Here is a 115,343-nt window from a genome sequence, read left to right on the forward strand (position 1 = left end):
AAGCGTTGCGCCGTGGCTCATTGGGTTTCGGCTAGGATATGTTAATGATCAACAAATTAGAATCCGACTTTGTCGTGCTGCTTTTAAAAACTATCCTGCCATAATGCTTGAGCAACAAGGTCAGCAATTTTCGAAAACAATTTTGCCCAATTTAATGAATGAACATACCCTCCAACAAATCGCGAATCATCAACAAAAAGGAGATCAAGTTGTGGTGGTCTCATCCTCTTTAGATGTTTATTTAAGCCATTGGTGTCAGCAACAGCGCATTGATCTGATCTGTAATCAGTTAGAAGTACGAGAGGGCTGTTATACAGGAGAGTTACAACAGGGTGATTGTGGGTATGTGGAAAAAGCTAAGCGTATACAACAGAAGTATTGTTTAGGTGATTTTGATGCTGTATACGCCTATGGAGATAGCCCGAATGATCATGCAATGTTGGCGTTAGCCGACCATAAATTTTATCAGGGACAAGAAATAAAGGTTTCGAATGAGTTGTCGGTTTAAGGAAGGGTTGCCTAATAACTAAGCATTCAAAATCATTTTTTGAAAAAAGACTAGGCATCTTGATAAAAGTGCGTATAATGCCCAACCATCAAGACGTCGCGCTCATAGCTCAGCTGGATAGAGCACTTGGCTACGAACTAAGGGGTCGGGAGTTCGAATCTCTCTGAGCGCACCAACTTGATAGCTTAGATCATTTATCTGATCTATCGCATAAAAAAGAAACCGCATTTTTTGCGGTTTTTTTGTGCCTAAAATAACGCAAAGGCATGTCTATTTCGTGACAAAAATAAAAATCTGTTGCTGCTAAGTCACAATGAAAAGCATAAAGAAAAGCTAAAATTTGGTGTACTATGCTGTGGTCTCGTTTTCAGATTGATGATGGATTTATGTCAGACAGCAAGCCTGCCTTATCTTTACGTTATTATTTAAACCTTGAAGAATCTCAGGATGGCTTTGCTTTAGCCACCTTTGGTAAAAAGCTGTTCACACGTTTTATTACCCCTTTAATTAGTATTGCCATCATTGGATGGGGTATTTATTTAGGTTTTACTGGGGTAGGACGCTATTACGTTGCACTGGGCGTATTTTTCTTGGTTTTACAACTGGTTTTGCGCTATTGGTTCTTGCCGATGATGTTTAAGCGTCAGTTTGTAAAATATCAATTTGGGAAAAGCGAGCAAGGCATCGATTTGTATCAGGAACATGCTGATATTTATGCCAATGGGCGTAAAAAAATCGTGCACTATCATGAAGTACAGAATTTTGCAGTAGGTAAGCTGACCTACATGCTTGAATTAAAAAATCGCACTGTGGTGATTGTGCCAAAACGTGCCTTTGCAACGGCTGAAGATCAAAACATATTTGAAAATACATTCAAACATTCTAAATAAAAGATTTATTGTCACAAAAAAGTCGAAGGGAAGATCATGAATACACGTCCATCTAAAATTGTTTGTGTCGGTCGTAGCTATGCAGACCATGCCAGAGAGTTGGGAAATGCTATTCCCGACCGTCCTGTATTGTTTATTAAGCCACCGAGCAGCCTAAAAGCACTGGAAGATGGAATTTCGTGGAACTCGGCGTGGGGCAGTTGTCATTATGAATGTGAACTAACCTTGCGAATTGATCGTGAACTGAAAGCAGAAACTGATCCATTGAAAGCCTTGCAAGCAGTGGGTGCTGTGACTTTGGGCTTAGATTTAACCTTACGTGATGTACAGGATGATTTGAAACAGAAAGGTCAGCCGTGGGAACGTGCCAAAGCTTTTGATGGTTCATGCATGGTGGCAGATTGGGTCGATATTACTGACGTAGTTAAAGATTGGAACGATGTACATTACACCTTGCACGTGAATGACGAACTTCGTCAACAAGGCAATACATCGCATTTAATTTTTGATATTGGTACATTATTGGCAGATATGAGTCAGTTCTTTACCTTAGAAGTGGGCGATGTGATCATGACGGGTACACCTGCAGGCGTTGCAGCATTACAAGCGGGTGATCAACTGAAAATGACCTTGCAAGGTCAGCAACAAGACTATGTCTGGAATACTTTTGTTCATGCCTAAGTCAAGTTGAAGATAAAAAGGACTGTATTTACAGTCCTTTTTTATTTGGATTGTTTTTCCGCGGCATAGTTCTTGCGAAATTGATCAGGCGTGCAACGCATCCAACGTTTGAATAAGTTAATAAAAGCAGAGGCATTGGCATAACCTAAATCCAGTGCGATGCTTTCTACTGTTTTGTTTTCATTCAGCATCGACATGGCTTTAATTACTTTCAGTCGTTGTCGCCATTCATTTAAGGACATGCCCAGTTCTTGCTGACTATAACGTGCCAGTGTGCGCTCGGTCATATTGATCCGCTGTGCCAGTTGTGCCAGCGTGCTTTGATCGGCTGGATGTTGTTGTAGATAGTCCAATAAATTCTGTAGAGCAGAATGCTTACTTGAAGGTAAATAACTGCCCACCCATTTGGCATGTCGCAGTTGATCTAATAGCACATGCAACAAACGCAAGTGTTCAGGGTCATGATCAGGTAGGGGATGATAGCGCAAATGATGTAATAACGCAGGGACTAAGGCTGAGGTCAGCAAAATACCTGCCTGTTTTGGTAGGGCTGCGCACAAGCTTTCATGTACGTATAAAGTGGAGTGAGTCACTTCGGTACGGTTAATGCCTGCATGTTTTAAATGTGGAGGTAACCAAATGCCATAAGGCGGTGGCGTCAAGAAATGATGCTGTTCCACTTGGACTTCGAGCACGCCGTTGAGGGCATAGACAAATTCTCCCCAAGCGTGTTCGTGTGTGGGATGGCAAGATTCTGCGGGTGCATCGGAAATGCGAAACCACAGCGGTGCAGGAATATCATCGTTGGTCGGCATGGGATGATAGTCATGTTGTAAACGTGTATGCATCTATTTCTCCCGCTGCTCATTTTGCCTGAATAATGGTATGGGTTGTCTGTTTTGAAGTATATCTTTTAAAAGTGACAGGTCTATAGTGGTCATTTATGAATTGAGCTGGAGTAGACCGTGAGTGAGCGTCGGGCATTAGACAGTAAAGCATCAGGCATTATGTTTGTGCTGTGTATTATTTGGGGTTTGCAGCAAGTGATTTTAAAAATGGCTGCGCCAGATATTTCTGCTGTGATGCAAATTGCATTACGTTCAGGTCTTTCCGCGCTGATGGTTTATCCCATGATTAAGCTTGCAGATGGCGGTTCTTTATGGAGCCGAGATTATTTAGCCGCAGGTATTCTCGTTGGTGTATTGTTTGCTTCTGAATTTTTTTTGGTGGCACAAGCATTACGTTTTACCTCGGCATCACATACCGTGGTTTTGCTGTATACCGCGCCAATCTTTGTGGCTTTAGGGTTGCACTGGAAGCTCCCTTCTGAGCGGCTGAGTATGTTGCAGTGGAGTGGGATTGCACTTGCATTCTTCGGTATTAGCATTGCTTTTCTGTTTCATCCAACTGGTTCAGCAGCGGCATCGAGCACGGTTTTGTGGGGAGATGCCTTGGCATTACTGGCGGGAATTTTATGGGCGGCAACCACGATTGCGGTGCGTTTAACTAAGTTGGCGGAAGCACCTGCAACGCAGACCTTGTTTTATCAACTTTTGATTGCGTTTCTATTGCTATTTCCACTGGCATTTGCAATGGGACAAGCCAGTATTGATTGGACGCCGTTTGCGATTGGTAGTTTGCTGTTCCATACCATTATTGTGTCTTTTGCCAGTTATCTGATTTGGTTTTGGCTATTAAAAGAGTATCTGGCTTCTCGTTTGGGGGTATTCTCCTTTTTAACCCCATTGTTTGGGGTGTTATGTGGGGTTGTCTTGCTCAATGAAAAAATTGAACTGAACTTTATTGTTGGTACTGTATTGGTGATGTTGGGCATTATGGTGGTGAGTCTACAAGGCTGGGTGCAATCACGAAGTTTTGCAAAAGCTTTAAAATCGGATTAATTCCTCTTTAAATATTTACAAAAAAGCCTGTCATGAAGACAGGCTTTTAATTAAGTCAAAAAATTAAGGATGGTATAAGTTGATAAAAGCATGATAAGCAGAGGATTGTTGTCCATTACGATATACAGGACGGGTAATATTGCCTTTATCTGTCACCAGTTTTAATTCAATATCTTTGGCATTTTTAAACGTACTTAAGAAGGAACTAGGCACCACAATGTAGTTAGATGAACGATGAGGAACCATACGGCCAATGTATTCATGTGTGGTTGCTGCCGCAGGAACATAACTATAGGTTTTTTGATCAATTAAGAACACAAACTGCTGAATATCATAATCATCTTTCGCACTAGGTAAATAGGCCGTAACTTTTAAATTGCTACGATTTTGTTCGTTCCACGCTACTTTCACCGCAGGGCAAAGTTCATTTTGTTCACAGATCAACAACCCTGTAGAAGCGATATTTTGAGGTTGTGTGCTTGAAGTTGTACAGCCTACAAGCCCGATAGTGGCTACTATTCCGAATAGACTGGTTTTTAAAATATTCATGTTTAACCTTTGTTGATATCGATAGAAAACTAATGACACATCTTTTTCATAAATGAATGCTATGTGCCATGCAGTATTTATTCTTTTCCTAAAAATTGAAATGCTTTCGTGGTCTTAAAGTGCGTTGTGGCATCTCCAGCATAGACATTGGCTTGATCTGCACCTAAGTCAAGTTTCTGGAAAGGCGTAGTTTTAAAATTAATTTTCTTTAAATCTACCCAGAATGTATTGGGTGAAATTGCCGATTCAAAAAAATATAACAAATTTTTATGGTCAACAACCGTACGCCAACGTGTTGATGAAATATTTGGTTCTTCTTCTGTATTTAGACCGAAGGGAACCGAAGCATTTCGAATCACACTAAACACGCTAGCAAGGCTCTGTTTGCTGTTGGCATTTTTAGGAATGGCATTGACATAAAACGAAGCACGAGCAAAACGGTCTGAGGCACGATTGGTACCAGGTAAGAAAGTTGTTCCCCCAATTTTCTTCCAATATTCATTTAGTGCCAACTGTTCATCAAAAATAGGAGAATTGGTCATGACTTGATATTTGGCATTGTGATGAATCACTTGTTTACCATTAATGTATTCCACAATCGCACTATCTCCTGAGGCATCTGAAAGAGACAGGTGTAAGGTCGCAAGACGCTTTTCCCCAGGCACATTCTCTGTGACTACAATAAAAGGCTCTTTCTCTAGTGCTTGAATCGCTTCATTGACGGTTGCGTAATTATCTAAAACGTATTGTGCCCAAAGTGAAATACTTAAAGTGGGCTTTTTATTGTTTTTGACTTCTGGATATTCAGATTCGACCAGCCAGAGTAAGTTGGTTGTAAGTCCTTTTTCATTGATCCCATCGGTGGTGGAAATGTCATAACCTGTTGCAATTACACTGCCATATTTAGCCGTCCAATGAATAGATTGTGGCCCAGCCAAACCATTACGGGCGATGTTTTGCGGCATAATCCAGAGATTGGTACCAACATCGACTTTCCAGTCCATAGAGCGGGCTGTCATGATGTTTTGATTATCCCCATGAAAGACCACTCTGGTGCAGGCTTGAATGGAGGAATGGATGAGAAGCCCACTGGTTAATGTGGCAATAAAAAGTAATTTTTTTGTCATGATGGATCCTGCTGTGTGAGTGTTTTAATGGTTGGTTGTTCAGTCGCTATTGGATTTAAAGGGACGATTTTTGTGGGTTGGGTTTGAAGAATTTGAATGGGGATAAATCGAATTTGTACATAAGTAGGATGACCATTCTGGTCTGTGTTGAGTGTACGGTTTAATTCATTAATTTGCTGGGTTGAAGGAAGTGTAACGCCACGAATAAAGACACGCGCAAGCGTAAAGTTAGGCTGTGGATCAAACTCAACAGTATCAATAATATTGGTTTCATTATTTAACGTTTGGCTGAGTTGGTCGGTAATTTTAGATTTATACAGTTCATTATGAACGGTATAAAATAAATTGAAACTGAGATAAATGGCGAGGATGAAAAGAATAACGAGGCTGACCCTATTACGTTTGATGAACTCGAGGTATTTGCTAGAAACCTCTTCATTCGAGCCACGTCGAAAACCTGCAATCCAAAGTACCATCGCAGAACTGACTTGAATGGCAATAATATTAGTGAAAGTGAGCAAGAATGCATTAGCAGATAGCCTAAATTCAGCGCGAGATAATAAAATACCGCTTGCGACTAAAGGTGGCACCAAAGCAGTTGCAACGGCGACCCCAACTACAGCGACAGACAGGCGGGGAGAAACTGAAGCAAATGCACCTGCGGCACCTCCTGCAAGGGCAATCATGAGGTCCAAAGAGTTGGGATGTGTACGTGCTAAAATTTCATTGGTAATGCTGATATTGGGATGTAGAATGCCTAGTAGAAATCCAATCCCATAAATCATGAGCATACCTAAAACCAAGGTTTGCAGGGCTGTTCGGAATAAAATCCAGCGGCTATCAATTAAGGCTAAAGAAATTCCTGAAATTGGGCCTAACATCATGGCAATCAGCATTGCACCAATGACCACGGCAGTGGAGTCACTTAGCAGGCCATAGGCCGCAATAATCGCAGCGAGCGCATTCATAATGAAAAAGGTTTTACTCGGAAGCGCATCGGTCTGAATATTGAGGCGAACCTGTTTGTGGTCGATTTTTCTGGAATTTTCACGCACTGCTTGCTGATAGCGTAGCTTTTCTTTGAGGTTCTCAAACCATTGTTGTTCGGGTTTATCATCAACAATGATGGTGGGTGTTTGTTTTTTGTCTGTCATGGCGAATTCTCGATTGAATCACGCAAACAAAAGCATTGCTTGTGGATATTATTGGTAAAATTATGCTTTTAGATGATTTTATTGTTTAGTCTAATGCTAATTTTAGCTTTTTTTTTAATCGTTTTGTAGCGTGAAATTTAGATAATTAAAGTGATCCAACAACCGCTTTTAGCTGTTGGGCTTATTGCGAAATGAACAATTAATACGGCTGCATAGTCTTCATCTAGGGAGATGGACTACATTCCATCTCCCTTTGTTGAAATAGATTTAGTGCTGCTCAAAAATGCTAGCCAAGGGCATTGCCAGTTTGGCGGAGAGATAATCATCCGCTTCTTCAAACCTTGGACCAATCCGCTGCATCCACTCATGGTCATCGGCATGAATGTTTTTAACGTCAGGACGGCGTGGTAGTGGATAGGGGAGTGATTTATAAAAACTCCAAAAATCAACCTGCGTTAAATTACGGACTAACACATATTCATTGTTATCGGTACGCTTCACTAAATTTTGCTGTTCTAGTAATAAAACATAAGTTGGCCAGTGCCCAATTTCTTCTCGACCTAAAACATCCAGCGCTTCTTTGTCGGACATGCTTTCACCACTTTGTTGCTTGATGTGAAAAAGTTGTAGGATATCGAGTAGCATAATCACAGGATGGCGCCGTTGTTCTTTTCCTGTGTAAAAAGCGGTCAGTGCATAACTAATTTCGACGCCAAGAAGCACAATATTCCAAGACAGAAAAATCCATAACAGGAAAATAGGTAGCGCGGCAAATGCACCATAGATAATTTCATAACTGGTGAAATTAGACATGATGTAACCAAATAAGTTTTTTAATAATTCAAAAATACTGGCGCTGAATATGCCGGCAAAGAGGGCGGCTTTAATTGGAACGCTGCGATTGGGAATGGTCCAATATAAAATAAAAAACCCCAGAATCGAGAGGGTAAAAGAGATGAGCCTGAGGAGGAAGGCACCATCGACTTCATAGCCTGCCAAATGGCTACTCAGTAGATTCATGGAAGCCACGGTAGAAGACAATACAAAAGCACTACCTAATATAATTGGACCTAAAGAAATAATCGTCCAATAGCGCATGAAGCCAATTATACCACCACGTTTTTCCCGAACACGCCAAATACGATTAAATACATTTTCAATACTGGTGAGCATCATGACGGTGGTAACGAACAGAAACAGTATCCCGATGACCGTCAAATTATTGGATTTATCGGTAAATGCAGTCAGTACTTTGTCAAAAGCAATCGTGGTTTTGGGTAAAAAATTACTATAAATCAATTGCTGTAGCTGTTGTCGAGCAGGTTCTAGGGCTTTAATCGAAGAAATAATCACTAAAAATACGGTTAACATCGGAACCACCGCAAACAGTGTGGTATAGGTTAAAGAACCTGCTTGCTCGCGGCATCGGTCTGCTTCAAAACGTCGAAGGACAAATAAAACAAACTGAAACCAAGTTTTGCTGTAAAAAGGCAGTCTTGTTAAATACTTTTCTATCATGCGTTTCTAGTCTCAATTTTTAATCATTTTATATACTTTTCAAGCACAAGCTTAACCAAAAAGTCGGAAAAATACCGTATAGTTTTCATTTTTAGCTTAGATCATAAATGCCATGCAACCTTATGTCCTTGTTTTATATTACAGCAAATATGGCTCTACCAAAGAAATGGCGCATTTAATTGCCAATGGCGTCGAGTCGACAGGGATGGCTGTCAAGATTCGTACTGTGCCCAATTTGGCTACAGTCGTGACGGAAGCGGCTGCAAGTATTCCTGCTGAAGGGGATATTTATTGTACTTTAGAAGATTTGCAGTATTGTTCGGGTTTGGCTCTAGGTTCACCTACACGTTTTGGCAATATGGCATCAGAAATGAAATATTTTTGGGATCAGACCACCAGTCTTTGGTTAAATGGTGCTTTGCATAATAAGCCAGCCTGTGTTTTTACCGCATCAGGTTCAATGCATGGCGGACAGGAAAGTACCTTGTTAACGATGCTTCCTCCATTATTTCATCATGGCATGATGGTGATGGGATTAACCAATGCGCAGGCTGCATTGTCGAATACCAAAACAGGTGGAACACCTTATGGTGCGAGTCATGTGAGTGGTCCACGCCATGATCAGCAATTGAGTCAAGATGAAAAAGTGCTCTGTACGGAACAAGGACGCCGTTTAGCCACCGTCGTACAAAAATTACAGACGACGTAAGTTTAATTTGAAAGGTCAGCATCAAGATGATGTTGACCTTTTGTTTTTAAATCAAAGCCAGTACAGGCTTATGATTTCTCAATTTTTTGCTTAAAGCGATAATTACATTTTGAACATTTGTAATCGAGAAAAATATTCTTATCAATCACAACACCTGCCTTCTTGCCAAAATAGTTGCCTAGAAAGCCCCCTGTAATTCCAACACTAATTCCACCAATAAAAGTGCCTACTGTACCGCCCACAATAACGCCCAGTGGCCCAGCTACAGCTCCAATAGCGGCACCTGTTGATGCTCCAGTGGCAGCGCCACCCACAGTTCCTGCTGCAACGCCTGCAGAACCCAGTAAAATCCCACTGGCTTTTTTCAGGTGTTGGTCATGGTCGCGTTTTTCAACTTCACTTGAACCACATTTAGGACAGAGAATCGTATTTTCCATAGATGATTTGCCTTTGCGTGCCATAAACTCAATTACGAGATACAGCAATTTTTGTCAAGATTTACGTGTCAGCAGAACCGCCATGTGCTGCTATGACTTGTATGAATTCACTAAGTCCGTAAATCTAGAGTGAATTCTAGCGAAAAAGAACAGTCATGTGTTTAATTGAGTTGTAACGGGGTGTCCTTCTACACGTCATTATGAAGTAAATATGAAGCATGGATACGCGTATTCGATTTCATCTTAAAGTTGATATTCTGGACGTCCTGCTTGCTTGGCTTGGTACAACGCATCGGCACGTTTCAATACCGTTTCCGCACTCAAGTCTGTAGCGCCTCCAATACTGACGGTAAAACAGATAACCTCTTCTAGATACGAAATTTTCAGATCTTCAATAGCAGCACGTATCTGTTTAAAGTACTTGATGGCATCTTTGGCAGAGTAGGTTGGTAAGATAATGGTAAATTCTCCCCCAATTCATGCAAGAGAATCATGTTCAATTAAATAAGTTTGCAGCATTTTTTCTGAGTTTTTCTAAAAAAAGATGAAACTGATCGGCATAAAAGTGCTGTGAGTATTTAGCGTATTGAGAATAGGCCAATAAAAAAGAGCGCTTAAGCGCTCTTTAAATACAGTATTTGAACTTAGTCGCGTTCAAATTCAACTGTACCATTGGTTAACGATTTTACCCGTGCCAAAGATTCAACACGGTAACCTTTTTCCAATAACAATGCACGACCAGGCTGGAATGATTTCTCAATCACAATGCCAATTCCCACAACTTCAGCTTGAGCTTGGTGAATCAAATCAGCAAGACCTAAAGCGGCTTGACCATTGGCTAAAAAGTCATCAATGACCAATACTTTATCTGTTGCGCTGATGTGTTTGTTTGAAATAGCAATCGTACTTTCAATTTGCTTGGTGAAAGAGAAAACTTTTGAACGGTATAAATCATCTTTTAAAGTTAAAGACTGATATTTACGTGCAAAAATGACAGGCACACCGAGTTCTAAACCAGCCATAACAGCAGGTGCAATACCTGATGCTTCAATTGTGATGATTTTGGTGATTCCAGCATCTTTAAACAGACGCGCAAACTCTTGACCAATCTGTTGCATCAGAACGGGGTCAATTTGGTGGTTTAAGAAAGAATCGACTTTCAGAACTTGATCAGAGAGAACGATACCTTCTGCTAAGATTTTCTGTTCTAGTGCATGCACGGGAGAATCCTCAGGGGCAGGTGCTTTTTCAAGCAAAAGCGTATTTTAAAAAGCACCCGAAAAAATGCAAGTAAAATTGACTAAATGGTCTAATTAGTGGGGCCTTTATATCCAGTTAACAGTAGACCGTAAGATGATTTTCCATCCTGATGGGTCACTTTTACTGGGAGATAATCCAATTTAGGAGCTAACCAGAAGATAGTATCACGACCAGGTTTATCATGTTTCATCACCACTTTAACGGTATCGAAAGTACCATAAGAGGTTTTAATTTTTTCAGAACCTTGTTTTATGAATTGGCGGGCTTCGACTTCTTTTGCATCTGCAATCAGGTAGGTCGATTTCATGCCGACACCTTTCAAGTCTTCACGAATTTGCAATTCGGCATTCAGCTCATCCAGTACGCCAGCCTTCCAAGCAAATGAACGTGCTTTATCATCTTTTTTGGTGTTAATGGTTTTGCTACTTGGATTAAAGTTGATACTCATGGTGTTATTGTGCACCAAAATTTTGCTGGTTCGGCTGAAACTATTGGAACTAATTTTGCCCCCATTGAAACCGAAACGGCTGGTTTCAGAAGCAGAAGCCACTGCACCTGCTTTGGCTGCAAAAACATAGGTCCAGTTATTTCCTGATTTGCTTAAGGTACGAGTCGCCGAGCCCATGTTCTTGCCATTGTAGTTAAATTGATAACTTGCTTGGAAGGGACTCATGGCGAATGCTTGGCTGGAAAAGCCAGTAAATAACAATGTAGAGGCAATGCCTGTTGTTATTGCTATTGTTTTTAAAACATTTTTAGCCATTAGTGAAAGTGTTCCTGTGAAGTTTAGAATAAGTGTATTGTAAAATTACACCCGTTTATTATGCCTATGTATTATGAAGATAAAATCTGCTTTTTTGTGCAAAGTGTATCTTTCCTGTAGCCTTTTTTCTTGGTATTTCACGCCAAGTTGGGGATGAAATCTGTGCTTACTTACGCTTTTGTTTAATGGGCGTGACGTGGTTTTCAGGAATGCCTTCATGTGCCCAATCTTCAATTTCATCTTCGGTCATTCTGCCAAATAAGGCGGCTAAATTGACATTGCCTAAAACCACCAATTCAGCTTCGCGCAAAACCGCATGATTGACATGCACTTTATTGAGTGTATCTAGGATTGAGCGTTTTTTACCCAGCCAACGATTCAGATCTAAATGTAATAAATCATCCTTCACTTTAATCACATTCAATTTTTCTAAAATCATGCCTAGAGGATCTTTATTCAAAATTTTTTGATAGAAAAAGATGGCAGCATTAAAACCCATTTTATGGAATACATTTTGAAATTTAGCTTCTATGACCTGCGTATCACTAATTTGCTCGAACACAATCAGTTGAATGTCTTTGTTCATTTCCATTTGTACCAGCTTTAGATCGACAGAGAGGGTGGTATAAATCCCTTTGAACTCTAAAGTAGCATAGAGACGTAACCAGTCATCATGTAGGTCTGCATGCAAATCTTTCAGCATTTTCACATTGTCAGTGACAAAGCGTTGGAAAGTCGCATTTAAAAAGACTTGTGAGAGTGGAAATTCACGTTCATCTTCAATAAAGCCTTCCGCTTTTTGGTACACTTGATGTAGCCGTTTAGAAATATTGGAAAGTAGCGTTTGCATAAAGGCATCCTAGCAAGTGAATCTACTGGCTTTTGATTAATTTTGCCGAATTGTATTTAAAATACAAAAATTCAATCTTGCAGTTTAGCAAAATTAATTGCACCATTTTCAGTATTTTAAGACAGTGATTCTGTTGTATTGATGAACGTCAGGTTTTTATCAACATAATAGCAACCAAGTCAAAATTTTACTGTATATGCAGTGTGGGGAAGGCAGTTTGTCGGTTAGTTATGATACTGAATAAAATAAATTATACGCCTTTATTGCGCGCGTGGTGGAAAGACCCGATTTTTACAACTGCGGTGGGCTTTGCGCTGGCTTTACATCTTGCTGTTTTAGCCATTGAATTTGCTGCACCCACGCAACAAGATGCGACAGTGAAGGAAATTGCAGTGACGTTACGACCAAGTGAACAAAAGGTTGAACATGCAGATTTTCTGGCGCAAGCAGATCAGAACGGTTCAGGAACATTTCGTGAAGCACATCGAATGTCGAGCGATATGCCAGCACCTATGCTGGAACAAAGTGCGGGTGAAAAGCAAATGGAAACATTGCAAAAGACCCAACAAAAACGTGAACTGAATTTTGAAGAAAAAGTCTTGATGACCACGCTCAGTTGGCAAAAGCAAGCAGAACAAACTCGTCGGAAAAAGGCGATGGATGAATTAAATAGTCAGTTCCAAGCCAAAGCTGCCATGGTGGCGAGTCTGGAAGCACAATATTTACAGCGCCAACAGAATTTCAGCCGCCAACAGAAAATTAAAACGGTCGATGGTATTCAAGCCAAACAAGATATTACAGCGGCATATTTAGAAAAATTTAGACAGAAAGTAGAATTTTACGGTAACCGTTATTATCCAGAGCAAGCAAAACAGCAGCGTTTAGCGGGTGAAGTTCGCTTGATGGTCATTCTGAACCGCAATGGCGGGATTCGGGCCATTCGTTTAATTGAAAGTTCTGGGCACGACTTACTTGATGAAGCAGCGAAAGCATCGGTACGTAAAGCAGCGCCATTTACTGGATTTGATAGCAAAATGAAAGATATCTCTGAGTTACGCATTGTCCGAACGTGGCGTTTTGACCCTGCTGAAGCAGAGTTTGAAGTGCATTAAATTGAATGGACTGAGTGGGAATAGTGGCGTTCAATCTTACAAATTTCTACACTAAACGATTGATACCATTGTTCTTTACCTAATTGCTGCGCCACTTGGTGTTCTGCATCTTGATGCCATGCCTGAATGTCTGCCAAGCTGTCCCAGTAAGACAATGCAATTTCAAAGTCTTGCTCGGAAATGGCTTCAAACTTTTGACAATTAAACTGACTCAGTGCTTTTTCACGTAATAACTGCGCCGTTTGAGAATATTGTTCATCTAAGGCTTTAATTTTGGCTTTAAAAATAACCACGTACTTCATAGTTGTCCTGTTGTATCTCTTTGAGATTTGTCATTGTGACGTGCATTAAAAAGCGAGCCGAAGCTCGCATTTTTAAAATTTAGTCTTGTTCTAAATATGGATTGTCAAAACCCAGTTTGGCTAAAATTTCAATTTCCAGTGCTTCCATTTCCTCAGCATCTGCTTCAGAGGTTTCATGGTCGTAGCCCATTAAGTGCAAAGTGCCATGTACCAGCATGTGCGTGAAATGCGTCAAAGGTGCTTTGTTTTGCTCTTGCGCTTCTAAAAGCACAACAGGAATGCAAATCACTAAATCACCAAGCGGAAATGAATCAAGAACTTGTGCCATTTCATCTGGCAGGTCACTTGGAAAAGACAACACATTGGTGGGTTTGTCTTTGCCGCGGTATTCCAAATTCAATTTATGACTTTCCGCATTGTCGACACAGGCAATACCTATTTCACAGTCACTTTGTGTATCGATATGGCGTAAGCTGGTTTCCACGATTTTTTTGAGATAAGCGCGTTTCAGTACCAACGCTGGGGACTGAAACGACTGTTGTAGAGAAAGACTAAGTTTCAAAATGAATCCTTAAAGCGGTTAATCTTGTGCATCCGCAGCAGCATCATTTTCAGCAATTAAGGCTTCTTGACGCGCTTTACGTTCTGCACGTGCTTCGGCACTCAGGCGTTGTTGTTCACTGTCCCAACCTTCGTAAGCTTCTACGATTTTTTGAACCAGTTGATGACGGACCACATCACGTGAATGGAAGCGGGTGATGTGAATTTCTTTCACATTTTCAATGACACGTAGTGCATGTGCGAGACCTGACTGCTGACCACGTGGTAAATCGACTTGCGTGACATCACCAGTAATCACCGCACGTGAACCAAAGCCTAAACGAGTCAGGAACATTTTCATTTGTTCAGGTGTGGTATTTTGTGCTTCGTCCAGAATTACGAAAGAATGATTTAAGGTACGACCACGCATGTAGGCCAGTGGAGCAACTTCAATTACTTGACGTTCAATCAGTTTCGCCACTTTTTCAAAACCGAGCATTTCATACAAGGCATCATATAAAGGGCGGAGGTAGGGATCGATTTTCTGGCTTAAGTCACCCGGTAGGAAACCGAGTTTTTCACCTGCTTCCACCGCAGGGCGCACCAATAAAATACGTTGGATTTCGTTGCGCTCTAACATGTCGACTGCGGCTGCAACGGCAAGATAAGTCTTACCTGTCCCCGCAGGGCCAATACCAAATGAAATATCGCTTTGCAGAATCCGCTGAACATAGCGTCGTTGGTTTGCACCGCGTGGATTAATCCGACCTTTACGGGTTTGTAGATAAACATCCTCCAAACCTGTGTGGTCATTATCAGAAAAGTCTTCTTGAATTTCACGGTCAGTTTGGCTGCCTTGAATCATCATGTGGATGACGTCGGCAGTAATTTGTTGAGAGGTTTCAGCTTCTTCATGCAGACGTTGCAAGAGTGTCTCGGCTCTTTCGACTGCATCAATCTCCCCATCGATGTAGAAATAATCACCTCGATGGGAAATTTGGACATCTAGACGTTGTTCAATTTGTTTCAAGTGACCGTTATAAGCACCGAGCATGCTCTTTAAACGCTCCATTGAAATACCAGGAAAAGTTACTGTACGTCGAATCGCTGCAGTCAAGAGAGTTCCTTTATGGTAGCTTGAATCTATACCCTTACATTACGCCACGTCAGGCTCAAGATTCAAGAGTTCACCATAAACAAAATTCAAAGTTTTAATCTCGGTAATTTCGATCTCAGCGAAACGTCCAACCCATGCTGCATCGCCGATAAAGCTCACGTAACGGGTGTTGTCTGCTGTACCAATCAGTAAGTTAGGATCTTTATCCGAAACTTTCTCAATTAATACCCGTTGTATGCTGCCGAGCATGTCATCCGTTTTTTTAATACTGGATTGTTTAATCCACTTTTGAACTTTGGCTAAACGTTCTTTTTTCACCTCTTCAGGTGTAGTGTCTTCAAGGTCAGATGCAGGTGTACCCGGACGTTTTGAATAAACAAAACTGTAGGAGTGGTCGAAGTCCATATCTTTGATGAATTGATAGGTTTCTTCAAAGTGAGCATCAGTTTCACCCGGGAAGCCAATGATGAAGTCACTTGATAAATGCATGTCAGGACGAACTTTGCGTAATTTGGCAATTTTGTCGATATACACATCAATCGTGTGGTTACGCTTCATGGCTTGCAGAACCTCGTTTGAGCCACTTTGTACAGGCAAATGCAGATGCGACACCATTTGCGGAAGGTCGCGGTAACATTCAATTAAATCATCATTAAATTCAAGTGGGTGCGAGGTGGTATAACGCAAACGCCCAATCCCTGGAATTTCTGCAACCAAACGCAATAAATCTGCAAAAGTACAGATATTGCCTTCGAAAGTTTCACCACGGTAGCCATTGACGTTTTGACCCAATAGCGAAATTTCACGTACGCCTTTTTCGGCTAAGGTGGCAATTTCAGCTAAAACGTCATCGAGTGGACGAGAAACTTCTTCACCGCGGGTGTAGGGCACCACACAGAATGAACAATATTTTGAACAACCTTCCATAATTGAAACAAAAGCCTTGTACCCTTCAACACGGGGTTCAGGTAAAAAGTCGAATTTTTCAATGTCAGGGAAAGAAATATCCACCAGTTTGATTTTTTCTTTCTTGGGTTTTTCAATTTGATCAAAGTGCTGATCAAGCATTTGTGGCAAACGGTGCAAAGTTTGTGGACCAAAAATCATGTCGACATAATTGGCACGTTTTTGAATATTGTCACCTTCTTGCGAGGCTACACAACCACCCACCCCAATAATCAGATCAGGATTTTTGTCTTTCAGCTTGCGCCAGCGACCGAGCTCAGAGAACACTTTTTCTTGGGCTTTTTCACGAATCGAGCAGGTATTCATCAGTAGAATATCGGCTTCTTTCGGGTCTTGAGTCAGCACATAGCCGTGCGAGTCGCCAAGTAAGTCTGCCATACGATGACTGTCATACTCATTCATCTGACACCCTTGCGTTTCGATATACAGTTTTTTAACTGATCCATCGATGGCTGGGGTGTGCTGTGGCTGGGTAACAGTGTTTTCTGAGGCAGCTTGGGCACCATTTGGAATGAAGGTTTGAACCGTCATGTAGGCTCCTAACAGGATAAAACGGAGAAACGTGTAACAACTGTATCTGCGTTGTGGGTTGGGAATAAAAAACTAGCCAACATTTACACGCATAGAAACAAAGGTTAAACACGATAGCAGTATAAGAAAGGCGCGTATTTTAGCAGGATTTATAGAAAAACGGACAGCTTTAAATATTGAAGCAAAAATATTGATTTATGAAGCAAAAATGCTTGAAAATTAATATTGCCTTATCAGAAGGTTACATAACACAACAACAGCGCTGCTAGAGAATATTCTAAACTAGCCGCATGAACGAAGTGTTTACATTGAGATTGAGTCGAATAGGTTGAAATAAAGGATGAAGGCGCACATATGTTAAATCGGTGGTTAGATAAAAAAAATTATTATCACGTACTTGCATGGAGTGTGGCTTCAATAGGCATATTAGGGCATGCCTATGCAGCAGATGAACAATTTAATGATGCTTTGCAGGCAGCCAATTCTGGCAACACTGAGTTATTACAACAATACCAAATGTCCATGCAAAATGATGCTTTGGGCTACTACCCAGAATATTGGGCTTTAAACGCCAATTTGGGCTTTCAGCCAGCCAACAATATTATTAATTTTGCGCGTCGTTATCCTCAATCGGCGATGGCGGAAAAATTAGCCGCAGATTATGTCGAAGAAAAAGTGAAGCAAGCCGATTTTAGTACTGCACAGCCTGTTTTACCTTATGTGACCAATCCCGATCAGGCAGAAAGTTGTGCGGTTGCCCAAGTGCGTGCAAAAACTGGGGATGCATTGGTTTTTGCAGAATATAAAGATGTCTGGCTGACGACCAATTCGCAACCAGAGTCTTGTACAGGTTTAGCACGACAAATGCTGTCGAGTCCTTTAATGACTCAGCAAGATAGGCAACAACGTCTATGGGGATTGTTGCGTGCAGGTCAATCGGGGCAGGCTGTAGCAACAGCACAGTCGTTGGGATTAAATTTAAGCCTAGCTCAGTTGAATCAGATTCAGGCCGATCCATTAAATTATGTCTGGTCTGCACCTAAAGCGAGTGCAGAAGAGCAAGCTTATTTAATCTTTGCGATGGGGCGTATGGCAGATAGTGATCTAGATGCCGCGTTGTCCTCTGTTCAACGTGCTGCGCAGGGAACACCGGAAACGGTACAAAAAGCCTTGTATCGTGCGGTCGGTTATATTGGTGGTACGACCGTAATGAAAAATAACTTCAAGCGTGAAGTATTAAATAATTTGGATGCCAGTTATGGCTTACCATTTAGCCCAGAAGAAGCTGAAATCTATGCGCGCCAAGCCATTCGTTTTAGTGCTTGGGAAAGTTTAATTCGTGCTATTGATGCCATGAGTGTCAATCAAAAACAAGAAGATCGTTGGCAATATTGGTTGGCCCGTGCGTATGAGCAACGCAATGATGCCAGTGCAAAACGTAGTGCGCAGGAGATTTTCCGTAAATTGGCTCAAGGCGACCAGTATCATAATTTACTGGCTAAAGACCATGTGGGGCAGCGATACAGCACGATTCCGAATAATGTACAGCCAACCAACAGTGACTTGCAGCGTTTGAGTCAAGATATTCATTTTAATCGGGCTTTTGCTTTACGTAATGTCAATGCACCTGATAGCTATGTAAACCGTGAATGGAACTGGGCGGTGCGCCAAGCCTATTTAAAAAATGATGATGGTCTATTGTTGGCAGCAGCAAAACGCGCAACCGATATGGGCTGGTATGATCGTGCCATTTATGCAGCAGACCGTACCGAGAGTAAGCATAACTATGCGTATCGTTATGCGATGCCCCATCAAAGCTATGTGGTCAGCCATAGTCAAAATGCAGGAATTGACCCTGCATGGGCATATGGTTTAATGCGTCAGGAAAGTCGTTTTGTTTCTAGTGCTCGTTCACATGTTGGTGCAGGTGGTCTAATGCAGATCATGCCAGATACCGCACGATTAGTTGCCAAGCAAATGGGTGAAACTTATAATCCTGCCGCGTTATCAGATATGAATACCAATATTCGTTATGGAACATTTTATCTGTCAATGATTAATAGCCAATTAAGCAGTAATCCTGTGTTGGCGACTGCGGGCTATAATGCTGGGCCAAATCGGGCACGTCGTTGGCAACCTGATGATCGCCCCCTTGCCGCAGATCAATATACGGAAACCATCCCGTTGAATGAAACCCGAGACTATGTCAAACAAGTCATGACCAATGCCACGCATTATGGGGTCTTGTTGAGACAAGGGGCTCAGTCTATTGGGAATCGTATGCAGATTATTCCTTATCGTGGTACGCCATAAATTTATTGTGTAAGCAGCATGAGAAGGTCGAGCATTCATGTGGTTTGATGTAGTTGAAAACACTCAGATTAAAGTGACCTGCCTAGTGATAGGTGGCTTGGGTCTGGCTGTTTGTACACAACTCACCCACGCCGCTTCTTCTGTTGCGCTCCATGGTTATGTCATGGAAATCCAAATGACACCCGCAACGTGTATGATGGATAGTCAACGCAGTAAACGACGCAAATGTTTGGAAGGGTATTCGCTGAATATTGTTGGATTATTGCCAGAAACAACGCGGCGAGACTGCGAGATTAACTCTTCTGCAACATTGTCTCCTTTGCAAGCCAAAGTTGTGGCTAGAGTCATGCCAGACGAAAATGCACGTGTTCAGCTTTGGCAATCGATTGGTGGCTGTGTGCCGATGGGGGCGAGTCAGTATTTTCGCACCATTATTAATTATGCAGAACGTTTGAAGATTCCAGCAGAGTTGTCTAGCCCAGAAACGCGAACTTTGCCACAAAGTCAAATCAAATTACAGTTTTTGCGTTTGAACCCGACCTTGCCAAGTACAGGAATTCAGTTGGGGTGCCAGAGTTATCGCGGTGAAAATTTTTTGACCAAAGTGAATGTTTGTTATAAAACCAATGGGCAATATAAACAATGCTCTAGCGCAGTTGTTGGGAATTGCCCAAGTCAGATCACGATTAAAGGGTCATACTAAGTTTTTTGTGACGGTTGATTTATATTTCCTATCAGACTTTTGTTGAAATTCATGCTCTTTTTTATGCATATCCTTAAGTATTGGAGTACAATCTTTGCCGTTTATGATAATTCGATGAAAACGGACAGACCCGTTTAATCATATTAACGATCCTCAATTGGAGATACTTACATGAAGCAACCTGTTCGCGTTGCCGTTACTGGTGCAGCTGGTCAAATCGGTTACAGCTTATTATTCCGTATTGCTAGCGGTGAAATGCTTGGTAAAGACCAACCTGTTATTTTGCAATTGTTAGAAGTTCCATTTGAGAAAGCTCAAGCTGCGCTTAAAGGCGTAATGATGGAATTAGATGACTGTGCTTTCCCATTATTGGCTGGCATGATCGGTACTGATGATCCTAAAGTTGCATTTAAAGATGCAGACTACGCGTTATTGGTTGGTTCACGTCCACGTGGTCCTGGTATGGAACGTGCTGACTTGTTAAAAGTGAACGGCGAAATCTTTATTGGTCAAGGTCAAGCACTGAATGAAGTTGCTAGCCGTGACGTTAAAGTGCTTGTTGTAGGTAACCCTGCGAACACGAATGCTTACATCGCAATGAAATCTGCTCCAGATCTTCCAGCGAAAAACTTCACTGCAATGTTACGTCTTGACCACAACCGTGCGTTAACTCAACTTGCGCAAAAAGCAGGTGTTGCAGTTTCTGACATCGAAGACATGACTGTTTGGGGTAACCACTCTCCAACAATGTATGCTGACTACCGCTTTGCAACTGTAAACGGCGAAAGCTTAAAAGACAAAATCAACGATGCAGTATGGAATAAAGATGTATTCCTTCCTACCGTTGGTAAACGTGGTGCTGCGATCATCGAAGCACGTGGTTTGTCTTCTGCTGCGTCTGCTGCGAATGCTGCAATCGACCACATGCGCGATTGGGCTCTTGGCACAAACGGCAAATGGGTAACAATGGGTATTCCTTCTGACGGTTCTTATGGTATTCCTGAAGGCGTAATGTTCGGTTTCCCTGTAACAACTGAAAATGGCGAATACAAAATCGTTCAAGGTCTTGAAATCGACGAATTCAGCCGTGAGCGTATTAACTTCACGCTTAATGAGCTAGAAGAAGAACGTGCAGCAATTGCTGACATGGTGAACTAATTTAATCTTTACCGATTAAGTTAAAAAAAGCATCCTCTTAGAGGGTGCTTTTTTTATTCCAGAACAGAATCAACAAAAAATAACATGCTGAAAAAATATACAGAATGATTTTATCGTACTATTCGGTTACCTTAAAAAGAGAACAACGAGATAGGGGTGTAATATGTTTGATGTACAGCCAACCCTAATACTGCTTTTCGACCAGTTGGGTTTAAATTCCAGTGAAAGTGCAATCGAGCAATTTATACGTCACCATCAACTGGCGGCAGATATTGAACTGCATCAAGCAAGCTTTTGGACAGATGCGCAGCGTGAATTTTTACATAGCCACTGGGACAAAGATGATGAATGGGCAATCGTGATTGATATTTTAAATGAGCAATTGCATGAAGATGCTGGAGGCATGAATTTCTCAGGGTAATAACAAATAAAATGTAGGCTGTCGCACTTTCCTGTAGTTCACAAAAAGCTACAACAAAGTTGCGATAGCCTCTTTTTTTGCCTACATATTTCTTATAACTTAAGTAAATAATAAATCACAGATGAACTGATAAGGGGCGGGGAACAATGAAAAATAATCCATCCTTAGAGCTACTGTTTTCACAATTAGGTCTGGCAAATAGTCTGGCCGCTATAGAGCTGTATGTGCGTACACATCAGTTGCCTGCACATTTATCTTTGCATGAAGCGCCGTTTTGGAATCGTTCACAACGTGATTTTCTCATTAGTCATTTGGTACAAGATGATGATTGGGCAATCTGGATTGATGAGTTAAATCAACAACTGCATATGGATGCTTATAAACTACAAACGGCTTAACATCCTGAGCCGTTGCTGTGTTGACCCAATTTATATACTAAAAAAAAGCGTCCAGAAAGACGCTTTTTTTAATACAAATTTTCGATGTTTAGTGTGGTTTTGGTTGTGTGAGTTGAACGAACCATAGCATTTCACGATAAGGTGCAAAAGCAGAGTGTTGCTGTAATAAGAAAGCATCAAATTCAGAGGTTTGACTATATTTCTTTAGCCAATGGCGACTTAGGGCAGTGTCATTTTTACATGCGCTGGCGTAGGCAAGGAAGAAATAGACATCACCATGCTCATGTACAGTTAAGGGTTTTAGAATCTGCTGGGTAATTAAAGCAAAACGCTGTTCTTTGGTAATTTCAAAGTACAGCATGTAGGCCTTGGCCAAAAGTAAGGACAAGTCTAAATAAGTACGTAGCGGTATTTCTTCAAATTCGATGCGACCTTGCTCAAGCAGCACAATGGCTTCTTGTAAAAAGTGGAGCTGCTCCTGACGAACACGACTCAACGTCACCAATGCCAAACGTAAGTCTGCACGTTCAAGCGCTAAATCGGGTGTATTACCTTCCAAATACATTTGGTCAGTTTCGCCAATTCTCGCAATAATTTGCTTTGCATCTTTGAGCATTCGTGCAGTCCTCTCTAGTTAAGCCTACTATATAAGGTCATTCGGGAAGATTTAAAGGTTTACCAGATGGTATTGCCACTTCTTAACCATGCAGTAATCGAAAGCCGCTGTTGTTTGGCTTTAATCACTTCATGTAGTAAATCACTGCGAAATAAGGCAATCCGATTGGGTTGTGGTTGAATAATATGCCACTCGCCATTTTTATCCTGAAGCCGAAGCTGGCCGCCCCAATCATCTTGCCATTGCTCATGCAAATAATAAACCGTTGAAATAACGCGATCATTTTTCTGTTGCGGATTGTCTCGATGTAACGCATAAAATTCACCTGCATGGTAACAAGCAAAATGCGCTTCAACTTCACGAATTCCTAAATAAAACGCCTGATTCAGTTGTTCGGACAAGAGCGATAAGGTTTCGACATGTTGTTGTGCGACTTGTAATTCTGGATGAATCCATAAAATATGATCACTACGAATTTGACTAACCACACCATTTTGAATTGCTGCTTCACGAAATTGATTTAAATGTGAGGTACATTCATTGACTAAATTAGTTACATATTCATTAGGATAGGCGTGATCAATCAGTGCAAAACCATGTTGGTCAAGATCATTAAGAACTTGATCGATATTCCATGATGCAGGAAGCTTGGAAACAAGCATAGAAGCACAACTCAAAACAAGAAAACAGAACTGCTTTATTCTAGAACAACATATCCGTCGGAATGAAACTATTTTTCATGCTAAAATAACCATTGATTTTAGGAATTAAATAGAAATGAATTACCGCCACCATTTCCATGCAGGCAACTTTGCCGATGTCATGAAGCATGTTTTATTGCTGCAGCTTTTGACGCGACTCAATGCAAAAGATAAACCATATCGCTATGTTGATACGCATGGTGGTGCGGGTAAATATGACTTATCGACTTCAGAAGCACAAAAATCAGGTGAATTTTTAAATGGTATTCATCGTTTAGTTAAACTGGATGATTCAGTGAAACGTACTGCGCCTGAAGGGGTTCAGCAATATTTAAAAATTGTTGAAAAAATGCGTAGTAATTTTGGTAAAGGGGCATATCCTGGTTCGCCGTGGTTTGCACTAGAAGGCATGCGTGACATAGATAAAGCGACCATTTTTGAAATGCAGCGTGATGTCTTTCAGCAATTACGTCATAACATTCATGACAAACGTGCAGGCTTGCATGAGCGTGATGCTTATGAAGGTCTATTGGGCGTAATTCCACCGAAAGAGAAGCGTGGCTTGGTCATGATTGATCCACCTTATGAACTGGAACGTAAAGATTTTCCGCAATTGGTTGAACTTTTAGTCGCTGCTTATAAAAAATGGCCAACAGGCGTATTTGCGGTCTGGTACCCAATTAAAGATCGCGCCATGATTGAACGTTTTGAGAAAAAAATGTTTAAAACCGGTATTCGTCGTCAATTGGTTTGTGAAGTCTGCGTTTGGCCAGATGACACCCCAGTGGGCTTAAATGGTTGTGGTTTATTGGTGATTAATCCACCTTGGAAGTTCTCTGAAGATGCTGATGAAGCATTACAATGGTTATTTCCACATTTGCGCATGCAAGAACATGGTGGTCATGCCGCGGTACGTTGGTTAGTTGGCGAATAATTGCCGTAGATAGAATAAATTAGGTTGCAGATTAGGATATAAAATAATGACAAATAGCTCTAAACCTGAAGGTGAGTTACATGCTCCAGATCATGACTACGATGGAATTACCTTCGAAGTTGTTGAAGAGGAGCATACTCAAGAAGGGCAAAAGATCAAACGTCGTGGTATCTATCTGTGGCCGAATTTAATTACCACAGCAGCATTACTGTCAGGTTTTTATTCCATTATTGCCAGTATGAATGGTGAGTTTACTCAAGCCATTTATGCCATTTTTATCGCAGCTTTGTTTGATGGTTTAGATGGTCGTGTTGCACGTGCCATTGGTGCACAAAGTGCTTTCGGAGAGCAATTTGACTCACTTTCCGACTTGTTGGCTTTCGGTGTTGCGCCTGCCATCCTCATGTATAGCTGGAGTCTGCATGACTTGGGGCGTATTGGTTTAGCCTGTTGTTTTATTTACACTGCGTGTGCTGCATTTCGTCTGGCACGTTTTAATGTGCAAATTGGGGTCGTCGATAAGCGTTACTTCATTGGGGTAGCCAGTCCATTAGCCGCTATCATGATTATTTCAATGGTGTGGGTTGGTCGTGACTTTCCAAACATCTTTGATTTAAATGAGTTGGGTATTCAGATTGTCAATGCCGCCATTATTGTGGCAGTTGGGCTATTGATGATTTCTAATATCAAATATTATTCATTTAAAACGGTAGATCGTAAGCGCGTTCCATTTGCAGTATTACCTATTGCTGTCTTTATCCTCGCTGCGATGACTTACAATATTCCTGTAGGCATATTAGTGATTTCAATCATTTATGCACTTTCTGGTTTTGTCACTACCTTTCTAGCTCGTAAACAGACGGTAAGCTAAATATGAGATAGTTGTGATGAGGAGCTAGGTTATGCAATTGTTTCAAGATTTTTTAGATCGATCCAAACAATTGAATCTGGCTCCGAAAAAGTCACGCTTAAACTTTCATATCCTTACACATCACTATAAATTCATCTATTTCGGCATTATTTTGCCCAATCTTCCTGCACCTCTGCATTATTTTAATTTTATTGGATTAATGGGGGCAGCTCATGCACCGATGTTACGTAATGAAAGTGCAATCCATAGCACCGCAATAGATACGGCAACTATTTTGTGTAGTAGCAGTCCGCACATGGTGGGGCAATTGCACAGTTATGCGATGCAACAAGATTGTCATTTTTCCAAAAGCTTGTGGCAGTTTTCAAATCATGAGCAAATTTTAGGAAATTTACCTAACTTTCAAATTCAACGTGATGATGATGAATTAAGTTGTCAGCTTTCTATTCAGACCACGACGCAAGTCAGCTACTTCAATAAAATGCGTCTGGAACTTGGAGAACATTGGTCTACACGATGTTTTTGTGAGGGACGTATTACTTATAAAGACCAAATTTTCCCGATTGCACAGCATGGTGTATTTGAGTTTGCACGTGTAGTCCGGTTTCCTTACCTACCCTTGGCATTTTTTACTTACCAAATTATTCAACTCAATAATGGTGATCAAGTGTTGATGGCGCAAACACGAGATCACTTTAATCGTATTGTGCAATCTCGTATTTATCTTAAATATGCCAATGTTGAACGCACAGAACTTTTTGATGAGCACGTACAGTTCAAAGTACATCGAGTCTATCCCAAAGTAGTGACTCCAAATGGACAAGCGATGTATTTACCTCGAGAGTTTGAATGGAACTATCAAAATAAAACTGGCGATGCCATTCAAATACAAGCGCAAAGCCGCGGAGATTTTAAATTTGGATTGGCTGCGGGTTATGTAGGGAGTTTTAAATATCAAATTAAAATCAATGCCCGAGAAGAATATGGCGAAGCAGGTTATTGTGAGTATGTCGATTGTCGTGCATTAAAATGGCAAGAAAAAAATCAAGATGAAAAAATACTGGATGATTTAGTCAATACTGTACCTTTTATGCTCAAAAAATGATGAAAAAAGCAGATTTTGAATATTAATTAACCGTATAAACATTATTTTCGAATAAATTTTAAAAAGGGTATTGCAACGGGTTGGGAATACTGTAGAATGCACATCCATCGGCGGTGATGTTGATTAAAACTTGTTGAGAAACAAGGATTTAGCCCAAGCGGTAGAATCTGGAAGTCTTGAAGAGGTTTAAAAATAATTAACAAAACCTGTTGACTTTAACTTAGATTAGAGTAACATAGCCGACCTAGCTTGATGATGACGAGTCATCAAGAAGATCATTAAGAGATTATGAAGAACAACTTGTGTGGATTTTTACTGATTGATTGATCGAAATTATTTTCATTGATTGATGGTAGAAATTACTCGAAGTTTATTTGAGAAATATTTGTCAGAAAATTGATGAGCCAAGATTGGTACCCTTATAGGTACTACTGATTTTAAACTGAAGAGTTTGATCATGGCTCAGATTGAACGCTGGCGGCAGGCTTAACACATGCAAGTCGAGCGGAGTGGTTGTGCTTGCACAATCACTTAGCGGCGGACGGGTGAGTAATGCTTAGGAATCTGCCTATTAGTGGGGGACAACATTCCGAAAGGAATGCTAATACCGCATACGCCCTACGGGGGAAAGCAGGGGATCTTCGGACCTTGCGCTAATAGATGAGCCTAAGTCGGATTAGCTAGTTGGTGGGGTAAAGGCCTACCAAGGCGACGATCTGTAGCGGGTCTGAGAGGATGATCCGCCACACTGGGACTGAGACACGGCCCAGACTCCTACGGGAGGCAGCAGTGGGGAATATTGGACAATGGGGGGAACCCTGATCCAGCCATGCCGCGTGTGTGAAGAAGGCCTTTTGGTTGTAAAGCACTTTAAGCGAGGAGGAGGCTACTAGTACTAATACTACTGGATAGTGGACGTTACTCGCAGAATAAGCACCGGCTAACTCTGTGCCAGCAGCCGCGGTAATACAGAGGGTGCGAGCGTTAATCGGATTTACTGGGCGTAAAGCGTGCGTAGGCGGCTGATTAAGTCGGATGTGAAATCCCTGAGCTTAACTTAGGAATTGCATTCGATACTGGTCAGCTAGAGTATGGGAGAGGATGGTAGAATTCCAGGTGTAGCGGTGAAATGCGTAGAGATCTGGAGGAATACCGATGGCGAAGGCAGCCATCTGGCCTAATACTGACGCTGAGGTACGAAAGCATGGGGAGCAAACAGGATTAGATACCCTGGTAGTCCATGCCGTAAACGATGTCTACTAGCCGTTGGGGCCTTTGAGGCTTTAGTGGCGCAGCTAACGCGATAAGTAGACCGCCTGGGGAGTACGGTCGCAAGACTAAAACTCAAATGAATTGACGGGGGCCCGCACAAGCGGTGGAGCATGTGGTTTAATTCGATGCAACGCGAAGAACCTTACCTGGTCTTGACATAGTAAGAACTTTCCAGAGATGGATTGGTGCCTTCGGGAACTTACATACAGGTGCTGCATGGCTGTCGTCAGCTCGTGTCGTGAGATGTTGGGTTAAGTCCCGCAACGAGCGCAACCCTTTTCCTTATTTGCCAGCACTTCGGGTGGGAACTTTAAGGATACTGCCAGTGACAAACTGGAGGAAGGCGGGGACGACGTCAAGTCATCATGGCCCTTACGACCAGGGCTACACACGTGCTACAATGGTCGGTACAAAGGGTTGCTACCTAGCGATAGGATGCTAATCTCAAAAAGCCGATCGTAGTCCGGATTGGAGTCTGCAACTCGACTCCATGAAGTCGGAATCGCTAGTAATCGCGGATCAGAATGCCGCGGTGAATACGTTCCCGGGCCTTGTACACACCGCCCGTCACACCATGGGAGTTTGTTGCACCAGAAGTAGGTAGTCTAACCGTAAGGAGGACGCTTACCACGGTGTGGCCGATGACTGGGGTGAAGTCGTAACAAGGTAGCCGTAGGGGAACCTGCGGCTGGATCACCTCCTTAACGAAAGATTGACGATTGGTAAGAATCCACAACAAGTTGTTCTTCATGACGATGTATCTGAGGGTCTGTAGCTCAGTTGGTTAGAGCACACGCTTGATAAGCGTGGGGTCACAAGTTCAAGTCTTGTCAGACCCACCAAATCTGACTAACGAAGCATTTGAAGAAATGCTGAATACAGAAAAACAGAGACATTAACTTATTGATAAGCTGGGGACTTAGCTTAGTTGGTAGAGCGCCTGCTTTGCACGCAGGAGGTCAGGAGTTCGACTCTCCTAGTCTCCACCATATATTGAATATCAATATATAAGCTAAGTAGTTAGATTATAGAAATTAGTGAATAGAGATTGGAAGATCTTGTTTTATTAACTTCTGTGATTTATCACAGTTTCCTGACCTGACGAAGGCTGGAAAAATCATTAACAGAATATATTTGAGTTGAAATAATTTGTTCATACTCGTTGAAAACGACATAGGCAACTATGAAGTGATTAAATGAGTTACTAGCGAAATTAACTGAATCAAGCGTTTTGGTATGTGAATTGAATTGAAGCTGTACCGTGTTTAAGTACACAGAACAACAAACTGTATGATCGAGCAATCGATCTGTCCTAGTACTACTTGTAGGTGCTACGACTGTTTGGGGTTGTATAGTCAAGTAATTAAGTGCATGTGGTGGATGCCTTGGCAGTCAGAGGCGATGAAAGACGTAATAGCCTGCGATAAGCTCCGGGGAGGCGGCAAATATCCTGTGATCCGGAGATTTCTGAATGGGGAAACCCACCTACTATAAGGTAGGTATTGCAACATGAATACATAGTGTTGCAAGGCGAACGAGGGGAAGTGAAACATCTCAGTACCCTTAGGAAAAGAAATCAATTGAGATTCCCTTAGTAGCGGCGAGCGAACGGGGAAAAGCCCATTAAGTCATATCAGTTTTAGTGGAATGCTCTGGGAAGTGCAACCATAGTGGGTGATAGTCCTGTACACGAAAGGGCTGATATGATGATGTCGAGTAGGGCGAGGCACGTGAAACCTTGTCTGAATATGGGGGGACCATCCTCCAAGGCTAAATACTCCTGACTGACCGATAGTGAACCAGTACCGTGAGGGAAAGGCGAAAAGAACCCCTGTGAGGGGAGTGAAATAGATCCTGAAACCGCATGCATACAAGCAGTGGGAGCCGACTAGTTCGGTGACTGCGTACCTTTTGTATAATGGGTCAGCGACTTACATTCAGTAGCAAGGTTAACCGAATAGGGGAGCCGTAGAGAAATCGAGTCTTAATAGGGCGTTTAGTTGCTGGGTGTAGACCCGAAACCAGGCGATCTATCCATGAGCAGGTTGAAGGTTGGGTAACACTAACTGGAGGACCGAACCCACTGTCGTTGAAAAGCCAGGGGATGACTTGTGGATAGGGGTGAAAGGCTAATCAAGCCTGGTGATAGCTGGTTCTCCCCGAAAGCTATTTAGGTAGCGCCTCGGACGAATACCATAGGGGGTAGAGCACTGTTTCGGCTAGGGGGTCATCCCGACTTACCAAACCGATGCAAACTCCGAATACCTATGAGTACTATCCGGGAGACAGACTGCGGGTGCTAACGTCCGTAGTCAAGAGGAAAACAATCCAGACCGCCAGCTAAGGCCCCAAAATTATAGTTAAGTGGGAAACGATGTGGGAAGGCATAGACAGCTAGGAGGTTGGCTTAGAAGCAGCCACCCTTTAAAGAAAGCGTAATAGCTCACTAGTCGAGTCGGCCTGCGCGGAAGATGTAACGGGGCTAAAACTATATGCCGAAGCTGCGGATTTGCAATTTATTGCAAGTGGTAGGGGAGCGTTCTGTAAGCCGATGAAGGTGTATTGAGAAGTATGCTGGAGGTATCAGAAGTGCGAATGCTGACGTGAGTAACGACAATGCGAGTGAAAAACTCGCACGCTGAAAGACCAAGGGTTCCAGTCCAACGTTAATCGGGGCTGGGTGAGTCGACCCCTAAGGCGAGGCCGAGAGGCGTAGTCGATGGGAAATTGGTTAATATTCCAATACTTCTGTGTAATGCGATGAGAGGACGGAGAAGGTTAAGTCAGCCTGGCGTTGGTTGTCCAGGTGAAAGGTTGTAGGCATGTATCTTAGGCAAATCCGGGGTACTCTATGCTGAGAACTGATAGCAAGCTGTACTTGTACAGTGAAGTGGCTGATACCATGCTTCCAGGAAAAGTCTCTAAGCTTCAGTTACACAGGAATCGTACCCGAAACCGACACAGGTGGTCAGGTCGAGTAGACCAAAGCGCTTGAGAGAACTCTGCTGAAGGAACTAGGCAAAATGGTACCGTAACTTCGGGAGAAGGTACGCTGCTGACGGTGATTCCCCTCGCGGGATGAGCTATTGGCAGCCACAGAAACCAGGCCCCTGCAACTGTTTATTAAAAACATAGCACTCTGCAAACACGAAAGTGGACGTATAGGGTGTGATGCCTGCCCGGTGCTGGAAGGTTAATTGATGGGGTTAGCGTAAGCGAAGCTCTTGATCGAAGCCCCAGTAAACGGCGGCCGTAACTATAACGGTCCTAAGGTAGCGAAATTCCTTGTCGGGTAAGTTCCGACCTGCACGAATGGCATAATGATGGGGGCGCTGTCTCCAGCAGAGACTCAGTGAAATCGAATTCGCCGTGAAGATGCGGTGTACCCGCGGCTAGACGGAAAGACCCCGTGAACCTTTACTGCAGCTTGACATTGAACTTTGATCTTACTTGTGTAGGATAGGTGGGAGGCTTTGAAGTTGGAACGCTAGTTCCAATGGAGCCGTCCTTGAAATACCACCCTGGTAATATTGAGGTTCTAACTCTGTCCCGTTATCCGGGACGAGGACCATGTCTGGTGGGTAGTTTGACTGGGGCGGTCTCCTCCTAAAGAGTAACGGAGGAGTACGAAGGTGCGCTCAGCGTGGTCGGAAATCACGCGTAGAGTATAAAGGCAAAAGCGCGCTTAACTGCGAGACCCACAAGTCGAGCAGGTACGAAAGTAGGTCTTAGTGATCCGGTGGTTCTGTATGGAAGGGCCATCGCTCAACGGATAAAAGGTACTCTGGGGATAACAGGCTGATACCGCCCAAGAGTTCATATCGACGGCGGTGTTTGGCACCTCGATGTCGGCTCATCTCATCCTGGGGCTGAAGCAGGTCCCAAGGGTATGGCTGTTCGCCATTTAAAGAGGTACGCGAGCTGGGTTTAGAACGTCGTGAGACAGTTCGGTCCCTATCTACCGTGGGCGCTGGAAATTTGAGAGGATCTGCTCCTAGTACGAGAGGACCAGAGTGGACGAACCTCTGGTGTACCGGTTGTGACGCCAGTCGCATCGCCGGGTAGCTATGTTCGGAAGGGATAACCGCTGAAAGCATCTAAGCGGGAAGCCTACCTCAAGATAAGATTTCCCTAGGACTTTATGTCCTCTAAAGAGCCGTTGAAGACTACGACGTTGATAGGTTGGATGTGGAAGCATAGTGATATGTGAAGCTGACCAATACTAATTGCTCGTGAGGCTTGACTATACAACACCCAAACAGTTGGTGTTGTGGTTCAAATCACTGCAAATAACTTGATTTAGTTATAAAGCTAGATACAATATCCAACTCAAATATACCTGTTAATAACTCATTTGACGAAAGTTAGGCATACACGCTGTGTAAATAAGACCATAACGAATAGTCATAAACAGTTGTGCTGGCGACAATAGCAAGAGTGAACCACCTGATCCCTTCCCGAACTCAGAAGTGAAACCTCTTAGCGCTGATGGTAGTGTGGGGTTACCCATGTGAGAGTAAGTCATCGCCAGCTCATTTATTCAAACACCCCCTAACCAATGTTAGGGGGTGTTTTTTTATTATAAGATCAAATTTTATTTATATCTATTCTATAATAAACCTGTGAAATGATAAGAACTATAAGTTGAGCTTGATCATGTTGAATACCATATTGCAACTGTCTGGTGGGATTGGCTTATTTCTTTTGGGAATGAGTTTAATGACTGATAGCCTCAAAGCTCTCGCAGGAGAAGCTTTAAGACAATGGTTAGTCCGTTTTACAGATTCTTCTTTAAAAGCAATGTTTTCAGGTATCACTATTACTGTCGCTGTGCAATCATCTACAGCAACTACTTTAGCGACTATTGGATTTGTGAGTGCGGGAGTTCTGACCTTTAGTAATGCGATTGGTGTAATTATTGGTGCCAATATTGGTACAACTAGTACGGGTTGGATGGTTGCACTACTGGGTTTAAAGTTTTCAATTTCGCAGTTAGCCTTACCTTTAATTGCTTTTGGGGCTATCTTGAAATTACTTGCCAAGGATCGACTAGCTTTAATTGGAATGACCATTGCTGGATTTGGTTTATTATTTTTTGGAATTGATGTTTTACAGCAAGCCATGGCCGGTATCGCTGCCTCTGTTGATTTAAGTCGTTGGTCTACAGAAAGTCTTTTAAGTAAATTGCTTTTAGTATTGATTGGTTTTGTGATGACGATTCTATTGCAATCATCTAGTGCTGCGATTACTGCAACTTTAGCAGCTTTGGCGAGTCAAGCGATTAATTTAGAGCAAACTTTAGTTTTGGTCATAGGTCAGAATGTTGGGACTGTTGTTACAGCAGTTTTGGCCGCAGTAGGAGCGACCACCAGTGCAAAACGAACCGCTGCTGTACATGTCATTTTTAATATTGTGACTGCAATTTTTGCTTTTTTATTTTTATTCCCTGGATTTGTTTGGGCTTATCAATATATTACCTTCATACATAAGATGGATCCAGTTCTTATTGTTGCTGTATTTCATACTTGTTTTAGCTTGCTCGGTGCTTTAATTTTTATGCCTTTTATCGGTAAATTTGAGCAAGTATTGCTGAAGTTATTGCCAGAGCAAGAAAGTTCATTAACACGCTACTTAGATGATAGTTTATATAGTGTGCCTGCACTAGCTATAGCCGCGACAGAACGCGTATTGCTGCAAACATTAACAGATATTTATCGTTTATTTATTAAATTTATTCGTGGTGAAATTATTACCCCAATGATTAATACCAATGAGTTGGATGCAACCATCAAAAAAGTGGAATCTTACTTAGAGCATATGTCGGTTCCACAATCTCTAAGTGATCAACAACGTCTAATTCTCTTATTAAGATTGGCGGTGTATATCAGAGTTTTAAGAAATGATTTACAAGAAGTCGCACAAGTTGAGTTACTGAAAAAGCAACAAATATTACAAGAATTACCTCTAGCACTGGCTGCACAGTTGGAAAAGCAGATTGAATATTTACAGATGCAACCATTTTCAAAATTTCCGATAGATTTTGTGAATGATTTAACTCAATTAGAACAAGTTAGCAGTGAGCAACAGGAGTTTCTACGTCAGAAAATTATTCATGCATCAGTAAATCATCAACTTACTGCTTCTCAAACTTTAGAGTTATTGGCTGCACAACGCTGGATTGTTCATCTCATTGCACATACTCAGAAAGTCGCAGTCTTATTGCAACAAGATCAAGAAGTTATTGAATAGCATTTAATTGACGCCGAGCATGCTTAAGGGCGGTACGCAATCCTTCCTCTAAGGTTGGATGATAAAAAGGTTTGGCAAGGAGATGATCAAGCGTTAAATCCTCCGTAATCATCCAACACAATAAATGTGCTAAATGTTCAGCCGAAGTCATGAGCAATTCTGCACCTAAAATTTTTCGACTTTCTGCATGAATATAGACTTCCAACGCACCATAATTTTTTCCTAAAACTTGCGCACGTCCTTGTTGGGCATAAGAAACATAGCCTGTTACAAAAGGAATTTTATCACTTTCAAGTTGCTTAAAACTTAGTCCGACAATGGCCATTTCTGGTTCACAGAATACAATGCCTATTGGGGTTAGATTTCGAATGTTTTTGATTTGTTTTAAATTTAAGCAATTTAAAACTGCACTGCGACCTTCATGTGCTGCTTCGTGCTGAATAGGTGTCTTGGTATGAGCATCACCAACGATAAAAATAGGATAGTGTGCAAGCTGTTTGGTTTCTGGATGGACAGGTAAGTTTTTAAGATCTGTAAATTGAGCATCTATATTTTCTAATCTTAAAGTATTTAATAAAGTACGACGCCCTGTTGCGACCAATAAATAATCTGCTACTAAATTGTGTTCTTGCCCATGCTCTTGGTAGACAATCTGTACACCATCTTTTGAATTTCGAACTTGCGTGGGTAAAACTTCGAACTTAATGTCAATTTCTTGACTTAAAAGTTCTTGCGCCATTTTCTGTAGTAAGGGACTGGTTAATGTTCCGACTTTTCGACTACGTGCAAATATAGTGGTTTTAACACCTAAGCGTTGTAATGCTTGAGCAAGTTCAAGTGCAATGACACCACTTCCAATGACTGCAATCGATTGCGGTAATTGCTCTAACTCAAATACCTCATCTGAGGTAATTAGTTTTTGACCTAATTCTTGCTTCCATTGCTGGTCAAAACTCGGCGTTGATCCTACAGCCAGAATAAAACTTCGGGCTTGATAGCGTTGTTGATTAATTTCAATGGTCTGAACATCAATAAAGTGAGCTTGACCTGATATTTTATGGGCCGAATCCCAACGAGCGACATCTTTTAAAGCAGCTTGTGTAAATTTGTTTCTTAAGTTTTGTACGTGTAACATGATTTTTTTGGAATCAAGATGTAGATGGGTTGTTATGCCAATTTGCTCTAATGATTGAGCATCGTGCAGTTGATTTGCTACAGAAATAAGCACTTTACTCGGCATACAACCAACGCGTGCACAGGTGGTATCCCACGGACCATGATTCACAATTAAAATATTTGATGTGTGTTTGATTGCTTCTTTGTAAGCAGCTTGTCCAGCTGTTCCCGCACCAATAATAATGATGTCGTACATAGTAGATATTATTTGAATAATTGCTCTCTAGCTTAACATAGTAAAACATTTGATTTGGCTTTGTTTACATAAAGCTACTTCTATGGTTTCATACTGCAAATTAACAATTTTAACGACGACTTTTGAACAAAATAATGTTCGGGGAATTTTGATGAATAATAAACAGCTTGGGTTAAAACTATCTACTATTACGCTTTGTGTTTTGCTGGCAAGTTGTGGTGGAGGGGGAAGTGATGGGTATTTTGAAAATAATAATTCAGGAGGGACTTCGAATGGAGGTAGTACTGGAGGTGGGACTACAACAGCTAGTTCTGTAACTGCTTTAAAAATTGAATTAGATAAATTATCGATGGCCGCTACAAATGGTCAGCTAACTGTTACGGTTCGTGCTTTAGATGAAAATAAAGGAGGAGTTGCGAATGCGGAAGTTACTCTGGCAATTGTAGATTCTACGAATAATGTAAGTAATACGAGCATTGCAAAACAGACGACTGATCAATCAGGAAATGTGGTATATGTACTTACTACGCCTGCGACCTCTTCTTCACTTACTGACTTAATCAAAAATGGTTTTAAAATCATAGCAAAGGCAAATAATGGCGCTTTAAGTCAAGAACAAACTGTCACTGTAACAGGCGCTGATACAGATAATGGGGCAGATACAACAAGTATTGTTTTATTTGATGCAACTAAAACAACACTAAATGTTCGCGGTGATCAGACGACTATTACCTTAACAGCAGTAGATGCCAATGGTGCAACTTTAGCAAATCAGGCTATTTCATTAAAGGTTAAAAATTCAGCGCTAAATGGGGTGAGATTCACTCCAAATGCATCTCAAACTGATGTAAATGGCCAAATTAGTTATACATTATCATTTGCTGAGTCTCAACGAGCTTCTACGTATACGTCTACGCAATTCGTAGCGGATGATTTAGTATTGGAGGCTAATTTTGGTCAATCTACACAAGTTTACACTTACAAATTAGACATAGTGAATTCTACGGTTCCGACACCTGTGGGGGCTATTTCAGTATCATATAATCCTACTAAAATTGAAGATTCTGCATCAGGCGTATATTATTATAAAAATATCTCAGTTCAAGTGACAGATGTTGATGGAAAACCAATTTCTAATCAAGACGTCACAATGGGAGTCAATGCTTTAACATACAATAAAGGCTATTATGACTTCTTTGATACTGATACACCTCCAGATGGTAATGTGGATAAATATTTGCCAGCATTGATTACACAATGTGTTTCACCAACAGTAAAAGTAAATAGCGGTGGGAAAGAGATAGATCAGTTGGCACCAGTTAAATCAGGAACTTCTGTTCAAGTTGTATCATTTATTAATGCTGAGGGAGTACCTGCAACAAATAATAAATATACAACTGATTCAAACGGTCGATTTGATCTTAAGATTCAATATCCAAAAATTTATGCAGGCTATTTAAATATTCAGTTGTTAGCAGATTCAATTGTAAGTGGTAAAGCAATTAGTGGTTCAACCAGTCTTGGTTTGGGTTATTTGATTAGTGATGTTGATGTTGAAAATGGTATTGCTCCAAACTTAATCAGCCCATATGGAACCTCAATAAATTGTAATGATGGCTTATAATCTATCAGAATAAAAAAACAGCGCTTCGGCGCTGTTTTTTATTTGGGCGAAAATTTAAATTGAAGTTCCAACACTCACACCAACAGTAGGACGCACATTCATCGAGCTACAAGCGGGTAGGGCTAAAGCACAGAGTACAACGATCAATAATTTATTCATGTAATAAGCCTTGCTTACGTGCTTCATTAAATAATTCGCTAGAGCGATAGCCACTCTTACAAATCATCAAAATCGGTTTTGGAAGTTCGTGATAATACTTTGAAAATTCAATGATATCTGTTTGCGTAATTTTACCATTTTCAATAGGTTGGTAAATGACACTTACATGCGATTGCTCCGCAATATTCCGTAACTGACTGACGGAAATATTGTTTCCCATTTCCTGATCAGGTCGATTCACAATAACAGACTTAAACCCCTGTTTTAACAGTAGTTGAAACGTTTTGTCATCAAGCTGACCAGAGACGGTCAGGTTTTCGCTCAGTGCTCGAGGTGTTTGAGTTTTCTGAGCGAAAAGAGATGCACTATTCATCAAAACACTACACAAAATGCATGCAGTAAAGAGTTGCTTAATCATCCAGCAAATCCATTTGTTTTGCCAGTTGATATAGATTGTTTGAACGATTGCCCGTACGACAAAACATTAAAACGGGTTTTGGGAGTTCATTAAAATGATTGGCAAAAGTACGCACATCAAGTTCGGTAATTTGACCAGCAACCACGGGTTGATAGACATAGTCGAGTCCTGCAACACGCGCTGCTTCTTCAATTTGAGCACTAGTGGGTTGCTCTGGTCCACCTTCCATGTCTGGGCGGTTGTTGATAATAGATTTGAATCCTTTTTCGACAACTTGTTCTACATGCTCAGGGCCAATTTGACCTGCGAAGCCTACATTTTCGCTCATTGTGTCACTCCATCATCCAATTAAATAATATATGCTTTATGATAGCATTAAGCAGATTCGACAGTTGAATCTGTTGAAATTTTTATAAATGATTACAACCATAAAATAACGTACTGGAGCGCGTATGCACGCTTACACGGTCGAGCCTTTATATGTCAAAAGTGGTCAGGAAGTCCTTGCAGCAGATTTTTATCGGCCAAGAATGGAACACAAACCTGCTGTTATATTGATGGCACATGGCTTGGCAGGGTTACGCCAGTTTAAACTGGTGCAATATGCAAAACAATTTGCACAAGCGGGTTATGCGGTGGTGTTATTTGATTATCGCTACTGGGGCGGCAGTACGGGGCGACCACGTGAATTAGTCTCCATCAGTTCACAGTTAGAAGACTGGCGAACGATGATTGCGCATCTTCAGGAACGAAAGTCGATTGATTCACGACGGATTATTTTGTGGGGAACGGCACTCAGTGGCGGCTATGTTTTAAGTTTGGCCAGCGAGCTGAAAAATATTCAAGCGGTGATGGTTCAAGTTCCGATGGTTGATGGCAGTGAACTTGCCAAACTCTATCCTCTTCCTCAATTATCCAAAGCATTAAAAATTTCCAGTCAGGATTATATGGGGGCCAAAGTGGGGATGGTCTCTAAAACCTTGTCTGTTGTGAGTCCAGATGATCTCAGCTTTATGCCGACAGAAGATAGTTATCCAGGTTATATGTCGATTGTTCATCCTGACTACTTCTGGAGTGGTAAAATTCCAGCTCGGGTCTTTTTCAAGTTGATCCGTTATCGCCCAATTCAGGAAGTCCGTAAAATCAATATTCCAGTATTATTTATTGCGGCCAAAGAAGACAGTTTATTTCCAATCGCTTCCAGTCGTGAAGCAGCCACCAATATCGCACCATTCGTACAATATTATGAATGGGAGATGAAACATTTCGATATTTATCATCATCCATGGTTTGAAAAAGCCATTTCGACCCAATTAGAATTCTTACACCAACACATTGGAGTCAGCTCATGATTATTGTATGCCCCTCTTGTTTAGCGAAAAATCGTGTCCCTGAAGAAAAAATAGAAGCGCAGCCTAGCTGTGGTCAGTGCCATCAACCTTTGATTCCCTTAGCTCCTATTGATTTGAACGAACAAAATTTTAGTCAGTTTATCACACACAGTGATTTACCTATTTTGATTGATTTATGGGCAGAGTGGTGCGGACCGTGTAAAATGATGGCTCCTCATTTCTCAGCCGTGGCAAAACAGAACCCTCGTGTGATTTTTGCCAAGATTAATACTGAAGAGTCCCCTCGTCTAAGTAGTGCTTTTCATGTGCGCAGTATTCCAACACTGGTGTTGATGAATAAAACCAATGAAATTGCTAGAATAAGTGGTGCGCTTAGATCGAGTGAACTACAACAGTGGCTGGATCAACATTTAAATGTCTAATGCCTAGTCAAAGCACAATAGGCTTGGAGAGAACGTGTCAGATATTCATGTGAAACCAGAAGGGACTTTATCTCTTCAAACCATTGCGATGCCAGCAGATACTAACTGGAGTGGCGATGTATTTGGTGGCTGGATTGTGTCACAAATGGACTTGGCGGGAGCAATCCACGCAGAACGCTTTAGTAAAGGGCGCTGTGCGACAATTTCAATTAATCAAATGACTTTTCTGGTGCCAGTCAAAGTTGGCGATGTGATTAGTTGTTATACCAAAATTTTAAAAGTCGGCAATACTTCAATTCAAATGCAAATTGAAGTCTGGGACAGCCATGACAGTTCTCGTGAAGCGAAACGTGTCACAGAAGGCGTATTCACTTTTGTGGCTGTGGATGTAAAAGGCAATAAACGTCAAATTCCTGAAGACGTGAAGCAGAAGTTTATGAACACTCAATCTGCCTAAGCTTAAATAAAAAAACCAGCACATTGCTGGTTTTTTTTATACCTCTATTTTAAGCCGACTTGCGCTTAGGTAACCAAGCCCACAGCATTTGGCATTGAATCGGTTCATTGCCAGTATCATCAATGACCGTTACGGGAATCAGCAATTCACCTTTTTCCTGTTCAGCAATCAACTTTTGCTGTTCTGGGCTTAAGCTTGCGGTGGCTGTAAGCCCGCCTTGAGCGACTTTTAAATAATCGACATGTAGGGTTTTAATCAGCAAAATTCGATGATCTGGTACATGCAGGCCTGTTAAAAAACCTGTGGCAGTTTCTGCCAACAACGCCATGGCTGCTGCATGTACGCCTTTAATGTGGTTTTGCATATTGCGTTGATTTTCTATACGCACCACCACATGGTGTTGATCGACTTCCAGATAACGAATCTTGGCTGTGCCTACCATTGGTACAATACGACCAAAGGCTTTGCTCCAAAGGGTACTTCGAATCCCCTGTGGGAATTTCGTTGTAGCTTTGACCAGTTTGGATAAACGATTACTTTGTGTCATATCATACCTTTAGAGCTTAGGTGGATAGCTTCACATTAGTCTTTAAAATTATTAAATTGCAATGGAAGCCCAAATTGTTGTTCACGCAAGAAATTCATGACTTGCTGTAAAGTATCGCGCTTTTTATCAGTCACGCGAATTTTGTCGCCTTGAATTGAAGATTGCGCTTTAATGCCGCTTTCTTTAATGGCTTTATTAATTTTTTTTGCAGTATCAGAGTCAAGACCATCTTTCAGTTTGATCACTTGAATCACATTTTTACCTGAAGCTGTGGCCTTTTGTGGATCTAGAGCTTGCACATCGACTTTGCGTTTATAAAAATGGTTTTCCAGCATGTTATAAACTTGCTCACATTGGAAATCACTTTCGGTACTAATTTTAATTTCTTTAGACTTTTCATTCAGTTCAATAGAAACATCTTGTCCGCGGAAGTCAAAACGCGTCGCAATTTCTTTTTGCGTGTTCTGAACTGCATGATTTACTTCAAAAATCTCTAATTCTGAAACAATATCGAAAGATGGCATGGAATAGACCTTTACAAAGGGAAAGAATATCTGAGATGCTAGGGATGTTTTCTTCATTTGCCAAGTGTTGTTTACATCAAAGGAGTGCGCAATGATCCGTAAACAAGAAATTACAACATTTGAGTTCCCAGAGGATGCGATTATCTGGGATGTCCGTGATGCAAGTGCTTATGCTGAAGCCCATGTTAAAGGTGCGGTAAATCAGCCAATTACAGGCTTGTCAGCAGATTGTTTGACTCAGGTGTCTGCGGATCAGACCATTTACATTTTATGTGGTGGCGGAAGTAAGGCGCCACGTGCGGCTGAACTTCTTGATGGTTTAGATGATTCACGTGAGTATGTTGTGCTGATGGGAGGTACCCGAGCGGCACGTGATGCGGGCTTACCTTTAGAACAAGGAGCCTGATTCAGAAAAGCGCCTTATGGCGCTTTTTTATGGCATAAAGAAAACAACAGAGCATGACGCATCTGCTTACTGAGCTTGAGATGGCACTGTATTCGTAGCTTGATAATAAGCTTTCTTCACTTTCTGCTTTTTTACAAAACGTTTGATATCTAATTTGCGGATCAGGCTGCTAGGAACTGGGCTAGTTTCAGATAAAATCTGTGCGACCAGTAATTCACTACATAATGGTGCAAATAAAAAGCCTTTAGAACCTAACCCCGCCAAGCTATAAATTTCTTTGGTTTGATCCAAGCGACCCAGTACAGGGAAATAGTCATTGGTCTGTGCGCGGACGGAAGCGCGACCTTGCCAAGTTGAGGTTGGAGGCAAGGAATGTGCATAACTTGGAAACACATTGTGGATAAGATTAAAGTTATGCACATGGTCTTCTGCGAGAACTTCACAATCATCCCGATTAGGATAAAAGGATGCCCCAAGAATTAAATGTTCAGCATCGAGTTGCATACAATAGCCACCATAGCTATAGGCTTGATCGGCAGCTAAAGGTTGAGTTTGATTTTGAATCCAACTGACCTGACCACGAATCGGTTTGAGGAGGGGATAATGTTCAAAAAAAGCTTGGCTGTCGCGCGCGCAGCACACAATCACATGATCAAAATCACCCAGACACTGATCTTGAGTATTAACGACTTCTACAGTTTGCTTAGAAATAAAGCTCTTGATGGTGGCTTGCTGAAACTGAATGAGAGGATGTTGCAGAATCTGATCGCGTAGTGCATGTGGAGAAACTACCCCTGCTTGCAGCAGATTTAAGCTCGGAAACTCTGTTGCAATGGCACTGTCTTGTGCTGCTGAGGTGTTCAGCACTTGTTCTGGATATTCAGCGGCTAAGCCCAATAAATCTTCCGCATTTTTTAATGCCATCTGATTGACTTGAATCGGGCGAAATGCCTGAAATTGGGCATAGTGGCGCAGTGCATGTTGCCATGCCAAGGTCATCAAGTGTTCATGGCTTTGCTCAATTGGGCACAATTTAGGATTGAGTAACGCCAAAGGATTCCCAGAGCCGCCTGCCAATGGCGCACTTTGATCATATAGGGTGACTTGATGTCCACGTTGAGCAAAGGCCCAAGCACAACTTAAACCTGCAATGCCAGCACCGATAATGGCGATGTGACGTTGCTTTGGGGACATCACGTCAACAGAATTGAGTGCTGTTGCATGAGCTGCATTATCTTCTGATGTGGATTCTGGTTTTAACCAACAGGCTTTGAGCATTTCCCGTTTATGGCCAAAGCCACGTGGACGAGTGATCTGAATACCATGCTGTTTTAGTCCACGTTTTAATACCCCTGCAACGCTAAATGAGGCAAAAGTCGTTCCGTAGTCGGACAGTCTCACGATATGATTCAACACCTGTTCTTGCCACATATCTGGATTACAGGACGGAGCGAAACCATCTAAGAACCACGCATTGACGGGATGAAGTTTTTCCATTTGTGGGAAAACATCATGCGCATCGCCAAGCCAGAGATCAAGGCTAAAGCGTTCTTCAGGAAAACTCAGGCGATGACAACCCGCAAGTGGTAAAGGATATTGTTGAATCAGTTGATCGGCCAACGGCTTGAGTTCAGGCCAAGCATTTAAGGCACGAATCAAATCGGCTTTGGTCAGTGGAAATTTTTCCACACTTATGGCATGTAAATGGCTATGGTTATCGGGGCGACATTGTTGCCACATTTGCCACAGCGCCAAAATATTTAGACCCGTACCAAAACCAGTTTCGCCGACAGAAAAATATTGGTAGTCGCTTAGGTTTGCCAAACGGAGATTGAGATCGTTGCCATGTAAAAAGACATGGCGTGTTTCTAATAAACCATTGTCTTTAGAAAAATAAACATCGCCAAATTGTTTAGAAACGGGCACCTCGATGCCATCAACGAGATGCCAATCGAGATCGGCCGTTTGTATTGCATGTGACACAAGCAGCAACCTTTATATTGAAGCGTAGAAAATTACCATTGGCGGCGGCGTTTAGATTGTGCATAACTGGCAATTAAGAAACCCAGTAGTACACCAACTGCTAGTGTGACCGCACCATAAATAAACATCTGGGCACTACGTTCACTTTGTAGCACTTGAACTTGAACACCTAAACTATCATTTTTTAATTGTAATTCTTGATTTTGTGCCAATGCATCTAAATTGGCTTTTTCCAATTGTTGTAGGCGTACGGATTGATCTTTGACCAAAGCTTTGATTTTTAAATCTTGTAAGGCTTTATTTTTGGCAATTTGTTCCGCCGTAAGGGGTTGAACCTCTTGCGGTTGTCCATTTGGATTCACAGTTGCTACTGCCGGAATCACGCGTGGTTTATCCGCAGAAAGGGTATGTGGCGCTGTCGGTGCTGTTGCAGTAGGGGCAGCAGGGGCTAGAGCAGGAGCTGGAGAAGTTGTTGCAGGTTCTACCGCCCAAGCCGAAGAACACAATAAAGAAAGACCCAGTAAACTAGGAACAACAGCGCGCATGAACTTTATCCTTTAGGAAACGCTTTGTTAAAAGGTTTAACTTCAATTTGAGCATAGACACCTTCTTTTAAGAAAGGCTCATCTTGTAGCCAAACATCGAGTGCTTCACGGCTGTCAAAATCAACAATGATGGTGCTGCCGTAAAAACCTGCTTGTGGATTGCTCGGATCTTTAGGCATCGCACCTGCAACAATTAAGCGACCTTCAGCATCTAATTGCTCTAAACGTGCGAGATGTTGAGGACGTACCGCAAGGCGTTTTTCTACTGTACCGTCTTGATCAGTACAAGTCACAACAAATAATGGCATGATGATTCTCTGCGAGCGAAACGAAGATTAATTTTCGGTAGACTTAAAATGTTTACGTAAAACAATAAACTGGATAATGATAAAGGAAAACATCACCAACATGTCACCAAAAGCGGTAAATTCGCCCCAATATTTTCCATTCATAAATAAGAAAGCAAAAAAGACATGTAAGCCAGACATGACAGCAAACATGGCTGCCCAAGCATAATTGAGTCTTTTCCAGCCAACTTCACCCAAATTAAAAATGGGTGCAAATAAGCGTTTGATGAGCGGGCTACGGTCTTTACTAAAATATGGAGAGAGCAGGAAAGCACCTGCGAAAACTATATTTAACAGAGCTGCCTTGAGACGAATATAGAAGTCATCACTAAGTATGAGGGTAATGCCACCAAAAATGACCGTCATAAACAACACAATCCACTGTTGTTTATCTAAACGGAATTTTTGCATGATGAACAATGCACCATAAACCACCAGCATAGAAAGAATTAAGCCAGTTGTTGCCACTAAAATATTATTATTGTCTACACCACCGGCAGAACCGATCAATTGCAGTAAAGGGTGCTCGGTATCTTTCGGATCTACAGTCTTATATAAATAAAAGAAAATAATGAGTGGCACAAAGTCTAAAAGTGCTTTCATGTTAGAGTATCTGAATCTGTTTAAATAAATGGCATAGTATAAGTGATGCTTGGCGTAGATTTACATACACATAGTAATATTTCTGATGGAACTTTGTCACCAGAGCAACTGGTCCATGCCGCACATGAAAAAGGTATTCATACGCTGGCGTTGACCGATCACGATACGATGGATGGTTTAGCATTGGCAGAACAAACTGCACATGCTTATGGTATGAAATTAATCTCTGGGGTGGAAATTTCCAGTCAATGGTCACGTCCAGCCACTCAGAAAAGTTATGGCGTACATATTGTTGCACTGAATATGCAGCATCCTGAGCCTTTATTGGCGGTCTTGGAACAGCAAAAACAGATTCGAGCTGAACGTGGTGCGCAGATTTGTAGTTTGCTAACGCCTTTGATTGGTCAGGATATTTACGCAGATGTACTGGCCAAAGTCGAGGGTGAAGCAGATCGAGTTACGCGTACCCATATTGCGAAAACCTTGGTGGAAAAGGGGATTGTAAGTCGTGTACAACAAGCTTTTGATAAATATATTAAAGAAGGCAAGAAGGCTTATGTAAAGTTTGATGGATTGGGACTTGCAGAAACCATTCAAGCGATTCATGCCAGCAGTGGCTTTGCAGTTTTGGCACATCCAACCCGATATGATTTATCGGCAACCAATGTCCGTTATTTAATCGAATTGTTTGCGCAGTCAGGTGGGGATGCCGTGGAATTGCCACCGCACATTGATCCACCTGCGACGCGTCAAATGGTGGATCGTATGATTGCGGAACAGGGTTTAAAAGTGTCTGTGGGCAGTGATTTCCATGGTGAAAATATGCCGTGGATTCAACTAGGACGTGTTCCTGTCATGAAAGCAGAACAAGTCGGGATTTGGGAGCAGTTTCAGTAATGCCCATGTTTTAATGAATAAGCAAACATGCTGAATTAGTTTTGACCATTATTGCCCCATTTTAAATAAGCCTCTCTTTGACTGAGACGGTCGTAATAGCGTTTTACATTTGGACAGTCAGGTTTCTCAAATGGTGTTAAATACCAACGCTGTACAGAAAGCCCAATCGGAATATCTGCCAATGAAAACTGCTGACCCGCGACATACGCCTGAGTGTTTGCGAGTTGGTTTTCTAAAATCAGCATCATGCTGTTCCATGCTTGAATACTTTTTTCAACTTCCTTCAAGTCTTGGTGCTCGGGGGAGTTTCGAATAAGGTGCATTAGGGCGTAGACCCAACTGTTATTGAGTTCAATCCCTTGCCAGTCAATCCATTGATCAATAAGTGCACGTGTTTTTGGCTCTGTTGGATAAAGTGCTGAACCACCATAAGCATTGGCCAAGTAACGAATAATCGAATTAGATTGCCATAGCGTCAGCTCCTCATCGATGAGTACAGGAATTGTGGCATTCGGATTTAATTGCAAAAATGCTTGTTCTTTCGGGGAGCGAAAGCCACGGCCCCAATCTTCACGCTGATAAGCTAAATCTAGTTCATCACATAACCAGAGTACTTTTCTGACATTGATAGAATCTGTTCGTCCTAAAAGTTTAATCACAGCCTGACTCCTGATCTTGATTTTTAAATATTTGTTTAATCTAATCTTTTTTGTTCTAGAGAGATGACGTCTAATTTTGAATTGTTGGCTTTATAACAGATTATTATCCTGTGCTTGAATGGGTGGTGGAGTTGGCTTACCCAAGGTGCCGAGTAATTCAATTTCAATGGTACGTACCATTGCATCTAACGGTAAATCATTACTTTGGGTACCAAATGGTTCTTCAATTTCTGAACTTAAGGCATCTAAACCCAAAAAGGTATAAGCCAAGATCCCGACCAGTAAAGGGGTAGCCAGTCCTAACGTTGCGCCCAAACTAAACGGTAGCATGAAACAGAAGAAGTACACAGTACGGTTCAGCAATACAGAATAGGCAAAAGGTAATGGCGTTGTGGCAATTCGGTCACAGCCTGTTTGTACCAAACTCATTTCCGCCACATGTTCATTCATTTGCGCATAAATAATGTCGGAAATCTCACCTTCTTTTAAGGCTTGCATCAGTTCCCATTGAATGAGACTGAGGGTGTATTGCGGAGCATTGACCTGTTGATACAGTTGCGCCAAAGCTTGCGGGCTTAAACCTGTGGTTTCAGTAAGTTCGGTTGGGTTTTCCGTTTGATGACGTAGTCGGTCACGCAATACATTGGCAAATACAATCACATGCTGAATGACTCGCTCGCGCCGTGCCTGCGTAAGAATACGACAGTTACGGTCAAAGTGGCGCGCATTGGCAATCAACATGCCCCAAAGTTTACGTGCTTCCCACCAGCGGTCATAACAAGCGCTATTTTTAAACCCGAGGAAAATAGACAGTACAACGCCAATTAAGGTGAAGCCAACCAAGGGGAGTTCAGGAAAATGAAAATATCCCATGTGGGATACGCCACCCACGATGGTAGAAATGAGCATGACCACGCCTAAGGGTGGTAAAACTTTCGGAAGGATTGTACCGCGCCATGAAAATAATAGTTTAAAGACGTCGGGTTGTTCTCGCACAATCATGTGGTGGTTTTCATCATTTATTTTGGGTTGATCTTCATCTGTCGTTTAGGTTTTGTCAATATTGCTTGAAAAGCTTTAAGTGGACTTGATCAAGCCCTGCTCAGCAAACGAAAAACTGCCTGTCGCAGCGATGACACAATGATCCAATAATTGTATTTCAAGTAGTTTACAAGCCTGTGTAATTTGTTGGGTTAAGGCAATATCTGCCGCCGAAGGCAGGGCATGTCCTAAAGGATGATTATGTGCAATGACAATAGAGCTGGCTTGCTGTTGCAAGGCGTAACGCAGTAATTGATTCAAAGAGACCGTACAACTATTCAGTGAACCAAAGAAGAGTTTTTTAAAATGCAGTTTGCGCAGTTGACTGTCTAGGCACAGAACGGCAAACACTTCCTGCGTTTCTCCCAAAAGTTCAAAGCGTAGATAGTCAAGTAATTGTGAGGAGTTTTGAATTTCTAAACTGTGTTGTTGTAATTGCTGAGCCACATAGCGTCGTCCCAGTTCTTTCACAGCCATCAGTTGTGAATATTTAGTGGCACCAATGCCATGAAATTGACTGAGTTGGGGGAGTTCAGCATTCAGAATAGGGGCTAGTCCACCAAAATGCTGAATCAGCAGTCGGGCTAATTCAACGGCTGAATGTTGTTTGGAGCCAGAGCGCAGAAAAATGGCCAATAATTCGGCATCTGAAAGGCTACCCGCCCCTTGTTGTAATAAGCGTTCACGTGGACGCTCTTGTTCGGGCCAATGTTTGATCGATAGATTCATTTTTGTTGAGCTTTTTCATGTTTATTATCAAGTTTTAACCCAGTCAATCACTTGGGTATGCGGATATTTAATGCTATTGTGAGCGCCACTGCAACAGAAAGGTATACTGTTTGTGAGCTTTGATTTAAGTGTAATTCCAAATAAAAACATCATTTTGGCTGTTACAGGCGGAATTGCAGCCTATAAAAGCGCCATCCTCGTTCGTCGACTTAAAGATCAGGGATTTAATGTCCGTGTGGTGATGACGCATGGTGCGCAGGCCTTTATTACGCCGCTGACCTTTCAGGCACTGTCTGGTAATCCTGTGCATACCGAATTACTCGATCCAGAAGCCGAGGCAGGTATGGGGCATATCGAATTGGCCCGTTGGGCAGACTTATTGTTGGTGGCACCTGCTAGCTGCGATACCTTAGCCAAGTTTGCGGCAGGTTTGGCAGATGATTTGCTCAGTACTTTATATCTTGCGACCAAAGCACCAGTTTGGGTTGCACCTGCCATGAATCAGCAGATGTGGGCAGCCAAAGCCACACAGCGTAATTTAAATACGCTGATTGAAGATGGTGTGCATGTCATTATGCCAGAAGCGGGTTCACAAGCGTGTGGTGATGTGGGTTTAGGCCGTATGCCTGAGCCAGAAGATTTGGCTTATCAAGTCACGCAATACTTCCATAAAGCACAACGTGCAATCGCTGAAAAATTTGGTCTATTGGCGAGTAAACATGTGGTGATTACTGCGGGTCCAACCCGTGAAGCAATAGACCCTGTGCGTTATATTTCTAATCACAGTACAGGAAAAATGGGCTTTGCATTGGCGGCTGCCTGTTATGCGGCTGGGGCGAAAGTGACCTTAATTGCAGGTCCTGTCAGCTTAGATACTCCAAATGGGGTACGCCGTATTAATGTATCCTCTGCGATTCAAATGTTGAATACCAGCATGCAAATGTTGGAAGAAGGTTGTGATATTTTCATCGCTACGGCTGCGGTAGCCGATTATCGCGTTGCTGAAGTGGCAGAGCATAAAATTAAAAAATCAGGCGATGAGCTGAATGTCGCTTTAGTCAAGAATCCAGATATTGTGGCGACCATCGCGCAGCAACAAAAGCGCCCATTCATGGTGGGTTTTGCCGCAGAAACGCGTAATGTGGAAGAATATGCAGCAGGCAAGTTAGTCGCTAAAAAGCTGGATATGATTGCTTGTAATGATGTGTCACGTGCAGATATTGGTTTTGCATCGGATGAAAATGCCATGACCGTGTTTTTTGCCAATCAATACCATATGGATAAGCGCGACTTAGAGAAAGCCTCAAAACAAGAGATTGCGCAACAGTTGGTAGAAGCCATGCACGATGCTTTACAGCATCATAAAGCCAAATAACTGTGTGAAATTTTTATCAAAATGCAACGAATTCGTTGCATTTTTTATGTATGCTAAACAGGCAATGCAAACCGCAGTACAGGATATGTAATTCTGTCTATTTGCCCAAGATAAATAAACCATAGCCACAGTTTTTGATAGGACATCCTCATGATTAAAAAAACGTTAGCCACCGTTGTAATGTTGTCATCTTTGCTATTAAGCAATACCGTAATGGCGGCAAGTTTAGACGATGATATGAAAACCCTTGGGAAAAATTATAAAGCCTTCAACCAAGCTTCAACCCCACAAGCTGCAACAAGTGCCTTGAACAATATGCGTGGTGCCGCAGTACATGCCAAGCAATATAAATTGACTGCACATATGGCTGAAAAAACACCAAGTTCGACGGCTTTGTTTGACCAGATTATTGTAGAAATTGACAAAACCAAAGCATTGGCACAAGCAGGCAAGTTAGACGAAGCGAAAAAGCAAGGGAAAAAAATTGGTGAGTTACGTGATCAAGGGCATAAGGCTTATATGCACCACTGATGTTGATTTAGAATCAGCGCGTCTATTCACTGCTAAAACTGTACCTTCATCGGTGCAGTTTTTTTATGTCTGATACATTAGGGTCGCTATTAGGATTGAGCATGATTTGGATTTTCAGCCACAGCAAGAATTGCTAAAGTGAAAAGGAAATCTGCAAGGATGAATAAGTATGTCCTCACAACAGCATTATCAGCGTGTGGCGCAAGCCATTGAATATATTCAGCGACATTTTCAGCATCAGCCGACGCTAGAAGATATAGCAGCACATGTACATTTAAGTCCTGCATATTTTCAGCGCTTATTCAGCGAATGGGCTGGCACCAGTCCTAAGAAATTTCTGCAATACATCAGTGTGGAACATGCCAAGTCGATTTTAACCTCAACAGTATCTCATTCACTTTTAGATGCGACCTATGACACAGGATTATCCAGTGGTAGTCGTTTACATGATTTATTTATTCAAATTGAAGGCATGACCCCTGCTGAATATAAACAGGGTGGAGCTGGATTAAAGATTTTTTATAGTTTCGCTGAAACATTATTTGGACGCATTTTGGTGGCTTCCACAGATAAGGGGATTTGTGCGTTGTCTTTTGTTGAACAGGAGGAGCAAGCCCTGAATGAATTACGTGCCAAGTTTCCTCATGCTGAATATGTTGAGCAGAGGGATGAAATGCAGCAACGCGCTATGGCTGTATTGACGATGCAACCCAACTCCATACAGCACATAAAACTGCATTTAAAAGGTTCAGCCTTTCAATTAAAAGTCTGGGAAAGTTTGCTCAAAATTCCTGCGGGACAACTGGCGAGTTACCGTGATGTGGCATTACAAATGGATCAACCCAAAGCAGCACGTGCGGTGGGGAGTGCGGTGGCACATAATCCTGTGGCTTTCTTAATTCCGTGTCATCGGGTCATTCAAGCGTCAGGTGTACTCGGTAATTATCATTGGGGAACAACCCGCAAGACGGCGATGATCGGTTGGGAAAGTGCCCAAATTCATGCCCATTCAGAAGAGCTTTAAATGTCACTATTTCCCGTCGAGTTTGATTCTGAGCAGAATTTATTGCCTTATCAGGGCTGTGTGCATTACTACGGTCAAATTATGGATAGTGTTTTGGCAGATCATTATTTACAGCGACTATTAGAGAGTATCGCTTGGCAAAATGATCTGGCGGTGATTTTTGGCAAGACGATTATGACTAAGCGTAAAGTGGCTTGGTATGCCGATCAGGCTTTTTCTTATACCTATTCTAAAACCACCAAACAAGCGTTGCCGTGGACGCCTGAACTATTGGCATTGAAAGCCTTAGTCGAAGCCAAAACGGGTGAGAAGTTTAATGCCTGCTTATTAAACTTATATCATTCAGGGGAAGAAGGGATGGCATGGCATAGCGATGCTGAACGAGAACTGAAACAGTATGCTGCAATTGCTTCTTTAAGTTTGGGGGCAGAGCGAAAATTTGCTTTTAAGCATAAGCAGACCCAAGAAAAAGTGGAGTTAGTACTGGCACATGGTAGTTTACTGGTCATGAAAGATGAAACCCAAAGCTACTGGTTGCATCGGTTACCTCCGACCAAGAAGGTGCTTGATGTGAGGGTAAATCTAACCTTCAGAATGATGAATGAAGCGCAATAAAAAAGGCTGAATATAATCTATTCAGCCTTTTTTGAATCCATGATTTTGCAATGCAAAGGTCTAGAATTATGCTTGACCTTCAGCCATAGCTGTTTGAGCGCGTTGCATATTTGCTTCGAACTCAGCATCAAAGTTGATTGGCGTTAACAGCAATTGAGGGAAGCTGCCTTTGGTAACCATATCGTTCACTGCTTCACGCAAGAATGGGAACAAAATGTTCGGGCAGTATGCACCTAAAATATATGGAAGACGCTCTTCTTCAACTGCATCAATCAGGAAGATACCTGCTTGAGTCACATCAACGATAAATGCTGTCTCACCCGCATTATTTGCTTGAACAACAACTTTTAAAGACACTTCGAAATGGGTTGGATCAATCTTTTCTGCAGAAGAAGAAAGGTTGATATTGAGTTCTGGCTGCCATTCTTTTGTGAAGACTTGTGCGCCAGGAACTTCGAAAGAAATGTCTTTAGTATAAATACGTTCGAGTGCCAATTGTGGTTGAACTTGTTGTTCTTCGCTCATTCTTAAATCCTTAATATAAATTTGAACTATGCTTTATGGTTAAGCCAATAATCCGTCAAGTTTACCATCACGCTCTAAAGCATAAAGCTGGTCAAACCCACCAATAAATTGGTCACCAATAAAAATTTGTGGAACAGTACGGTGGTTCGTGCGTTGCATGAGTTCTACACGTACTTCAGGCGCTTCATTGGATAAATTAATTTCTTTATATTCAACACCTTTGCGCTCAAGAAGTTGTTTCGCACGAACGCAGTAAGGACATACAGTTGTAGAATAAATCGTTACTTCAGCCATTAGAGTCTCCTTAAGCCATTATTTTGCTTTTACCAAAGGTAAGCCTTGCGCTTTCCAGTTGCTAATACCACCGTCTAAACGATAGCTATCCACATGACCAACTTGTTGCAAAGCGGTACCTGCGATTTGACCAAGGTTACAAATAAACACCAATGGACGCTCCGCAGCTTTTAACTCTTCAACATGGCTTGTAATTTGGCTGTAGGGAATGTTACGGCTGCCACTGATATGACCTTCACGGAAGTCTTTTGCATCACGTAAATCAATCAACATGGCATTTTTCGCTTTCACTAAAATACCTAAAGATTGTGGAGAGATTTTGCGACCGTTGCGCTGACCTTCTAAAACGAAGAACAACACCACTAATGCCCCAAGTGTTCCAAATAAGAAGGGGTGATTCCCCATAAATTCCAACCAACGTTCCACAAATCACCTAATTACAATTCAAAATTGCCTAGAGTATAGCTCATAAATATGGTGATCAAAATCACCGCTTCAAGGGGAGGACAGACAGAAAGTCTAATTTTTTTGCTGGGCTTCAGCAATTTCATCCATTAAACGTAAAAAACTGTCCAAACGACGGGGCAAAATTTCACCATTACTGGCAGCGACACGCAGTGCACACTGTTTTTCATGTTTATGGGTACAGTTACGGAACTGACAATAGCCCAACTGATTTTGAATTTCAGGGAAGCCTTGTTGCACTTTTTCAGTGGTCAGATGCCATAAACCAAATTCACGAATTCCTGGCGAGTCGATCAGTGATGCACTTTGTCCAAAAGAAATTAAACGCGTTGAGGTGGTGGTGTGCTGACCTAAAGCCGAGTTTTCAGAAATAATATTGGTCTTTTGTGCGGCATTTGGAACCATGGTATTAATTAATGAACTTTTACCCACCCCAGACTGTCCAACAAAAGCCACCGTTTCACCTTCAAGGCGCTGTGCTAAAGCACTGAGATCACCTGTAGATTGGCATTGCATCACTTCATAACCCAAATCTTCATATTCCTTGAGCATGTCTAGAATAGGATCATTTTCTTTGAGTAAGTCGGTTTTATTCAGGACCAATAAGGCAGGAATGTCGGCATCGGCACATGCCACCAAATAACGATCAATTAATGTGGGTGCAGGTTCTGGTAAAGGTGAAAACACAATCACAATCAAACTGATATTGGCTGCGACAGGCTTCACTTTATGATAACGGTCAGGACGGGTCAGTAAGGAACGACGCGGATGGATGGCGGTAATAATACCTAAACCCGTATTCGGATCGGCTTGCCATTTGACCCGATCACCCGTCACCAGTAATTCAAGATTGGTACGGGTATGACAACGCCAAATACTATCCAATTCAATCGGTTTCCAAAACGGTTCTGGTTCACCATCTTGTACATTTGGTTTTTCAGGATGCATGTCTGGCACTGACAAGGCTTGCACCTCAAGCTGACGACCGTAGTGTTGAACCACTAACCCTTCCAGATCATTTGAGGTGTCAATTTCTTCTTGACGTGTTTTCTGCTGTTTCTGAATACGACGCTGCTGCTGTTCAGTTAAGCGACGTTTACGAATTAAAGCCATTCATATCCTAAAAACCATGAATTCAAGATGGCAAAAATAGCATGAAGCGGGGGATGAATTACAGCATTCAGGGTATTAATTTGCTACTATAAATGTTTTTACAGCCAATAAGATTGCACATTTATGAGCAGCACGCCTGATACACGCCTCATCTGGATTGACCTTGAAATGACAGGTCTCGATACCGATAACGACCAAATTATTGAAGTTGCAACGATTGTGACCGATGATCATTTGAATATTTTGGCGGAAGGTCCAGTATTGGCTGTGCATCAATCGGATTTAATCCTGAATGCCATGGATGAGTGGAATACCCGTCAACATGGTCAGTCGGGTCTGATTGAACGCGTGCGTCGTAGTAAATTGACAGCGCGAGATGCTGAGCAGCAAACCATTGAGTTCTTAAAAAAATGGGTTAATCCAAAGAGCTCGCCAATGTGTGGTAACTCGATTTGTCAGGATCGCCGTTTTTTACATCGTTTAATGCCTGAAATGGAACAATACTTCCATTACCGTAACTTGGACGTATCTTCAGTGAAAGAATTGGCGAAACGCTGGCGTCCAGAAATTATGAGTGGGTTGAAGAAAAATGCCTCGCATTTGGCCATGGATGATATTCGTGATTCGATTGCAGAATTGAAATATTACCGTGAATACTTCTTTATCATGAATAAAGACTAAATCGATATTGGCTGAAAATGGGGTGTTTAACCCCATTTTTATTTTAGTCTGTCACATTTTTAGGTTATATTTTCTACATCAAACTAGAGGGTGTACGGCTTTAAGTTGATCTAAAGCAAAGTACAAATTTTTGTTTTTATTCATTTTAAATTATAAAAAGAGTTTAAATATGCAAAGTAATAATCCGATACTCAATCGCGTCGAAGTTTACGCGGATTACAGCCAGCCGATGACCGTTCAAGGTGCGATTCAAAAGTCTGTATTGTTGACTTTAATTGCCGCGGTACTGGGTTTAGGTATTTTCTTCTACAGCTTTATGACCTTAAATATTTCTATTGCCTATAGCGCTGCAATTGTAGGTGCGATTGGTGGATTGATTTTGGCGCTCATTACGACTTTTAAACCAGATACCGCGAAAATTCTCGCTATTCCTTATGCGTTTTTTGAAGGTGCCTTTTTAGGGGGGATTTCGGTTATTTTCCAATTGAAATTCCCAGGTGTACCGTTGCAGGCATTATTGGCAACTTTTGTAACGACCTTGGTGATGTTTACTTTGTATCGTTTACAAATTGTGCGTGCCACAGAAAAATTTAAATCTGTTGTACTTTCTGCCAGCATTGCCATTGCAATCGTGTTTGTGGTGCAACTCATCATGCGTTTAGCCTTTGGTTCAAGTGTGCCGTATATCTTTGAAAGTAACTGGTTAGGTATTGGTTTTGCTGCTTTTGTGGCGGTGATTGCATCTTTAAATCTCATTCTCGATTTTGACTTGATTGAAAGCAGTGCAGCACAACATGCACCAAAGTCTATGGAATGGTTATCTGCGATTGCATTATTGGCGACTTTGGTCTGGATGTATTACTCATTCATGCGCTTATTGAGCTTGATTCAAGGGGATGACTGATTGATGTTTTTTAACATTTCTTCAGCATAATCCATATTCACCCTGCTTTTTGCAGGGTGAATTGTTATGAATCTGTGATTTGCTGAAAAAAAGGCGCATTTTGCAATTTTGTTCTGATGCCAGACTTGGCATTATTCATCCTAAATTATTTTAAGTGAGATTCACATGTCACAAGGACTACTAGCGGGAAAACGCTTTCTGATTGCAGGTATTGCAAGTAAGTTGTCGATCGCATTTGGTATTGCTCAAGCATTGCATCGTGAAGGTGCAGAATTGGCATTTACTTATCCGAATGAGAAACTTAAAAAGCGTGTTGATGAATTTGCTGCGCAATTTGGCTCAACATTGGTGTTTCCTTGTGATGTTGCTGTGGATGCAGAAATTGACCAAGCGTTCGTTGAATTGGCAAAACACTGGGATGGTCTAGATGGTGTAGTTCACTCTATCGGTTTTGCGCCAGCGCATACTTTAGATGGCGACTTTACCGATGTTACAGATCGTGAAGGTTTCCGTGTTGCACATGACATCAGTGCATATAGCTTTATTGCAATGGCGCGTGCAGCAAAACCATTGTTATTGGCTCGTCAAGGTTGCTTATTGACTTTGACTTACCAAGGTTCTGAGCGTGTTATGCCGAACTACAACGTGATGGGTATGGCAAAAGCATCTTTAGAAGCAGGCGTACGTTACTTGGCGTCTAGCTTGGGTGTTGAAGGTATTCGAGTTAACGCAATTTCAGCAGGTCCAATCCGTACTTTAGCGGCTTCAGGCATTAAATCATTCCGTAAGATGTTAGACGCGAATGAAAAAATTTCACCACTTAAACGCAATGTAACCATTGAAGATGTGGGTAATGCAGCGTTGTTCCTTTGCTCACCTTGGGCAAACGGGATTACTGGTGAAATCATGTATGTTGATGCAGGTTTCAATACAGTTGGTATGAGTCCTGATTTGATGGGCGATGACTGATCATTCGCTTCATTTCAAAAAAAACGGCACTTAAAAGTGCCGTTTTTTATGTCTTTAAATTTCATTTATTCAGGCAATTGCTGAATGGGACTACCACCTAAAGCCTGCATCAGCGTGACGTAGGCGTTGTATTGACTTTGTTTGGTGTTAACCAAAGTCAAACGTGCACTACGCGTAGTTTCTTGTTGATCCAGCAAATTCTTTAAGGCCACTGCACCATAACGATAACGTACATCGGTTAAGCGCTCTGCTTTTTCTGCCAGTTCTAAATTACGCTGTTGTAGCTTGACTTGCTGATCCAATTCACTGCGTGCAGACAAGGCATTTTCAACATCGCCAAAGGCCTGATATAAACTCTGACGATATTGCACAATGGCTTTTTCATAGTCCAATTGGCTAATCGCGATATCTTTTTTCATATCGTTATATTGCAAAAACGGCAGACTTAAACTTGCCCCTAAAGTCAGAGCCGGATTACGCAAAAGTTGCGTTAAAGAGGTACTGCTGCTGCCTAAACTTCCAGTTAGGCTGATGGAAGGGTAATAGCTCGCTGTGGTGGCATCTTTAGTGGCAAGGCTTTCCCGTAGGCGTAATTCAGCGGCTTTTAAATCTGGACGACGTGACAGGATATCTGCGGGTAAGCCCGCAGCAATAGTAGGTAATACCAATTGCGGTAAACGCTGTGGTTCTTGAATATTCAACTGTTGGATAGGCATATGTAGCAGGATAGCCAGCGCAGTTCGTGTTTCGACTAAGTTTTGCTGAATTTGACTCAGGCTGGCTTTTTGGCTTTGTACTGATTGTTCAGCTTGGGTCAATTCTAGGCCAGAAACTGAACCTGCTTGATACTGTGCTTTGACTAAATCATACAGCTTTTGCGACGTTGTAAGACTTTGCTGTGCGGTGCTGAGACTTTCATGATAATACGCCAATTGCCAATACAGTTTGGCTGTGGTGCCAACCAAGCTTTGTGCTGTAGCTTGCAAATCCTGTTCAGTCGCCAGTGCTTCCCATTTTTTAGCTTCGGTTTGACGTGCCAATTTACCAAATAAATCTAATTCATAACTGAGTCCAACTTTGGTAGAGAGTCCGCTTGATGCATCACTTCCATCATTAAGATCAAAACTATGTCCAGTAGATAGTGTGGAGCTAACACGCGGTTTTTGCTGATTCGCCGTTAAATCAGCTTGTAAGCGTGCTTGTTTTAAGGTGATACCCGCAACAGCCAAGTCGGTATTTTTTGCTAAGACTTCATCAATTAATTGATTCAGTTGCGTATCACCAAATAAGGTCCACCATTGATCGGCATAGATGGCTTGCTGTCGTTGTTGTGCAGCCGCATGACCATATTGGAACTGAGCAGGTGTTTGCACACTGGGTGCTTGATAAGGTGTTTTAACCACAGCCGCACAACCCACTAAAGTACTACCGAGTAGCATTGCCGTACACAGACGTGTAAATGAAAACTGCATAATTTGTCCTTATTCTCTAGCAAGTGCTGCAACAGGGTCGAGTTTGGCTGCATTTTTCGCAGGTAAAAATCCAAATACCACACCAATTAACGTCGAGCAGACAAATGCTGCAATAATTGAAGTTGTTGAGTAAGCAATGCCAAAATTTCCGCCGGCAAATTTCTGAATGATTTGACCTAAGCCAAGGGAAAGTAATACCCCCAAGACTCCGCCAATTAAGCAGACTAAAATCGCTTCAATTAAAAACTGTTGTAAAATATCGCTTTGACGTGCACCCACCGCCATACGTACGCCAATCTCTTGCGTCCGTTCGGTGACCGAGACCAACATGATATTCATGACGCCAATGCCGCCAACCACCAATGAAATCACGGCAATTGCAGAAACCAATAAGGTCATGGTACTGGTGGTTTTTTCAATGGTTTGACGAATACTGTCACTGTTCATGGTAAAGATATCTTGTTGACCATGGCGTAAGGTCAATAAGTTCACAATTGCATTTTCAGCCGCACTGGTGGAGTATTGATCATTGATTTGTACAATGATATTACGCACATTCGTCTGACCCAGCATACGGCTCATGACCGTGGTGTAGGGCATATATACGTTCAGGGTGTCATCGGAACCCATGGCACTGGTTTGGGGTTCCACGACACCAATAATCCGCCCAGGCACACTGCCGAGTAAGATCACTTGTCCAATCGGATTGGTGCCATCACTAAAAAATTGCTTTTGGGTATTGGTATCAATCACGACATCTTGAGTACGATCACGCACACTCCGTTGATCAAAGGTTTGCCCATTTTTGAAAGTAAGACCTTTAACGGTGAAGTAATCACCCCCAACCCCGTTAATGGTGGCATTGGCTTCGTTTTGTTGATAGCGAATAGTTTTAGATGAACTCACCATGGGACTGACCGCACTGACATACGGCTGGGTGGCGAGCGCTTCGGCATCATTGGGCACCAGCGTCTTAAAGTTGGCAGTTTTTGAATTATCACCAAAACCCCGACCTTGGAACACGGTAATGGTGTTTGTTCCTAAGCTGCTAATATTACTAAGGATCTGCTGTTGTGAGCCATTGCCTAATGCCACCACGGTGACAACCGAAGCAATCCCGATAATAATCCCGAGCATGGTCAAAAAAGTGCGCATACGATGCGCATTCATGGACAGGATAGCCATACGAAAGGCTTCACCTAAGCGATCAAGTAGGGAACGCCATGCCGAAACACTTTTATTTTTTTCTTGCTGTGCTGAAATTGCAGTTTCAGCATCGGGGGCATGATGTAATTCGGTATCATATTCAGGCTGATTGACGCGATCGGCAATAATTTGTCCATCACTGATCTCAATAATGCGGCCGGCATTTTTAGCCACCTGCATGTCATGTGTGACCAGAATAATCGTGTGTCCAGCAGCATTTAATTCACGCAGAATTCGCATGACTTCAACACCGCTGTGTGAGTCCAAAGCACCTGTTGGTTCATCGGCAAGGATCACATCGCCACCATTCATGAGTGCACGTGCAATAGACACCCGCTGTTGCTGTCCGCCTGAAAGTTGACTTGGACGGTTCTGGGTTTTATTGCCCAGTCCAAGTTCCGTGAGTAAGGCGGTTGCCCGTTGTTTACGTGCATAAGGTGTAATGCCCGCATAAATGGCAGGAACTTCAACATTGCCTTCAGCAGTTAAATCGCCAAGTAAATGGTAGCGCTGGAAAATGAATCCGAAATACTCTCGGCGTAGTTCAGCCAATTGATCGGGTTCGAGTTGCCCAGTTTCTCTACCTTTGACCAGATAGCTGCCTGAGGTAGGACGATCTAGGCAACCGAGAATATTCATTAAAGTCGATTTACCCGAACCTGATTGACCGACAATCGCAACCAGTTCGCCTTCGTAAATGGTCAGATCAATCCCTTTGAGAATTTGGACAGTACTTTCACCAGCAGGGAATTCTCGTACCAAATTGCTGACTTCAAGCAAGGCTTTTTTTGTCATGCTTACATTCCCATTGGTGGACCATTGCGACGTTTATTGCTGCTGTTGGCTGAGGCTGCTGAGGTATCAGAACTGTCTGCAATCACCACTTGATCATTTTCTTTTAGACCTGCCAAAACTTGTGCATTCACACGGTTATTAATCCCGATCAGGACTTGTTTGGGTTGTGCTGAACCATCGGCTTGTAATACACGGACCACACTTAAGCTCGCTTTACCTTGTTTAATCAGTTGTTGCTGGGCAGCGGTTAAATTCAGACGTTCAAGCTTAGGCGCTTGTGTACGGTCTGAGTCAGGTTTGCTTTCAACAGCGGATGCTGCTTGTGCCTTGGCAGCACTATTTTGCTTATTGTTTACAGGGCGATTAGAAATAGCTGAAGAAGGAAGCAGAAGTGCATTCTGTGCAGAATCGAGCACAATATAGACTTGTGCGGTCATATCAATACGCAGTTTGCCATCATGGTTTGGCACATCAAATAAAGCATTGTAGTAAATGGCTGTACTTGATGAGCTTGAGGTACTGGTACTGCTGTCACTACTAATCGAGTCGGGTGCAGGTTCAATCTGACGAAGGGTGGCATAACGTTTGCTGTCATCACCCAAAGTCGTGAAGTAAACCTGTTGGCCTTTTTCGACTTTCATAATGTCGGCTTCACTGACTTGTGCCTTAATGGTCATATTTTGTAATTTGGCAATTTTGACTATGGTCGGTGCACTTTGATTGGCGTTTACGGTTTGACCTTCTTCGGTCACAATCGCAACCACTGTTCCATCAGTTGGTGCCAGAATACGGGTATAACCGATGTTGGTTTGCGCTGTAGATTTGGTGACTTTTGCAGATTCAATCTGTGCATCAATGGCTTTAATTTGTGCTTGTGCAGTTTTAAAGCTTGCTTCCGCAGACTCAAGTTCCGCTTTAGAGGTTGCATCTTGAGCAAACATTTGTTGTTGACGCTTATATGCCAGATGTGCCTCATTGAGATTGGCTTCTTGTTGTAAGCGTTGAGCTTCTAAATTTTTGATGTTGGCTTCAGCCGTTTTAAAGCTATTTTCTTGTGTGGTGGAATCAATTTGCGCAATCAGTTGACCTTGTTTGACTTCATCACCTAACTGCACATACATTTTTTGTACTTGCCCTGACACCTGCGCACCGACACTGACCAGTTTAGTCGCGTCTAAAGTTCCTGTTGCCAATACAGTATTTTCAAGATCACCGCGTGTCACGCTTTCGGTAATATATTGTGGTTGTTCTTGTTTGGGTTTGAAATAGCTCCAAGCCAAATAAGCGAGTAAAGCAATACAGAGCAGTACGATAATAATTTTAAAAGATTTTATTTTTGGCATAGGAGTCAAGGAGTAAAAAACAATCATATATATAGTATAAAAGTTAAATGCGGATAAATCGTGAATTTTTGATCATTTCATAAATGATAATTATTCTTTTATAGGTTTCAAATCACAATGAACCGACATTTCATCAGTATTATGTAAACCACCCCAATTTGCTGATGGTATTTCAACAGGTCGGCATACTAAAAAGAGCAAAATTAGTGAAAAAGCTGCCGTCCGCAGAGCATCGCAATTGCTTGTAGAATCAGTTGTTCAGGGTTTTCCTGACTCAAACCTTTAATTGATGCATCTATTCTTAATAAAAGTGTAGGCCACGTGAGGAATTGTTTTGGGTTGAGGCGGCGTAAGGCTTGTTGATAAAGACTCACTTTGGTTTTCCATATCCCGAGTTGCAAGGCATTTTGCGGTTGCTCAAAAAGCTGCATCAAAAGGCGCATCTCTTTGCTAATGCTCCATAGCAATAAACTCATTGGCTCGCCCGAAGCCAATAGATATTGGTAAATTTTCACGGCTTGAGCAAAGTTACCTTCGAGTAAGGCATCACTTAAATCAAAGGTGCTATACCGTGATTGGTCTTGTAAGCAGGCAAAAAGTTGTTCTATACCAATTTGTGCTAAATCAGGAAAAGTATCCCGTACCCGCATTAGGCTGTTCTTTGCTGCCAGTAAATTATGCTCGTGATGTTGTTCAAGCCATTGCCATGCATTATTGGCCAATTCAATTCCAAGTTTTTCCGCTTCAACCGCCAAAATCCGTTGTCGATCTTGTGGGTAATGGGCAGTTAAGTTGACATTTACTCCATTGGCATCAATCACTTTAAAGAAGCCAGATTTTAAACTGCTGCTGTCTTGCTTCGGCATCACAATCAACAATAAATTCTGTTCATTGTGTTGCAGATATTGGGTGAGTAATTTAATGCCATTGGCATCAGGTTTGATGTTGCCATGCACCTCAATTGCGAGTTGCGTAGAGAATAAAGACAAACTGTTCAAGGCATTGAAAACCGTTTTCCAATCGCTCACATTGGATATGTCATAGCGTTGACGTTCAATATTTTGTTCATGCCAGCTTTTACGAAAGGCATCGAGTAGATTCTGTTCGAGCAGCGGTTCTTGACCATGCAGCACCCATGCGCCACGTGCTTCTGGAATGCGTTTAAGGGCCTGCAAATAGTCGAGTTTCATAACGATTAAGGTTGTGTTGTTGTGGTAGTAACTTTAGGTAACCGATTCGATGAAATTTGGCGCACAATTTGTTGTGCAACATCATCTACAAGCACATCTTTTAAGAATTTTTCTTCTTGGTCATCGGTGTTGACCGTTGCCAAATTATATTGGTAGCTACGTGATGCAGTCACGGTACGCATTTCAGTCACAGGATTGCCTTGAGCATCTTCAATACGGAAGGTGACATTCAAGCGCAGTAAGGTTTCAATCAGTTTACCACGTAGCTCTTGGCGAACAGGCGTATAACTATACACATGTAAACGGTAAGCATTGGGGCTGTTACTGAGTTGAACATTGGCAGCACCTAAATAAATAGATAATTTTTCTTCTAATTCTTCCGTGTCTTTAGGCAAAGATAAACTCATCTGTGCATATGCCACTGGATTCGCAGAAGGTTGGGTTCCTTTCAAATGAAAACCACAGCCGATTAAACCTGCACCTAGACCGCAAGTTAAAATAAGAGTTGCGAAACGTTTGCCTAAATGCATGTGTTTTCCTCTGTAAATGCTGACTCAGCAGGGTAATACAAATTGATTGGACTGATCTGATTTTAGTAGCAAAGCCCGTTAAATTAAAACGGGCTTTGTTTGGGTTTTGTTTATTCCTTTTCGTTTCCCCCTCTTTTTGAAAGAGGGGTTAGGGGAGATTTTCTAATAAAATCCCTCCCAACCTTCCTTTGAAAAGGAGGAGTTTCCCTCTTTAATAAAGAGGGAGTAAGGGAGATTAAGTTAAACCACCAAATTCACTAATTTATTTGGAACCACAATTTCTTTCTTGGTTGGACCTGTTAAGAATTGTTGTACTTCTGGTAAGGCTTTCGCAAGTGCCAATAATTCATCTTTTGATGTATCCACAGACACTTCTAATTTGCCACGTAATTTACCATTGATTTGTACCACAATCGTTTGAGTATTGCGCGTTAATGCAGATTCATCGACAACAGGGAATAGGCTTTGTGTCAATTCAATACCAAACTGAGTCAATAAAGTTTGACTTAAATGTGGGGCAAATGGTGCAAGTAAAGTCAACAAGGTGATGATGGCTTCACGTGCTACCGCAACATCGTTATCATCTTTCGCTTCGAACTTGTTGCTGGCATTGAGTAATTCCATCAATGCTGCAATTGCCGTATTAAACGCATGACGACGTTCGATGTCATCACCCACTTTTTGAATGGTTTCATGCGTTTTACGACGTAAGTCTTGTGCATCTTTTGACAGCGTTGCTGTATCAATTACAGTGGCTTGATGACCTTTTTCAAGGAAACCAGTCGTCAAACGCCAAACACGTTTCAAGAAACGGTTTGCACCTTCCACACCTGCATCCGACCATTCTAAAGATTGATCTGGTGGAGCAGCGAACATCATGAAGACACGTGCTGTATCAGCGCCGTACTGGTCAATAATCGCTTGTGGGTCAATCCCGTTGTTTTTCGACTTAGACATTTTTTCTTGTCCGCCGATGACAACTTCCTGACCATCACCTGAGTATTTTGCAGAAAGAATACGACCTTTTTCATCGCGCTCTAATTCGATATCAGCCGGGTTAAACCAAGTTTTCTTACCATTTTCTGCTTCACGGTAGAAGGTATCTGCAAGCACCATGCCTTGAGTGAGCAAGTTGGTAAATGGCTCATTACCTTGTACAACGCCTTCGTCACGCATTAATTTGTGGAAGAAGCGTGCATACAATAAATGCAGAATCGCGTGCTCAACACCACCAATGTATTGATTGACTGGTAACCAAGATTGCGCTGCTTCTGGTTTTACCAAGCCGCCAGTAAAGTCTGGAGAAGCATAACGTGCATAATACCAAGATGATTCTACGAAAGTATCTAAAGTATCGGTTTCACGACGTGCATCGCCGCCACAACAAGGACATTTAGTTTCATAGAATTCAGGCATTTTATTAAGCGGGTTGCCTGAACCATCTGGTACAACGTCTGTTGGTAATACAACAGGAAGTTGATCTTCAGGCACTGTGACTTGACCACAAGTATCACAGTTAATCATTGGAATTGGACAACCCCAGTAACGTTGACGAGAAACACCCCAGTCACGTAAACGGAATTGAACTTTAGAATTTGCTAAACCTTGTGGTTCTAATTTTGCAAGGAAAGCATCAAAAGCAGCTTGGAATGCTAAACCGTCGAACTCACCAGAGTTAACCAGTTTACCTTCTTTCGAGCCATACCATTCTTGCCATTCAGTTGCAGAATAGTCTGCATCGTCAGCGCCTTTAGCATCAATCACTTGCTTAATTGGTAAGTTAAACTTGTTAGCAAATTCAAAATCACGTTCGTCATGTGCAGGCACAGCCATAACAGCGCCAGAGCCATAAGACATTAATACGTAGTTTGCAATCCAGACAGGAAGCTCTTCACCAGTTACAGGATGTTTTACAAACAAGCCTGTTGCCATGCCTTTTTTCTCGGCTGTTGCCAAGTCCGCTTCTGCAACTGAACCCATACGACATTCTTCGATGAATGCAGCCAATTCAGGGTTGTTTTCCGCCGCTTTAAGCGCAAGAGGGTGTTCTGCTGCAACAGCAACATAAGTCACACCCATAAGCGTGTCAGCACGTGTTGTATAAACAGTTAAGCCATCAGCATAGATTTCAGTGTTCGCAGAAGGAAAAGTAATTTCCATTCCTGTAGAACGACCAATCCAGTTACGTTGCATGGTCAAGACTTGTTGTGGCCAACCATCTTTTAAGGTATCTAAATCGTCTAACAATTCTTGCGCATAGTCGGTGATGCGGAAGTAGTACATTGGAATATCACGTTTTTCAACCAATGCACCTGAACGCCAGCCACGGCCATTTTCAACTTGTTCGTTTGCCAAAACTGTTTGGTCAACCGGATCCCAGTTTACGGTTGAAAGTTTACGGTAGATCAGGCCTTTTTTATAAAGCTGAACAAATAACCATTGTTCCCAATGGTAGTATTCTGGTGTGCAGGTTGCAAATTCACGATCCCAGTCTACAGACAAGCCCAATTTTTTTAATTGGTCACGCATATAAGCAATGTTTTCAAAAGTCCATTTTGCAGGTGCAACTTGGTGTGCAATCGCCGCATTTTCAGCAGGTAAACCAAACGCATCCCAACCCATTGGTTGTAATACAGTTTCGCCTTTTAAACGGTGGAAACGGCTAATGACGTCACCAATGGTATAGTTACGCACATGACCCATATGCAGCTTGCCACTTGGGTAAGGGAACATCGACAGAATGTAACGATGAGGACCTTCGACAGTGTCGGCAACTTTAAAGACTTTACGATTTTCCCAGTCTTGTTGGACAGAGGGTTCAATCGCACTAGCTTGATATTCAGGGTCAATATGAGTAGTCATAAACGTATTTAGGAACAACGGTTAAAAGTTTGCTGCACAGCATAGCGCAAAATTGGGTGCAATGTCAGTTTTTAGATGGGGTTTTATCTTGCAATATGCACAACCAAAATTTCTCAAATATCTATTTAATAGGATGAGTTTTTTGAATTGGCTAATTTCTCTTTCTTCTATGAATTGGCTGATTCAATGTAGGTCTTTAACCTTATTTGGGGGCGGGCACCGAATCTATCGCTGTATAGAGATGTTAGTTTTTCCTTTTTGTATTCATGCATTATTTTTTGTACGTGTACGGCAATCATTCTATTGAATACATGCTTGAGCGAATCAGATGATGACTAAAGTTATCATCTGATTCGCTCATTTGAAGATCAGAAAAAATGGTAATTAGTCGTCTTTTAAAGGGGTTCTCTTGTTAGATTCAGGCACCATTGGTGGGGGAGTTGGAGCCGCTGCTGATGGAAGAGATGGCGTTGTTGAGACTGCTGGTGTAGTTTTTTCTGCAACAGCTTCTTGAGCGGTTTTAGCAGCTTCTTTTGCTATTGGCTCAGCTTCAGTTGTTGATTGAGATGATGATGAATTTGTCCAACCATAAGTTTGAATTTTCCCTTTTTTTTGCGCACTTTTCGGTGGGGGGGTAGTGGTGTAATGCGTTGAGCCATTCGCATCAACCCATTTGTAATAATCTTTAGCCCAAAGTGATGTACTCGAATATAACAAGGCACAAGTAAGCGCTACACTGCTGATCAAATGAAATGGAAGTGACATAAGATTTTGTCCTGTTTTATTTCTCTGTGAAGATGTTTTGTCTGTAAAGTCGTCGTAAAAGTAAATTTATAGATTCCAGAACAGAAGATGACGTGTGCAAAATAGTATAGGTTGATTTTCTATATGAACAAGCAATTCTAGTGTTTAAACATTTAAAAATATATACATTTAATGTCGATAAATTATAGGGATAGGTGAAATTTAGTGAAGATTCTACATAATTTATTGAATGCTTGATTGAGTGCACAAAAAATCACATCTTGCTTAAAAAATAAGCGGTCTGTAAATAATCAAAAAAAAGCTGATTTTTCAACTTGACAATACGGGATTAAACAAGAAAAATGCTGTCTTTAGTTTTATGTGCCTTCTCTCGATCACCCTTCGAAGAAGTGTTACGTCATGCAATGGGCGTCATCTCTAGCCGAGATGGTGAACAAAGCAAATAAAAATATGTTTATCCCAACATGTTTTAGATCCCATATTGCTCAAACAGCAAACGGATCGGATTTTTTTCCTATTGCCATGAAAACTATGAAATATGTGTGCTATAACAGTGCAGACAATTAATGAATGAACACTGCTGATGTCTCCCATCAAGCGGTGATAAAAGATTAGGGTGAATCACGTTGGAACTTTTATCTGGTGGTGAAATGCTTGTTCGCGCATTAGCGGACGAAGGCGTTGAACATGTTTTTGGATACCCAGGCGGCGCAGTTTTACACATTTACGATGCGCTTTTTCAACAAGACAAAATTAATCATTATCTCGTACGCCATGAGCAAGCTGCTGGTCATATGGCAGATGCCTATTCGCGCGTTACAGGTAAAACGGGTGTAGTACTGGTCACTTCAGGCCCAGGCGCAACCAATACCGTTACTCCAATTGCAACCGCTTATATGGACTCAATCCCAATGGTGATTTTGTCTGGTCAGGTGGCTTCGCATTTAATTGGGGAAGATGCATTCCAAGAAACAGACATGGTCGGTATTTCACGTCCAATCGTGAAACACAGTTTCCAAGTGCGTCATGCGAGTGAAATTCCAGCAATTATCAAAAAAGCATTCTATATCGCAGCTTCTGGTCGTCCAGGCCCAGTTGTCGTTGATATTCCGAAAGATGCAACCAACCCAGCAGAAAAGTTTGCCTACGAATATCCAGAAAAAGTGAAGATGCGTTCTTATCAACCACCGCATCGTGGTCACTCTGGTCAAATTCGTAAAGCGATTGATGAACTGATTAATGCGAAACGTCCTGTCATTTATACAGGTGGTGGTGTTGTTCAAGGTAATGCTTCTGCTTTATTAACTGAATTGGCACATTTATTGGGCTATCCAGTGACCAATACTTTAATGGGTTTAGGTGCTTTCCCGGGCAATGATGAGCAGTTCATCGGAATGTTGGGCATGCATGGTACGTATGAAGCGAATATGACCATGCACAATGCGGATGTGATTTTGTGTGTAGGCGCGCGCTTTGATGACCGCGTAACCAATAATCCTGCAAAATTCTGTCCAAATGCCAAAGTCATTCATATTGATATCGACCCAGCGACGATTTCAAAAACCATTATTGCGCATATTCCAATTGTGGGTGCGGTAGAGCCTGTTCTTCAGGAAATGTTGGCACAGCTAAAACAAATGAATGTGTCTAAGCCAAATCCTGAAGTGATTGCAGCTTGGTGGTCGCAAATCAATGAATGGCGCAAAGTACATGGTTTGAATTATGACAAACCAACCGATGGTTCAATGAAGCCACAGCAAGTAGTTGAAGCATTGGATAAAATTACCAATAGCCAAGCGATTATTACGTCGGATGTTGGTCAGCATCAGATGTTTGGTGCGCTTTACTATAAATACACACGTCCACGTCAATGGATTAACTCGGGTGGTTTAGGGACGATGGGTGTGGGCTTGCCTTATGCAATGGCAGCCAAATTAGCCTTCCCAGACCAGCAAGTGGTGTGTATTACGGGCGAAGCATCAATTCAGATGTGTATTCAAGAACTTTCTACCTGTAAGCAATATGGCTTAAATGTAAAAATTCTCTGCTTGAATAACCGTGCTTTGGGTATGGTAAAACAGTGGCAAGACATGAACTATGAAGGACGTCATTCAAGTTCTTATGTAGAGTCGCTGCCTGATTTTTCTAAGTTGATGGAAGCATATGGTCACGTTGGTATCCAAATTGACCATGCGGATGAGTTAGAGTCGAAGCTTGCTGAAGCAATGGCGATTAACGATAAATGCGTATTTATTAATGTCATGGTTGACCGTACCGAGCATGTTTATCCAATGCTTATTGCGGGTCAGTCGATGAAAGATATGTGGTTAGGTAAAGGGGAGCGCACGTCATGAGACATATTATCTCTGTCCTTGTAGAAAACGAAGCTGGTGCGCTTTCTCGTTTGGTGGGTTTATTTTCTCAACGTAATTATAACATTGAGACCTTAAACGTTGCGCCAACTGAAGACCCGACCTTATCTCGTTTGACATTAACGACTTATGGTGATGACCATAAAATTGAACAAATCACCAAACAACTCAACAAATTGGTTGAAGTGGTGAAAGTGGTTGATTTGTCTGAAGGTGCGCACATTGAGCGTGAATTGATGTTGATTAAAGTCAAATCACTCGGTTCGGCGCGTGCTGAAATTAAACGAACTGCGGACATTTTCCGTGCGCAAATTGTTGATGTCACCCCAACGACTTATACCATTCAAATCGCGGGTACGACTGAAAAAATTGATGGTTTTATTGATGCTCTAGCAGAGAATACCATTCTTGAAGTTGTACGCTCTGGTGTTTCAGGCATCGCGCGTGGCGAAAAAGTTTTAACCATTTAATTATTTAACACGATTCAACCTCCTTTTGAGAAAAGAGGAGGATTTCATCAAAAACAAATCTCTTGATGGAATTACAGAATATCAAGCATTTTAGCGGAGACAGCAATGCAAATTTTTTACGATAAAGACTGCGACTTATCTATCATCCAATCTAAGAAAGTAGCGATCATTGGTTACGGTTCACAAGGTCACGCGCACGCGCTTAACCTTAAAGATTCTGGTGTAGACGTAACTGTTGGTTTACGCGCAGGTTCTACTTCTTGGAAAAAAGCTGAAAATTCGGGTCTTAAAGTTGCTGAAGTTCCTGCTGCTGTAGCACAAGCTGACGTAGTCATGATCTTGACTCCAGATGAGTTCCAATCACAACTTTACCGTGACGTGATTGAGCCAAACATCAAACAAGGCGCGACATTAGCATTTGCTCATGGTTTCTCTGTACTTTATAACCAAGTTGTTCCACGTGCTGACCTTGATGTAATCATGGTTGCTCCAAAAGCACCAGGTCATACTGTACGTTCTGAATACCAACGTGGTTCAGGTGTTCCTGACTTAATCGCAATTCATCAAGATGCCTCTGGTAATGCACGTAACCTAGCACTTTCTTATGCTTCAGGCGTAGGTGGTGGTCGTACGGGTATTATCGAGACTTCATTCCGTGAAGAAACTGAAACTGACTTATTCGGTGAGCAAGCAGTTCTTTGTGGTGGTGCAGTTGAATTGGTTAAAATGGGCTTCGAAACTTTGGTTGAAGCGGGTTATGCGCCTGAAATGGCTTACTTCGAATGCTTGCACGAACTTAAGTTAATCGTTGACTTGATGTTTGAAGGCGGTATCGCGGACATGAACTATTCAGTATCAAACAATGCTGAGTATGGTGAATATGTAACGGGTACTGAAGTAATTAACGAACAGTCTCGTGAAGCGATGCGTAATGCACTTAAACGTATCCAATCTGGTGAATACGCGAAGATGTTCATTAACGAAGGTGCGTTGAACTACCCATCAATGACTGCTCGTCGTCGTCAAAATGCAGCGCATGGCATTGAAGTAACAGGTGGTAAGTTACGTGCGATGATGCCTTGGATTCAAGCGAACAAGATTGTAGATAAAGAGAAAAACTAAGATTTAGTTTAATCTTTTAAACCCTTGTTTTTACAGGGGTTTTTTATTGTGGGTGGTTATTGTTTACCACGTAGTTTGTTTAAAGCAGAGCTCTTCTCTCTTTTATCTCAAATTTAAATAGAAAAAACATAAAAAATAAAAAGCCAATGTTCTGCTATCGACTGATCGATAGGTAATATAACCCGTATTTTGGTAGGTTTTTTTATCTGAATGCTTAGCTGAATTAAATTCATTCTAATAATTTAAACCAGAAGAACCATACAAGCTCATAAATAATGAAAATTACATGTAATAGGTAAATAGTTTGCAGTCTTAAGCTGATATTTCACTTTTGTCTGATTTATAGGGGAAATATTAAGCTTATTATGTGTTCATAAAAGATTAAAAAATAATAAATTGATTTATATGAGTAATTAAATAATTGGTGATTTTTCTTAATGTCTGTAAATATTAGAATTTGCGCAATTTATCTTTTTTTGGGTATATTTTGATTGTTAATCGTTGTTTTTTTTAAAAAATGTGATTAAATTCATAAAAATAAATTGTTTTGTAAATTTAAGGTAATATATTGTAATATTGTGTAAATTGTAAAATTATATAAAAATTTTATTAATCATGCACTTATTTTTTCATATTAGAAAAACAAACTTTAAATTTAAAAATTAATAAGAAAAGTTAATATCACTATTTTTATATATTTAACTGAAAAACAGCCGTGTTAATGTGTATTGGGAATTAGGCTTAAAATAATAATATTCACGTGATTTAACACGATATAAGTTGCTCCTTTTGAAATTGAATATGATAACTATGCACTTACGAAAAAGGCTCAAGAATAACAAATGATCCTATGTAAGTTGCTGTTTTTAAATAATGTATTATTTTTTTAAAGAATAAAGGAACTGGGAGATAGGGCCATGAAATTGCAAGTGAAAACTGCATTGGCAGCATTAATTTTAGGTATGTGTTCGACAGTAGTTTTAGCAGATGGTGAGGAGGCTGCAAAAGGTGGTGATGGTGGATATCATCATCCAGGTCGCGACGGATGTGGGACCAAATGTGATGGTAAAATTGATATTGAATTATTTGTTGAAAAACATTGTGATTTAGATATCGATAAATCAAAAATCGTAATGCAAAAAAATCTTATTGGTGGTAAATGGAGTGGACAATCTGGTTTCGATGTCCGTGCAAATGCACCATATAGCCTCAACATCACTAAACCATCTACTTTAGATAATGAAATAGATGCTTCGCAAAAAATTCCAGTGAATGTTGATACTAAACTTGGTTTATTTAATTACACTGGGGCAGTACTTCCTTATACCTCATCAACTAGAACATTTACAGTGAAAGCAGAAACTGTAAGTGCGGTGTCTGACATGGCACATTGGGGTACCTATAAAGGAACTTATAAAGTAGCGGTTGCATTCTAAATAAAAATAGGAAATAGTGGTGTATGTGCATAACATGCACCACTATAATAATTTTAAAAGGGAATAAATATGAGAAAAATAATTTTATTCTTAATTTTAAGTAGCTTAAGTAATTTTTTAATTGCAGGAATTAAGTTTACACCAGTACAACTTTATTTAGGTGATAAAAATAAGCAACAGAGAAGTACCACAGTCATTGTGGAAAGTTCTGATTTTGATCGTTCTAAAATTTTTGAGTTGTCTGCTGTGAAATGGAGCCAAAATGAAAAAGGAGAGGATGTCCTTGAAGAAGAAAAAAACATTTTATTCAATCCTAAGATTTTTGAGTTAAAACCAGAAAGTAAACAAATTGTTCGTATTGGGTTTAGTCAACCCTTTACAGGGAACGAGCTAGATCGTGAAAAAACTTGGCGCGTTATTTTTAATGAAGTTACCCCAGTAGCAGATGATGAGGCAATAAATTTTCAGTTTAACTTTTCATTACCTTTATTTGTAGGTAAACAAGATAAAACTAATCTTGATGTAAAACTTAAAACGATAAATAATAATATGATGGTCGATATTCAAAATATTGCAAAATCACATGTACAAATTACAGATATTCGATTGGTAGATAGCCAGAACAAGGAATTGTTGCAGAAAAGCTTTAATCGATATTTACTTGTTGGACAAAAATATACATTTGATTTGGGTAATTTATCTAAGAAACCAAATGATAAAATAAAAGTGAAAATTAAAACTGATAAAGATGGAGATTTATTAGAATATTAAATCTCTGAGGGTGATTCTATGAAATGTTTTAGAGTTGTTCTTGTTTTTTTTAGTGCAGTCGGGATAGCGCAAGCAAATGTTGATTCATTAGCAGAAAGGGATGCAGGGGCACTAATTGTAAATGTTTGGTTAAATGGCGTAGATCGGAATATTGAAACAGTACTATTAGTCACTAAGGATGGTGAATATATAGAATGTAAAACATTAAACGAATTAGGTGTTGATCCTTCCAAATTTGTAAAGAACCATGGTCAAGATGGTTTCTGTTTAATGCGTGGTTCCGATATAAAATTTCAAAAAGATGATGCACTTCAGGCAATTAAAATTGACTTACCTGCATCTTATTTTAAAGATAATAATTATGAGAGTATAGTTGTTACCCCGGCAAGAGCAAATTTTGGGGGGTTCATTAATTATGATTTCTTTTATTCTAAAGATGACTTTTCGAATGATTTTAATGCCTATTCAGAAATTGGGGTATTTAAAGATTACTGGTTATTCAATAATGCAATTTTATATAAAGATTCACCAGATGTAGGGGAAAAGCAGTTTTTACGTGTCAGTTCATTGTTTGAACTTGAATTTCCTGAAAAATATTTAAAATTAAGAATTGGGGATAATACGAGTGTCTATAACTCGTTAACAAATTCATTCCGATATGGTGGGATCAGTTTCGGTACAAACTATACAGATCGTCCAGATTTTGTATATTGGAATATGCCAACTTTACAAGGAAGTGCTGCATTACCATCAACCGTAGATTTATATATTAATGGCGTAAACTTATATAAACAGTCGATAACACCAGGTAATTATTCTTTACAAAGTGGAGCAACGATTGACCAAGCAGGTGAGGCGAGGGTTGTTGTACAAGATATTCTGGGAAATCAGACCGTACAGAGTTTCCCTATTTATATTAGTAGTCAATTACTGCGTGTGGGTTTAAATGAATACGATATTTCTTTAGGTAAGTTAAGATATAACTATGATGAAGATGATAGTGATTATCGTGATTTCTTTTCAAAAGTATTTTTCCGTCGAGGGGTTGCTGCAAGTACAACCTTGGGATTTGATGCAACTTACTCAAAAGATGTGAGTAATATAAGCTTTATGTGGACTCAAGGTGTAAGTAAGTTTGTTTTACTTGATACTGCATATGCTGTGAGTGATTATAATGGAGATATTGGGCATGCAGCTTCTGCTTCAGTGAGCAGAAATTTTGGAACTTGGTCTTTTGGTTTAAATAGTCATTATTATACTGAAAAGTTTCAACAGTTAGGTTTTGATGAATATGATTTTAATACTAAAATATCTAATCTGGCTTATATAAACTTCTCTAATCTCAGATTTGTTGATGGTTTTAATTTGAGTTATGTTGATAATAAAAACTATAAAGTTGATGGTTTTGAATCGGTTGATAGTAAAATTATAAATATGGGTGTTCAGAAACTATTAACTAAAAATTTGTATACAAGTTTAAATTATTTTAAAAATTTTGAAGATGGTGATGATAGTTTTAATATCGTCTTTAGTTACAACTGGGGTAATAGAGGGAGTATTGATTTAGAGCATAGTACGGATAATGGTGAAACTGTATTAAGTTATTCTGAAAATAGCTTGTTGCAAAACGGTTTAGATTATTCGGTTGCTGTTTCTAATGTTGATAGTGAATTTAATTATCATGGTTATGGATTGTATAAAACTAATATTGGTGATTTTAGAGCATCTTATGATGAATATACGAATAATAAGGTAACTCAAGCTCAATATCGTGGAGCAACAGTTCTTTTGGGTAATAAGCTCTCAGCAACAAAATATGTGGATAATGCTTTTTCCTTAGTTAATATTGATGGTATGAAAGATGTCGATGTATTAAGGTCATTGTCAGTTGTTGGTAAGACGAATGATAAAGGGTATCTTTTTGTACATGATATTATTCCTTATATTAATTATGATATTTCTTATGATCAAAATCAGTTGCCTTTGGATTATACCTTTGATCAGCCTGTACAGAAATTAAGTGCATTAAATCAAAGGGGTTATATTCTAGATTTCAAAGTTGCAAAAACCAAGAAATTTGTAGTTCATTTAAAAGATTCAAACAATAATAATTTTCCTGTTGGGACAGTTGTAAAAATTAATAGTAATGAGGATGAAAGTTACTTTATTGATAGTAATGGTTTAGTTTATTTGTATCTTTCAAAACCAGTAAAATATGATCTAAAACTAGCAATGCAGGAGGGAAAAACTTGTAATACATCTTTCAGTATTTCGCAGACTCAAATTGATAATAGCAATGATGCACAAGTCATCAATTTAGTTTGTAAGTAATAGGAGGTTGGTATGAAACCAATTTTTTTAGCTTGCTTAATCTCTATGAGTTGTAGTGCTGCTTATGCAGCAGGATGTTCAGTCAGCGGTTTTTCTGCCCCTGAAATGAAATTAGCCAACTACTATCATAGTCAGACAGCTACATCTTTTAACATTTCTTGTGATCGCAGTTATTCGATTTCATTCAGAAGTCAGAATTTATTAAATGCGAGTGGTTCAAGTTATGTATCGAATGGACCCTATAAAGTCAAAACCCAAATGAATATTCGAGGTGCGAGTGAAAATCTATGGGGGGTTCAAATGAGACAAAAAGCAGGAACTAATCAAAAGTATATAATTTCAGCCCAACTCGAAGAGAATCCTTTATATAGTGTTCCTGCAGGAGTTTATCGTGACCGAATCTATGTCAATGTGGATTTTTAAGTTCGTTGTAAAGCCGTTAGGTTTTGTAAATGATCAACAAAAGGGAGGTCAATGTTATCTCCCTTTTGTATTTCACAGGAATGTCAAACAACAATCATCAAACTGTAAACAAAGACCTCTAAGCTAAAAGAAAATCAAGCAATAGGTGTTATATGTCTTACATATCCACTGCGAGCCTGTTAAAACAACAAGATTTTCCAGACAGTTTTAAGTTTTATTTTAAATTACACCAAAACAAAAACAGCAAAGAAGAAGTAAATGTTTTAAATGATCTGGTTCGCCCACGGTTAAAAATCGCAATTGTCACAGAAACATGGCCACCAGAAGTGAATGGAGTGGCTTTGTCATTGATGCATCTTTGTAGAGGGCTGCAAAAGCAGGGGCATAAAATCTTGCTGATTCGTCCGAATCAAACCGTACAAAGTGTGGAGTTTGCCCCAAATAAAGAATGTTTGGTTACAGCACAAAGTATTCCTAAATATCCAAGCTTGCAATTTGGTTGGCCTCAGTTTCTAAAAGTAGCAAATGCCTTAGACGAGTTTATGCCGAATGTTGTACATATTGTGACGGAAGGGCCATTGGGGCTTACAGCCTTGCATGCTGCTAAAAGTCGTAATATTCCTGTATCTAGTGGTTTTCATTCACCTTTTCAGGATTTCAGTCGTTTCTTTGATTTGGCTTTTTTGGTGAAACCGATACAACATTATTTACGTTGGTTTCATAATAATACCCAACTGACCTGTGTTCCGAGTAAAGATACGCAAAATGCCTTAAAACAATTTGGAATTACTTGCCCGTTGGTTATAGTGGGGCGGGGTGTAGACACGCAGCAATTTTCTCCCGTACATCGCTCTGATGCATATCGGTGCATTTGGGGGGCAGACTGTCATACCACAGTGATGCTTTATGTGGGACGCTTGTCACCCGAAAAAGAAATCGATGTACTGATTCGTAACTATATATGTATGCTGCAACGTGGCGAAAAATATTATAAATTGGTGATTACGGGCGATGGACCTGACCGTCAACGCCTAGAGACTTTAGGTGAATCACATGGCGTGATCTTTACTGGAAGTTTAACTGGTAAGAATCTTGCAAGTGTTTATGCAAGTGCAGATGTCTTTGTATTTGCCAGCCAAGTAGAAACCTTTGGTAACGTTGTTTTAGAAGCAATGGCGAGTGGTTTACCTGTTGTGGCATATAATTACGCATGTGCTCATGCACATATTGAACAGGGCAAAACAGGATGGCTGAGTCCATTAAATGATGTCAATGCATTTTCGAGACACATGCAGAATTTACCAAGACGACAACAACTGAATAGTATGGGACAAAGTGCCCGTCTGAATGTAATGGAAATGGGCTGGCATCATCCCGTGACTCAACTAGAACAAGCCCTATATCAGGTGGCAAAGGAAACCCGAATGATCGCGTAAGCAAAACAAAAGCTTGAGGAGAGGAATTATGAATTTTAAGAATGCAAAAATAAAAATACTCGATCTCGACTTAAAAGGTTGTTTATATCTGAACCATTTTTCCCATTCAGAGCGAGTGGCACTTTTTTTCAAACTGATTAGCCGATTAGGTGATGGTTTTTTCTGGTACATCATGTTGATGAGCCTTTGGATATTGCAAGGTTTGTCCTATAGCTTGCAAATGCTGTATTTGATTTTGGGTTCTTTATTGGGTACGGCCATTTATAAAATTCTAAAAACTAAAACGGTGCGCCCACGACCTTATCAGGTGCATCAAGTGATTCGTCTTTGTGAGCGTCCTTTGGATCATTTTAGTTTTCCATCAGGACATACTTTGCATGCAGTGATGGCGAGTATGGTGATTGGTTATGTTCAGCCCATCTTATTGGTCTTAATGTTGCCTTTTACTGTGTTAGTGGCCTTGTCCCGTATGGTGCTAGGCTTACATTATCCAAGTGATGTTGCTGTTGGTGCTGTGATAGGTGCGAGTGTTGCCGCAGTGATTATTGCCTGTGCACCTATGTTTAGCATGGTCTTGTAGATTAAATCATACTGAGCCGTTTTTCAGACATGATGAAATTTGTTAAAGTAGCCGATTCATAGCATAAATTAGGAACAGTCATGGGTTTACGTTGGACAGATACCATGGATATCGCGATTGAACTATATGAAGCACATCCAGATGTGGACCCGCAATGGATTCGTTTTACCGACTTACACGCGTGGGTGTGTGCTTTGCCTGACTTTAGTGATGATCCAACGAAGTCGACTGAAGGTTTGCTTGAAGCAATTCAAATGGCGTGGATTGACGAAGCCAGCTAATCCAGCATTTTTCTAGCGGCACATCGAAAAAATCCAGTTTTTTTACATTACAAAAGCTGATAACTGCACATTATTCGGTATAATGCGGCAAAATTTTCACGTCTAATTTGACTTAAGGAGCCAATCATGGCTATTGAACGTACTTTATCTATCGTAAAACCAGACGCAGTTGCTAAAAACCACATCGGTGACATCTTTGCTCGTTTTGAAAAAGCTGGTCTTCAAATCGTTGCAACTAAAATGAAACACTTGACTCAAACTGAAGCTGAAGGTTTCTACGCAGAACACAAAGAACGCGGTTTCTTTGCTGACTTAGTTGCGTTTATGACTTCTGGTCCAGTTGTTGTTTCAGTTCTTGAAGGCGAAAACGCAGTTCTTGCTCACCGCGAAATCCTTGGCGCAACTAACCCTAAAGAAGCTGCTCCAGGTACAATCCGCGCTGACTTCGCTGTAAGCATCGACGAAAATGCTGCACACGGTTCTGACTCTGTAGCATCTGCTGATCGTGAAGTTAACTACTTCTTCGCTCAAACTGAGATTGCTCCGCGTACTCGTTAATTCGCAGTATTCGAACCAGATAAGTGTTATACTGCTTATCTGGTTTTTTTATTCTCTTAAAATTTATTTGCTTGAATATTGAGCAATATCTTTCTATCTTCGACATGGTTTAGGTAATTACACATGAGTACTGAAGTGGTCGTTTCATCTGCAACGTCTGATGAATCGCAACAATCTTTGTCCACTCCAACACAGCAACCTTCTGTGGAAAAAGTGAATTTACTGGGCATGTCACGTCTTGAACTGGAACAATTCTTTGAAGCTATGGGTGAAAAGAAATTCCGCGCAGGACAGGTGATGAAGTGGATCCATCAATATTTTGTGACTGATTTTGCTGAAATGACCAACATTTCAGGCAAGTTGCGTGAAAAATTAGAGCGCGTATGTGAAATTAAAGCGCCAGAAGTCGTACACCGTAATTATTCTAAAGATGGCACGCGTAAATGGGTATTCCGTGTAGGTGGTGGTGCTGGTTCATTGGTTGAAACCGTACTTATTCCTGCCGAAGATAAAACAGGTGCGCGTAAAACTTTGTGTATTTCTTCACAAGTGGGTTGTGCCCTAGATTGTTCATTCTGTTCTACGGGTAAGCAAGGTTTCCAACGTGATTTAACACCTGCGGAAATTATTGGCCAATTGTGGATGGCAAACTACTCCTATATGGAAGAAGTACCTGTTGCTGAGCGTGAACGTACCGTGACCAATGTAGTCATGATGGGAATGGGCGAACCATTACTCAATTATGATGCGGTCTTAAGCGCTATGCGATTGATGCTGGACGATTTTGCTTATGGTATGTCGAAACGTCGCGTGACCCTGTCAACGTCAGGTGTCGTGCCAAAAATCGATCAGTTGGCACAAGATATTGATGTGGCTTTAGCGATTTCGCTACATGCCCCAAATGATGAATTGCGTAATGAATTGGTACCAATTAATAAGAAATATCCGTTGGATCAGTTGATTGCAGCATGTCAGCGCTATTTGGCGAAAGATGGTAATGAAAGTGCACGCCGTCATGTCACCATTGAATATGTGATGTTGGATGGGGTGAATGATCACCCTGAACATGCACAACAACTATTGAAATTGTTAAAGAATTTACCAAGTAAAATTAATTTAATTCCCTTTAATCCGTTTCCACACGCACCATACGGGCGCTCAAGTCGTAACCGTATTATTTCTTTCCAAAAAACTTTGTCTGATGCTGGATTTGTGTGTACGATTCGTCAGACACGTGGTGATGATATTGATGCTGCATGTGGACAGTTGGTGGGTCAGGTGGCCGACCGTACACGTCGCGCAGAGCAGTGGAAGAAAAAAGTGGCTGAGCGGAATGAGATTTTGCGCTCAAACGGATAATAAAGGGGCTATTAATTGAGTAAACCCACCTACAAATTTGCATGTATAACAATGTTTTGTCTTTCAGCGTCATTAGTGGGTTGTATTACGACAACGACTTCGTCAGCACCGGGGTTTAAAAAAGACCCCGAGAAAGCAGTAGAAGTGCGAACTCAATTGGCAGCGGAATATATTCGTAAAGGCGACCTAGATGCGGCAAAACGCGCGCTCGATCAAGCATTAGAAATGGAACCACGAGATTCCACAGCGAATATGATGATGGGCGTGTTGTTACAGCAAGAAGGTAGCCCTGCGAATATGGAAAAAGCGGAGACACATTTTAAACGTGCAATTTCCGCAGATCCTAAAAATGCGCAAGCTCGTAACAACTATGGTACGTATTTATACGTCGTAGAGCGTTATAATGAAGCGATTGAACAATTAGCAATTGCTGGTTCAACCTTAGGTTATGATCAGCGATTCAAGGCATTGGAAAATTTAGGACGTATTTACTTAAAGTTGGGTGATATAGCAAATGCTGAAAAATCATTCAAGCAAGCATTACAAGTGAATCCGAATTCTTATGTTTCAATGTTAGAGTTGTCAGAAATATTTTATTTAAGACAACAAATTCCTGCTGCGACACAGTTATATGAACAGTTTGTTCGTCTGGTTGGGCAGAAAAATCAGAGTGCGCGTGCATTATGGATTGGTATTCGTATTGCGCGAGCCAATGGCGATCAGATGGGTATGCAAGTGTTAGTCAATCAACTGCGTGCATTGTTCCCAGATAGCCAAGAATACACACGTTATTTGCAATTACAGTACAGTACTGAGGCCGTATGGAAGTAAATCCTAATTCACCGCAATCGAATGGTTCAAGCGTAGTACCTAATGGATTAGGAAATGTCCAGCGTCCTGGAGAATACTTACGCCAAAAACGTATTGCTCAAAAACGTGAATTAAGTCAAGTTGCTGCAGATTTAAAAATTCCTGTAAAAACTTTAACTGCATTAGAGCAAGATGAATATAAGTCTTTGCCAGAAGCGACCTTTATTAAAGGTTACTATCGCACTTATGCAAAATATTTAAATGTCGATGCAACCTCACTGATTCAACGTTTTGATGAAATCTATGCCAATGATACAGGGATGGTGCCTAATCATGCCTTGGATAATTCGCCAATCAAGATTATGGGCAGATTGCCAGGTTCAAACAGTGAGCGTAACCGTAAGTGGTTAAAGCGATCTGTCATTATAGTCATCATCTTAGTGATCTTGGCTGCAATTGTTGGCACGATTCAAAACTGGGGTTCATCGGGTACAAACTCAGAAAGCAGCGCGGTAGATGCAAATAAATCTGAAGTTGAAGTGTTGTCAATGGGTGGTGCGACCGCAGTTTCTGGTGATCAATTGGTCTTGAATTTTAACCGTCCGACCTCAGTTCATATTGTGGATTCGGCGGGCAAAGTTTTAGCCACAGGTCGTCAAGCCAATACGTTAACCTTAAGTGGTGAGGCGCCATTCCAAATTCGTTTGGATGATGCAGCCGCAGTGTCATTAAGTTTGAACAATGAGCAGATTTCATTGTCACCATATACGGTAAATGGGAAAGCAGAATTCCGTTTATCTCGTTAATGGTGCCAGAGTAAATAATCATGATTGTAAACCCGATTCAACGCCGTACTACCCGCAAAATTCGTGTGGGTTCTGTTTACGTCGGAGGTGATGCTCCGATCAGTATTCAAAGCATGACCAATACTGAAACGTGTGATGTCGAAGCAACTGTTGCTCAGATTCAACGCTGTGCAGATGCGGGTGCTGACATTATGCGTGTTTCTGTACCGTCGATGGAAGCTGCTGAAGCTTTTGGTGAAATTCGTAAACGCGTACAAGTGCCTTTAGTGGCAGATATTCACTTCGATTATAAAATCGCATTGAAAGTGGCTGATATGGGCGCGGATTGTTTGCGTATTAATCCGGGTAATATTGGCTCGGAAGCGAAAATTCGTGAAGTGGTCGCTGCGGCGCGTCATCATGATATTTCTATGCGTATTGGCGTGAATGCGGGTTCTTTGGAAAAAGACATTCAAAAGAAATATGGTGAGCCGAAAGGTCAAGCACTACTTGAATCGGCAATGCGTCATATTGATATCTTAGACCGTTTGAATTTCCATGAGTTTAAGGTTTCTGTGAAAGCATCGAATGTGTTTTTGACCATGGATGCTTACCGTTTGCTATCTCAACAAATTGATAATCCATTACATTTAGGTGTTACCGAAGCCGGTATTTATCGTACAGGTTCAGTAAAATCGGCCATTGCATTGGGTGGATTGCTGATGGAAGGCATTGGTGACACCATGCGTATTTCATTGGCAGCAGAACCAGAAGAAGAAGTTAAAATTGGTTTTGATATTTTAAAATCACTCAGCCTTCGTTCAAATGGCATTAACTTTATTGCTTGCCCAAGCTGTTCACGCCAAGAATTTAACGTGATTTCAGTGATGCAAGCCTTAGAAGAGCGTTTGGAAGACATTCGTACCCCAATGGACGTATCGGTCATTGGTTGTAAAGTGAATGGACCAGGCGAAGCCAAAGAGGCTGATATTGGCGTGGTGGGGGCAAGTCCACGTTCGCTTGTGTATCGTAATGGCGAGAAAAGCCATCTGATTGATACCAACCAGTTAGTTGATGAAATCGAAACAATGGTTCGTCAACGTGTTCTAGAGCTTGAAGAAGCTAAATCTAAAGAGATCATTCGTAGTTCATCATGAGTTCAATTGTCGCAATCAAAGGTTTTAATGACACTCTTCCAACGCAAACACCTGCATGGAGACGTCTAGAGCAACATTTAGCATCGTTAATGGATGCCTATGGTTATCAACAAATCCGTTTGCCTATTGTTGAACAAACCAATTTGTTCAAACGTTCGATTGGTGATGCAACGGATATCGTTGAAAAAGAAATGTACACGTTCTTGGACAAAGGCAATCCACCTGAGTCTTTGACGCTGCGTCCTGAAGGAACGGCAGGCTGTGTACGTGCCATGCTTGAGCATAATTTGCTCCGTGGCGCGACCCCGCGCGTGTGGTATATCGGACCAATGTTCCGTTATGAAAAACCACAAAAAGGGCGTTATCGTCAGTTCCACCAGTTTGGTGTGGAAACCTTTGGTGTAGCGACTCCAGATATGGATGCTGAGCTGATTTTAATGACGGCACGTCTATGGAAACGCATGGGGGTAGCGGATAAAGTTCAACTTGAATTGAATACGTTAGGTGAGTCTGATGAGCGTGCCGCTTATCGAGCAGCTTTGGTTGAGTTTTTGGAATCGCATAAAAATGATTTAGATGAAGATTCACAGCGCCGTTTGACCACCAATCCGCTGCGTATCCTTGATTCTAAAGATGCAAAAACCCAAGCTATTTTAGAAAATGCACCGAAGTTGCATGACTTTATGGGTGAAGAAACTTTACAGCACTTTGCAACTTTGCAGCAGTATTTAAGCGATGCAGGCGTTGAGTTTGTGATTAATCAGAAACTGGTTCGTGGTTTAGATTATTACAACAAAACGGTATTTGAATGGACCACCACTCATTTAGGCTCACAAGGTACCGTGTGTGCAGGTGGTCGCTATGACGGTTTGGTTGGACAGTTAAAAGGAAAGGCTGACCAGTCTGTACCTGCGGTTGGTTTTGCTATGGGTATGGAGCGTTTATTACTGTTGCTTGAGCAAGTTGAAGAAGTGGCTCCAATTCGTGATTGCGAGATTTTCTTGGTGGCAGATCCTGCTTCTCAAGGTAAGGCATTGGTATTGGCAGAACAATTCCGTAATCAGTTAGACGCTGCGCAAAGCTCATTGCGTTTAAAAGTTGGCTCACAAGGTTCAATGAAAAGCCAAATGAAAAAGGCAGATCAGTCAGGTGCTCTGTATGCCTTGATTTTGGGTGAGCGCGAGTGGGAAGCACAGCAGCTATTGGTCAAAACTTTGGCGACAGCAGAACAGTGTGAAGTCGCAATGGCTGATGTCGTACCATTCTTCATCGAAAAATTTTCTTCAAAATAAGAGTCAAATAACATTTAGGAAAAGGGTAATCAAATGAGCGCATCATTGAGTGAAGAAGAACAACTTGAGGGTTTAAAGTCTTTCACTAAGAAATATGGTTCGGCCATTATTAGTGGGATTTTAATTGCGTTGATTGCCTTTTTCGGTTGGGAATATTGGCAAAAGAAAAACCTTGCAGAATCGCAAATGCAAACTGCAAAAGTCCAGCAATTGATGGATGATGCGCGTAATGTGCAAGGAAATCCGAATGCGATGACTGAGTTGACTGAAGCTGCGGATAAAATTGTGAAAGATGATCCTGATTCAGCACAGGCAATTCAGACTCAATTTGTGATGGCGAAGTTGGCTTATGATCATGGTGACTACGCAGGTGCAGAGAAAGCCTTGAAAAAGGTGGAAAACTCTAAAGTCAAAGATAATGGTTTAACGCAAATCGTGAAACTACGTTTGGCTTATGCACAGTTGGCGCAAAATAAATATGATGATGCACTCAAATCTTTAGCTCTGGTTACCGATCCTGCATTCAAAGCAACGGCTGATGAAGTGCGTGGTGATGTATATGTCGCTAAGAATGATGTGGAAAATGCGAAAAAAGCGTATCGAAGTGCATGGGATACGTTAATTGAGCGTAAACAAGAGCGTCAAATTTTACAAATTAAACTCGAAAGTGTTGGCGTTTTAGTAGATGATCCTGAAATTGAACGCCCAATTTTAGAAACACAAGTGGATGAGTCTTAATGGATAGAAAATATAAAATACCGTTTGCACTAACAATTTTGACGCTGGCTTTAGTCGGTTGTTCGAGTAACAAAATTAAAGTTGAAGATGCCAAACCAAGTCCATTACCTAAGCTTGAACAATCGAAAAGTTTAGCACCTGTTTTTTCTGAAAGTGTTTCTTCGACTTCAGAGGCAGATCCACTACGGTTACAATTGGATATCGATAATGGGGTAATTTTTGTTGCCAGCCCCAAAGGTGAAGTCACGGCATATCGTGGTAAAGATAAAGTTTGGAGCAAAAAAGTCTCTAAACAAGGTCTCAGCTCAGGTGTAGAAGCCAAAGATGGTCTGGTCATTGTTGGAAACCAGAAAGGTCAATTGTTTGCTCTAGATCAAGCAACAGGCGAACAAAAGTGGACTGCTCAATTAACAGGGGCCATTCTGGCACCTTCTTTGGTGCAATCTGGTCGTGTGGTGACCGTCAGCAATGATGGTACAGTTTACGCGCATGATTTAGAATCTGGGCAGCAAGTCTGGAGTTATGATTTACCAAGCGTACAATTTAGCTTACGTGGCACTTCAACGCCTGTAACGTTGGATGCACGTACTGTATTGGTGTCTTCAGCAAATGCTTATGTTTATGCGTTAGATGTACTCAGTGGCGTACCTCGTATGCAGCGTCGTGTTGCAGTCAGCGATGGTCGTTCTGACATTCAGCGTTTAAATGATGTTGATGGTGACCCAGTGGTGGTCGGTCAGCTTTTAGTGACCACCAGTTTTCAGGGGCAAGTGACCGCAACAGACTTGGCTTCACAACAAGTGATTTGGAGTGAAGATGCCAGCAGTACCAAACGTCCAGAAGTTGCAGACAATAAAGTCTTTGTTGCCCAAGCCAATGGCAAGCTAGTCGCCTATGATCTGGCGACAGGTCAGCAATTGTGGCAAAATGAGCAACTTTTAAACCGAGAGCTGAGTAATCCAGTGCTCTTTGGTCAAGACTTGGTTGTTGGCGATTTAGATGGTGTGTTACATCTGATTGATCCGAATTCAGGTCAGTTAATTGGTCGCGCCAAAACCAGTGGTGCCGTACGTACATTGCGTGTAATTGAAGGTCAACTCACAGTCGCGACACGTAAGGGTACATTTAGCGTTTGGCAGAATCGTTAATTTTCGTCTGCCTTATGTTAAACTAAGCCAAATCCGTATTTTTAAACACGGGGTATTTGAGAAGTTTCAATGCCCCGTGTTTTATTTAGTATTATTCTTAAATATCTTCCATTTTTCTGATGTTCAGACCAGTCGAACTGGCTGATCTTGAATAAAGGTTAAACTATGAAACCCGTAATTGCGCTCATTGGTCGTCCGAACGTCGGAAAATCAACCCTATTTAACCAAATTACCAAAAGTCGTGATGCTTTGGTCGCTGACTTTGCGGGTCTGACACGCGACCGTAAATATGGTGATGCTGTTTATCAAAATAAATCTTTCATTGTGGTCGATACAGGCGGTATTGGCGAAAATGAAGGTGGCATTGACTCCTACATGGCAGAGCAGTCTAAAACTGCGATTCATGAAGCGGATATCATTGTATTTGTGGTAGATGCGCGCGCAGGCTTATTGGCTTCTGATGAGCAAATTGCCCGTGAACTCCGTACGTTAGGTAAAAAAGTTTACCTTGTAGCGAATAAGGTCGATGGCGTACATGCTGAAGCTGCGCTCGTCGAATTTTATAAGCTCGGTATGGGTGAGCCACTACAAGTGGCGGCAAGTCATGGTCGTGGCGTACAGCAAATGCTGGAAGACGTGTTGAAGGATGTGCCTGAAGATGAGAATCCAGAAGAGCATGACAAAAACACGGGCTTGCGTTTAGCGATTATTGGTCGTCCGAACGTCGGTAAGTCAACGCTAGTCAACCGTTTATTGGGTGAAGAGCGCGTAGTCGCGTTTGACCAACCAGGTACAACCCGTGACTCCATTTATATTCCTTTCGAGCGTGATGGTCGTCAATATACGCTGATTGATACTGCGGGTGTACGTCGTAAAGGTAAGGTCGATGAAATGATCGAGAAATTCTCGATTGTGAAAACCTTACAAGCCATGAAAGATGCACATGTGGTTGTCGTAGTGGTAGATGCTCGTGAAGGCATTGTAGAGCAAGATTTACACTTGATTGGTTATGCACTGGAAGCAGGGCGTGCCATGGTGATTGCGATCAACAAATGGGACAACATGTCTGAGTATGATCGTAAGCAATGTAAGCTAGATGTTGAACGTCGTTTTGATTTTATTCCTTGGGCAAAAATCCACTTAATTTCTGCACTGCATGGTACGGGCGTAGGGGAAATGTACCCATCGATCCACCGTGCTTATGAATCTTCACATTTGAAAGTTTCACCTGCCAAAATCACGCAAATTTTGAGTGATGCCGTGGATGCACATCAACCCCCAATGGTGGGTGGTCGTCGTATTAAAATGCGTTATGCGCATATGGGTGGGCAAAATCCACCGACGATTGTGATTCATGGTAACAAAGTTGATAAGACCCCAGCAGATTACCGTCGTTACTTGGAAAATGTGTTCCGTCGTGTGTATAAACTGGAAGGTACGCCTGTGCGTATTGAGTTTAAAACCTCTGAAAACCCATTTGAAGGGCGTAAGTCACAAGTGGATGAACGTACTGCTGCACGTAAACGCCGTTATGTTCAGAAGTTCAAAAAAGCTGAGAAAAAATTTAAACGTTAATTTTTAGTTCGTTTAAAAGATGAAAAAGCCCAAAGACAACTTTGGGCTTTTTCTTTTATGTACAGTTTCTTTTAGAATGAGGAATAAAAAGGAGATATGCGTGACGAAACTGATTCATATAGATGTCAGCCGCTTAGAGCAGATGATTCATTTGCCTGCGGATTTAGACCGTAAAGCCAAAATACAGCAACAAAAACAGGCGATCTATCAATTTCGGAATCAGTTGCTCTCGCAACATATGCAACGCGAGATTCAAAATACAGATCTTTCTAAGACGGAATATGGCAAGCCATATTTAGAACAATTTCCGCAAGTCACATTTAACCATAGCCATAGCCATAAACACTACGCTTTAGCCTACAGCGATACGGTTAAACAGGTCGGTATAGATATTGAGGATTTGGACCGGAAGGTTCGATTTGAAGCCTTGGCACAACATGCATTTCACCCTGATGAGCTTCGGCATTGGGCTGAAATGGAATATTCAGAAGAATTTTGGTTTAGGGTTTGGACCACCAAAGAAGCGGTATTGAAAGCTTCGGGCTTGGGGATTCGGCTGAGTTTGAATGAGTTGAATACACGTGTGCATCCAATCCAGCATGGCGGGATGTGTCAGCACGAGATGCTAGGAAGCTTTGCTTATCAGAACTATCATTTAGGTCAAACGATGCTGACAGTGGCTTGGCAGGCAGAACTGTCGTGTCGAGGCTTCCAGTGGCCACAGATTCAACTGATTCAGCATTAAAAAAGCCCATCCGAGGATGAGCTTAGGTGTGAGTCTGTTGTTTAGGGATTAAGGAATTTCTTCCTCATCAAACTCAGGTTTGACTTGAACAATAAAGTCTTGACGGTTTAGACCACGCCATAGAGCAAATGCAGTACCAATATAAATTGAAGAATATGTTCCGACAAATACACCAATAAACATTGCTACCGAGAACCACTTCAGCCCATCACCACCTAAAATCATCATTGCGACGACGACCAGTAATAGGGTCATAGAGGTATGGATGGTACGACGTAAGGTTTCAGTCAAGGCAATATTGACGATTTCCAGTGGCTCTGCACCGCGAATCTTACGGAAGTTTTCACGAATACGGTCTGACACCACGATGTTATCGTTGAGTGAGAAACCGATAAGTGCCAATACAGCCGCCAACACGGTTAGGTCAAATGGCCACTGCATCATGGCGAAAATACCAATGGTCACTACCACGTCATGGAACAAAGACAGTACCGCACCCATCGCCAGCTTGATCTCAAAGCGAATGGTGACGTAAATCAGCATCAGGATGAGAGCAAGTGCCACAGCACCCGCAGAACGCAGATACAGCTCGTTTCCGACCTGTCCACCCACCACATCGACTTTGTGTACCGTTACGGTATTATTCGGCAACTGAGCAGCTTTGGTGATTGCATTATTCAGATCGTCTACCGCCAGTTCTTGCGGAGGCATACGCACCAGAAGGTCTTTGTTGCTGCCTAGTGTCTGCACAACAGCATCTTGGAAACCTGCTTGTTCCAAAGCTTGCACCACAGCAGCCTGATTGGCTGGCTGTGTATAGTTCAACTCGGCAGAAATACCACCTGTAAAGTCCAAACCTAAGTTCAGACCACGGGTCACAATAAAGAAAATACTGGCAATGGTCAGAATGATGGAGAAAATTGCCGCTGGTTTGGCAATTTTCATAAAGTGAATTACTTTTTCATCATCCGGGCGACCATATTGTTTTGAATTGGGTTGAGTCATGTCAGTCATCATCGATCTCCTTAAATGCTCAACTTTTTCAAGTCGCGTTTTTTGCCATAAATGAGCTGGACAATTGCACGAGTCACTGTAATGGCAGTAAACATCGAGCAGATAATACCGATCATCAAGGTCACAGCGAAGCCTTTAATTGGGCCTGTACCGATAGCAAAGAGAATGAAAGCAACCAAGAAGGTGGTCAAGTTCGAGTCCAAAATGGTGTTATAGGCTCGGTCATAACCCGCAATAATGGCTTGCTTTGGAGAAGCTCCCCATTTGATTTCCTCTCGTATTCGCTCACAGATCAGAACGTTGGCATCGACTGCCATACCAATGGTGATTACGATACCCGCAATACCCGGCAAGGTCAGGGAAGCTCCAATCCAAGACATGACGGTTAAAATCATGGCTAAGTTGAATACTAGGGCAAAATTCGCGATTAAGCCGAACAGGCGGAAGAACACCACCATCCAGATCGCCACGAGTAAGAAGCCAATTTGGGTGGATAACACGCCTTTATCAATGTTTTCTTGACCAAGGCTAGGACCAACCACGCGTTCTTCAACAAAGTACATTGGCGCTGCTAATGCACCCGCACGTAACATGAGGGCAAGTTCAGACGCTTCTTGTGGTGAATCTAGGCCCGTGATACGGAACTGAGAACCCAACACGGCTTGAATGGTCGCCGCATTAATGACCACAGATTCTGTATAGGGTGTACGGACTTCCGTTTGAGCCCCAGTTTTCGGGTCTGCGACATAGCTGATCTTTTGTTTATTTTCAATAAACAACACCGCCATACGTTTGCCCACAGAATTACGCGTAGCGTCTGCCATGAGCTTACCACCCGCGCTGTCGAGGGTAATATTAACTTCTGCACCGCCAGTGTCCTGACTAAAGCCAGAAGAGGCGTTTTGAACACGTTCACCTGTCAGAATACGATTACGATTAAGTAATAACTCACGACCACTATCAAGTGACTGATAAGCAAATACTTCTGTACCTGGAGGGAGTGGTTGATCATTATATTTACCCGTATATGGATCAATATATTGATCATTCTGGTCTGAAACCAGACGGAACTCTAAGTTCGCAGTACGGCCCAAAACACGTTTTGCTTCGGCTGTATCTTGTACACCTGGGAGTTCAACCACAATACGGTTGCTACCTTGGGTTTGTACCAGTGCTTCTGCAACCCCTAACTCATTAATACGGTTACGCAGGGTGGTTAAGTTTTGGTTGACCGCATAAGATTGAATTTCTTGCTTACGCGCATCGGTATAGGTCAAACGCAAGCTAGAGCCTGTATCTGAAGCAACGGCTTGCTGAGTAAATTCAGTATTATTGCTGCGCAAGAAATCCATGACTGCATCACGATCAGTATTGTTCGCAAATTGCAAAGTAATGGTATTGTTATTCAATGAAAGACTATTGAATTTCAATTTATTGTCACGCAATTGGCGACGTAAATCGGTTGCAGAGGTTTCCATGCGTTGGCTGATGGCTTTGTCCATATCCACTTCAAGTAAGAAGTGAACACCACCACGCAAGTCCAAACCAAGCTTCATTGGTTTCGCACCAATTTTTTGCAACCATTCTGGTGTGGTTGGTGCAAGGTTCAGTGCAACAACGTAGTTATCTCCAAGACCACGGCGTAATGCATCTTTGGCTTTTAACTGGGCTTCAGATGAATCTAGACGGAGCAATGCAGCGTTATTGGTAAAGCTATTGTCATGCGTTGCAATATTTTCGCTTTTTAAAATTAGCTCTGCTTTTTGTATGATGCTTTGGTCAATTTGAGTACCAGCTTTGGCACCTGAAATTTGAACAGCAGGTTCATCAGGATACAAACTTGGCAGGGCATATAATGTACTGACCACGAGAACCACGAGAATCAGTAGATATTTCCATGCTGGGTAACGCATTTGTTTTCTTCTTAAAATGAAAAAGTCGTGCGGGTGCACGACTATTTTTGATTAAAGGTTATTTAATGTGCCTTCAGGAAGAACTGAAATCACACTTGCGCGTTGAATTTTTACTTCTACACCTCGGTTTAATTCAACCACTGCAAAATCACCTTCAATTTTAGTAATTTTACCCATCAAACCACCAGCAAAAACAACTTCACTTCCAACACCTAAGCTTTCGACTAAAGAACGGTGTTCTTTAGCACGCTTAGATTGCGGACGCCAAATCAAGAAATAGAAAATTGCGACAAAAACCGCAATCATAAGTAAGTTCGTTACGAGGCTTGGTTGCTGTGCAGCTTCACCTGCTGCGTGAGCAGTAGAAATAAAAAGGCTCATTTCAATTTCCTAAACAATAAACTGGTATCAATTTGATAATAAATAGACTTGCTCTGCAATTTACCTTGTCTTTTTCTTCAGCGCAAATGCTGAAAGAATTAATCTTGCGGACAAGGAGGTACTTCTAAACCACGACGTTGATAAAAGTCTTCAACAAAAGCATCAAACGTCCCGTTATCGAGTGCATTACGAATGTCTTGGGTGAAGCGCTGGTAGTAACGTAAGTTGTGGATAGTCCCCAACATTGATCCCAACATTTCGCCGCATTTTTCTAAATGGAATAAATACGCGCGGGTAAAGTTGGTACAGGTGTAGCAATCACAGTGTGGGTCAAGCGGTTGTTGGTCATGACGGTATTTACTGTTCCGGATACGGACTAAACCATCCGTCACAAAGTAATGACCATTTCGTGCATTTCGGGTTGGCATTACGCAGTCAAACATATCTACGCCACGACGAATACCTTCAACAATGTCTTCTGGCTTACCCACGCCCATTAAATAACGAGGTTTATCCGCAGGCATTTTGTTTGGAAGATAATCCAAAACCTTGATCATTTCTTCTTTCGGTTCGCCGACAGAAAGACCACCAATGGCATAACCATCAAAACCAATGTCGAGTAAACCTGTTAATGATTCTTCACGAAGGTCTTCATACATCCCCCCTTGAATAATGCCAAATAAAGCATTGCTATTATTTAATTCATCGTGGTGATGGGTTTTACAACGTTTTGCCCAACGCAATGAAAGCTGCAATGACTTTTGCGCTTCTTCATGCGTCGCAGGATAAGGGGTGCATTCATCAAAAATCATGACAATGTCAGAATTTAAAGTTTTTTGAATTTCCATCGAAACTTCAGGAGACAAGAAAACTTTAGAACCATCAATCGGAGAGCGAAAAGTCACACCTTCTTCTTTGATTTTACGCATTGCACCAAGACTAAAGACTTGGAAGCCACCTGAGTCGGTTAATATGGGTTTGTCCCATTTCATGAACTTGTGTAAGCCACCATGTGCTTCAATGACATCTAAGCCTGGACGTAAGTACAGGTGAAAAGTATTACCTAAAATAATTTGTGCTTGAATGTCTTCAATATCACGTGGCAACATACCTTTAACTGTGCCATAAGTACCAACAGGCATAAATACAGGTGTTTCAACAACACCATGTTCAAGCGTTAAGCGACCACGGCGGGCACGCCCTGATTGCGCAAGTTTTTCAAACTTCATACAAATTCCAAATCAAGGCGAAAAAACAGTTCGCTGATTGTTCGAGCTAAAAAGAGAGCTATTTTCCTCGATTCTGTACTTAAACGCCAGTTTTGTGATGTGTTGAACTGTTAATTCTGATTCATGAATTACAAAAAATGAGAGAAAAGCATGTGGGATTGGAAGTTTGTATTATTTTTGCTTGTGTAATGATTTGTTTCTATTTTACCTGAAAATAGTGATTAAATTGTAAGTGAAATTGGTATCTACTGATTCTTTACGTTGACTGTGTGTTCCTGGGGTGGGTAATGAGTGAATTAAAAGAATGGGAATTTTATAAAACATTGCTAGAAACGACCAATGCGATTCCTTGGCAAATTAATTGGGATACCAAAGAGTTTAGTTATATTGGACCGCAAATTGAAAGCCTATTGGGGTGGCCACAAGACAGTTGGAAATCTGCACAAGACTGGATTGACCGCATGCATCCAGATGACCGAGATAAGACGGTCGGTATGTGTATTCAACTCTCTGATGATGGTACCGATCATGAGGCAGATTATCGTGCGTTAACCCAAGATGGCGGATACGTCTGGATCCGTGATGTTGTGCATGTGATTCGTGAAAATGATAAAACCATTGCCATTATTGGCTTCATGTTTGATATTTCAGAACGCAAAAGTATGGAATTGGAACTTGAGGAGTTGAATAAAAAGAACCAAGCGTTATTACTGCAAGATCCATTGACGCAGGTGGCAAATCGCAAAGCCTTGAATGAACGGATTGAGTTTGAGTTTAAGCGAGCAGAGCGCAATAAACGACCATTGTCGATACTGTTTATTGATATTGATCATTTTAAAAAATACAACGATGATTTTGGGCATTTGCAAGGCGATCAGTGTTTGATTGCAGTCGCACAGTTATTAAAAAATCAGTTTAGTCGAGCCTACGATTTTGTGGCGCGCTTTGGTGGGGAAGAGTTTGTGGTGATTTTGCCTGAAACCACACTTGAAGATGCAGTTTTATCGGCTGAACGCTTCCGTAAGGCAGTGGCTCATTTGGCCATACCGAGCCTGACGGCAAGTCAGCATGCGAATATCACGGTCAGCATTGGGGTAAATACGCATGGCTCAGGGCAAAACTATTTAAATGTGTCTAGCTTTTTACAGTCGGCAGATCAATTGCTGTATCAGGCAAAAGCCGAAGGGCGGAATCAGGTTCGTTTTCTGTCTTAATTTGAGTTTAAGCAGCATTGTGAAATTTATTCACCATGCTGTCTTTTTTGCTAAATCATTAGAAATTCGGACGATAATCAAAATTTTGCATAGCTGCTGTATCACGAAATGGTCGAATGGCTTTTTTGCCAATGGTCATGGTATTGATGACGTTGTTGGGGAAAATCTGAATTTGGTTGTTAAACAATTCAACATTGCGATTAAAAATGGTAATCGCAGCCCCTACATTTTCGTTTTGTTCTTCAATTTCATTCATCATTTTTAGATAAATTTCATTGGCTTTAAGCTCAGGGTAGTTTTCAACCACGACATTTAGGCTGTGCATGAGTTCTTTGTTTAAGTTCTCAATCCGTTGTAACTGAGATACATCGGCAGTGTTTGCATTCAAACTTAAAATGTTCTGACGCAATTCTGTCACTTTTTCTAAAGTGCCTTTTTCAAAACTTGAATATTGCTCTACCAAGGGTGCAAGCGCATCTAAAATTTTAATTTTTTGACGTTCGTAGCTGGTAACATCTGACCAAGCACGAATAGTGGCATTATGATGGCGTACAATATTATTACGAATGAAAATAATGGCTACAATGGCGATAATAATTAGCAATAATAAAATAAAAAGTCCCATGTTGCCCCCTGTTTAATGGTTGTACAATTTTGTCGCTGTTATTTTAAAAGTTTCAATAAATCAGACTTTAAATGTTCTAGATAAGGTAGTTTAAATGTACGTAAGTGTCCACGTAAACTCGAAATATCTTGGATATTCTGAGCTTTGCTAGAAATTTTGAATAAATCATGTGGTCCTAGATAACACAAGACATCACTCTCGGGATGAAACAACAAATCTCCTGAACGGTACTCAAAAAAGTCCGATAGGCGAAGCACCATGGCGGGTGTCAGCATTTTTGCCATCTGCATTTCATCGGTGCCATAAAATTTGAGTCGCTGATTGGTCTGAATATCACTGGTATGCCATGCAAAAGAATAAGGATGACCAAACGATTTGCTCGCAGTACTGATCGCTAAGCCAGGCATGTCAACACCAAAGACAAATACGCCCCACAGATCACGATGTATTTCCTGAACCTTGACCTGATTGCCATCTTTATCTGTCATGCGGACTTCATTCACAAAGTGATATTGAAATACCAGTACTTGATGGTCCTTGTTTTCTTCATCTGTCCAAACAGTGCTTGCATATAATGGAAAATCATTGGAAACAGAGCCTTGTTCAAATACTGGAAACAGGCGTTTTAAGTGGGCAATAAATAAAACAGGATTGAGTGGAACGGAAATATGTTGTGGTTGGCGGTGGTAAGCCAACTGATATTTTTGTGCAATGGTTTGTTGTTCGAGATAATCAATTACTTCTTCAACGGGGGCGTCATCTTCATAACAAATATAGGCCCAAAATACCATCAACCCGCCACAGAACAGGCTAGCTTGCGCCCAAATACTACTGGGTTGAATCAAAATCGCAAGCATAAAAATACTGCCTGTAATTGCAAGCAACCACGGCAGGGTATTTTCAAACTTCAAGGTGACAGGAGCATTCCAAGGATGTAGACCATCTAAAATTTGTTGATGGCTTTGCGCCTGACGCCCGATGTCCCAAAGCCGAGCAATATTGTGGAAGACCACCTGATTCTTTTTACGACGAATATGAATCGAATGTCGCACAGTATCAATCGGCATAAGAGCAGGAGGTCCTTGTTATTGTTATCTTGTAAAACAGTTATCCTGTAAAACGGTCAATCAGCATGGCATCACCATAACTGAAGAAACGATATTCTGTAGCCACTGCATGTTGGTAGGCATTGAGAATATTGTCACGATTGGATAATGCAGAAACCAACATCAACAGCGTAGATTCAGGTAAGTGGAAATTGGTAATTAAACGATCTACCACTTTAAAATCATAGCCAGGGTAAATGAAAATTTGGGTATCACCGATCCAAGCATCGAGTACACCGCCATGTGCTTGAGCAGCACTTTCCACAGCACGAGTTGCTGTTGTACCAACCGCAATGACTTTATTCCCTCGTGCTTTGGTTTCACGAATTAATTCAACAGTATGCGCTGGTACATCACACCATTCGCTGTGCATCACATGATTGGCAATATCATCGGTACGAACAGGCAGGAATGTTCCAGCACCCACATGTAAGGTCACGAAAGCTTTGTGAATTCCTTTGGCTTCGAGTTTTTCCAGTAAAGTTTGATCGAAGTGTAAACTTGCGGTGGGTGCGGCAACACTGGCTAATTTGCTTGGATCATTGAATACAGTTTGATAGCGTTCAGTATCAATCGCTTCGGCTTCACGGTTGAAGTAGGGTGGAATGGGTAACTGACCGCAACGGTCTAAAACATCCAAAATCGGTTGTGAGAATTCAACAATAAATAAATTCTCGTGGCGACCCTGTACCGTCACTTTAATCTCTTCTGCGCCGACAAACAGTTCTGCACCTGCTTTAGGTGAGTTACTGGCTTTAATGTGGCAATGTGCGATGTGTGCATCCTGCAAACGCTCGACCAAAACTTCAACGGCACCACCTGTTGCTCGTTTACCTTTTAAACGAGCTTTCATCACTTTAGTGTCGTTTAAAATTAAGAGGTCACCTTCATTCAGTAAATCCAGAATATCGGTAAACTGATGATCGTGATATTGACCTTGTGCATCTAAATGGAGCAAGCGTGATGAACTGCGGGTGTCTAATGGATATCGAGCAATAAGCTCATCAGGGAGATCAAAATTGAAGTCAGAAAGTTGCATGACACATTTCGCTAAAAAAACTGACGGTAGTATATGCTTTTTTTCATTTCTTAGTCGAAATTGGTTAAATAAGAATCTAAAAAAACCATTCTGTTTTAAAAGTAACCAAATGTGCTAATCTTACGTTGACAAGTTTTTTAAACAGGTTAATATACGCATCAACACCTACCCGAGGTGGTGAAATTGGTAGACGCGGCGGACTCAAAATCCGCTGTCAGAGATGACGTGTCGGTTCGAGTCCGACCCTCGGGACCATATATTAAAAAGCCCTCAAGCATATTAAGACTTGGGGGTTTTTTATTGCCTGAAATTTAGTGTTCTTCAAGGGAAAGTGCTTTTTAGATATATGTCTTCTGCTTTTGATTCTTTCAATAAGCCGCTATTTTATGATTATAGATAGCTTCATTTGGAAAAGAACAATGAATAAAAAAATCATTTGGACGGTGATTGGACTTATTTTTTGCGCGTTAGCCTATTTCTATGTTTCTCCTTATATTGTGTTGAACAATATAAAAAACGCAGCGCAAGCAGGAGACAGTAAAAAAGTCTCTCAATATATTGATTATCCAAGCGTGCGACAAAGCCTGAAAGATCAGATCAATACAGATATGCTTCAAGACATGAGAGATGAGCAAGATCATTTCTCTGGTTGGGGACAAATGCTAGCTTCGACTTTGTTGGATAAAATCGTTGATGTCGTGGTGACACCAGAAGGAATGACGATGGTCTTGCAAGGGCAGGGCTTGAAAGAAGTTGATCAAGATAAAAGTCAAGAAACTGCTGATGTCAAACGACAAGATAAGCCCGAATATAAAGCGGGCTATACCTCTTGGCTGAATTTTGAGGTACAAATTCAAGCTCCAGAGTCGTCTAAAGTGTTCAAAGTAATGATGGTGCGAGATGGTTTAAGTTGGAAAGTACACAAGATTATTGTTCCATTGCGGTGATCCAGTTTAGAGTCAGTCGGTCAATGTAAATACAGCAGGATTGTCATCATCTTGTAGAAATGATCTTGGCAATAGAGTTTGTGGTCGCGGCATGATTGGTAGGTCTAAGTGTATTTATTATTCAAGTTTCTTGCTCCAAAACTAGATTTGGAGTAACCAAAATTAAGTAAAGGTAAGCAGCACTCAAGCAAAAATAATAGCAGATGGAATAGCAAAAACAGGCTTACCAAAATGGTATTAATGATGCTGATTCATGTCAGCAACTTGTCGAACAGAATTGGAATAATATAGAAAACTGCTTGAATGATCCGCGTGTGAAATACTTTGCATTTAGCAGTAAAGCCTACTGTGTGAACAGGTTTACATCTGTTGAATTTTGTTGAATTGTCTTTTACCCATCGAGATTACTAACCAGTTGGAACGAATTGGGACATAAGAGAAACAGGTCTATGTCAGTAAAATTCAAAATGTAATGTTTGAATAAAAATTATATAAAAATAAGTACTTGAATTTAAATTGTGTTCAAATTTAAGTGTTTTTTTATTTAATGGAATCAATTTGGTGAATGAGTAAAGTATTGGTTATGAGGTATTTATATTTTAAACTAGATAATTTTTAGGAAAGTTCATTTAATTTTAATATCTGTGTTTAAAAGAATAGTGATTTTTTCTAAGCTTTGTATTCAAAAAGTGAAATTTACTCTAATAATAATTTGATGAACATAATATAAATAAGCACTTATATGGGAGGCTTCCTCAATTTATCTTTATGTATAAATCTATTTTTGAAATTAACTAAAAATTAATGCGAAAATTGAATCAATAAAATGATATGGATTTGCTACAATCGCGCGGTCTTTGCGGTTGTTTAAAATAGATAAAGAATTTTAAAGAGATAACGAGGTGCGGTTTGAAGATGGAAATTGCGGGTGCTGTACTGGCGGCTATCTTCTTTGGTAGTTTTGTGTTGATAAGTAAAAGAATACGGAAGCAACCTTGTGGTGCGAATGAAAAAGCATGCCCAGTGAACGCATTAGAACCAGAATGTATTTGTGTACCCTGTAAAACGCTAGAAATTCTTTATCAAAATCAAAAAGGTCAAATGACCATTCGAGATATTGATGTTATTCGGGTATATCAAGAAAAACAGCATTGGTATGTGGAAGCATTTTGTCATTTGTTAAATGAACAGCGTATTTTTGAAGTCGAAAAAATTAAATGTCTAAAATGTCCTAAACATTGTTCACGTTTAATTAATTCAACTGAAATTCTAGAATATTTAACCAAACACCTTGAATGATCATTGGAATATTTTCTTATTTTTTATTCATTTCTTTGCTATGAGTAGTTTATTTCAAAGCAGACTTTTTCTTTATTTGGAAGGGTGAAAATAACTTCGTGTAATTTTTGGAATTAATATTCAAGAGAATACTTGTTTTTTGAGATAGGTTTTTAATTAGTTATTGATAAATCTTGTTTATTTCTATTTTCTTTCGTTGTATTCAGCATTTGATATGCCCCCATCATGAGTAATCAGTAAACGTATCATTTCAATATTTTCTTGAGTGCTATGCCTAAGCGACACAAGTACATGACTTAATCATCAACGAATAATGATAAAAATTAGCTAAAAGCGTGTGCAAAATAATCAACAAATGATACATTTATGTATAATATTGTGACTTATTTATCATTTATTGTAAATTTTGTGAGTGTTTGCTTTATGCAGGGGATGACAACAAGAATACATCGCGCGTTATTGGGGGGTGCATCGCTATTATTGGTCGGTGTTTGTCATGCTTTTCCTCAGCCTGGAAGCTATATTTCCAACGTTGCATCTGGGGACTATACCGATGAGATGGGCAACCTCTTATTGGTTAATTCCAATCCTGTGGCATTAGAGGTGCAAAAAACATATTCCCTAACACTGGTACAAAATCAAAACCAATATGGTGCTATAGGCGGGGTGGTGAATCTTCCACACGTTCTCACCAATACAGGTAATACGGCTGATCGATATACATTAAGTCTAGTGCAAAGTAGTAATGATAATTTTGATTTAAGTCATGTAAAGGTCTATGCAGACCGCGATCAAAATGGTTTACCTGATAATACCGAAGACTTATTGGTCGGTTCAATTGAGCTGAATGCAGGGCAATCTTTAGCAGTTGTGATTGTGGGGAGTATTCCTACCACGGTGGCTTTTAATCAGCTTAGTCGTTTAGACCTTACAGCCATTAGTCAGCAAAATATTACACTTTCTGCACAAGTCACGGACACGATTCGTGTTGTGGATGATGCCGTGATTTCTCTGGTGAAGGCACAAAGTGCAAGTGAAGGTAATATTGGTGATTTGATTACCTATACTTTGACCTATCGAAATACAGGGACAGCAACACGTCGCGTCGTATTGCAAGATGTATTGGATGATTCTTTAGATTATGTAACAGGCTCGGCACTTTGGAATCAGAATACCACCGCACTCACCGATGCCAATGATACTGAAGCATCTGCCAATACAGGAATTGCTTATCAATTTAAACCTGATGGGAAGAGTTTGGAAGCCAGTATTGCCGCTGTTGCCCCTCTAACATCAGGCACGCTGAGCTTTAAAGCCAAAGTGAAACAAGGTGCAGCGAATAAAATTCCCAATACAGCAGGTTTTGTACAATATGACACGGATAACACCACGGTAAAACTGAGCAGTTTTTCCAATACCGTGATTTATAATTTGGCCGCTGTCTATGGAGTGGTTTTAAATAATAAATCCAGTTCAGCAACGAACGGTGGGAATCCCAATAGCAGTCCTGATAACTTGGTCATTCAGGCCAGTTTAAAACCTGGGCAAGAAATATTTTTTAATAACTATGTGTGGAATATCGGCAATACCACAGATACGTATAATTTAAGTTACAGCTCAAGCAATCTACCGAGTTGCGCCAAAGTTAATTTTTACACGCAGGATGGGAAAACTTTACTCACGGATACCAATGGTGACGGTAAAGTCGATACAGGTTCGATTTCAAATGCTGCGGTAAAACAAATTCAGGTTGGGGTATCTGCATCTACAGGTTGTAGTAGCAGTGTCAGCCATATCAATATTGATGTGGTTGCAACCTCGATTGCTTCAAACTTAGTTTCGGACCCGATTCGTAACCAAATTACGACCTTAACGGTCGTGTCCAGCAGCAGTGATTTATATAACGCGGATCAGTCAGGTTTGGGCGTAGGTGTCTTGGATAACTTAGGTCAAGCTTTACGCACGGTTAAAGTGGTTTCGGGTAAAGCCGTTTTTCCTTTGGTCGCAAAGAATAATTCAAACCAAGCCAATAACTATAATTTATATGCATCCTTTAGCCCTATCGATGTCGCCAATATTGTACCGACCAGCAAAACGGGCTTTAGCGTCAAATTTTATGAAGGTGATGCAAGCTGTCAAACAGTTGGTAAGCAAATTACCAATACGGGAACCTTAGCCGCAGGGGCAAGCAAAGCATATTGTGCAGTGATTGATGTTGATGCCAGTCAACAGAATTTTACAGCTCCAATTTGGTTTGCGATTCAATCACCCATCAATCAACAGGCGGACTCCATTAAGAACCAAATTGAAAGTAATGTTGCGCGCTTACTTACTCTGATCAATGATCAGCAGGGACAGGTGGGTGTTGGTGGGACGATTGTTTATGTGCATACATTAAAGAATCTGGGCAATATGGCGGAAGGTGAGAATGCAGGTTCTCAAGTGAACCTTAACGTGGTTCCGCTGAAAAATGATGGCTTTGTCTACAGCCTTTATTACGATGCCAATAAAAATGGTCAAATTGATAGTGCAGATCAAATTATTAGTGCAACAACCAGTCTAAATCAGCTTTTGGGCAGTGCAGGTTTGCCACCTCAAACTGACATTCAACTTTTACTTAAAGTTCAGGCAGCACCTTCGGCAACAGAAGGAGTGGTGAGTCAGGCGGATATTTTAGTTGAGATTTCTGATTTTAATGGCATTCATTTAGACAACTTAAAAAACACAGATGTGACTACGGTAGCCACTGGGCATTTACAGTTATTGAAAACACAAGCAGTGAATAGTGGCTGTATAACCAGTGATCTAGCAGCTTTGAGCTATACCACTCAGTTGGTTTCAGTTAAGCCAAATCAGTGTGTGGCCTATAAACTCACACTCAAAAATGATGGTAGCTCTGTGGTGAAGAATGTGCAGTTTAATGATGTTGTTCCTGCCTATACCAGTCTTATTGGGACGCCTGTGATTGTGCCGACAGGGGTGGACCTTTCTTCAGGTGAGAAAGTTTCAGCTTTGGTGAGTAGTTTAGATCCAAATCAAGAAGCCAATTTCTACTTTGTTATTCGTGTTAACCCTTAAGCGTAGGCTCGGAAAATGTTTGCAGAAAAGAAAATGATTCGACACATGCGTATTGCTATGCTGAGCTTGTTGGGGGCAACAGCATCGACTGGGGTTTTTGCTGATGCTTTGGTCATCAGTAACATGGCTGTGGGGGAATACAAAGAAGAAGGCTCTACTGTAGTTCAAGTGGCACGTTCCAACTTGGTTCAAACCACGGTGATTCCTGTGTATAACCTGAGTTTAAAGGATAATCGTACGGAATATGTACGCCCAGGTCAGGCGGTTTATTATCATCATGTTTTAACCAACACTGGGAACGAGCGTGATCTTTATAATTTGTTGGGCAGTCAAATTGCAGGGGGAAGTTTTACCCACAGTAATATTGAAATTTATTTAGATGCCGATCGAAATGGTGTTGCAGACAATAATACGCCGATTAGCCAATATAGCTTAAATGCTGGAGAGACAGTTGCACTGATTATTAAAGCAATGATCCCTTCATCAGCAGCCGTAAATAGCTTCGGTCAGATTCAACTCACAGCAACCTCTACACAACAACCCAGCCTGACTCAAAATAATATTGATACATCACGAATCACTGATCAGGCGGTGCTAAATTTAACCAAGAGTTTTGATAAAACAAACGTCGTAAATGGTGATATTGCAACTGTCCGTTTAACCTATTTCAATAACGGTAATAACAGCGGTGTAGTGAATATCAGCGACCTGCTGGATACGACTCAGTTGACCTATGTAGCAGGGAATGAAAACTGGAATGGACAGGCACTTAACGCAGCGACCGGCAGTAATGACCCGACAGGGATCAACTACTATCTCGATAGCGATGGTAAAACCATTCGTGCACAGATCAGCAATGTGCCTGCAAATGCGCAAGGCTATATTGAGTTCCGTGTTCGTGTGGTGCGTACAGCACCTGGCGAAATTCCAAACTTGGCCAATATGGACTACGACCATGACGGTCTTTCCACCACTGCAAATTTAACCACACAGTCGAACACTGCGGTATTAAGCATTAAGCCAATCTATGGGGTGGTGATTAATGCTGCCGAAAATAGTGTGAGTGGTAATGATTTACTAGAAAAATTAGGGATAAGTAATGGTGGTACGGTTCTTTTTGAAAACTACGTTTGGAATACAGGAACGGTAGCAGATCGGTTCAATTTAACGTTTAACAGCCATAATTTACCGACAGGTAGTGTATTGGAATTCTATCGTGCAGATGGCGTGACCCCATTATTTGATACCAATAATGACGGCATTATTGATACAGGGACGCTTGAAGCAGGCGCTAAACTTCCGATTATTGTGAAGGTCACCTTCCCAGTAGATTATGTGGATACAGCCAACACAATTTACAATATCGTTCCTAAGGCGCAATCGATTACTGATAACACCAAAACAGATACGGTACAAGATCGGACTTCTCTCATTCAAAGTACTGCTTCTCGCCTAGTTGACCTGATCAATAGTCCAGAAGCTACGGCAAATGGTATGGGAAATGGCAATGTGTCCAATGGTGGTTCGCCGTGGAAAACCTTAGCAGGGGGAAATAACCAAACAGTAGTGTTCCCACTTACGGTGCGTCATACAGGTCAAGCGACCACATATAACTTTAGTGCCGATGCGGATAATAATTTTACGACAGTCGCATTGCCTCCTGAAATTAGTTCAGTCCGTTATTTCTCGACAGCAACGACAAACTGTTCAGTACTTGGGGCAGAAATCTCTTCAACTCGTTTGTTAGATAATGATGAATCGCAGCTTTATTGCGCCGTGGTGGAAATTCGTGCAGATGCTCAAAGCACAAGTCAACCAATTCCGATTTATTTTAAAGTCGCTTCTTCAAATCTCGTTACGTCAGCACCAAGTAATGGTTATGACGTAATCCAGAATGCCATCACGATTAACTCAAATGCGAGTCAAGGTGGAGTGAGTTTAGAGCCTGATTTGCGTGGGCAAATTGCGCCGGGCGGCAGTATTGTTTATAGCCATAGCCTAAAGCCGTGGGGAACTTCGGTATTGTCTGCAACGGACAGTTTAAGCATTGCCAATGATCGAACAGGTTTTACCACGACGCTTTACTACGATGCCAATAATGATGGGCAGTTAGATGCTTCTGATCCGATGATTCAGAATTTATCAGTTGTAAATAGTTCTATTTTAAGCAGCAAAGCGCCTATTCGTATCTTTAATAAAGTTGAAAATACCGCGTATAACACTGTTGGAGTCGTGAATACTTCCATCATTAGCCTAAAAAATAGTGCTGGGACGATATTAGATACGGCAACAGACATTACAACTATAACCACTGCGCCAGTCCGTTTGAGTAAGTTGCAAGCTAAAGATAATAATTGTGATGGTGTCGCGGATAGTGCGTATACCTCAAATGTCTTGCCGATCACGCGTAATGCAGATGGTTCAGGACAATGTGTTCTGTATCAATTAACCGTGAAGAATTTGGGTGCTTCGGCCATTGGTCGATTTAATTTTTATGATTACACGCCTGAAGCGATGGTCATGAGTAAAGCACCAAGTTGTAGTACATGTGAATCTGGTTCGCTTAGTGCACCTGCACTGGGACAAACAGGTGCAATTAAAGCTTCTGTTGCAGCAATAAATAGTAATGAAAGCCATAGCTTAGAGTTTGGAGTGAAGTATGTGGGGAACTAATAAACATCCAAATAATCGTCTTGTTGGAAATTTACAGATGCTTAAACTCATGCAAATACTTAGTTCTTTATTGATATTCATTACGAGTTTATTGTTTGCCTCACTTGTAAGTGCTGCAACACCTACACTTGAGATTATGTCTAATTCCTATACGGGAATGCCTAATGTGGGAGCGACGACATCAGCTCAAAGAAATACATATGTCTTCAATATCAATAACCCAAATGATAATTCGGGGACGTTAAATTATTTCCCAAGAATTAACGTGGATTATACATTAACTAACCAACAGTATGATTCAAATAACAACCCTGCCCTTTTTTTTGGTGTAACCAATCTTACAGTTTTCCCAAAACTAGTTGATCAGGGAAGTCCAAGTAATTCCCATTTTTCTTCAACACGCACATTACCGGGGCAAGGTATTGATGTAAATTCAAACCACGGTTTACGAATGACAGCAGATACAAGTAAGTTTCTGGGTAGTCCAGCCAATACGGCTAATGTAAATGGAGGATTGGGATATCAAGTAGGAGAAGTCACTTTAACGTGGGATAGGCCTGTTAGAAATCCAGTGATTAATATATCAGGCTTAGGCGCTGTCCGTACATTAACGAGTACTGGTGAAATTTTGTTAGGGATGTCTGCCCAGTTTAAACTAACTACTACCACAAATATTAGCAGTGTATATGCGTTATCTGGTGTAAATTTCTCTGTAACCAATAATGGCGAGATAAGAAATACATCTTCGGTACTGGGAGCGAGCGCGTCAAATGGTGGAGCTAGTGGTAGTATTCAGGTTTTAACATCTGCACCTATTACAGTTCTAAAATTTAATGTTTATTTTAGAACAGACCGAACTGCTGGGGTAATTACAGAAAGCTCAACAACAGGTACTGCATTGCAGGATGCTTTTGTCTTTAGTAGTTCTAGTGTCGACTCTATGGTTGGGGATTTGGTGGTTTCAAAAACTAATGCCACAACCCAAGTCTATTCTGGTGCTACAACTACTTATACAGTACGCGTCACCAATAATGGTCCAGATACTTATACAGGAACATTACTCAAGGATGTAGTCGGGGCAGGGTTAACTGCGACAGCTGTTGCCTGTAGTACAGTTGCGAGCAATAAATGTACCACCGCCCCAGCTTTAAGTAGTCTAGGCTCGATTGATACTGGTGCCTTAGCTGTTGGCGAATTCTATGAAATTTTAGTGACCACACGTGTGAATGCTGCGGCAGGCAGTACGGTAACAAATACAGCGACAGTTGAACTACCAACACTTGGTTCATCAACAGGGGTAAGTTGTACAACCTTAAATGCAAATGGTATTACACGTTCATTTAACTCAACTACAGGTGCATGCACCACAGCAGACCAAGATACTGTACTTGCTTCTGCTGACCTAGAAGTCTCAAAAACATCACATAAAACGACATACGATACAGGCGATGTTGTTAAATACACGATTAAAGCTTGGAATAATGGCGCATTGGCAGTTACCGATGCGAAATTAACAGATGTCGTTCCAACCAATATTTCGGGTTTGAGTTGGACTTGTACCAAATATGGTACGGCCGTTTGCCCAACATCTACAAATATGGCCACTTCAGAAAGTAGCAATAGTTTAACTGCGACTGGGTTGAGCTTGCCAGCAAATGGGAAAGATGTAAATTATTTAGAGTTCACTATAACAGGGTTGGCTTATAAAGCAGGTTCGGTGGCGAATACAGCATCAATTACAACGAGTGTTTTTGATCGGAACTCTACGAATAACAGTGCAACAGCCAATATGACTATTGCACAAAATATGCCAATCGCCACAGGAAACACACAAAATCAGTGTTTATCTAGTCAAGCAGTCAATCTCGTTTCTAATACTGCATTTATTAGCTATGACGCTGATAACACATTGACAGCTAAGAGTTATGATCTTAAAACAGCGGGGAGTAGTCCAAGCATACTTCCAAATACTGTGATGTATGGCACAGGAGCAAATGGTGCTTTAGAAGTAAAAGGTCGACTCAGTTGGTCTTATGGTAGCCCACGGAGTAATACGACTGGTGTGACTATACGGGTGCTAGTGGATGGAGTTATTTATGCAGTATTGGTTACACCAGGAAAAAGCTCAAACAATACAGCAACTTTCAATGCATTGAATGGTGCACAGGTAGTTGAAACAGAATATGCTTTGACTTCTTATCAAGCAGACCCAGAGTCAATTAATTTTACAATTACATTACCGACGACGGTTACGAGTGTAAAAGTTGTAAGCACAGAGTTTCAGAGTTATGCTAGTTCTGGTGTCGCAGGTGATGATATTGGTATTGGCTTAAATGAAGTCAATGCCTGTTTAAAGCCAACATTTGCAATGAACAAAGTGTCTGAAAATGGCACAGACAGCTTCAACTTTAGTGCTTTTACCAACTTGAGCAATGCCAATGCTGAAACCATTACCAGTGGTGAAGTGGTCACAACAGTAGTTGGGGCTGCACAATCGGTTCGTTTAAAGAAAAGTACATCCCCCGTTGAGCAAGGCTCATTATTGGCTTATGCAACACCAAACACAGCCATCAGTTTTACTGAATCGACATCGACTTTATATTCACTTAAAAGTATTGAATGTACAGATACCAATGCAGCCATTTCAGGAAATAGTACTGCAAATTTGGGGGGCGTAAATGGTTTGACCCAAACTATACCGGCAGCGAATGTGAAATTTGCCGCTAAACTGGTTTGTCGCGTGACCAACAGTAAAAAAGCAGGTTATGTATTTTCGGGGCGGGTGTTTAACGATAACAGCGGTACAACTTCAGATGTTTCCAAGGCGTATAACGCGATTGTAGATGCAGGTGAAGTGGGAATTGCAGGGAGTGTTGTTGAACTGCAAGATTGTAGCAGTAAGGCCATTTTGGCTTCTGCAACCAGCAATGCCAATGGTGATTTTAAAATTCAAACCTTAGATGACGTATTTGCTGGGCGAAGTAATGTTTGTTTGGTACAGCGTAATTTGACAGGTTTTGATTCGGTGAGTTCTGCAAAAGCCAGTAGCGTGACAGCGACAGCCGACACCAGTAATGACTTCTTTACCATTCCTAAAGCTGCAAATGTGACTAGCTATGATGGTTTCTTGTTTGGTGATGCCGAGTTGCAGTTGGTCTTAACGCAAAATGGACAAAAAACTATTGTGGCAGGTGATGTGGTGGATTATCCACATGAGCTTAGTGCAAAAAGTGTCATGAATGCGCTGAATTTAACGGAAACCAAAGAGCAACAACCTGCAAACAGTCAGCCTTGGCAGAGTTTGGTTTACGTAGATAGCAACTGTAATGCACAGTTAGATCAAGGTGAGAATTTGTTCACCAGTCGCGTATTAAAAGCCAATGAAAAAATTTGTTTGATTCAGCGAGTAAATTCACCTACTACGGCACAAGGTGGTGATCGCTTTATTGCGAGCTTCAAGGTCAATGGCAAGGCGACTTATACCGCTGCGACGACCAAGGAAAGTAATAGTGTGAATGATATTACAACGATTGGCACAGCAGGTCTCAATATGAGCAAACTGGTGCGAAAAACATCTGCATGCCCTGCACCGAGCAATGATTCAACGCCGTTTACTGTAACGAACCAAGCTGCAAAAGGCGATTATTTGGAATATCAAATCACCTATACCAATAATTCAAATAAAAACTTGGTTGATATTGTCCTTAAAGACAGTGTTCCATTAGGAACAGTTTATGGAGCCATGTCTTGCAGTGTTTCAGGATGTCAAACTCAAGAAAGTTCAGGACAGTTAATCTGGACAATTCCGGGTGTATTGGCGCCTAAGCAAAAGGAGCAAGTCGGGTTCTGCGTGCGGATTCCAAACTAGTTTTGATTTTGGGTAAATACAATAAGGTCGGGTCATTTTATGGAGCCGACCTTATTTTTTCTGTTAGATTTGCTATGTAAAATATTCAATGCATTGCTTGAAGCGGTCAGATGAGTTGAAACTACCAGAGTTGTGCCAAAATTAATTTAAAATAAACAATAAAAACAAATGCTTAATTTTTGATAATACTTCAATTCCCCTCTGAAAATAATTGAATCATCACGATTAGTTTCACATTGTTTCTTTGTGTAAGGTCACTGTTTTTATGAAAATTGATGATAAACAGTCATTTATTTCAAATATTGTAAACTTATATAAATAAATTTAAAAATCAAGAGTGAACCAGTTAACATTTTTTTTATAAAATGTATGGTGATGCGTTTGTTTTTTGTTTAATATTGCTTTGAGCTTTGCAACATTAATTTACTTAAATGTGATTAATGTCGCAAATATGTGCATTGGGTTGCAGTGGATAAAATCATGTTAAACAAAAGAACTACGCTGAAAAAATTGATGATGGGTTTAATGCTTGCAGGGGGGGCTGCTCATGGAATGGCTGCCGCTACGACATCAAATGAGCCTGTATCAATTCAGTTAAAAGCATTCAAAAAAGTTGTAGACAGTAAAGGGAATGCACAGTTTCAAGCTGCAAACTCAATCAAGCCTCAAGATGTGATCGAGTATCGTGCGACTTATACCAACAACACGACACACAGCATTAAAAGTTTAAAAGCAACCTTACCAATTCCAGCAGATACTCAATATTTAGGCAACAGCCTGCCTTCAGGCGCACTTGCCAGTACAGATGGCGTTAACTTTGCTGCGATGCCATTAAAGAAAAAAGTAGATGGAAAACTCGTCAACGTTCCACTCAAGGAATATCGCGCTTTACAGTGGCAAATCATGGAATTACCTGCCAAGAAAACAGTAACTGTTAGTGCGCAAGCCAAAGTAAATGCATCAAACGATTAATTTCTAAATTTTATACACGTCATTTTGATGGGGTCGGGGGACTCTTATGCCTATGAATTTGAAGAACACAAAGCGAAATAGCCTTTATGTGTCAATTGCGACAATTTTAGGGGGCTTTGCTTTTTTCGCGACAGGTGCACATGCAGCAGCACCAGCCGCAGGAACAAACATTAGTAACATTGCAACAGCATCGTATGTAGATGGTACATCGACCACACGTACTGTGACGTCAAATGAAGTCAAAACGACTGTTTTACAGGTGGGTAGCTTCACACTCGAGCAAAACCGTACCGCAACTGCCAACCCGAATGGTGTCGTGACTTTATCGCACGTCTTGACCAATACAGGTAACGGAACGGATGAATTCACGCTGAATTTAGCCAACGTGGCTGGAGATAATTTTGATTTCTCCAACATTGCGATTTATTTAGATGCAAATAAAGATGGTGTGCCAGATAACGGTACGAATTTGGCAGGTCAAAAAGTTACCTTAAATGCTGGTGAGTCTGTAGGCTTGGTCGTGGTGGGTACAACTGCCGCAACAGCATCAGCAGGTAATTCTGGTCAATTAGAACTGTCTGCCGCAAGTACTTATATTACTGTCGTAGCGGACAAGACCAAGAAGAATACTGACACCGTAACGATTGTTACTGGTGCGGTCATTCAAGTGACGAAGTCTGCCAATGTAACCGCCGTTGCACGTGGCGATACCGTGACTTATGAATTGACTTATAAAAATACGGGTAATTCCGATGCAGCCAATCTAACCATTGAAGATATTTTACCTTCAGGTGTGACCTATGTTGCAGGTTCAGCACGTTGGAGCGGTCAGACCGCGGCATTGACCGATGCGACGGGTGATGAAGCGGCAGCAGCGGCGAAGTACGAATTTACCAATGGTAAAGTTCAGTTAGTTCTTGCTTCTGTAGTGCGTAACAGTACCGGCAAGTTAACCTTTCAAGTGACGGTAGATAGTGCTGCTCCTGCAGGAAAAATTACCAACATCGCGACATTTGACCCAGATGGTCCAGGTAATGAGACGTCTCAACCAACCAACCCGTATGATGTAACTGTACAGTCTACGTATACGGGTACCATCAACGATAACGCAAGCGATACTTATTCGGATGCGCAAAAAACAAGTGATCCTACTAAGAATGACTTGATCGAAACAACAGCAGTACAAGGTTCCCCAGTTTTATTTGGGGCATCAAGCTCTACAGAAGATATTTGGATTCACAACCTTGGTAATGTCGCTGAAACCTATAACATTACAGTTAATAAATCGGCACTGCCTGCGGGTTCTATTGTTGAGTTATTAAAGTCAGATGGTAATACACCGTTAACCGATACCAATGGTGATGCGAGTGTGGACAGTGGTCCATTGGCTTCAGGTGGTCACCTTGAAATCTCTGCACGTATTACGTTACCAAATGGTTATACAGGCCCAATTACAGCATCTGGTCTGGACACAATCTTAACTATTACACCAGTGCACGCGCCTGCATCTTCAGATACTGTGACTTTAAGAATTAGCAATATCACAGCGTCAAAAGTCGATTTGAGCAATGGTAAAGGGAATAAAAACTATACGGAAGATGATACGGGCTTAACCGGTGAAGGGGAATACGTTTCAGGTAATGTGGTAACCACGGTAACAACTAAACCTGGCGTTGCGGCGACCTTCCCAATTGCTATAACGAATTACGGTTCAACATCGGACAACTATAACTTTGGTACTGAACAAGCATTACCATCGGGTTGGACTGTTGAATACTTTGTTGCCGATGCCAATGGTGTTTGTTCAGCAACGAAAGTGACCAATACGGGTGCAATTCAGCCAAATACAACGGCGTATTTCTGTGCCAAGGTGACTCCATCTACAGATGCAACACCTGCCAATAGCCAAGATATCGTCTTCACCATTAATTCGCCTGCAACAGGTTTAACAGACAAGATGAAAGATCACTTGACTGTAGAAGCCGTACGTGGACTTTCATTCTTGGCGGATCAACAAGGTCAGGTCGCACCGGGTGGTACGATTGTCTATAAACATACCTTAACCAACAACGGTAACGTTGTAGAGGGTATTGCTGATGGAACATTACCGATCAGCATTACACATGACCCTGCAACTAATGGTTTTGTGACTTCTGTTTATGTGGATAAAAACAACAACGGTATTGCAGACACGGATGAGTTGGTTACTGATATTCAGAACCTTAACAAGTGGTTAATTGCAACCAATGCTGCAGATGGTCTTTCTCCAAAAGAAAGTATCAATATCTTGGTTAAAGTTGAAGCACCAAGTAATGCAACAGCGGGTCAAGCCGATTTGTCAATTGTGACGGTTACACCGACTGGCGCATTAAATGGTACGGCTGCTCCTGCTGCTGTCACTGTGACAGATAAAACCACAGTCAACATTGGTCAAGTCCGTCTGGAAAAAATGCAAGCACTAGATGCAGCATGTGACGGAACACCAGATGGTGGCTTTGGAACATCTACACTTCAGGCGAAACCAGGTGCTTGTATCATTTACCAAATTAAAGCGGTGAATGATGGTAATCAGGCAGTAACTAAAGTTGAGATTACCGATGCTGTACCAAGTTACACCACTCTAGGTTCGTCGCCTGCGGCTGCGCTAGAGCCAGTATCAAAAGGTACTGTGACCAATACGGCAAACAACTTGAAGTCATCTCAATTTGATTTGGCACCGTCTGAAACGGTGACGATGAAGTTCAGCGTTAAAGTTGATGCTCAATAATTAAGTCAAAACATTAATAACTATTTGTGTGGATAGGCATCCTTTAGTGCCTATCCCTTTAAACCTGCTTTTGCTCGGTATTGGGGTATTTTCGTGATTAAACGAGTTCAGCCGCTACAGAATCATAAGATCAAGCTTATTTTTTCAAGCTTAGCTACGGCTATGGCATTGGTAAATCATGCTTATGCTGTGATGCCTGCTGCTGGGCAAAATATTACCAATACGGCATATGCAAGTTTTGTACAAACTGATGGTCAAGTTGGTCAATCGGTTTCAAATACCGTTCAAGTGACCATTACACCTAAATATGTGATTAGCCTCACTTCACCAACACGATTAGAAATTGATGCGGGTGCACGAGTGATTTGGCTGAATACTTTGACCAATCATAGTAATGCACCTGCAGATATTGTGATTGATAAAAGTGCTGTTCCCGAATTATCGAATATTAAAATTTATGTCGACAGTAATCAAAATGGTGAATTTGATCGTTCAGATTTGCTGGTTACAGGGCATTTAAGTTTACAGGCTGGGCAAAAAGTTGATTTATGGGTGGTTGCGGATTCCTCCATATCATTGAATGACAGCCAGCAAGTAGATTTACCACTCCAAGCCTATGTTGTACAAGACCCGACTGCTATTGCAGATGCGGTTAATGCTTTAATTAGTTTCTTACCACAACTCACAGCGACTAAATCGGTCGATAAAACCAGTTTTGAACCACAAGCAGGTCAATCTTATGATTTAACCTATAGCTTGAGTGTGAAAAATAGTTCAACGCGTAATTCTGGTCTGCAAACCATTGACGTTGATGGTGAGGCCATGAAAGCTGTAGTTCTGTTGGATGAAATACCTGCCAACACCATCTTTAAATCGGCTAAACCGACCAATTCTAAAGCATTGGTTTTATACCCATTGGGACAAGATAAGTTTACCCGCCAGATTCCAGCAGATAAATCTTTAATCAATACATTGGTGGTGGCATACCCTCAAGCCTTGGCTGCGAATAGCACCGAAGCGGTTGAGTTGGTTGTAACCATGAATCCAAATGTGAGTCATGTATCAATTTCGAACGCGTTCAGTGTTGAGCATGGTTTGCTTTCTAATTTGAAAAAAACTGTTTCTAATGAAGTGACGACAAGCGTTGGTGGTAGTGCATCAATTAGTAATAATAGTAAAAATTATTCCAATATTTTAGCCACAGGCAGTTTAAGTCAACCGCTGTACATTGCTGCAAATAGTGCCATGTGTAATGCCTCACGCAGCAATCTTGATAAAGTCAAAATTAAAGTTCAGTCGACGCTGACTGGAGACGTTGAATATGTACAGGGTGTTGAGACTGGAGCGAATACAGGTGTATTCCGTTTCACTTTAGCAACACAAGAAGCCAGTATCATTCATGTGAATGACCAGATTTTACAAACCGTTAAACGTGATCAAGTAATTGTGTCTCTGACGGATTGTTTAGATGAGAGCAGTAATTCGACCAACAGTATTACAGATATTCATACCACAGTATTGATTGATCCTTATGGTGTGGTTTTTGATGCCAAGACCAATTTGCCTGTTGCTGGTGCGAAGGTAACTTTGTTGGATGAGAAGGGTAATCCTGCTGAAAATGTGGCGTATAAATTGGATGAAACCACGGGCGAAAAAGTAGCGATTCCAGCGCAACAGATGACCAATAACAATGGTGAATTTGTATATCCATTTGTCGAAAATGGAACCTATCGACTTGATATTGATACTTCAACCATTGCAGGTTCGACCAATTATAAATTTACCAGTGACAAGACCATTTATAATAATTTTACTAATCGTATCGTTGATAGCTCTTGGTCTTATGGTGGTAACTTTACGTTAAAAACGGGTGATGCTGCACTCAATATTGATATTCCAATTGATCCTGTGGATATTTCTGTTCCCAGCAATGACAAATTGGTCATTAAAAAAGAAGTGGTCGGAACAAATACTGCTGAAATTGGTGATTTTAAAGATTACCAAATTACGGTGGCAAATATGGGGGATTCCACCCTCTATAACGTCAACATGAAAGATACTTTGCCTCGTGGTTTTATTTATGTTTCAGGCAGTACTCGTGTTAATGGGCAAAAAAATGCAGACCCTGAAGGTGGAAAAGGGCCTTATTTGACGCTTGGTTTGGGAACACTGACGCCAAAACAAGAAGCCAAAGTTCAATATCGTGTCTATGTCGGTCCTAATGCACTGAGTGGAGACGGTATTAACCGTGTTTATGCGCAGGACAATAAAAATACCGTTTCGAATGAAGCGCAGGCCGCAGTAAAAGTCACACCAGGTGTATTTAGCCCAGATGGCTTTATTGTCGGTAAAGTCTTTAGTGATTGTAACCGTAACGGCGTTCAAGATGCGGGAGAGCGGGGCGTACCTGGGGTCCGTATTTATATGGAAGATGGTAGCTTTGTGGTGACGGATCGTGAAGGTAAATACAACTTCTACGGCATTCGACCGATTACCCATGTGCTTAAAATCGATAATACGACTTTACCGAATAATGCAGAATTGGTGCTGATTAATAACCGTCAAGCAGGTGACCCAGCCAGCCGTTTCGTAGATTTAAAACGTGGCGAGTTACATCGTGCAGACTTCGCGATTACCGATTCTTCAGGTGAATGCACTCAAGCCTTGGCAGAACAAATTGAAGACCGCCGTAGTAAAATTGATGCACAACTGGATGCATTAGAGCAAACCTTACGTCAAGATTTAACCGTCGATCCACTGAGCAATTCAGTTTCAGATGTACAAGGTCAACCTGCAAGTGGATGTATTAGTGCAGCAGGTGCTTCAGCCAATTGTAATATTGAATATAAAAAAGATCAGATTAAAGACGTCAAAACAGTTCAAATTGAACCAGTAAAAGCTCCTGTTGTTTTAGATTTAGAGCAAGAGCTTGAGCGTTCTGAATCGAACCAACTGGCGATTTTAAATCTGAAAGAGCAGCAGATTTTACCTACGCCACAAGCCACCATTCAGGTCAAAGGTGGTTTAGGCACAGACATTCGTTTATTTGTAAATGATGAGCAAGTGTCAGAAAAGCGAATTGGTAAAAAAGCAGTCTATCAAGAGCGTAGTGCTACAGGTTTAGACTTTATTGGTGTGCCGTTAGCGGCTGGCAAAAATAGCATTGCAGTTCGTCAGTACGATAGCTTTGGTAATTTACGTGATCAGCAACAAGTCACAGTGATTGCACCAGATGCGATGAACCAATTGACGACGCAGCCTGTTGAGCAAGCCGTTTATGCCAATGGTAAAGATATTTATCAGGTGGTGGTTAAGGTACTGGATCAGCATGGGACACCTATTGCGACACGTACACCCATTACACTGGAATCATCTATAGGCACGATTCAACTCAAAGACCTTGATCCAGATAAACCTGGCGTACAAGTT

Annotated in this window: 104 protein-coding genes, 4 tRNA genes and 3 rRNA genes (2 of these 111 cut by a window edge); 65 read left to right on the plus strand and 46 right to left on the minus strand. The window is 41.2% G+C overall.

Annotated features, from left to right (window positions below; all coding sequences use genetic code 11):
* The 4 genes from M5E07_RS01960 to M5E07_RS01975 form a co-directional block, all read left to right on the plus strand.
* A protein-coding gene (locus M5E07_RS01960) for an HAD-IB family hydrolase (protein WP_252221409.1) crosses the window boundary here: on the plus strand, positions 1 to 508 show its 3' portion. 107 nt of this gene lie to the left of the window's left edge; only the last 508 of its 615 coding nucleotides appear in the window; the start codon falls outside the window, past its left edge; its stop codon occupies positions 506 to 508.
* 98 nt (positions 509 to 606) lie between these two features.
* Positions 607 to 683 (plus strand) — tRNA-Arg (locus tag M5E07_RS01965).
* A 211-nt stretch (positions 684 to 894) separates the two neighbouring features.
* Complete coding sequence (locus tag M5E07_RS01970) at positions 895 to 1,398, plus strand: YcxB family protein (RefSeq protein ID WP_116761995.1); 504 nt, start codon at positions 895 to 897, stop codon at positions 1,396 to 1,398.
* 36 nt (positions 1,399 to 1,434) lie between these two features.
* Positions 1,435 to 2,079 (plus strand): fumarylacetoacetate hydrolase family protein, encoded by a 645-nt coding sequence (locus tag M5E07_RS01975; RefSeq protein ID WP_252221411.1) that lies wholly within the window; start codon positions 1,435 to 1,437, stop codon positions 2,077 to 2,079.
* A 41-nt stretch (positions 2,080 to 2,120) separates the two neighbouring features.
* Here the strand turns inward: M5E07_RS01975 and M5E07_RS01980 are convergent, their stop codons facing one another.
* Complete coding sequence (locus M5E07_RS01980; protein WP_252221413.1) at positions 2,121 to 2,927, minus strand: AraC family transcriptional regulator; 807 nt, start codon at positions 2,925 to 2,927, stop codon at positions 2,121 to 2,123.
* Between the two features lie 117 nt (positions 2,928 to 3,044).
* Here M5E07_RS01980 and M5E07_RS01985 point away from each other — a divergent pair, with 117 nt between their 5' ends.
* The gene (locus M5E07_RS01985) at positions 3,045 to 3,980 is read left to right on the plus strand and encodes a DMT family transporter (RefSeq protein ID WP_252221415.1); all 936 of its coding nucleotides are present in this window, start codon (positions 3,045 to 3,047) and stop codon (positions 3,978 to 3,980) included.
* 63 nt (positions 3,981 to 4,043) lie between these two features.
* On the opposite strand, the gene M5E07_RS01990 is transcribed toward M5E07_RS01985, so the two are convergent.
* From M5E07_RS01990 to M5E07_RS02005, 4 genes are all read right to left on the minus strand, one after another.
* The gene (locus tag M5E07_RS01990; RefSeq protein WP_116761914.1) at positions 4,044 to 4,529 is read right to left on the minus strand and encodes a hypothetical protein; all 486 of its coding nucleotides are present in this window, start codon (positions 4,527 to 4,529) and stop codon (positions 4,044 to 4,046) included.
* Positions 4,530 to 4,606: 77 nt separating this feature from the next.
* Complete coding sequence (locus M5E07_RS01995) at positions 4,607 to 5,656, minus strand: linear amide C-N hydrolase (protein ID WP_116761912.1); 1,050 nt, start codon at positions 5,654 to 5,656, stop codon at positions 4,607 to 4,609.
* Positions 5,653 to 6,810: a TIGR00341 family protein gene (locus M5E07_RS02000; protein WP_252221417.1), complete on the minus strand. Its 1,158-nt coding sequence runs from the start codon at positions 6,808 to 6,810 to the stop codon at positions 5,653 to 5,655. Before M5E07_RS02000 ends, M5E07_RS01995 begins: the two co-directional genes overlap by 4 nt.
* Before the next feature lie 267 nt (positions 6,811 to 7,077).
* Positions 7,078 to 8,328, minus strand: coding sequence for a YihY family inner membrane protein (locus M5E07_RS02005; RefSeq protein ID WP_252221419.1), 1,251 nt, complete (start codon positions 8,326 to 8,328; stop codon positions 7,078 to 7,080).
* A gap of 112 nt (positions 8,329 to 8,440) precedes the next feature.
* Between M5E07_RS02005 and wrbA the strand changes: the two genes are divergently transcribed.
* Positions 8,441 to 9,037: an NAD(P)H:quinone oxidoreductase gene (gene wrbA / locus M5E07_RS02010; protein WP_116761906.1), complete on the plus strand. Its 597-nt coding sequence runs from the start codon at positions 8,441 to 8,443 to the stop codon at positions 9,035 to 9,037.
* A gap of 68 nt (positions 9,038 to 9,105) precedes the next feature.
* On the opposite strand, the gene M5E07_RS02015 is transcribed toward wrbA, so the two are convergent.
* The 4 genes from M5E07_RS02015 to M5E07_RS02025 all read right to left on the minus strand — a co-directional run bounded on the left by M5E07_RS02015 (position 9,106) and on the right by M5E07_RS02025 (position 11,443).
* Positions 9,106 to 9,474, minus strand: a complete 369-nt coding sequence (locus M5E07_RS02015) for a hypothetical protein (RefSeq protein ID WP_116761993.1) — start codon at positions 9,472 to 9,474, stop codon at positions 9,106 to 9,108.
* 243 nt (positions 9,475 to 9,717) lie between these two features.
* Entirely contained in the window at positions 9,718 to 9,951 is a 234-nt protein-coding gene (locus M5E07_RS16345; RefSeq protein WP_350464058.1) for a diguanylate cyclase, read from the minus strand.
* A gap of 167 nt (positions 9,952 to 10,118) precedes the next feature.
* On the minus strand, positions 10,119 to 10,694 hold the full coding sequence (locus M5E07_RS02020) for a xanthine phosphoribosyltransferase (RefSeq protein ID WP_116761900.1): 576 nt from the start codon (positions 10,692 to 10,694) through the stop codon (positions 10,119 to 10,121).
* An 89-nt stretch (positions 10,695 to 10,783) separates the two neighbouring features.
* Complete coding sequence (locus tag M5E07_RS02025) at positions 10,784 to 11,443, minus strand: DUF3108 domain-containing protein (protein WP_252223655.1); 660 nt, start codon at positions 11,441 to 11,443, stop codon at positions 10,784 to 10,786.
* On the opposite strand from M5E07_RS02025, the gene M5E07_RS16320 reads away from it, so the two are divergent.
* The gene (locus M5E07_RS16320) at positions 11,406 to 11,540 is read left to right on the plus strand and encodes a hypothetical protein (protein ID WP_265735816.1); all 135 of its coding nucleotides are present in this window, start codon (positions 11,406 to 11,408) and stop codon (positions 11,538 to 11,540) included. The genes M5E07_RS02025 and M5E07_RS16320 overlap by 38 nt on opposite strands.
* A gap of 123 nt (positions 11,541 to 11,663) precedes the next feature.
* Here M5E07_RS16320 and M5E07_RS02030 read toward each other — a convergent pair whose 3' ends face one another.
* Positions 11,664 to 12,347 carry a hypothetical protein gene (locus tag M5E07_RS02030; protein ID WP_252221422.1) on the minus strand — a complete coding sequence of 228 codons (684 nt, stop codon included), beginning with the start codon at positions 12,345 to 12,347 and terminating at the stop codon, positions 11,664 to 11,666.
* 230 nt (positions 12,348 to 12,577) lie between these two features.
* Here M5E07_RS02030 and M5E07_RS02035 point away from each other — a divergent pair, with 230 nt between their 5' ends.
* The gene (locus tag M5E07_RS02035; RefSeq protein WP_116761893.1) at positions 12,578 to 13,459 is read left to right on the plus strand and encodes an energy transducer TonB; all 882 of its coding nucleotides are present in this window, start codon (positions 12,578 to 12,580) and stop codon (positions 13,457 to 13,459) included.
* Here M5E07_RS02035 and M5E07_RS02040 read toward each other — a convergent pair.
* From M5E07_RS02040 to miaB, 4 genes are all read right to left on the minus strand, one after another.
* Positions 13,456 to 13,761 carry an antibiotic biosynthesis monooxygenase family protein gene (locus tag M5E07_RS02040; protein ID WP_252221424.1) on the minus strand — a complete coding sequence of 102 codons (306 nt, stop codon included), beginning with the start codon at positions 13,759 to 13,761 and terminating at the stop codon, positions 13,456 to 13,458. The genes M5E07_RS02035 and M5E07_RS02040 overlap by 4 nt on opposite strands.
* A gap of 79 nt (positions 13,762 to 13,840) precedes the next feature.
* The gene (gene ybeY, locus M5E07_RS02045) at positions 13,841 to 14,323 is read right to left on the minus strand and encodes an rRNA maturation RNase YbeY (RefSeq protein ID WP_252221431.1); all 483 of its coding nucleotides are present in this window, start codon (positions 14,321 to 14,323) and stop codon (positions 13,841 to 13,843) included.
* Positions 14,324 to 14,341: 18 nt separating this feature from the next.
* Positions 14,342 to 15,418 carry a PhoH family protein gene (locus M5E07_RS02050; RefSeq protein ID WP_116761887.1) on the minus strand — a complete coding sequence of 359 codons (1,077 nt, stop codon included), beginning with the start codon at positions 15,416 to 15,418 and terminating at the stop codon, positions 14,342 to 14,344.
* 39 nt (positions 15,419 to 15,457) lie between these two features.
* Positions 15,458 to 16,915 carry a tRNA (N6-isopentenyl adenosine(37)-C2)-methylthiotransferase MiaB gene (gene miaB, locus M5E07_RS02055; protein ID WP_252221433.1) on the minus strand — a complete coding sequence of 486 codons (1,458 nt, stop codon included), beginning with the start codon at positions 16,913 to 16,915 and terminating at the stop codon, positions 15,458 to 15,460.
* A 354-nt stretch (positions 16,916 to 17,269) separates the two neighbouring features.
* On the opposite strand from miaB, the gene M5E07_RS02060 reads away from it, so the two are divergent.
* The 5 genes from M5E07_RS02060 (at position 17,270) to M5E07_RS02080 (ending at position 21,908) form a co-directional block, all read left to right on the plus strand.
* On the plus strand, positions 17,270 to 19,228 hold the full coding sequence (locus tag M5E07_RS02060) for a lytic transglycosylase domain-containing protein (RefSeq protein ID WP_252221435.1): 1,959 nt from the start codon (positions 17,270 to 17,272) through the stop codon (positions 19,226 to 19,228).
* Between the two features lie 37 nt (positions 19,229 to 19,265).
* The gene (locus M5E07_RS02065; RefSeq protein ID WP_116761880.1) at positions 19,266 to 19,931 is read left to right on the plus strand and encodes a ribonuclease T2 family protein; all 666 of its coding nucleotides are present in this window, start codon (positions 19,266 to 19,268) and stop codon (positions 19,929 to 19,931) included.
* Between the two features lie 171 nt (positions 19,932 to 20,102).
* Positions 20,103 to 21,089 (plus strand): malate dehydrogenase, encoded by a 987-nt coding sequence (locus tag M5E07_RS02070; RefSeq protein ID WP_116761878.1) that lies wholly within the window; start codon positions 20,103 to 20,105, stop codon positions 21,087 to 21,089.
* 163 nt (positions 21,090 to 21,252) lie between these two features.
* Entirely contained in the window at positions 21,253 to 21,510 is a 258-nt protein-coding gene (locus tag M5E07_RS02075; protein ID WP_116761876.1) for a DUF2789 family protein, read from the plus strand.
* A gap of 146 nt (positions 21,511 to 21,656) precedes the next feature.
* Positions 21,657 to 21,908, plus strand: coding sequence for a DUF2789 family protein (locus M5E07_RS02080; RefSeq protein WP_016168546.1), 252 nt, complete (start codon positions 21,657 to 21,659; stop codon positions 21,906 to 21,908).
* Between the two features lie 88 nt (positions 21,909 to 21,996).
* Here M5E07_RS02080 and M5E07_RS02085 read toward each other — a convergent pair whose 3' ends face one another.
* Together M5E07_RS02085 and M5E07_RS02090 are read right to left on the minus strand one after the other, a co-directional pair.
* A complete protein-coding gene (locus tag M5E07_RS02085) occupies positions 21,997 to 22,524 on the minus strand; it encodes a hypothetical protein (protein ID WP_116761873.1) in 528 nt (175 codons plus the stop codon).
* Positions 22,525 to 22,583: 59 nt separating this feature from the next.
* Positions 22,584 to 23,186 (minus strand): 2OG-Fe(II) oxygenase, encoded by a 603-nt coding sequence (locus M5E07_RS02090; protein ID WP_252221437.1) that lies wholly within the window; start codon positions 23,184 to 23,186, stop codon positions 22,584 to 22,586.
* 115 nt (positions 23,187 to 23,301) lie between these two features.
* Between M5E07_RS02090 and M5E07_RS02095 the strand changes: the two genes are divergently transcribed.
* The 9 genes from M5E07_RS02095 to M5E07_RS02135 all read left to right on the plus strand — a co-directional run bounded on the left by M5E07_RS02095 (position 23,302) and on the right by M5E07_RS02135 (position 33,656).
* Positions 23,302 to 24,159, plus strand: a complete 858-nt coding sequence (locus M5E07_RS02095; protein ID WP_116761869.1) for a 23S rRNA (adenine(2030)-N(6))-methyltransferase RlmJ — start codon at positions 23,302 to 23,304, stop codon at positions 24,157 to 24,159.
* Positions 24,160 to 24,205: 46 nt separating this feature from the next.
* Complete coding sequence (gene pssA / locus M5E07_RS02100; RefSeq protein ID WP_116761867.1) at positions 24,206 to 25,030, plus strand: CDP-diacylglycerol--serine O-phosphatidyltransferase; 825 nt, start codon at positions 24,206 to 24,208, stop codon at positions 25,028 to 25,030.
* A 31-nt stretch (positions 25,031 to 25,061) separates the two neighbouring features.
* Complete coding sequence (locus M5E07_RS02105) at positions 25,062 to 26,135, plus strand: DUF6670 family protein (protein WP_252221440.1); 1,074 nt, start codon at positions 25,062 to 25,064, stop codon at positions 26,133 to 26,135.
* A 439-nt stretch (positions 26,136 to 26,574) separates the two neighbouring features.
* Positions 26,575 to 28,111: ribosomal RNA gene (locus M5E07_RS02110) — 16S ribosomal RNA — on the plus strand.
* A gap of 61 nt (positions 28,112 to 28,172) precedes the next feature.
* A tRNA-Ile gene (locus M5E07_RS02115) sits at positions 28,173 to 28,249 on the plus strand.
* Between the two features lie 71 nt (positions 28,250 to 28,320).
* Positions 28,321 to 28,396: transfer RNA gene (locus M5E07_RS02120), tRNA-Ala, on the plus strand.
* Between the two features lie 364 nt (positions 28,397 to 28,760).
* Positions 28,761 to 31,654, plus strand: a 23S ribosomal RNA gene (locus tag M5E07_RS02125).
* 171 nt (positions 31,655 to 31,825) lie between these two features.
* Positions 31,826 to 31,940: ribosomal RNA gene (rrf, locus tag M5E07_RS02130) — 5S ribosomal RNA — on the plus strand.
* Together the 16S, 23S and 5S rRNA genes with 2 tRNA genes alongside form the textbook arrangement of a ribosomal RNA operon.
* A 123-nt stretch (positions 31,941 to 32,063) precedes the next feature.
* Positions 32,064 to 33,656, plus strand: coding sequence for a Na/Pi cotransporter family protein (locus M5E07_RS02135; protein ID WP_252221442.1), 1,593 nt, complete (start codon positions 32,064 to 32,066; stop codon positions 33,654 to 33,656).
* Here M5E07_RS02135 and M5E07_RS02140 read toward each other — a convergent pair.
* On the minus strand, positions 33,646 to 35,028 hold the full coding sequence (locus tag M5E07_RS02140) for a dihydrolipoyl dehydrogenase (RefSeq protein ID WP_252221450.1): 1,383 nt from the start codon (positions 35,026 to 35,028) through the stop codon (positions 33,646 to 33,648). The two genes, M5E07_RS02135 and M5E07_RS02140, sit on opposite strands and share 11 nt — an antisense overlap.
* A gap of 151 nt (positions 35,029 to 35,179) precedes the next feature.
* Between M5E07_RS02140 and M5E07_RS02145 the strand changes: the two genes are divergently transcribed.
* A complete protein-coding gene (locus M5E07_RS02145; protein WP_252221452.1) occupies positions 35,180 to 36,652 on the plus strand; it encodes an Ig-like domain-containing protein in 1,473 nt (490 codons plus the stop codon).
* A gap of 151 nt (positions 36,653 to 36,803) precedes the next feature.
* Here M5E07_RS02145 and M5E07_RS02150 read toward each other — a convergent pair whose 3' ends face one another.
* Both M5E07_RS02150 and M5E07_RS02155 read right to left on the minus strand, forming a co-directional pair.
* Positions 36,804 to 37,229 carry a protein tyrosine phosphatase family protein gene (locus M5E07_RS02150; RefSeq protein WP_116760544.1) on the minus strand — a complete coding sequence of 142 codons (426 nt, stop codon included), beginning with the start codon at positions 37,227 to 37,229 and terminating at the stop codon, positions 36,804 to 36,806.
* Entirely contained in the window at positions 37,222 to 37,557 is a 336-nt protein-coding gene (locus M5E07_RS02155; RefSeq protein WP_016166254.1) for a protein tyrosine phosphatase family protein, read from the minus strand. Before M5E07_RS02155 ends, M5E07_RS02150 begins: the two co-directional genes overlap by 8 nt.
* Before the next feature lie 124 nt (positions 37,558 to 37,681).
* Between M5E07_RS02155 and M5E07_RS02160 the strand changes: the two genes are divergently transcribed.
* The 3 genes from M5E07_RS02160 (at position 37,682) to M5E07_RS02170 (ending at position 39,460) form a co-directional block, all read left to right on the plus strand.
* Positions 37,682 to 38,581 carry an alpha/beta hydrolase gene (locus M5E07_RS02160; RefSeq protein ID WP_252221456.1) on the plus strand — a complete coding sequence of 300 codons (900 nt, stop codon included), beginning with the start codon at positions 37,682 to 37,684 and terminating at the stop codon, positions 38,579 to 38,581.
* Positions 38,578 to 39,003 (plus strand): thioredoxin TrxC, encoded by a 426-nt coding sequence (trxC, locus tag M5E07_RS02165; RefSeq protein WP_116760538.1) that lies wholly within the window; start codon positions 38,578 to 38,580, stop codon positions 39,001 to 39,003. The genes M5E07_RS02160 and trxC overlap by 4 nt, the downstream gene beginning before the upstream one ends.
* Before the next feature lie 88 nt (positions 39,004 to 39,091).
* Positions 39,092 to 39,460 carry an acyl-CoA thioesterase gene (locus tag M5E07_RS02170; protein WP_434087803.1) on the plus strand — a complete coding sequence of 123 codons (369 nt, stop codon included), beginning with the start codon at positions 39,092 to 39,094 and terminating at the stop codon, positions 39,458 to 39,460.
* 49 nt (positions 39,461 to 39,509) lie between these two features.
* On the opposite strand, the gene M5E07_RS02175 is transcribed toward M5E07_RS02170, so the two are convergent.
* Both M5E07_RS02175 and M5E07_RS02180 read right to left on the minus strand, forming a co-directional pair.
* Positions 39,510 to 40,007: a DUF4442 domain-containing protein gene (locus tag M5E07_RS02175; protein WP_252221460.1), complete on the minus strand. Its 498-nt coding sequence runs from the start codon at positions 40,005 to 40,007 to the stop codon at positions 39,510 to 39,512.
* Between the two features lie 35 nt (positions 40,008 to 40,042).
* Positions 40,043 to 40,531 carry a YajQ family cyclic di-GMP-binding protein gene (locus M5E07_RS02180; RefSeq protein WP_116760531.1) on the minus strand — a complete coding sequence of 163 codons (489 nt, stop codon included), beginning with the start codon at positions 40,529 to 40,531 and terminating at the stop codon, positions 40,043 to 40,045.
* A gap of 91 nt (positions 40,532 to 40,622) precedes the next feature.
* On the opposite strand from M5E07_RS02180, the gene M5E07_RS02185 reads away from it, so the two are divergent.
* Positions 40,623 to 40,937, plus strand: a complete 315-nt coding sequence (locus M5E07_RS02185; protein WP_116760529.1) for a rhodanese-like domain-containing protein — start codon at positions 40,623 to 40,625, stop codon at positions 40,935 to 40,937.
* Positions 40,938 to 41,003: 66 nt separating this feature from the next.
* Here M5E07_RS02185 and mnmC read toward each other — a convergent pair whose 3' ends face one another.
* The 4 genes from mnmC to M5E07_RS02205 are packed head-to-tail and all read right to left on the minus strand — an operon-like array spanning position 41,004 to position 44,415.
* Positions 41,004 to 42,920 carry a bifunctional tRNA (5-methylaminomethyl-2-thiouridine)(34)-methyltransferase MnmC2/FAD-dependent 5-carboxymethylaminomethyl-2-thiouridine(34) oxidoreductase MnmC1 gene (gene mnmC / locus M5E07_RS02190; RefSeq protein ID WP_252221463.1) on the minus strand — a complete coding sequence of 639 codons (1,917 nt, stop codon included), beginning with the start codon at positions 42,918 to 42,920 and terminating at the stop codon, positions 41,004 to 41,006.
* Between the two features lie 32 nt (positions 42,921 to 42,952).
* A complete protein-coding gene (locus tag M5E07_RS02195; protein WP_252221465.1) occupies positions 42,953 to 43,465 on the minus strand; it encodes an SH3 domain-containing protein in 513 nt (170 codons plus the stop codon).
* 5 nt (positions 43,466 to 43,470) lie between these two features.
* Positions 43,471 to 43,773: a YciI family protein gene (locus tag M5E07_RS02200; protein WP_116760523.1), complete on the minus strand. Its 303-nt coding sequence runs from the start codon at positions 43,771 to 43,773 to the stop codon at positions 43,471 to 43,473.
* Between the two features lie 27 nt (positions 43,774 to 43,800).
* Positions 43,801 to 44,415: a septation protein IspZ gene (locus M5E07_RS02205; RefSeq protein WP_252221468.1), complete on the minus strand. Its 615-nt coding sequence runs from the start codon at positions 44,413 to 44,415 to the stop codon at positions 43,801 to 43,803.
* 45 nt (positions 44,416 to 44,460) lie between these two features.
* Between M5E07_RS02205 and M5E07_RS02210 the strand changes: the two genes are divergently transcribed.
* Positions 44,461 to 45,312: a PHP domain-containing protein gene (locus M5E07_RS02210; RefSeq protein ID WP_252221470.1), complete on the plus strand. Its 852-nt coding sequence runs from the start codon at positions 44,461 to 44,463 to the stop codon at positions 45,310 to 45,312.
* 35 nt (positions 45,313 to 45,347) lie between these two features.
* Here the strand turns inward: M5E07_RS02210 and M5E07_RS02215 are convergent, their stop codons facing one another.
* From M5E07_RS02215 to radC, 3 genes are all read right to left on the minus strand, one after another.
* A complete protein-coding gene (locus M5E07_RS02215) occupies positions 45,348 to 45,971 on the minus strand; it encodes a glutathione S-transferase family protein (protein ID WP_252221472.1) in 624 nt (207 codons plus the stop codon).
* A gap of 90 nt (positions 45,972 to 46,061) precedes the next feature.
* Positions 46,062 to 46,973, minus strand: a complete 912-nt coding sequence (locus tag M5E07_RS02220) for a bestrophin family protein (RefSeq protein WP_252221474.1) — start codon at positions 46,971 to 46,973, stop codon at positions 46,062 to 46,064.
* Between the two features lie 75 nt (positions 46,974 to 47,048).
* Positions 47,049 to 47,741: a RadC family protein gene (gene radC / locus M5E07_RS02225; protein WP_116760515.1), complete on the minus strand. Its 693-nt coding sequence runs from the start codon at positions 47,739 to 47,741 to the stop codon at positions 47,049 to 47,051.
* 112 nt (positions 47,742 to 47,853) lie between these two features.
* On the opposite strand from radC, the gene coaBC reads away from it, so the two are divergent.
* From coaBC to M5E07_RS02245, 4 genes are all read left to right on the plus strand, one after another.
* Positions 47,854 to 49,116: a bifunctional phosphopantothenoylcysteine decarboxylase/phosphopantothenate--cysteine ligase CoaBC gene (gene coaBC, locus M5E07_RS02230; protein WP_116760513.1), complete on the plus strand. Its 1,263-nt coding sequence runs from the start codon at positions 47,854 to 47,856 to the stop codon at positions 49,114 to 49,116.
* A gap of 150 nt (positions 49,117 to 49,266) precedes the next feature.
* Complete coding sequence (locus M5E07_RS02235) at positions 49,267 to 49,647, plus strand: cytochrome b562 (RefSeq protein ID WP_116760511.1); 381 nt, start codon at positions 49,267 to 49,269, stop codon at positions 49,645 to 49,647.
* A gap of 169 nt (positions 49,648 to 49,816) precedes the next feature.
* A complete protein-coding gene (locus tag M5E07_RS02240; RefSeq protein ID WP_252221476.1) occupies positions 49,817 to 50,671 on the plus strand; it encodes a bifunctional transcriptional activator/DNA repair enzyme AdaA in 855 nt (284 codons plus the stop codon).
* On the plus strand, positions 50,672 to 51,286 hold the full coding sequence (locus M5E07_RS02245) for an alpha-ketoglutarate-dependent dioxygenase AlkB family protein (RefSeq protein ID WP_252221478.1): 615 nt from the start codon (positions 50,672 to 50,674) through the stop codon (positions 51,284 to 51,286).
* 66 nt (positions 51,287 to 51,352) lie between these two features.
* Here the strand turns inward: M5E07_RS02245 and secB are convergent, their stop codons facing one another.
* The 4 genes from secB to rsgA form a co-directional block, all read right to left on the minus strand.
* A complete protein-coding gene (secB, locus tag M5E07_RS02250) occupies positions 51,353 to 51,811 on the minus strand; it encodes a protein-export chaperone SecB (RefSeq protein WP_116760505.1) in 459 nt (152 codons plus the stop codon).
* A gap of 39 nt (positions 51,812 to 51,850) precedes the next feature.
* The gene (grxC, locus tag M5E07_RS02255; RefSeq protein ID WP_016166234.1) at positions 51,851 to 52,105 is read right to left on the minus strand and encodes a glutaredoxin 3; all 255 of its coding nucleotides are present in this window, start codon (positions 52,103 to 52,105) and stop codon (positions 51,851 to 51,853) included.
* Positions 52,106 to 52,123: 18 nt separating this feature from the next.
* Positions 52,124 to 52,531 carry a rhodanese-like domain-containing protein gene (locus M5E07_RS02260; protein WP_116760503.1) on the minus strand — a complete coding sequence of 136 codons (408 nt, stop codon included), beginning with the start codon at positions 52,529 to 52,531 and terminating at the stop codon, positions 52,124 to 52,126.
* A 93-nt stretch (positions 52,532 to 52,624) separates the two neighbouring features.
* Entirely contained in the window at positions 52,625 to 53,683 is a 1,059-nt protein-coding gene (gene rsgA, locus M5E07_RS02265) for a ribosome small subunit-dependent GTPase A (RefSeq protein ID WP_252221480.1), read from the minus strand.
* Between the two features lie 123 nt (positions 53,684 to 53,806).
* Here rsgA and orn point away from each other — a divergent pair, with 123 nt between their 5' ends.
* The 3 genes from orn to M5E07_RS02280 all read left to right on the plus strand — a co-directional run bounded on the left by orn (position 53,807) and on the right by M5E07_RS02280 (position 56,237).
* Entirely contained in the window at positions 53,807 to 54,364 is a 558-nt protein-coding gene (orn, locus tag M5E07_RS02270) for an oligoribonuclease (protein ID WP_116760500.1), read from the plus strand.
* Between the two features lie 169 nt (positions 54,365 to 54,533).
* Positions 54,534 to 55,268, plus strand: a complete 735-nt coding sequence (locus tag M5E07_RS02275; protein WP_116760498.1) for a Bax inhibitor-1/YccA family protein — start codon at positions 54,534 to 54,536, stop codon at positions 55,266 to 55,268.
* Positions 55,269 to 55,433: 165 nt separating this feature from the next.
* Entirely contained in the window at positions 55,434 to 56,237 is an 804-nt protein-coding gene (locus M5E07_RS02280; RefSeq protein ID WP_252221482.1) for an enoyl-ACP reductase FabI, read from the plus strand.
* A gap of 65 nt (positions 56,238 to 56,302) precedes the next feature.
* Here M5E07_RS02280 and M5E07_RS02285 read toward each other — a convergent pair whose 3' ends face one another.
* From M5E07_RS02285 to M5E07_RS02315, 7 genes are all read right to left on the minus strand, one after another.
* The gene (locus M5E07_RS02285) at positions 56,303 to 57,709 is read right to left on the minus strand and encodes an efflux transporter outer membrane subunit (protein WP_252221484.1); all 1,407 of its coding nucleotides are present in this window, start codon (positions 57,707 to 57,709) and stop codon (positions 56,303 to 56,305) included.
* Positions 57,710 to 57,718: 9 nt separating this feature from the next.
* Complete coding sequence (locus tag M5E07_RS02290; RefSeq protein WP_252221487.1) at positions 57,719 to 59,710, minus strand: MacB family efflux pump subunit; 1,992 nt, start codon at positions 59,708 to 59,710, stop codon at positions 57,719 to 57,721.
* A gap of 2 nt (positions 59,711 to 59,712) precedes the next feature.
* Complete coding sequence (locus tag M5E07_RS02295; protein ID WP_252221489.1) at positions 59,713 to 61,053, minus strand: MacA family efflux pump subunit; 1,341 nt, start codon at positions 61,051 to 61,053, stop codon at positions 59,713 to 59,715.
* 203 nt (positions 61,054 to 61,256) lie between these two features.
* Complete coding sequence (gene holA, locus M5E07_RS02300) at positions 61,257 to 62,243, minus strand: DNA polymerase III subunit delta (protein WP_252221491.1); 987 nt, start codon at positions 62,241 to 62,243, stop codon at positions 61,257 to 61,259.
* A 5-nt stretch (positions 62,244 to 62,248) separates the two neighbouring features.
* Positions 62,249 to 62,773: an LPS-assembly lipoprotein LptE gene (locus tag M5E07_RS02305; protein WP_116760486.1), complete on the minus strand. Its 525-nt coding sequence runs from the start codon at positions 62,771 to 62,773 to the stop codon at positions 62,249 to 62,251.
* Positions 62,774 to 63,013: 240 nt separating this feature from the next.
* Positions 63,014 to 65,635 carry a leucine--tRNA ligase gene (gene leuS, locus M5E07_RS02310; protein WP_252221494.1) on the minus strand — a complete coding sequence of 874 codons (2,622 nt, stop codon included), beginning with the start codon at positions 65,633 to 65,635 and terminating at the stop codon, positions 63,014 to 63,016.
* A 384-nt stretch (positions 65,636 to 66,019) separates the two neighbouring features.
* Positions 66,020 to 66,400, minus strand: a complete 381-nt coding sequence (locus M5E07_RS02315) for a DUF4124 domain-containing protein (RefSeq protein ID WP_252221496.1) — start codon at positions 66,398 to 66,400, stop codon at positions 66,020 to 66,022.
* 626 nt (positions 66,401 to 67,026) lie between these two features.
* Between M5E07_RS02315 and M5E07_RS02320 the strand changes: the two genes are divergently transcribed.
* The 20 genes from M5E07_RS02320 to M5E07_RS02415 all read left to right on the plus strand — a co-directional run bounded on the left by M5E07_RS02320 (position 67,027) and on the right by M5E07_RS02415 (position 87,789).
* The gene (locus M5E07_RS02320; RefSeq protein ID WP_116760480.1) at positions 67,027 to 68,754 is read left to right on the plus strand and encodes an acetolactate synthase 3 large subunit; all 1,728 of its coding nucleotides are present in this window, start codon (positions 67,027 to 67,029) and stop codon (positions 68,752 to 68,754) included.
* Entirely contained in the window at positions 68,751 to 69,242 is a 492-nt protein-coding gene (gene ilvN, locus M5E07_RS02325) for an acetolactate synthase small subunit (protein WP_116760478.1), read from the plus strand. Before M5E07_RS02320 ends, ilvN begins: the two co-directional genes overlap by 4 nt.
* 105 nt (positions 69,243 to 69,347) lie before the next feature.
* Complete coding sequence (gene ilvC / locus M5E07_RS02330; RefSeq protein ID WP_116760476.1) at positions 69,348 to 70,364, plus strand: ketol-acid reductoisomerase; 1,017 nt, start codon at positions 69,348 to 69,350, stop codon at positions 70,362 to 70,364.
* A gap of 917 nt (positions 70,365 to 71,281) precedes the next feature.
* The gene (locus M5E07_RS02335) at positions 71,282 to 71,800 is read left to right on the plus strand and encodes a hypothetical protein (RefSeq protein ID WP_252221499.1); all 519 of its coding nucleotides are present in this window, start codon (positions 71,282 to 71,284) and stop codon (positions 71,798 to 71,800) included.
* A gap of 69 nt (positions 71,801 to 71,869) precedes the next feature.
* On the plus strand, positions 71,870 to 72,571 hold the full coding sequence (locus M5E07_RS02340; RefSeq protein WP_252221501.1) for a fimbrial biogenesis chaperone: 702 nt from the start codon (positions 71,870 to 71,872) through the stop codon (positions 72,569 to 72,571).
* 18 nt (positions 72,572 to 72,589) lie between these two features.
* Positions 72,590 to 74,902: a fimbria/pilus outer membrane usher protein gene (locus M5E07_RS02345; protein ID WP_252221507.1), complete on the plus strand. Its 2,313-nt coding sequence runs from the start codon at positions 72,590 to 72,592 to the stop codon at positions 74,900 to 74,902.
* A gap of 12 nt (positions 74,903 to 74,914) precedes the next feature.
* Positions 74,915 to 75,325 (plus strand): hypothetical protein, encoded by a 411-nt coding sequence (locus M5E07_RS02350; RefSeq protein WP_252221510.1) that lies wholly within the window; start codon positions 74,915 to 74,917, stop codon positions 75,323 to 75,325.
* 152 nt (positions 75,326 to 75,477) lie between these two features.
* The gene (locus M5E07_RS02355; protein ID WP_252221512.1) at positions 75,478 to 76,761 is read left to right on the plus strand and encodes a glycosyltransferase family 4 protein; all 1,284 of its coding nucleotides are present in this window, start codon (positions 75,478 to 75,480) and stop codon (positions 76,759 to 76,761) included.
* A 28-nt stretch (positions 76,762 to 76,789) separates the two neighbouring features.
* Entirely contained in the window at positions 76,790 to 77,341 is a 552-nt protein-coding gene (locus M5E07_RS02360; RefSeq protein ID WP_252221514.1) for a phosphatase PAP2 family protein, read from the plus strand.
* An 80-nt stretch (positions 77,342 to 77,421) separates the two neighbouring features.
* The gene (iscX, locus tag M5E07_RS02365; protein WP_116760462.1) at positions 77,422 to 77,622 is read left to right on the plus strand and encodes a Fe-S cluster assembly protein IscX; all 201 of its coding nucleotides are present in this window, start codon (positions 77,422 to 77,424) and stop codon (positions 77,620 to 77,622) included.
* 126 nt (positions 77,623 to 77,748) lie between these two features.
* Positions 77,749 to 78,180, plus strand: a complete 432-nt coding sequence (gene ndk, locus M5E07_RS02370) for a nucleoside-diphosphate kinase (protein WP_004983508.1) — start codon at positions 77,749 to 77,751, stop codon at positions 78,178 to 78,180.
* A gap of 123 nt (positions 78,181 to 78,303) precedes the next feature.
* Positions 78,304 to 79,539 (plus strand): dual-specificity RNA methyltransferase RlmN, encoded by a 1,236-nt coding sequence (gene rlmN / locus M5E07_RS02375; protein ID WP_252221516.1) that lies wholly within the window; start codon positions 78,304 to 78,306, stop codon positions 79,537 to 79,539.
* A gap of 15 nt (positions 79,540 to 79,554) precedes the next feature.
* On the plus strand, positions 79,555 to 80,370 hold the full coding sequence (gene pilW, locus M5E07_RS02380; protein ID WP_252221518.1) for a type IV pilus biogenesis/stability protein PilW: 816 nt from the start codon (positions 79,555 to 79,557) through the stop codon (positions 80,368 to 80,370).
* Positions 80,361 to 81,155 (plus strand): helix-turn-helix domain-containing protein, encoded by a 795-nt coding sequence (locus M5E07_RS02385; protein WP_116760456.1) that lies wholly within the window; start codon positions 80,361 to 80,363, stop codon positions 81,153 to 81,155. The genes pilW and M5E07_RS02385 overlap by 10 nt, the downstream gene beginning before the upstream one ends.
* A 20-nt stretch (positions 81,156 to 81,175) precedes the next feature.
* Positions 81,176 to 82,291, plus strand: coding sequence for a flavodoxin-dependent (E)-4-hydroxy-3-methylbut-2-enyl-diphosphate synthase (gene ispG, locus M5E07_RS02390; RefSeq protein ID WP_252221520.1), 1,116 nt, complete (start codon positions 81,176 to 81,178; stop codon positions 82,289 to 82,291).
* Positions 82,288 to 83,583, plus strand: a complete 1,296-nt coding sequence (gene hisS / locus M5E07_RS02395) for a histidine--tRNA ligase (RefSeq protein ID WP_252221522.1) — start codon at positions 82,288 to 82,290, stop codon at positions 83,581 to 83,583. Before ispG ends, hisS begins: the two co-directional genes overlap by 4 nt.
* A gap of 33 nt (positions 83,584 to 83,616) precedes the next feature.
* On the plus strand, positions 83,617 to 84,321 hold the full coding sequence (locus M5E07_RS02400; protein WP_116760450.1) for a YfgM family protein: 705 nt from the start codon (positions 83,617 to 83,619) through the stop codon (positions 84,319 to 84,321).
* Positions 84,321 to 85,469 (plus strand): outer membrane protein assembly factor BamB, encoded by a 1,149-nt coding sequence (bamB, locus tag M5E07_RS02405; RefSeq protein ID WP_252221524.1) that lies wholly within the window; start codon positions 84,321 to 84,323, stop codon positions 85,467 to 85,469. The genes M5E07_RS02400 and bamB overlap by 1 nt, the downstream gene beginning before the upstream one ends.
* Before the next feature lie 165 nt (positions 85,470 to 85,634).
* Entirely contained in the window at positions 85,635 to 87,044 is a 1,410-nt protein-coding gene (gene der / locus M5E07_RS02410; RefSeq protein WP_116760446.1) for a ribosome biogenesis GTPase Der, read from the plus strand.
* 100 nt (positions 87,045 to 87,144) lie between these two features.
* Complete coding sequence (locus M5E07_RS02415; RefSeq protein WP_252221526.1) at positions 87,145 to 87,789, plus strand: 4'-phosphopantetheinyl transferase family protein; 645 nt, start codon at positions 87,145 to 87,147, stop codon at positions 87,787 to 87,789.
* A gap of 48 nt (positions 87,790 to 87,837) precedes the next feature.
* Here M5E07_RS02415 and secF read toward each other — a convergent pair whose 3' ends face one another.
* The 4 genes from secF to tgt all read right to left on the minus strand — a co-directional run bounded on the left by secF (position 87,838) and on the right by tgt (position 92,326).
* On the minus strand, positions 87,838 to 88,806 hold the full coding sequence (secF, locus tag M5E07_RS02420) for a protein translocase subunit SecF (RefSeq protein WP_116760444.1): 969 nt from the start codon (positions 88,804 to 88,806) through the stop codon (positions 87,838 to 87,840).
* Positions 88,807 to 88,814: 8 nt separating this feature from the next.
* Positions 88,815 to 90,716: a protein translocase subunit SecD gene (gene secD, locus M5E07_RS02425; protein ID WP_116760442.1), complete on the minus strand. Its 1,902-nt coding sequence runs from the start codon at positions 90,714 to 90,716 to the stop codon at positions 88,815 to 88,817.
* A 51-nt stretch (positions 90,717 to 90,767) separates the two neighbouring features.
* On the minus strand, positions 90,768 to 91,097 hold the full coding sequence (gene yajC / locus M5E07_RS02430; protein ID WP_016166200.1) for a preprotein translocase subunit YajC: 330 nt from the start codon (positions 91,095 to 91,097) through the stop codon (positions 90,768 to 90,770).
* A 98-nt stretch (positions 91,098 to 91,195) separates the two neighbouring features.
* On the minus strand, positions 91,196 to 92,326 hold the full coding sequence (gene tgt / locus M5E07_RS02435; RefSeq protein ID WP_252221529.1) for a tRNA guanosine(34) transglycosylase Tgt: 1,131 nt from the start codon (positions 92,324 to 92,326) through the stop codon (positions 91,196 to 91,198).
* Positions 92,327 to 92,613: 287 nt separating this feature from the next.
* Here tgt and M5E07_RS02440 point away from each other — a divergent pair, with 287 nt between their 5' ends.
* Entirely contained in the window at positions 92,614 to 93,540 is a 927-nt protein-coding gene (locus M5E07_RS02440) for a sensor domain-containing diguanylate cyclase (protein ID WP_116760438.1), read from the plus strand.
* A 58-nt stretch (positions 93,541 to 93,598) separates the two neighbouring features.
* Here the strand turns inward: M5E07_RS02440 and M5E07_RS02445 are convergent, their stop codons facing one another.
* The 3 genes from M5E07_RS02445 to queA are packed head-to-tail and all read right to left on the minus strand — an operon-like array spanning position 93,599 to position 96,310.
* Positions 93,599 to 94,165, minus strand: a complete 567-nt coding sequence (locus M5E07_RS02445) for a LemA family protein (protein ID WP_131264998.1) — start codon at positions 94,163 to 94,165, stop codon at positions 93,599 to 93,601.
* Positions 94,166 to 94,203: 38 nt separating this feature from the next.
* A complete protein-coding gene (locus M5E07_RS02450) occupies positions 94,204 to 95,232 on the minus strand; it encodes a hypothetical protein (RefSeq protein WP_252221531.1) in 1,029 nt (342 codons plus the stop codon).
* Between the two features lie 40 nt (positions 95,233 to 95,272).
* Positions 95,273 to 96,310 carry a tRNA preQ1(34) S-adenosylmethionine ribosyltransferase-isomerase QueA gene (queA, locus tag M5E07_RS02455; RefSeq protein WP_252221533.1) on the minus strand — a complete coding sequence of 346 codons (1,038 nt, stop codon included), beginning with the start codon at positions 96,308 to 96,310 and terminating at the stop codon, positions 95,273 to 95,275.
* Positions 96,311 to 96,478: 168 nt separating this feature from the next.
* On the opposite strand from queA, the gene M5E07_RS02460 reads away from it, so the two are divergent.
* The 9 genes from M5E07_RS02460 to M5E07_RS02500 all read left to right on the plus strand — a co-directional run.
* Positions 96,479 to 96,565: transfer RNA gene (locus M5E07_RS02460), tRNA-Leu, on the plus strand.
* 164 nt (positions 96,566 to 96,729) lie between these two features.
* The gene (locus M5E07_RS02465; protein WP_252221538.1) at positions 96,730 to 97,257 is read left to right on the plus strand and encodes a DUF2939 domain-containing protein; all 528 of its coding nucleotides are present in this window, start codon (positions 96,730 to 96,732) and stop codon (positions 97,255 to 97,257) included.
* 915 nt (positions 97,258 to 98,172) lie between these two features.
* Positions 98,173 to 98,556 carry a WYL domain-containing protein gene (locus M5E07_RS02470; RefSeq protein WP_116760427.1) on the plus strand — a complete coding sequence of 128 codons (384 nt, stop codon included), beginning with the start codon at positions 98,173 to 98,175 and terminating at the stop codon, positions 98,554 to 98,556.
* 432 nt (positions 98,557 to 98,988) lie between these two features.
* Entirely contained in the window at positions 98,989 to 101,634 is a 2,646-nt protein-coding gene (locus tag M5E07_RS02475) for an isopeptide-forming domain-containing fimbrial protein (protein ID WP_252221540.1), read from the plus strand.
* Between the two features lie 15 nt (positions 101,635 to 101,649).
* The gene (locus M5E07_RS02480; protein WP_252221543.1) at positions 101,650 to 104,307 is read left to right on the plus strand and encodes a hypothetical protein; all 2,658 of its coding nucleotides are present in this window, start codon (positions 101,650 to 101,652) and stop codon (positions 104,305 to 104,307) included.
* On the plus strand, positions 104,294 to 108,175 hold the full coding sequence (locus M5E07_RS02485) for a DUF11 domain-containing protein (protein WP_252221546.1): 3,882 nt from the start codon (positions 104,294 to 104,296) through the stop codon (positions 108,173 to 108,175). The genes M5E07_RS02480 and M5E07_RS02485 overlap by 14 nt, the downstream gene beginning before the upstream one ends.
* A gap of 480 nt (positions 108,176 to 108,655) precedes the next feature.
* Entirely contained in the window at positions 108,656 to 109,147 is a 492-nt protein-coding gene (locus tag M5E07_RS02490; RefSeq protein WP_116760419.1) for a hypothetical protein, read from the plus strand.
* 46 nt (positions 109,148 to 109,193) lie between these two features.
* A complete protein-coding gene (locus M5E07_RS02495; protein ID WP_252221549.1) occupies positions 109,194 to 111,914 on the plus strand; it encodes a DUF11 domain-containing protein in 2,721 nt (906 codons plus the stop codon).
* Between the two features lie 93 nt (positions 111,915 to 112,007).
* Positions 112,008 to 115,343 carry the 5' portion of an SdrD B-like domain-containing protein gene (locus M5E07_RS02500; RefSeq protein ID WP_252221552.1) on the plus strand. 2,682 nt of this gene lie beyond the right edge of the window, so 3,336 of the gene's 6,018 nt are visible here — the first part of the coding sequence; it begins with the start codon at positions 112,008 to 112,010; its stop codon lies beyond the right edge, outside the window.

Origin of the sequence: Acinetobacter tibetensis (assembly GCF_023824315.1) — a bacterium.
Lineage (GTDB): Bacteria > Pseudomonadota > Gammaproteobacteria > Pseudomonadales > Moraxellaceae > Acinetobacter > Acinetobacter tibetensis.

What these genes read in the sequence shown, in the direction of transcription:
- M5E07_RS01970 (WP_116761995.1), top strand. Translation starts at nt 895, where the DNA reads ATGTCAGACAGCAAGCCTGCCTTATCTTTACGTTATTATTTAAACCTT.
- M5E07_RS02005 (WP_252221419.1), bottom strand. Translation starts at nt 8,328, where the DNA reads ATGATAGAAAAGTATTTAACAAGACTGCCTTTTTACAGCAAAACTTGG.
- M5E07_RS02160 (WP_252221456.1), top strand. Translation starts at nt 37,682, where the DNA reads ATGCACGCTTACACGGTCGAGCCTTTATATGTCAAAAGTGGTCAGGAA.
- ispG (WP_252221520.1), top strand. Translation starts at nt 81,176, where the DNA reads ATGATTGTAAACCCGATTCAACGCCGTACTACCCGCAAAATTCGTGTG.
- M5E07_RS02210 (WP_252221470.1), top strand. Translation starts at nt 44,461, where the DNA reads ATGCTTGGCGTAGATTTACATACACATAGTAATATTTCTGATGGAACT.
- M5E07_RS02335 (WP_252221499.1), top strand. Translation starts at nt 71,282, where the DNA reads ATGAAATTGCAAGTGAAAACTGCATTGGCAGCATTAATTTTAGGTATG.
- M5E07_RS01980 (WP_252221413.1), bottom strand. Translation starts at nt 2,927, where the DNA reads ATGCATACACGTTTACAACATGACTATCATCCCATGCCGACCAACGAT.
- M5E07_RS02140 (WP_252221450.1), bottom strand. Translation starts at nt 35,028, where the DNA reads ATGTACGACATCATTATTATTGGTGCGGGAACAGCTGGACAAGCTGCT.
- M5E07_RS02345 (WP_252221507.1), top strand. Translation starts at nt 72,590, where the DNA reads ATGAAATGTTTTAGAGTTGTTCTTGTTTTTTTTAGTGCAGTCGGGATA.
- secD (WP_116760442.1), bottom strand. Translation starts at nt 90,716, where the DNA reads ATGCGTTACCCAGCATGGAAATATCTACTGATTCTCGTGGTTCTCGTG.
- M5E07_RS02060 (WP_252221435.1), top strand. Translation starts at nt 17,270, where the DNA reads ATGTTAAATCGGTGGTTAGATAAAAAAAATTATTATCACGTACTTGCA.
- M5E07_RS02175 (WP_252221460.1), bottom strand. Translation starts at nt 40,007, where the DNA reads ATGACACAAAGTAATCGTTTATCCAAACTGGTCAAAGCTACAACGAAA.
- M5E07_RS02095 (WP_116761869.1), top strand. Translation starts at nt 23,302, where the DNA reads ATGAATTACCGCCACCATTTCCATGCAGGCAACTTTGCCGATGTCATG.
- M5E07_RS02240 (WP_252221476.1), top strand. Translation starts at nt 49,817, where the DNA reads ATGTCCTCACAACAGCATTATCAGCGTGTGGCGCAAGCCATTGAATAT.
- M5E07_RS02485 (WP_252221546.1), top strand. Translation starts at nt 104,294, where the DNA reads ATGTGGGGAACTAATAAACATCCAAATAATCGTCTTGTTGGAAATTTA.
- M5E07_RS02360 (WP_252221514.1), top strand. Translation starts at nt 76,790, where the DNA reads ATGAATTTTAAGAATGCAAAAATAAAAATACTCGATCTCGACTTAAAA.
- M5E07_RS02105 (WP_252221440.1), top strand. Translation starts at nt 25,062, where the DNA reads ATGCAATTGTTTCAAGATTTTTTAGATCGATCCAAACAATTGAATCTG.
- M5E07_RS02465 (WP_252221538.1), top strand. Translation starts at nt 96,730, where the DNA reads ATGAATAAAAAAATCATTTGGACGGTGATTGGACTTATTTTTTGCGCG.
- bamB (WP_252221524.1), top strand. Translation starts at nt 84,321, where the DNA reads ATGGATAGAAAATATAAAATACCGTTTGCACTAACAATTTTGACGCTG.
- pssA (WP_116761867.1), top strand. Translation starts at nt 24,206, where the DNA reads ATGACAAATAGCTCTAAACCTGAAGGTGAGTTACATGCTCCAGATCAT.
- M5E07_RS02030 (WP_252221422.1), bottom strand. Translation starts at nt 12,347, where the DNA reads ATGCAAACGCTACTTTCCAATATTTCTAAACGGCTACATCAAGTGTAC.
- tgt (WP_252221529.1), bottom strand. Translation starts at nt 92,326, where the DNA reads ATGAAGTTTGAAAAACTTGCGCAATCAGGGCGTGCCCGCCGTGGTCGC.
- grxC (WP_016166234.1), bottom strand. Translation starts at nt 52,105, where the DNA reads ATGGCTGAAGTAACGATTTATTCTACAACTGTATGTCCTTACTGCGTT.
- wrbA (WP_116761906.1), top strand. Translation starts at nt 8,441, where the DNA reads ATGCAACCTTATGTCCTTGTTTTATATTACAGCAAATATGGCTCTACC.
- M5E07_RS02000 (WP_252221417.1), bottom strand. Translation starts at nt 6,810, where the DNA reads ATGACAGACAAAAAACAAACACCCACCATCATTGTTGATGATAAACCC.
- orn (WP_116760500.1), top strand. Translation starts at nt 53,807, where the DNA reads ATGAGCAGCACGCCTGATACACGCCTCATCTGGATTGACCTTGAAATG.
- M5E07_RS02245 (WP_252221478.1), top strand. Translation starts at nt 50,672, where the DNA reads ATGTCACTATTTCCCGTCGAGTTTGATTCTGAGCAGAATTTATTGCCT.
- M5E07_RS02090 (WP_252221437.1), bottom strand. Translation starts at nt 23,186, where the DNA reads ATGCTTGTTTCCAAGCTTCCTGCATCATGGAATATCGATCAAGTTCTT.
- yajC (WP_016166200.1), bottom strand. Translation starts at nt 91,097, where the DNA reads ATGAGCCTTTTTATTTCTACTGCTCACGCAGCAGGTGAAGCTGCACAG.
- M5E07_RS02305 (WP_116760486.1), bottom strand. Translation starts at nt 62,773, where the DNA reads ATGCATTTAGGCAAACGTTTCGCAACTCTTATTTTAACTTGCGGTCTA.
- M5E07_RS02280 (WP_252221482.1), top strand. Translation starts at nt 55,434, where the DNA reads ATGTCACAAGGACTACTAGCGGGAAAACGCTTTCTGATTGCAGGTATT.
- M5E07_RS01990 (WP_116761914.1), bottom strand. Translation starts at nt 4,529, where the DNA reads ATGAATATTTTAAAAACCAGTCTATTCGGAATAGTAGCCACTATCGGG.
- M5E07_RS02495 (WP_252221549.1), top strand. Translation starts at nt 109,194, where the DNA reads ATGCCTATGAATTTGAAGAACACAAAGCGAAATAGCCTTTATGTGTCA.
- M5E07_RS02080 (WP_016168546.1), top strand. Translation starts at nt 21,657, where the DNA reads ATGAAAAATAATCCATCCTTAGAGCTACTGTTTTCACAATTAGGTCTG.
- radC (WP_116760515.1), bottom strand. Translation starts at nt 47,741, where the DNA reads ATGAATCTATCGATCAAACATTGGCCCGAACAAGAGCGTCCACGTGAA.
- M5E07_RS02145 (WP_252221452.1), top strand. Translation starts at nt 35,180, where the DNA reads ATGAATAATAAACAGCTTGGGTTAAAACTATCTACTATTACGCTTTGT.
- M5E07_RS02470 (WP_116760427.1), top strand. Translation starts at nt 98,173, where the DNA reads ATGGAAATTGCGGGTGCTGTACTGGCGGCTATCTTCTTTGGTAGTTTT.
- M5E07_RS02035 (WP_116761893.1), top strand. Translation starts at nt 12,578, where the DNA reads ATGATACTGAATAAAATAAATTATACGCCTTTATTGCGCGCGTGGTGG.
- M5E07_RS02385 (WP_116760456.1), top strand. Translation starts at nt 80,361, where the DNA reads ATGGAAGTAAATCCTAATTCACCGCAATCGAATGGTTCAAGCGTAGTA.
- leuS (WP_252221494.1), bottom strand. Translation starts at nt 65,635, where the DNA reads ATGACTACTCATATTGACCCTGAATATCAAGCTAGTGCGATTGAACCC.
- queA (WP_252221533.1), bottom strand. Translation starts at nt 96,310, where the DNA reads ATGCAACTTTCTGACTTCAATTTTGATCTCCCTGATGAGCTTATTGCT.
- holA (WP_252221491.1), bottom strand. Translation starts at nt 62,243, where the DNA reads ATGAAACTCGACTATTTGCAGGCCCTTAAACGCATTCCAGAAGCACGT.
- M5E07_RS02350 (WP_252221510.1), top strand. Translation starts at nt 74,915, where the DNA reads ATGAAACCAATTTTTTTAGCTTGCTTAATCTCTATGAGTTGTAGTGCT.
- M5E07_RS02085 (WP_116761873.1), bottom strand. Translation starts at nt 22,524, where the DNA reads ATGCTCAAAGATGCAAAGCAAATTATTGCGAGAATTGGCGAAACTGAC.
- trxC (WP_116760538.1), top strand. Translation starts at nt 38,578, where the DNA reads ATGATTATTGTATGCCCCTCTTGTTTAGCGAAAAATCGTGTCCCTGAA.
- M5E07_RS02275 (WP_116760498.1), top strand. Translation starts at nt 54,534, where the DNA reads ATGCAAAGTAATAATCCGATACTCAATCGCGTCGAAGTTTACGCGGAT.
- M5E07_RS01975 (WP_252221411.1), top strand. Translation starts at nt 1,435, where the DNA reads ATGAATACACGTCCATCTAAAATTGTTTGTGTCGGTCGTAGCTATGCA.
- M5E07_RS02065 (WP_116761880.1), top strand. Translation starts at nt 19,266, where the DNA reads ATGTGGTTTGATGTAGTTGAAAACACTCAGATTAAAGTGACCTGCCTA.
- M5E07_RS02205 (WP_252221468.1), bottom strand. Translation starts at nt 44,415, where the DNA reads ATGAAAGCACTTTTAGACTTTGTGCCACTCATTATTTTCTTTTATTTA.
- M5E07_RS02315 (WP_252221496.1), bottom strand. Translation starts at nt 66,400, where the DNA reads ATGTCACTTCCATTTCATTTGATCAGCAGTGTAGCGCTTACTTGTGCC.
- M5E07_RS02075 (WP_116761876.1), top strand. Translation starts at nt 21,253, where the DNA reads ATGTTTGATGTACAGCCAACCCTAATACTGCTTTTCGACCAGTTGGGT.
- M5E07_RS02040 (WP_252221424.1), bottom strand. Translation starts at nt 13,761, where the DNA reads ATGAAGTACGTGGTTATTTTTAAAGCCAAAATTAAAGCCTTAGATGAA.
- secF (WP_116760444.1), bottom strand. Translation starts at nt 88,806, where the DNA reads ATGATGACTGACATGACTCAACCCAATTCAAAACAATATGGTCGCCCG.
- M5E07_RS02185 (WP_116760529.1), top strand. Translation starts at nt 40,623, where the DNA reads ATGATCCGTAAACAAGAAATTACAACATTTGAGTTCCCAGAGGATGCG.
- M5E07_RS02150 (WP_116760544.1), bottom strand. Translation starts at nt 37,229, where the DNA reads ATGATTAAGCAACTCTTTACTGCATGCATTTTGTGTAGTGTTTTGATG.
- iscX (WP_116760462.1), top strand. Translation starts at nt 77,422, where the DNA reads ATGGGTTTACGTTGGACAGATACCATGGATATCGCGATTGAACTATAT.
- rlmN (WP_252221516.1), top strand. Translation starts at nt 78,304, where the DNA reads ATGAGTACTGAAGTGGTCGTTTCATCTGCAACGTCTGATGAATCGCAA.
- M5E07_RS02480 (WP_252221543.1), top strand. Translation starts at nt 101,650, where the DNA reads ATGTTTGCAGAAAAGAAAATGATTCGACACATGCGTATTGCTATGCTG.
- M5E07_RS02290 (WP_252221487.1), bottom strand. Translation starts at nt 59,710, where the DNA reads ATGACAAAAAAAGCCTTGCTTGAAGTCAGCAATTTGGTACGAGAATTC.
- hisS (WP_252221522.1), top strand. Translation starts at nt 82,288, where the DNA reads ATGAGTTCAATTGTCGCAATCAAAGGTTTTAATGACACTCTTCCAACG.
- M5E07_RS02015 (WP_116761993.1), bottom strand. Translation starts at nt 9,474, where the DNA reads ATGGAAAATACGATTCTCTGTCCTAAATGTGGTTCAAGTGAAGTTGAA.
- M5E07_RS02285 (WP_252221484.1), bottom strand. Translation starts at nt 57,709, where the DNA reads ATGCAGTTTTCATTTACACGTCTGTGTACGGCAATGCTACTCGGTAGT.
- M5E07_RS01995 (WP_116761912.1), bottom strand. Translation starts at nt 5,656, where the DNA reads ATGACAAAAAAATTACTTTTTATTGCCACATTAACCAGTGGGCTTCTC.
- ilvN (WP_116760478.1), top strand. Translation starts at nt 68,751, where the DNA reads ATGAGACATATTATCTCTGTCCTTGTAGAAAACGAAGCTGGTGCGCTT.
- M5E07_RS02400 (WP_116760450.1), top strand. Translation starts at nt 83,617, where the DNA reads ATGAGCGCATCATTGAGTGAAGAAGAACAACTTGAGGGTTTAAAGTCT.
- secB (WP_116760505.1), bottom strand. Translation starts at nt 51,811, where the DNA reads ATGAGCGAAGAACAACAAGTTCAACCACAATTGGCACTCGAACGTATT.
- M5E07_RS02235 (WP_116760511.1), top strand. Translation starts at nt 49,267, where the DNA reads ATGATTAAAAAAACGTTAGCCACCGTTGTAATGTTGTCATCTTTGCTA.
- M5E07_RS02070 (WP_116761878.1), top strand. Translation starts at nt 20,103, where the DNA reads ATGAAGCAACCTGTTCGCGTTGCCGTTACTGGTGCAGCTGGTCAAATC.
- ilvC (WP_116760476.1), top strand. Translation starts at nt 69,348, where the DNA reads ATGCAAATTTTTTACGATAAAGACTGCGACTTATCTATCATCCAATCT.
- der (WP_116760446.1), top strand. Translation starts at nt 85,635, where the DNA reads ATGAAACCCGTAATTGCGCTCATTGGTCGTCCGAACGTCGGAAAATCA.
- M5E07_RS02355 (WP_252221512.1), top strand. Translation starts at nt 75,478, where the DNA reads ATGTCTTACATATCCACTGCGAGCCTGTTAAAACAACAAGATTTTCCA.
- miaB (WP_252221433.1), bottom strand. Translation starts at nt 16,915, where the DNA reads ATGACGGTTCAAACCTTCATTCCAAATGGTGCCCAAGCTGCCTCAGAA.
- M5E07_RS02340 (WP_252221501.1), top strand. Translation starts at nt 71,870, where the DNA reads ATGAGAAAAATAATTTTATTCTTAATTTTAAGTAGCTTAAGTAATTTT.
- M5E07_RS02170 (WP_434087803.1), top strand. Translation starts at nt 39,092, where the DNA reads ATGCCAGCAGATACTAACTGGAGTGGCGATGTATTTGGTGGCTGGATT.
- M5E07_RS02195 (WP_252221465.1), bottom strand. Translation starts at nt 43,465, where the DNA reads ATGCGCGCTGTTGTTCCTAGTTTACTGGGTCTTTCTTTATTGTGTTCT.
- M5E07_RS02200 (WP_116760523.1), bottom strand. Translation starts at nt 43,773, where the DNA reads ATGCCATTATTTGTTGTGACTTGTACTGATCAAGACGGTACAGTAGAA.
- M5E07_RS02445 (WP_131264998.1), bottom strand. Translation starts at nt 94,165, where the DNA reads ATGGGACTTTTTATTTTATTATTGCTAATTATTATCGCCATTGTAGCC.
- rsgA (WP_252221480.1), bottom strand. Translation starts at nt 53,683, where the DNA reads ATGGCTTTAATTCGTAAACGTCGCTTAACTGAACAGCAGCAGCGTCGT.
- M5E07_RS02155 (WP_016166254.1), bottom strand. Translation starts at nt 37,557, where the DNA reads ATGAGCGAAAATGTAGGCTTCGCAGGTCAAATTGGCCCTGAGCATGTA.
- M5E07_RS02295 (WP_252221489.1), bottom strand. Translation starts at nt 61,053, where the DNA reads ATGCCAAAAATAAAATCTTTTAAAATTATTATCGTACTGCTCTGTATT.
- M5E07_RS02180 (WP_116760531.1), bottom strand. Translation starts at nt 40,531, where the DNA reads ATGCCATCTTTCGATATTGTTTCAGAATTAGAGATTTTTGAAGTAAAT.
- M5E07_RS02475 (WP_252221540.1), top strand. Translation starts at nt 98,989, where the DNA reads ATGACAACAAGAATACATCGCGCGTTATTGGGGGGTGCATCGCTATTA.
- M5E07_RS02440 (WP_116760438.1), top strand. Translation starts at nt 92,614, where the DNA reads ATGAGTGAATTAAAAGAATGGGAATTTTATAAAACATTGCTAGAAACG.
- M5E07_RS02490 (WP_116760419.1), top strand. Translation starts at nt 108,656, where the DNA reads ATGTTAAACAAAAGAACTACGCTGAAAAAATTGATGATGGGTTTAATG.
- M5E07_RS16320 (WP_265735816.1), top strand. Translation starts at nt 11,406, where the DNA reads ATGGCGAATGCTTGGCTGGAAAAGCCAGTAAATAACAATGTAGAGGCA.
- M5E07_RS02135 (WP_252221442.1), top strand. Translation starts at nt 32,064, where the DNA reads ATGTTGAATACCATATTGCAACTGTCTGGTGGGATTGGCTTATTTCTT.
- ndk (WP_004983508.1), top strand. Translation starts at nt 77,749, where the DNA reads ATGGCTATTGAACGTACTTTATCTATCGTAAAACCAGACGCAGTTGCT.
- M5E07_RS02220 (WP_252221474.1), bottom strand. Translation starts at nt 46,973, where the DNA reads ATGATTGTGCGAGAACAACCCGACGTCTTTAAACTATTATTTTCATGG.
- M5E07_RS02450 (WP_252221531.1), bottom strand. Translation starts at nt 95,232, where the DNA reads ATGCCGATTGATACTGTGCGACATTCGATTCATATTCGTCGTAAAAAG.